The organism is Staphylococcus sp. FSL W8-0271 (genome assembly GCF_038006605.1).
GTDB classification, from domain to species: Bacteria; Bacillota; Bacilli; order Staphylococcales; family Staphylococcaceae; genus Staphylococcus; species Staphylococcus cohnii.
This window is the reverse complement of record NZ_JBBOVM010000001.1, coordinates 576,716-692,058: the sequence shown is the minus strand read 5'-3', so window position 1 is coordinate 692,058 and position 115,343 is coordinate 576,716. Positions and strand designations below refer to the sequence as shown.

General features: G+C 32.0%; 107 protein-coding genes, 2 pseudogenes and 1 riboswitch (1 of these 110 cut by a window edge). Of the genes and pseudogenes, 37 read left to right on the top strand and 72 right to left on the bottom strand.

Annotated features, from left to right (window positions below; genetic code table 11):
• Both NST87_RS03245 and NST87_RS03240 read left to right on the top strand, forming a co-directional pair.
• On the top strand, positions 1-306 hold the 3' portion of the coding sequence (locus NST87_RS03245; protein WP_019468324.1) for a DMT family transporter. The gene continues 12 nt to the left of window position 1, outside the view; only the last 306 of its 318 coding nucleotides appear in the window; its start codon lies beyond the left edge, outside the window; it ends in the stop codon at positions 304-306.
• 163 nt (positions 307-469) lie between these two features.
• Positions 470-1,426 (top strand): 2-hydroxyacid dehydrogenase family protein, encoded by a 957-nt coding sequence (locus tag NST87_RS03240; RefSeq protein ID WP_019468325.1) that lies wholly within the window; start codon positions 470-472, stop codon positions 1,424-1,426.
• Positions 1,427-1,810: 384 nt separating this feature from the next.
• On the opposite strand, the gene NST87_RS03235 is transcribed toward NST87_RS03240, so the two are convergent.
• The 7 genes from NST87_RS03235 to NST87_RS03205 form a co-directional block, all read right to left on the bottom strand.
• Positions 1,811-2,935 (bottom strand): FAD-dependent monooxygenase, encoded by a 1,125-nt coding sequence (locus NST87_RS03235; protein WP_019468326.1) that lies wholly within the window; start codon positions 2,933-2,935, stop codon positions 1,811-1,813.
• 116 nt (positions 2,936-3,051) lie between these two features.
• Positions 3,052-3,828, bottom strand: a complete 777-nt coding sequence (locus NST87_RS03230; RefSeq protein ID WP_019468327.1) for an N-acetylglucosaminidase — start codon at positions 3,826-3,828, stop codon at positions 3,052-3,054.
• Between the two features lie 26 nt (positions 3,829-3,854).
• Positions 3,855-4,139, bottom strand: a complete 285-nt coding sequence (locus NST87_RS03225; RefSeq protein ID WP_071560236.1) for a hypothetical protein — start codon at positions 4,137-4,139, stop codon at positions 3,855-3,857.
• Positions 4,140-4,263: 124 nt separating this feature from the next.
• Complete coding sequence (locus tag NST87_RS03220; protein ID WP_019468329.1) at positions 4,264-4,731, bottom strand: DUF1641 domain-containing protein; 468 nt, start codon at positions 4,729-4,731, stop codon at positions 4,264-4,266.
• The gene (gene fdhF / locus NST87_RS03215; RefSeq protein WP_019468330.1) at positions 4,731-7,685 is read right to left on the bottom strand and encodes a formate dehydrogenase subunit alpha; all 2,955 of its coding nucleotides are present in this window, start codon (positions 7,683-7,685) and stop codon (positions 4,731-4,733) included. The genes NST87_RS03220 and fdhF overlap by 1 nt, the downstream gene beginning before the upstream one ends.
• A gap of 269 nt (positions 7,686-7,954) precedes the next feature.
• On the bottom strand, positions 7,955-8,923 hold the full coding sequence (locus NST87_RS03210; RefSeq protein ID WP_171027052.1) for an LCP family glycopolymer transferase: 969 nt from the start codon (positions 8,921-8,923) through the stop codon (positions 7,955-7,957).
• A 106-nt stretch (positions 8,924-9,029) separates the two neighbouring features.
• Entirely contained in the window at positions 9,030-9,821 is a 792-nt protein-coding gene (locus NST87_RS03205) for an inositol monophosphatase family protein (RefSeq protein ID WP_019468332.1), read from the bottom strand.
• Between the two features lie 528 nt (positions 9,822-10,349).
• On the opposite strand from NST87_RS03205, the gene NST87_RS03200 reads away from it, so the two are divergent.
• Positions 10,350-11,042, top strand: a complete 693-nt coding sequence (locus tag NST87_RS03200) for a helix-turn-helix transcriptional regulator (protein WP_340721306.1) — start codon at positions 10,350-10,352, stop codon at positions 11,040-11,042.
• Positions 11,043-11,073: 31 nt separating this feature from the next.
• Here NST87_RS03200 and NST87_RS03195 read toward each other — a convergent pair whose 3' ends face one another.
• Positions 11,074-11,805, bottom strand: a complete 732-nt coding sequence (locus NST87_RS03195) for a CPBP family intramembrane glutamic endopeptidase (protein WP_019468334.1) — start codon at positions 11,803-11,805, stop codon at positions 11,074-11,076.
• Between the two features lie 115 nt (positions 11,806-11,920).
• Here NST87_RS03195 and NST87_RS03190 point away from each other — a divergent pair, with 115 nt between their 5' ends.
• From NST87_RS03190 to NST87_RS03170, 5 genes are all read left to right on the top strand, one after another.
• Entirely contained in the window at positions 11,921-12,250 is a 330-nt protein-coding gene (locus NST87_RS03190) for a hypothetical protein (RefSeq protein ID WP_019468335.1), read from the top strand.
• 96 nt (positions 12,251-12,346) lie between these two features.
• Positions 12,347-13,396, top strand: coding sequence for a MupG family TIM beta-alpha barrel fold protein (locus NST87_RS03185; RefSeq protein WP_019468336.1), 1,050 nt, complete (start codon positions 12,347-12,349; stop codon positions 13,394-13,396).
• A 6-nt stretch (positions 13,397-13,402) separates the two neighbouring features.
• Complete coding sequence (murQ, locus tag NST87_RS03180) at positions 13,403-14,290, top strand: N-acetylmuramic acid 6-phosphate etherase (protein ID WP_019468337.1); 888 nt, start codon at positions 13,403-13,405, stop codon at positions 14,288-14,290.
• A gap of 44 nt (positions 14,291-14,334) precedes the next feature.
• Positions 14,335-15,774, top strand: coding sequence for a PTS transporter subunit EIIC (locus NST87_RS03175; protein ID WP_019468338.1), 1,440 nt, complete (start codon positions 14,335-14,337; stop codon positions 15,772-15,774).
• 3 nt (positions 15,775-15,777) lie between these two features.
• Complete coding sequence (locus tag NST87_RS03170) at positions 15,778-16,653, top strand: MurR/RpiR family transcriptional regulator (protein WP_019468339.1); 876 nt, start codon at positions 15,778-15,780, stop codon at positions 16,651-16,653.
• 128 nt (positions 16,654-16,781) lie between these two features.
• Here the strand turns inward: NST87_RS03170 and NST87_RS03165 are convergent, their stop codons facing one another.
• Together NST87_RS03165 and NST87_RS03160 are read right to left on the bottom strand one after the other, a co-directional pair.
• Positions 16,782-18,221, bottom strand: coding sequence for an alkaline phosphatase (locus NST87_RS03165; protein WP_019468340.1), 1,440 nt, complete (start codon positions 18,219-18,221; stop codon positions 16,782-16,784).
• A 226-nt stretch (positions 18,222-18,447) separates the two neighbouring features.
• Entirely contained in the window at positions 18,448-19,836 is a 1,389-nt protein-coding gene (locus tag NST87_RS03160) for an amino acid permease (protein ID WP_019468341.1), read from the bottom strand.
• A gap of 323 nt (positions 19,837-20,159) precedes the next feature.
• On the opposite strand from NST87_RS03160, the gene NST87_RS03155 reads away from it, so the two are divergent.
• The 3 genes from NST87_RS03155 (at position 20,160) to NST87_RS03145 (ending at position 21,628) form a co-directional block, all read left to right on the top strand.
• Positions 20,160-20,975 carry a formate/nitrite transporter family protein gene (locus tag NST87_RS03155; RefSeq protein WP_340721770.1) on the top strand — a complete coding sequence of 272 codons (816 nt, stop codon included), beginning with the start codon at positions 20,160-20,162 and terminating at the stop codon, positions 20,973-20,975.
• A 111-nt stretch (positions 20,976-21,086) separates the two neighbouring features.
• Positions 21,087-21,446 carry a hypothetical protein gene (locus tag NST87_RS03150; protein ID WP_019468343.1) on the top strand — a complete coding sequence of 120 codons (360 nt, stop codon included), beginning with the start codon at positions 21,087-21,089 and terminating at the stop codon, positions 21,444-21,446.
• Positions 21,443-21,628, top strand: a complete 186-nt coding sequence (locus NST87_RS03145) for a hypothetical protein (protein WP_019468344.1) — start codon at positions 21,443-21,445, stop codon at positions 21,626-21,628. The genes NST87_RS03150 and NST87_RS03145 overlap by 4 nt, the downstream gene beginning before the upstream one ends.
• A 73-nt stretch (positions 21,629-21,701) precedes the next feature.
• On the opposite strand, the gene NST87_RS03140 is transcribed toward NST87_RS03145, so the two are convergent.
• The 3 genes from NST87_RS03140 to NST87_RS03130 form a co-directional block, all read right to left on the bottom strand.
• A complete protein-coding gene (locus NST87_RS03140; protein ID WP_019468345.1) occupies positions 21,702-21,893 on the bottom strand; it encodes a hypothetical protein in 192 nt (63 codons plus the stop codon).
• 3 nt (positions 21,894-21,896) lie between these two features.
• On the bottom strand, positions 21,897-22,541 hold the full coding sequence (locus tag NST87_RS03135; RefSeq protein WP_019468346.1) for an HAD family hydrolase: 645 nt from the start codon (positions 22,539-22,541) through the stop codon (positions 21,897-21,899).
• 179 nt (positions 22,542-22,720) lie between these two features.
• Positions 22,721-23,635: a bile acid:sodium symporter family protein gene (locus NST87_RS03130; RefSeq protein ID WP_340721303.1), complete on the bottom strand. Its 915-nt coding sequence runs from the start codon at positions 23,633-23,635 to the stop codon at positions 22,721-22,723.
• A 256-nt stretch (positions 23,636-23,891) separates the two neighbouring features.
• On the opposite strand from NST87_RS03130, the gene NST87_RS03125 reads away from it, so the two are divergent.
• A complete protein-coding gene (locus tag NST87_RS03125; RefSeq protein ID WP_019468348.1) occupies positions 23,892-24,422 on the top strand; it encodes a hypothetical protein in 531 nt (176 codons plus the stop codon).
• Positions 24,423-25,245: 823 nt separating this feature from the next.
• On the opposite strand, the gene NST87_RS03120 is transcribed toward NST87_RS03125, so the two are convergent.
• The gene (locus tag NST87_RS03120) at positions 25,246-26,844 is read right to left on the bottom strand and encodes an alpha-glucoside-specific PTS transporter subunit IIBC (protein ID WP_019468905.1); all 1,599 of its coding nucleotides are present in this window, start codon (positions 26,842-26,844) and stop codon (positions 25,246-25,248) included.
• 212 nt (positions 26,845-27,056) lie between these two features.
• On the opposite strand from NST87_RS03120, the gene NST87_RS03115 reads away from it, so the two are divergent.
• On the top strand, positions 27,057-27,836 hold the full coding sequence (locus tag NST87_RS03115) for a MurR/RpiR family transcriptional regulator (RefSeq protein WP_019468904.1): 780 nt from the start codon (positions 27,057-27,059) through the stop codon (positions 27,834-27,836).
• Positions 27,837-27,918: 82 nt separating this feature from the next.
• On the opposite strand, the gene NST87_RS03110 is transcribed toward NST87_RS03115, so the two are convergent.
• The 9 genes from NST87_RS03110 to NST87_RS03070 form a co-directional block, all read right to left on the bottom strand.
• Positions 27,919-28,425, bottom strand: a complete 507-nt coding sequence (locus tag NST87_RS03110) for an SRPBCC family protein (protein WP_019468903.1) — start codon at positions 28,423-28,425, stop codon at positions 27,919-27,921.
• A 226-nt stretch (positions 28,426-28,651) separates the two neighbouring features.
• Positions 28,652-29,947 carry a Na+/H+ antiporter NhaC family protein gene (locus tag NST87_RS03105; RefSeq protein WP_019468902.1) on the bottom strand — a complete coding sequence of 432 codons (1,296 nt, stop codon included), beginning with the start codon at positions 29,945-29,947 and terminating at the stop codon, positions 28,652-28,654.
• A 113-nt stretch (positions 29,948-30,060) separates the two neighbouring features.
• A riboswitch (SAM riboswitch) is annotated at positions 30,061-30,161 on the bottom strand.
• Positions 30,162-30,247: 86 nt separating this feature from the next.
• A complete protein-coding gene (locus NST87_RS03100; RefSeq protein ID WP_019468901.1) occupies positions 30,248-30,859 on the bottom strand; it encodes a flavin reductase family protein in 612 nt (203 codons plus the stop codon).
• Positions 30,860-30,963: 104 nt separating this feature from the next.
• The gene (locus NST87_RS03095; RefSeq protein ID WP_019468900.1) at positions 30,964-31,845 is read right to left on the bottom strand and encodes an SDR family oxidoreductase; all 882 of its coding nucleotides are present in this window, start codon (positions 31,843-31,845) and stop codon (positions 30,964-30,966) included.
• Between the two features lie 76 nt (positions 31,846-31,921).
• Complete coding sequence (locus NST87_RS03090) at positions 31,922-33,046, bottom strand: amidohydrolase (protein ID WP_019468899.1); 1,125 nt, start codon at positions 33,044-33,046, stop codon at positions 31,922-31,924.
• 6 nt (positions 33,047-33,052) lie between these two features.
• Positions 33,053-34,219, bottom strand: a complete 1,167-nt coding sequence (locus NST87_RS03085; RefSeq protein ID WP_019468898.1) for a SulP family inorganic anion transporter — start codon at positions 34,217-34,219, stop codon at positions 33,053-33,055.
• A gap of 228 nt (positions 34,220-34,447) precedes the next feature.
• Positions 34,448-35,680, bottom strand: a complete 1,233-nt coding sequence (gene hutI, locus NST87_RS03080) for an imidazolonepropionase (RefSeq protein ID WP_019468897.1) — start codon at positions 35,678-35,680, stop codon at positions 34,448-34,450.
• Positions 35,677-37,341 (bottom strand): urocanate hydratase, encoded by a 1,665-nt coding sequence (gene hutU, locus NST87_RS03075; RefSeq protein ID WP_019468896.1) that lies wholly within the window; start codon positions 37,339-37,341, stop codon positions 35,677-35,679. Before hutU ends, hutI begins: the two co-directional genes overlap by 4 nt.
• Before the next feature lie 47 nt (positions 37,342-37,388).
• A complete protein-coding gene (locus NST87_RS03070) occupies positions 37,389-38,663 on the bottom strand; it encodes a YjiH family protein (protein ID WP_019468895.1) in 1,275 nt (424 codons plus the stop codon).
• A gap of 144 nt (positions 38,664-38,807) precedes the next feature.
• On the opposite strand from NST87_RS03070, the gene NST87_RS03065 reads away from it, so the two are divergent.
• Positions 38,808-39,683 (top strand): LysR family transcriptional regulator, encoded by an 876-nt coding sequence (locus NST87_RS03065; RefSeq protein ID WP_019468894.1) that lies wholly within the window; start codon positions 38,808-38,810, stop codon positions 39,681-39,683.
• Here the strand turns inward: NST87_RS03065 and hutG are convergent.
• Complete coding sequence (hutG, locus tag NST87_RS03060) at positions 39,673-40,602, bottom strand: formimidoylglutamase (protein WP_019468893.1); 930 nt, start codon at positions 40,600-40,602, stop codon at positions 39,673-39,675. The genes NST87_RS03065 and hutG overlap by 11 nt on opposite strands.
• A 255-nt stretch (positions 40,603-40,857) precedes the next feature.
• On the opposite strand from hutG, the gene NST87_RS03055 reads away from it, so the two are divergent.
• A complete protein-coding gene (locus NST87_RS03055; protein WP_019468892.1) occupies positions 40,858-42,168 on the top strand; it encodes a CPBP family glutamic-type intramembrane protease in 1,311 nt (436 codons plus the stop codon).
• 117 nt (positions 42,169-42,285) lie between these two features.
• On the opposite strand, the gene NST87_RS03050 is transcribed toward NST87_RS03055, so the two are convergent.
• Entirely contained in the window at positions 42,286-42,972 is a 687-nt protein-coding gene (locus tag NST87_RS03050) for a ribose 5-phosphate isomerase A (RefSeq protein WP_026034779.1), read from the bottom strand.
• A 158-nt stretch (positions 42,973-43,130) separates the two neighbouring features.
• Here NST87_RS03050 and NST87_RS03045 point away from each other — a divergent pair, with 158 nt between their 5' ends.
• On the top strand, positions 43,131-43,787 hold the full coding sequence (locus tag NST87_RS03045; RefSeq protein ID WP_019468890.1) for an MOSC domain-containing protein: 657 nt from the start codon (positions 43,131-43,133) through the stop codon (positions 43,785-43,787).
• 276 nt (positions 43,788-44,063) lie between these two features.
• Here the strand turns inward: NST87_RS03045 and NST87_RS03040 are convergent, their stop codons facing one another.
• The 3 genes from NST87_RS03040 to NST87_RS03030 all read right to left on the bottom strand — a co-directional run bounded on the left by NST87_RS03040 (position 44,064) and on the right by NST87_RS03030 (position 47,796).
• The gene (locus NST87_RS03040; protein WP_019468889.1) at positions 44,064-45,092 is read right to left on the bottom strand and encodes an aldose epimerase family protein; all 1,029 of its coding nucleotides are present in this window, start codon (positions 45,090-45,092) and stop codon (positions 44,064-44,066) included.
• A 573-nt stretch (positions 45,093-45,665) separates the two neighbouring features.
• Positions 45,666-46,904: an ABC transporter permease gene (locus tag NST87_RS03035; protein WP_019468888.1), complete on the bottom strand. Its 1,239-nt coding sequence runs from the start codon at positions 46,902-46,904 to the stop codon at positions 45,666-45,668.
• Positions 46,897-47,796, bottom strand: coding sequence for an ABC transporter ATP-binding protein (locus NST87_RS03030; RefSeq protein WP_019468887.1), 900 nt, complete (start codon positions 47,794-47,796; stop codon positions 46,897-46,899). Before NST87_RS03030 ends, NST87_RS03035 begins: the two co-directional genes overlap by 8 nt.
• 244 nt (positions 47,797-48,040) lie before the next feature.
• Between NST87_RS03030 and NST87_RS03025 the strand changes: the two genes are divergently transcribed.
• Positions 48,041-49,648 (top strand): ribulokinase, encoded by a 1,608-nt coding sequence (locus NST87_RS03025; protein ID WP_026034778.1) that lies wholly within the window; start codon positions 48,041-48,043, stop codon positions 49,646-49,648.
• Between the two features lie 72 nt (positions 49,649-49,720).
• Here the strand turns inward: NST87_RS03025 and NST87_RS03020 are convergent, their stop codons facing one another.
• Entirely contained in the window at positions 49,721-50,299 is a 579-nt protein-coding gene (locus tag NST87_RS03020) for a DUF805 domain-containing protein (protein ID WP_019468885.1), read from the bottom strand.
• A gap of 210 nt (positions 50,300-50,509) precedes the next feature.
• Between NST87_RS03020 and NST87_RS03015 the strand changes: the two genes are divergently transcribed.
• Positions 50,510-51,118, top strand: coding sequence for a DNA-3-methyladenine glycosylase (locus NST87_RS03015; protein ID WP_019468884.1), 609 nt, complete (start codon positions 50,510-50,512; stop codon positions 51,116-51,118).
• Positions 51,119-51,257: 139 nt separating this feature from the next.
• Here NST87_RS03015 and NST87_RS03010 read toward each other — a convergent pair whose 3' ends face one another.
• From NST87_RS03010 to NST87_RS02995, 4 genes are all read right to left on the bottom strand, one after another.
• The gene (locus tag NST87_RS03010) at positions 51,258-52,586 is read right to left on the bottom strand and encodes a Na+/H+ antiporter NhaC family protein (protein ID WP_019468883.1); all 1,329 of its coding nucleotides are present in this window, start codon (positions 52,584-52,586) and stop codon (positions 51,258-51,260) included.
• 176 nt (positions 52,587-52,762) lie between these two features.
• Positions 52,763-53,563 (bottom strand): DUF4097 family beta strand repeat-containing protein, encoded by an 801-nt coding sequence (locus NST87_RS03005; RefSeq protein WP_019468882.1) that lies wholly within the window; start codon positions 53,561-53,563, stop codon positions 52,763-52,765.
• The gene (locus NST87_RS03000; RefSeq protein WP_019468881.1) at positions 53,560-54,120 is read right to left on the bottom strand and encodes a DUF1700 domain-containing protein; all 561 of its coding nucleotides are present in this window, start codon (positions 54,118-54,120) and stop codon (positions 53,560-53,562) included. The genes NST87_RS03005 and NST87_RS03000 overlap by 4 nt, the downstream gene beginning before the upstream one ends.
• Positions 54,113-54,436 carry a PadR family transcriptional regulator gene (locus NST87_RS02995; protein ID WP_019468880.1) on the bottom strand — a complete coding sequence of 108 codons (324 nt, stop codon included), beginning with the start codon at positions 54,434-54,436 and terminating at the stop codon, positions 54,113-54,115. Before NST87_RS02995 ends, NST87_RS03000 begins: the two co-directional genes overlap by 8 nt.
• Positions 54,437-54,789: 353 nt before the next feature.
• Here NST87_RS02995 and gltS point away from each other — a divergent pair, with 353 nt between their 5' ends.
• Entirely contained in the window at positions 54,790-55,995 is a 1,206-nt protein-coding gene (gltS, locus tag NST87_RS02990) for a sodium/glutamate symporter (protein ID WP_019468879.1), read from the top strand.
• Between the two features lie 138 nt (positions 55,996-56,133).
• Here the strand turns inward: gltS and fni are convergent, their stop codons facing one another.
• Together fni and corA are read right to left on the bottom strand one after the other, a co-directional pair.
• Complete coding sequence (gene fni / locus NST87_RS02985) at positions 56,134-57,180, bottom strand: type 2 isopentenyl-diphosphate Delta-isomerase (RefSeq protein WP_019468878.1); 1,047 nt, start codon at positions 57,178-57,180, stop codon at positions 56,134-56,136.
• A gap of 74 nt (positions 57,181-57,254) precedes the next feature.
• Positions 57,255-58,202, bottom strand: a complete 948-nt coding sequence (corA, locus tag NST87_RS02980) for a magnesium/cobalt transporter CorA (RefSeq protein WP_340721300.1) — start codon at positions 58,200-58,202, stop codon at positions 57,255-57,257.
• A 143-nt stretch (positions 58,203-58,345) separates the two neighbouring features.
• Between corA and NST87_RS02975 the strand changes: the two genes are divergently transcribed.
• On the top strand, positions 58,346-58,813 hold the full coding sequence (locus NST87_RS02975) for a thioesterase family protein (RefSeq protein ID WP_019468876.1): 468 nt from the start codon (positions 58,346-58,348) through the stop codon (positions 58,811-58,813).
• Positions 58,814-58,824: 11 nt separating this feature from the next.
• A complete protein-coding gene (locus NST87_RS02970) occupies positions 58,825-59,232 on the top strand; it encodes a hypothetical protein (protein ID WP_019468875.1) in 408 nt (135 codons plus the stop codon).
• Positions 59,233-59,368: 136 nt separating this feature from the next.
• Here the strand turns inward: NST87_RS02970 and NST87_RS02965 are convergent, their stop codons facing one another.
• On the bottom strand, positions 59,369-60,274 hold the full coding sequence (locus tag NST87_RS02965; protein WP_340721297.1) for an alpha/beta hydrolase: 906 nt from the start codon (positions 60,272-60,274) through the stop codon (positions 59,369-59,371).
• A 273-nt stretch (positions 60,275-60,547) separates the two neighbouring features.
• On the opposite strand from NST87_RS02965, the gene NST87_RS02960 reads away from it, so the two are divergent.
• Positions 60,548-61,183, top strand: a complete 636-nt coding sequence (locus NST87_RS02960) for a hypothetical protein (protein WP_019468873.1) — start codon at positions 60,548-60,550, stop codon at positions 61,181-61,183.
• Between the two features lie 390 nt (positions 61,184-61,573).
• On the opposite strand, the gene NST87_RS02955 is transcribed toward NST87_RS02960, so the two are convergent.
• The gene (locus tag NST87_RS02955) at positions 61,574-63,448 is read right to left on the bottom strand and encodes a DHA2 family efflux MFS transporter permease subunit (RefSeq protein ID WP_340721295.1); all 1,875 of its coding nucleotides are present in this window, start codon (positions 63,446-63,448) and stop codon (positions 61,574-61,576) included.
• Between the two features lie 12 nt (positions 63,449-63,460).
• Positions 63,461-64,108, bottom strand: coding sequence for an HlyD family secretion protein (locus NST87_RS02950; protein ID WP_019468871.1), 648 nt, complete (start codon positions 64,106-64,108; stop codon positions 63,461-63,463).
• A 126-nt stretch (positions 64,109-64,234) separates the two neighbouring features.
• On the opposite strand from NST87_RS02950, the gene NST87_RS02945 reads away from it, so the two are divergent.
• Positions 64,235-64,783 carry a TetR/AcrR family transcriptional regulator gene (locus NST87_RS02945; RefSeq protein WP_019468870.1) on the top strand — a complete coding sequence of 183 codons (549 nt, stop codon included), beginning with the start codon at positions 64,235-64,237 and terminating at the stop codon, positions 64,781-64,783.
• Positions 64,784-64,986: 203 nt separating this feature from the next.
• Here the strand turns inward: NST87_RS02945 and NST87_RS02940 are convergent, their stop codons facing one another.
• The 3 genes from NST87_RS02940 to NST87_RS02930 all read right to left on the bottom strand — a co-directional run bounded on the left by NST87_RS02940 (position 64,987) and on the right by NST87_RS02930 (position 68,682).
• Positions 64,987-66,195, bottom strand: coding sequence for a multidrug effflux MFS transporter (locus tag NST87_RS02940; protein ID WP_019468869.1), 1,209 nt, complete (start codon positions 66,193-66,195; stop codon positions 64,987-64,989).
• Positions 66,196-66,463: 268 nt separating this feature from the next.
• Positions 66,464-67,756: a TcaA NTF2-like domain-containing protein gene (locus NST87_RS02935; protein WP_019468868.1), complete on the bottom strand. Its 1,293-nt coding sequence runs from the start codon at positions 67,754-67,756 to the stop codon at positions 66,464-66,466.
• Between the two features lie 461 nt (positions 67,757-68,217).
• Entirely contained in the window at positions 68,218-68,682 is a 465-nt protein-coding gene (locus NST87_RS02930) for a MarR family winged helix-turn-helix transcriptional regulator (RefSeq protein WP_019468867.1), read from the bottom strand.
• Between the two features lie 222 nt (positions 68,683-68,904).
• Between NST87_RS02930 and NST87_RS02925 the strand changes: the two genes are divergently transcribed.
• Complete coding sequence (locus tag NST87_RS02925) at positions 68,905-69,876, top strand: YdcF family protein (protein WP_019468866.1); 972 nt, start codon at positions 68,905-68,907, stop codon at positions 69,874-69,876.
• A gap of 160 nt (positions 69,877-70,036) precedes the next feature.
• On the opposite strand, the gene NST87_RS02920 is transcribed toward NST87_RS02925, so the two are convergent.
• Together NST87_RS02920 and NST87_RS02915 are read right to left on the bottom strand one after the other, a co-directional pair.
• On the bottom strand, positions 70,037-70,705 hold the full coding sequence (locus NST87_RS02920) for an ABC transporter ATP-binding protein (RefSeq protein ID WP_019468865.1): 669 nt from the start codon (positions 70,703-70,705) through the stop codon (positions 70,037-70,039).
• A complete protein-coding gene (locus tag NST87_RS02915) occupies positions 70,705-71,757 on the bottom strand; it encodes an ABC transporter permease (RefSeq protein WP_019468864.1) in 1,053 nt (350 codons plus the stop codon). The genes NST87_RS02920 and NST87_RS02915 overlap by 1 nt, the downstream gene beginning before the upstream one ends.
• Positions 71,758-71,912: 155 nt before the next feature.
• Here NST87_RS02915 and NST87_RS02910 point away from each other — a divergent pair, with 155 nt between their 5' ends.
• Together NST87_RS02910 and NST87_RS02905 are read left to right on the top strand one after the other, a co-directional pair.
• Positions 71,913-72,587 carry a response regulator transcription factor gene (locus NST87_RS02910; protein WP_019468863.1) on the top strand — a complete coding sequence of 225 codons (675 nt, stop codon included), beginning with the start codon at positions 71,913-71,915 and terminating at the stop codon, positions 72,585-72,587.
• Positions 72,580-73,944 carry a sensor histidine kinase gene (locus NST87_RS02905; RefSeq protein ID WP_026034776.1) on the top strand — a complete coding sequence of 455 codons (1,365 nt, stop codon included), beginning with the start codon at positions 72,580-72,582 and terminating at the stop codon, positions 73,942-73,944. The genes NST87_RS02910 and NST87_RS02905 overlap by 8 nt, the downstream gene beginning before the upstream one ends.
• Before the next feature lie 207 nt (positions 73,945-74,151).
• Here the strand turns inward: NST87_RS02905 and mqo are convergent, their stop codons facing one another.
• A complete protein-coding gene (gene mqo, locus NST87_RS02900) occupies positions 74,152-75,630 on the bottom strand; it encodes a malate dehydrogenase (quinone) (RefSeq protein WP_019468861.1) in 1,479 nt (492 codons plus the stop codon).
• A 393-nt stretch (positions 75,631-76,023) separates the two neighbouring features.
• Between mqo and NST87_RS02895 the strand changes: the two genes are divergently transcribed.
• Positions 76,024-77,175: a glycosyltransferase family 4 protein gene (locus NST87_RS02895; protein WP_019468860.1), complete on the top strand. Its 1,152-nt coding sequence runs from the start codon at positions 76,024-76,026 to the stop codon at positions 77,173-77,175.
• Positions 77,176-77,297: 122 nt separating this feature from the next.
• Here NST87_RS02895 and NST87_RS02890 read toward each other — a convergent pair whose 3' ends face one another.
• Positions 77,298-78,902, bottom strand: a complete 1,605-nt coding sequence (locus NST87_RS02890; protein ID WP_019468859.1) for an L-lactate permease — start codon at positions 78,900-78,902, stop codon at positions 77,298-77,300.
• A gap of 274 nt (positions 78,903-79,176) precedes the next feature.
• Here NST87_RS02890 and NST87_RS02885 point away from each other — a divergent pair, with 274 nt between their 5' ends.
• Positions 79,177-80,880, top strand: coding sequence for a CDP-glycerol glycerophosphotransferase family protein (locus tag NST87_RS02885; RefSeq protein ID WP_040030000.1), 1,704 nt, complete (start codon positions 79,177-79,179; stop codon positions 80,878-80,880).
• Positions 80,881-81,116: 236 nt separating this feature from the next.
• On the opposite strand, the gene NST87_RS02880 is transcribed toward NST87_RS02885, so the two are convergent.
• Entirely contained in the window at positions 81,117-81,917 is an 801-nt protein-coding gene (locus tag NST87_RS02880; protein ID WP_019468857.1) for a hypothetical protein, read from the bottom strand.
• 268 nt (positions 81,918-82,185) lie between these two features.
• A complete protein-coding gene (locus NST87_RS02875; protein WP_019468856.1) occupies positions 82,186-82,704 on the bottom strand; it encodes a GNAT family N-acetyltransferase in 519 nt (172 codons plus the stop codon).
• A 255-nt stretch (positions 82,705-82,959) separates the two neighbouring features.
• Here NST87_RS02875 and NST87_RS02870 point away from each other — a divergent pair, with 255 nt between their 5' ends.
• Both NST87_RS02870 and NST87_RS02865 read left to right on the top strand, forming a co-directional pair.
• Positions 82,960-83,949 (top strand): acrylyl-CoA reductase family protein, encoded by a 990-nt coding sequence (locus NST87_RS02870; RefSeq protein WP_019468855.1) that lies wholly within the window; start codon positions 82,960-82,962, stop codon positions 83,947-83,949.
• A 215-nt stretch (positions 83,950-84,164) separates the two neighbouring features.
• Entirely contained in the window at positions 84,165-85,529 is a 1,365-nt protein-coding gene (locus NST87_RS02865) for a glucose transporter GlcP (RefSeq protein WP_019468854.1), read from the top strand.
• Between the two features lie 140 nt (positions 85,530-85,669).
• On the opposite strand, the gene NST87_RS13775 is transcribed toward NST87_RS02865, so the two are convergent.
• The 11 genes and pseudogenes from NST87_RS13775 to NST87_RS02805 form a co-directional block, all read right to left on the bottom strand.
• A protein-coding gene (locus tag NST87_RS13775; protein WP_437129139.1) for an IS3 family transposase occupies positions 85,670-87,213 on the bottom strand; the annotation gives its coding sequence in 2 pieces (ribosomal slippage) (positions 85,670-86,536 and positions 86,539-87,213; 1,542 coding nt in all).
• Between the two features lie 296 nt (positions 87,214-87,509).
• Positions 87,510-87,911 carry a GNAT family N-acetyltransferase gene (locus NST87_RS02850; RefSeq protein WP_019468853.1) on the bottom strand — a complete coding sequence of 134 codons (402 nt, stop codon included), beginning with the start codon at positions 87,909-87,911 and terminating at the stop codon, positions 87,510-87,512.
• A gap of 33 nt (positions 87,912-87,944) precedes the next feature.
• Positions 87,945-88,976 carry an NAD(P)/FAD-dependent oxidoreductase gene (locus tag NST87_RS02845; protein ID WP_019468852.1) on the bottom strand — a complete coding sequence of 344 codons (1,032 nt, stop codon included), beginning with the start codon at positions 88,974-88,976 and terminating at the stop codon, positions 87,945-87,947.
• Between the two features lie 206 nt (positions 88,977-89,182).
• Positions 89,183-89,596, bottom strand: coding sequence for a DUF2871 domain-containing protein (locus NST87_RS02840; RefSeq protein WP_019468851.1), 414 nt, complete (start codon positions 89,594-89,596; stop codon positions 89,183-89,185).
• A gap of 119 nt (positions 89,597-89,715) precedes the next feature.
• Positions 89,716-90,300, bottom strand: a complete 585-nt coding sequence (locus NST87_RS02835) for a YcnI family copper-binding membrane protein (protein ID WP_019468850.1) — start codon at positions 90,298-90,300, stop codon at positions 89,716-89,718.
• Positions 90,301-90,311: 11 nt separating this feature from the next.
• Complete coding sequence (locus NST87_RS02830) at positions 90,312-90,647, bottom strand: hypothetical protein (RefSeq protein ID WP_230621699.1); 336 nt, start codon at positions 90,645-90,647, stop codon at positions 90,312-90,314.
• A gap of 20 nt (positions 90,648-90,667) precedes the next feature.
• Positions 90,668-91,561, bottom strand: a complete 894-nt coding sequence (locus NST87_RS02825; RefSeq protein WP_230620697.1) for a copper resistance CopC/CopD family protein — start codon at positions 91,559-91,561, stop codon at positions 90,668-90,670.
• Between the two features lie 375 nt (positions 91,562-91,936).
• Positions 91,937-92,380, bottom strand: coding sequence for a ribose 5-phosphate isomerase B (gene rpiB / locus NST87_RS02820; RefSeq protein WP_019468849.1), 444 nt, complete (start codon positions 92,378-92,380; stop codon positions 91,937-91,939).
• A 32-nt stretch (positions 92,381-92,412) separates the two neighbouring features.
• Complete coding sequence (dhaL, locus tag NST87_RS02815) at positions 92,413-93,045, bottom strand: dihydroxyacetone kinase subunit DhaL (protein WP_019468848.1); 633 nt, start codon at positions 93,043-93,045, stop codon at positions 92,413-92,415.
• A 12-nt stretch (positions 93,046-93,057) separates the two neighbouring features.
• Positions 93,058-94,056: pseudogene (locus NST87_RS02810) on the bottom strand (dihydroxyacetone kinase subunit DhaK).
• A gap of 48 nt (positions 94,057-94,104) precedes the next feature.
• Positions 94,105-95,160: an erythritol/L-threitol dehydrogenase gene (locus tag NST87_RS02805; RefSeq protein WP_019468845.1), complete on the bottom strand. Its 1,056-nt coding sequence runs from the start codon at positions 95,158-95,160 to the stop codon at positions 94,105-94,107.
• Positions 95,161-95,361: 201 nt separating this feature from the next.
• Here NST87_RS02805 and NST87_RS02800 point away from each other — a divergent pair, with 201 nt between their 5' ends.
• Positions 95,362-96,123, top strand: a complete 762-nt coding sequence (locus NST87_RS02800; protein WP_019468844.1) for a DeoR/GlpR family DNA-binding transcription regulator — start codon at positions 95,362-95,364, stop codon at positions 96,121-96,123.
• A 94-nt stretch (positions 96,124-96,217) separates the two neighbouring features.
• Here the strand turns inward: NST87_RS02800 and NST87_RS02795 are convergent, their stop codons facing one another.
• The 4 genes from NST87_RS02795 to NST87_RS02780 form a co-directional block, all read right to left on the bottom strand.
• Positions 96,218-97,690, bottom strand: coding sequence for a Na+/H+ antiporter NhaC family protein (locus tag NST87_RS02795; protein WP_040030123.1), 1,473 nt, complete (start codon positions 97,688-97,690; stop codon positions 96,218-96,220).
• Between the two features lie 29 nt (positions 97,691-97,719).
• The gene (locus NST87_RS02790; protein ID WP_019468842.1) at positions 97,720-99,051 is read right to left on the bottom strand and encodes an LLM class flavin-dependent oxidoreductase; all 1,332 of its coding nucleotides are present in this window, start codon (positions 99,049-99,051) and stop codon (positions 97,720-97,722) included.
• Complete coding sequence (locus tag NST87_RS02785; protein ID WP_019468841.1) at positions 99,048-100,064, bottom strand: MsnO8 family LLM class oxidoreductase; 1,017 nt, start codon at positions 100,062-100,064, stop codon at positions 99,048-99,050. Before NST87_RS02785 ends, NST87_RS02790 begins: the two co-directional genes overlap by 4 nt.
• Before the next feature lie 339 nt (positions 100,065-100,403).
• Positions 100,404-102,071 (bottom strand): Na/Pi cotransporter family protein, encoded by a 1,668-nt coding sequence (locus NST87_RS02780; RefSeq protein ID WP_019468840.1) that lies wholly within the window; start codon positions 102,069-102,071, stop codon positions 100,404-100,406.
• 298 nt (positions 102,072-102,369) lie between these two features.
• Here NST87_RS02780 and NST87_RS02775 point away from each other — a divergent pair, with 298 nt between their 5' ends.
• The gene (locus NST87_RS02775; RefSeq protein WP_019468839.1) at positions 102,370-103,308 is read left to right on the top strand and encodes a magnesium transporter CorA family protein; all 939 of its coding nucleotides are present in this window, start codon (positions 102,370-102,372) and stop codon (positions 103,306-103,308) included.
• A gap of 347 nt (positions 103,309-103,655) precedes the next feature.
• Here the strand turns inward: NST87_RS02775 and NST87_RS02770 are convergent, their stop codons facing one another.
• The gene (locus NST87_RS02770) at positions 103,656-104,231 is read right to left on the bottom strand and encodes a peptidoglycan recognition protein family protein (protein WP_019468838.1); all 576 of its coding nucleotides are present in this window, start codon (positions 104,229-104,231) and stop codon (positions 103,656-103,658) included.
• 220 nt (positions 104,232-104,451) lie between these two features.
• On the opposite strand from NST87_RS02770, the gene rsp reads away from it, so the two are divergent.
• Both rsp and NST87_RS02760 read left to right on the top strand, forming a co-directional pair.
• The gene (gene rsp / locus NST87_RS02765) at positions 104,452-106,551 is read left to right on the top strand and encodes an AraC family transcriptional regulator Rsp (RefSeq protein WP_071560375.1); all 2,100 of its coding nucleotides are present in this window, start codon (positions 104,452-104,454) and stop codon (positions 106,549-106,551) included.
• Positions 106,552-106,709: 158 nt separating this feature from the next.
• The gene (locus tag NST87_RS02760; RefSeq protein WP_129314863.1) at positions 106,710-107,039 is read left to right on the top strand and encodes a DUF4889 domain-containing protein; all 330 of its coding nucleotides are present in this window, start codon (positions 106,710-106,712) and stop codon (positions 107,037-107,039) included.
• Between the two features lie 225 nt (positions 107,040-107,264).
• Here the strand turns inward: NST87_RS02760 and NST87_RS02755 are convergent, their stop codons facing one another.
• Both NST87_RS02755 and NST87_RS02750 read right to left on the bottom strand, forming a co-directional pair.
• On the bottom strand, positions 107,265-108,539 hold the full coding sequence (locus tag NST87_RS02755) for a cation:dicarboxylate symporter family transporter (protein WP_019468836.1): 1,275 nt from the start codon (positions 108,537-108,539) through the stop codon (positions 107,265-107,267).
• A 475-nt stretch (positions 108,540-109,014) separates the two neighbouring features.
• On the bottom strand, positions 109,015-109,371 hold the full coding sequence (locus NST87_RS02750) for a DUF3139 domain-containing protein (RefSeq protein WP_019468835.1): 357 nt from the start codon (positions 109,369-109,371) through the stop codon (positions 109,015-109,017).
• A 394-nt stretch (positions 109,372-109,765) separates the two neighbouring features.
• Here NST87_RS02750 and NST87_RS02745 point away from each other — a divergent pair, with 394 nt between their 5' ends.
• The 3 genes from NST87_RS02745 to NST87_RS02735 all read left to right on the top strand — a co-directional run bounded on the left by NST87_RS02745 (position 109,766) and on the right by NST87_RS02735 (position 111,278).
• Positions 109,766-110,206, top strand: coding sequence for a MarR family winged helix-turn-helix transcriptional regulator (locus NST87_RS02745; RefSeq protein ID WP_019468834.1), 441 nt, complete (start codon positions 109,766-109,768; stop codon positions 110,204-110,206).
• A gap of 227 nt (positions 110,207-110,433) precedes the next feature.
• Positions 110,434-110,805 carry an Hsp20/alpha crystallin family protein gene (locus NST87_RS02740; protein WP_019468833.1) on the top strand — a complete coding sequence of 124 codons (372 nt, stop codon included), beginning with the start codon at positions 110,434-110,436 and terminating at the stop codon, positions 110,803-110,805.
• 41 nt (positions 110,806-110,846) lie between these two features.
• Positions 110,847-111,278: an Hsp20/alpha crystallin family protein gene (locus tag NST87_RS02735; protein WP_019468832.1), complete on the top strand. Its 432-nt coding sequence runs from the start codon at positions 110,847-110,849 to the stop codon at positions 111,276-111,278.
• A 59-nt stretch (positions 111,279-111,337) separates the two neighbouring features.
• On the opposite strand, the pseudogene NST87_RS02730 reads toward NST87_RS02735, so the two are convergent.
• The 7 genes and pseudogenes from NST87_RS02730 to NST87_RS02700 form a co-directional block, all read right to left on the bottom strand.
• A pseudogene (locus tag NST87_RS02730) lies at positions 111,338-111,531 on the bottom strand (MFS transporter); the annotation flags it as partial.
• A gap of 59 nt (positions 111,532-111,590) precedes the next feature.
• Complete coding sequence (locus NST87_RS02725) at positions 111,591-112,127, bottom strand: GNAT family N-acetyltransferase (protein ID WP_019468831.1); 537 nt, start codon at positions 112,125-112,127, stop codon at positions 111,591-111,593.
• Between the two features lie 179 nt (positions 112,128-112,306).
• On the bottom strand, positions 112,307-113,125 hold the full coding sequence (locus NST87_RS02720) for a formate/nitrite transporter family protein (RefSeq protein WP_026034775.1): 819 nt from the start codon (positions 113,123-113,125) through the stop codon (positions 112,307-112,309).
• Between the two features lie 243 nt (positions 113,126-113,368).
• A complete protein-coding gene (locus NST87_RS02715; RefSeq protein WP_019468829.1) occupies positions 113,369-113,545 on the bottom strand; it encodes a hypothetical protein in 177 nt (58 codons plus the stop codon).
• A gap of 76 nt (positions 113,546-113,621) precedes the next feature.
• Positions 113,622-114,095: an SRPBCC family protein gene (locus NST87_RS02710; protein ID WP_019468828.1), complete on the bottom strand. Its 474-nt coding sequence runs from the start codon at positions 114,093-114,095 to the stop codon at positions 113,622-113,624.
• Positions 114,096-114,110: 15 nt separating this feature from the next.
• Positions 114,111-114,689, bottom strand: a complete 579-nt coding sequence (locus tag NST87_RS02705) for a DNA-binding protein (protein ID WP_037539911.1) — start codon at positions 114,687-114,689, stop codon at positions 114,111-114,113.
• A 124-nt stretch (positions 114,690-114,813) separates the two neighbouring features.
• Positions 114,814-115,329, bottom strand: coding sequence for a YceI family protein (locus NST87_RS02700; RefSeq protein WP_019468826.1), 516 nt, complete (start codon positions 115,327-115,329; stop codon positions 114,814-114,816).
• Positions 115,330-115,343: the final 14 nt, after the last annotated feature.

The window sequence follows — 115,343 nt, the reverse complement described above, 5'->3', positions numbered from 1 at the left end:
ATACTATTTATGGCTGGTTTACTAGAAGTTGTTGGTGTCATTATTCTAAATGAAATTGCTCGTACTAAAAAGAAAGCATTCGTTGTGCTTTTAGCAGTTGCCTTTATTTGTAGTTTTAGCACACTTAAATTAGCAATGACAATGGGTATACCTATGGGTACTGCTTATGCTGTATGGAGTGGTATTGGTACAGGTGGAGGCACGCTAGCCGGCATGCTTATCTATAATGAATCTAAAAATATCAAACGTATTTTCTTTATTGTTATCATTGTTTTAGCAATTGTTGGCTTGAAAATTGTTGGTTAAAATAACTTTTTAAATTAGCGTAATATCTACGATTATAAAATTATCACTTTATTTTAGAAATATAATCATATGTAATATGTACTTTGTTAAAATTGAGAGCAATGTAAAAGTTTGTTTACTTATATAAAATTTACTATACTTTAGGTAAAGGAAGTGATTATACATGGTAAAAGTTTTCATTGCAGGCTCAATACCAGAAGTTGGGTATAACTTGCTAAAAGAACAAGGTTATGAAGTTGATATGTATGAAGGCAAAGGTATTATTGATAAAGAAACATTGATTCAAGGCGTTAAAGATGCTGATGCTTTAATCAGCCTTCTATCTACTAATGTTGATAAAGATGTGATTGATGCAGGCTCAAACTTAAAAATCATCACAAACTATGGCGCTGGTTTCAATAACGTAGATGTTGAACACGCACGTCAAAAACAAATTGATGTAACAAATACACCAAAAGCTTCAACAAACTCTACAGCAGAATTAACTTTCGCACTTGTATTAGCTGTAGCGAGACGTATTCCTGAAGGCGATAAATTATGTCGTACAACCGGATTTGACGGATGGGCACCGTTATTCTTCCGTGGTAGAGAAGTTTCTGGTAAAACAATAGGAATCATTGGTTTAGGAGAAATTGGAAGTGCAGTGGCAAGACGTGCGAAAGCATTTGATATGAACGTACTTTACACAGGACCTCATCAAAAAGTTGATAAGGAACGTGAAATAGGTGCTAAATATGTTGATTTTGATACGCTCTTACAGCACTCAGATTTCATTACAATTAATGCTGCATATAATCCTGATTTACACCATTTATTTGACACTGAACAATTCAAATTAATGAAACAAACAAGTTATCTCATTAATGCAGCTAGAGGCCCTATCGTAAATGAAGCCTCTTTAGTAGAAGCATTAAAAAATAAAGATATCGAAGGTGCAGCATTAGATGTGTTTGAATTTGAACCTGAAATTAATGATGAACTAAAATCATTAGATAATGTTGTTATTACGCCACACATTGGTAATGCTACTTTTGAATCTCGTGATATGATGTCAAAAATTGTAGCTAGTGACACAATAAGTAAACTTAATGGTGAAGAACCTAAATTTGTCGTTAATTAATCATTGAATATTTAACAAAACATAAACACAAGGACACCTTCATTTTGACTCATGTTTAAAGGACTGTTTCTATTCAAAACAGTTATAAACTCCCACAATTAATGGGATTAAAATAACACTTCCGTGCTATTTATTAAAATGTATAGCACGGAAGTGTTTTTCTATTTTCAATGTTGTTTATGCAATAAAAATTAAGCGCAAATTATATTTAATCAGATTGTTCTCTATATGACATAATTTAAGTATTGAAAATGATAACTACATTATTACCTTAGAAAAGTTAAACAAATCATAGTCAATTTAGCTAAAAAAGCCGTAACTGTATTTTTCTAATATACAGTTACGGCCTCTTTGATATTGAACATTTTATCCTAAATATATGTTTTACTTTTCTTTCGATTTATAAATAAATTTTGTCTGATTAGAAAGTAATCGATCAGGAAGGATTTTAGCAAGTTTATTTCTCACTTTAACGACAAATTTATTTGTTCTTTGCGCAGTTTTTCCTATTTTTCTAGAACGCTTTATTATTTTTTTTGTATGCTTTACACGTAATTTATCATAGTGTTCCAAAGCTAAATCAAAATCATATGATTGCAGACAATTCGCGAGCACAATAGCGTCTTCCATTGCTTGACCAGCACCTTGCCCCATGTTAGGTGTCATTGCATGTGCAGCATCACCTAGAAGCACAACACGTTGATAAACAAATGATTTCAATGGATTTAAATCATACATATCATGTAACAATACATCTGTTTCACTTTGTTTATCTAAAATTTGTCTAACCTCATTAGGGAAATGATTAAATCTCGCCTGTAAATGTGGTTTCGCAAAAGCATGTATTTTAGCATCATGAACTTTGGCAGAAATAGAAATAAACCAATAAGCCTGATTGTTTATTAATGGCACAATGCCCACTCTACCTTTTGTAGACCAAAATTCTTTAGCAATATGGTTATCTTTTAAATCAATATCTTCAACTAAGCCTCTGAATACTGTGTATCCTTGATAAATTGGTTTACTATTTGGTACTAATGATTGCCTTATATTTGAATGGATACCATCAGCGCCGATACATAAATCAAATGATTGTGAAGTTTGTTCAGAAAATTGTAAGGTCACTTTCAAATCACCATTTTCAATTCCTGTTACATTATGATTTGTAAAAATTGCGCTATTCGGCACATAAGATTTAATCACATCTAATAAACTTTGGCGTGACATTGTTAAATTAACTGTGTGTTTTTTCAACTTAAGTTTTGATAATCGTTTGTCTTTTTCATCTCGAACTTCCATCACATCAATAACTTGTCCAATGTTTTTAAGTCCTTTTGCTAAATCATGACCGTTTAGTTTTTCAATGACATTACCACCAATGCCAATACCAGCACCTAATTCAGATACTGTATCTTCTTTTTCAAATACACTTACATCATGACCTTGCTCTATTAATAAAGCTGCTGCAGTTAAACCACCTATACCTGCACCGACGATGGCTATTTTCATCTTTATTCACTCCAACTTTCCCTAATCTTTTAATAATGTATTCACATTTGTATAATAACATAACAAAATGTAATGTAAGTTTCTAAAAATTGCGGTTGTAATCTTTTATGATACCACTACAAATAATAATCTTTGTTGATGTCATCTTTTTTAATGCCTAAATTTTTATAAAAATGTTTCATAAACCAAGCGATATTGTCATCCCAATCCACATCACTTGCATATTGATGCTCACCAGGTGTCTTAGGATTCCATCTCATTTGATAAAGTGATATTTGTTTATTATCAAAGTAATTTTTTCTTACAAATTGAGCACCACCCATAATTGCTTTTTCAGGGGATGTCCACGCTTGTTTTTTTGCAAAGCTACTACCAGTATGTACAGCATTTTCATCAAATGCACCTATACCAAAAAAGTTATAATATCTTTCATCTTTATCTTTAATACCTTTAGCTAATTCTGATTTACCATTACCTGTTTCAACTAAAGCATGACTCACTAAATATAAAACATTAACATCATACTTTTCTTGTGCCTTTAGAAAAGTTTTACCTTTTCCTTTTAATATACCTTTATTTTTTAAAATTTTATTTATCTCGTCTTCGGACATAGATACTTTTTCAGAAATATCCATATGGTTTAAATCGTCTTGATCACTATTAACTTCCATTGCTTTTTTCACGTCTGCAGTAGAAGCTTTAATAAATTTACCTTCTTGTTCTTTCATATTTAATGCGTCTGAGCTTACTTGTTTATCTACCGCTTCATTAAAGGTATGGGTCTTTTGTTTCTCAAATAAAGATGTTTCATTTATTATTAATAAAATCACAAATATAGCGATAATTAATATTAATAATATCAACGGTATACGTTGTTTAACACGCTCATTCATATTTTAAAATCTCCCTGCATTGCATTTTATTGAGTCAATGTGAAATAGGCAAAAATAATCGCAATAAGTACAATTATAAAGGAAACATTAATTGCAATACGCATGCCTTTTCGATTTCTAAACAATGTGTTGAAAATCACTAAGCTAATTGCCAATGAAACAACAAACATTGTAATCGCCATCGCAATATTTAAAGTGATTAAAAATATAATACCAATGACTAAAAATACATTTGAAATAATAGCCATGATTTTAATTAATTTCGGATTGATAAGACTCCACTCCTTGTAATCATATTCTAAGTAAATCATTCTGTTTATTGAAATTGTATCATATTTACTTAATTTTCAATATGTCATTTATCATAGCAAAAAAGCCCTCATGTGAATAAAAATTCACAATAAGGGCTTTTTTCATCAATATATACACTTCATTTTATGATCTAGACATGCCTCTGAGCATATTTAACATATAAGTTAAACTACGATTCATTTCGTCATCTCTCAGTACACTCATTAAGCCAGTGATAGATGTTTTTTGGTTTGGACTAGCTTGATTTGCAACACTTAATCCTTTATTTACTTTATTTAACATAATGCTCAAGTCATTGACATTCAAATCACCTAAAAGGAAAACAAGTGATGCCATATTTGTAATCAATCCTGTGTATTGTTCTTTGTTTAATTCAACTGCGAATTTATTAGCGATAACACCTCGACTATTGACCATACCTGATACTGCATCTAGTATCTTAGCATCGTCCAACGTGCTAATAATGTTAATAGCTTTCATGATACTATCTTTATTTGCTGCAATTGCATCTGTTACTTCTGCTAAACTTTCTTGTTTGATTTGTTCTTCAGACTTTTGCATGCGCTTAATTTTCGTTATTCTCTCAGCCATTATTTATTCACCTGACTTCCTGGGAAAGTGTAATCATCACGTTTCCATTTGTCTTCAACACGTACGCTATATTGTGGTTGTCTTTGTTTATCTACTCGGAAGTTTGTAGGGTTTAATGGTGATTTTCCTCTACGTGTTTTAACTTCCATACGACAACTTGTACGCTTATAAGAAGGTGTGTCTGTATCTTTATCCACATCACTGTTCGTCAATAAGTTAATCGCACCTTGATCACCATTTATCATGGCATTGTTATTAAGTGGAATATAAATTTCTTTGCCTTTTACTCTATCAGTGACATGTGCAATTAGTTCAGCTTCACCACTATCTGAAATCAACTTAACTTCTGCCCCTTCATGAATATCTCTTTCTTGTGCTAGTTCTGGAGATACTTCTACAAATGGTTGAGGGACTTTATATGCAAGACCTGGTACTTTATATGTCATATTTCCTTCGTGGAAATGCTCTAATAAACGTCCGTTGTTGACATGTAAATCGTATTCTTCATTAACTTTAAAGAAGTTATCAAATGTTAAAGGATAGAAATTCGCTTTACCGTCTTCAAAGTTAAATCCATCTATATATAATGTTGGTTGGTCTGTGCCGTCTTCAGCCACAGGCCATTGTAAACTATTGTAACCATCTAATCTGTCATAGTTCACGCCCGAATATGATGGTGTCAGTTTAGCAATTTCGTCCATAATTTGACTTGGGTGCGTGTAATTCCAATCATAACCTAGTGTTCTAGCTACATCTTGAATAATGACCCAATCTGGTTTAGATTCGCCTTTAGGTTCAAGGGCTTGATATAAACGTTGGATACGGCGTTCAGTATTCGTAAATGTACCTGTTTTCTCTAGTGAAGGACATGCTGGTAAAACTACATCTGCATATGAAGCAGTGAAAGTGAAAAACTCATCTTGTACGACTAAAAAACCAACTTTTTCTAGTGCAGCTTGTACATAGTTGATATTTGAATCAACAATACCTGTATCTTCACCATATAAATACAATGCGTCAATTTCACCTGCGTGAATACCTTCCATCATTTGGTGATTATCTTTACCAGGAACACTCGGTAATGTTTCACCATATTCTCTTTCAAATTTTGCACGAATTTCATCGTCTGCTACTTTTTGGTAACCAGGGAATTGATCAGGCATGCTACCCATGTCACTACATCCTTGTACGTTGTTGTGACCACGAAGCGGATATGCACCAGTACCTGGTTTTCTATAATTACCTGTAGCTAATAATAAGTTGGATATTGCAGTAGACGTGTCACTACCAATATCTTGTTGTGTTACACCCATTGCCCAGGCAATTGACACTGTTTTAGCATTAACCACTTGATGCGCAAAATCAATGAGTGCTTCTTGCGAAATACCTGTTGTTTCTTCGGCAAATGTCATCGTATATGGTGCTAAAGATTTATGATATTCATCGAAGCCATTTACCCATTCATCAACAAAAGCTTTATCGTGTAAGTCATTATCTATAATATATTTTGTCACAGCAGATAACCATACTAAATCAGTACCTGGTTTAGGTTGATAGAAGTTATCAGCTCTTTCAGCCATTTCATGTTTACGTATATCAAACACATTTAAAGTATTATTATATAATTTATGTCCACGTTTAATACGAGAAGCGATGACTGGGTGCGCTTCTGCAGTGTTTGTCCCTATTAAAACAACCATGTCAGCGATTTCAAGATCTTCGATTGAACCAGAGTCACCACCATGACCTACAGTTCTAAATAATCCCTTGGTTGCAGGTGCTTGACAGTATCGAGAACAGTTATCCACGTTATTTGTACCAATCACTTGTCTCGCAAGTTTTTGCATTAAATATGATTCCTCATTTGTCGCTTTAGATGAAGAAATGAATGCAAGACCATCTGAGCCGTGAGAAGCTTTTACCTTGTTAAAGTTTTCAGAAATCACTTGCAGTGCTTCATCCCATTCTACTTCTTCGAATTGATTATTTTTACGAACTAATGGTTTAGTCAATCTTTCTTCTGAATCAATATAATCCCAACCGAATTTACCTTTCACACACGTTGCAATTTTGTTTGCTGGAGATTCATGTTGAGGTTGTACTTTCAATACTTCTCTACCTTTTGTCCAAACGTCAAATGAACAACCAACACCGCAATATGTACATACAGTCTTAGTTTTTTCGATGCGTTCTTCACGCATCGCTGCTTCTGAATCAGATACCGCAAATAGCGGTCCATAACCTGGTTCTGCTTTTTTAGTTAAATCGATCATCGCAGCAAGTGATCCTGGCTCTAAATCTGTCATATAGCCAGCGTTACCTTCCATGTTGACTTCTAACATTGCATTACAAGGACATACTGTCGCACACTGACCACACCCAACGCATGATGAATCATTTATTGTTGTATCATTATCCCAAATAACACGCGGTTGTTGACGTTCCCAATCAATCGTTAAAGTTTCGTTGACTTGGACATCTTGACAAACTTCAACACAGCGCCCACATAGAATACATTGGTCTGGATCATAACGATAGAATGGACCATAATCTTTTTCATATGGCTTTTCCTTGTATTCATATGTTTGATGTTCAAGCCCCCACTGATCCATTGTATTATGAATTTCACAATCACCATTATTATAATCACATACTGTACAATAAAGCATATGTTTTTCTAAAATACGGTCTAAAGCTTCTTTTTGACTTGTTTGTACATTATCATTTTGTGTATTAACAATCATTGGTTTATCTATCGTCGTACTACAAGCACGTTGCATCACACCGTCTATTTCTACTGTACACGTATCACAAGTTTCTATAGGACCAAGCGATTCGTTATAACATATAGAAGGTACAAACGTATCTTGTGATTTAATAAATTGTAGTAAGTTTGTGCCGGGTTCCACAAGATAATCTTTGCCATCTAATGTAATAATTAAATGTTCTTGCATACTATTCACCCCTATTAATTTTATAAAGCCCATGTTTATGAATCAAAGATGTTTGGTAACATTCCATCCTAAAAGCCCCACACTTTTTGGTAATGTTATTTATATTGTATATGTAAATCAATAAAATGTTAAGGCTTTCCACTATTTTTCGACTGCTTAATATAAATATTATTTTATAGTGTTATACATTTTCACTGAGTATTGATTATTTTAATGACTAAAACAAAAATACACGCAACCAATGTAATTGATTGCGTGTATTTATTAAATTAAATCCCTAAATTATCTTTGATATCGCTTTCGATTTCAGATAACGAGCTTTGGCTAGGTATAAAGTAATAAAGCCCATCATCTTGTATTCCGCCTTGACCTTCTAATTGATGACGGTGTACGTTATCATTTGCATCTTTATAATTACCTCTAACTTTGTTTAACTCTCCTAAAGTCAAATCTGTTTTCACATTGTCTTCAACGTGATTCATCAACGAATTAAAATGTGTAACTGAACTAATACTCGTTAACTTGTTCGCTAGACCTTGTATCACTAATTGCTGACGCTCTTGTCTACCAAAGTCACCACCAGCGCCTTCTTCTTTACGACTTCTTATAAACGCCATTGCTTCTTTTCCATCCATATGAGATTTTTGTCCTTCATTAAATTGGAATCCATCATATGAAAAAGTAGCATTACTAGTGACATCAATACCTCCTATGGTATCTATCATATCTTTCATGCCGTCCATATCAATCGTTGCATAGTGATCTATTGGCACATTCAATAGTTTTTCTACTGACTTCACAGCCATGTCAGGCCCACCATAGGCATACGCATGATTAATTTTTTCAGTAGTGCCTTTACCTACAATATCCGCTTGAGTGTCTCTAGGTATACTCACAATTTCAGTGGATTTCTTCTCAGGATTGATAGATAACACCATAATCGTATCACTACGTTGTCCTCCACCATCGGCATCCCTTTTAGCATCTGAATCTACGCCAAATAAAGCAATCGTAAAAGGATCTCCATTATTAAGATTAGCTTTTTCTTCTCTCAAAGATGATTTATCTCTATCTAATGGGTTATGTATTGCCCCACCAACAGAAAATATTTTAAACCCTAAATAAACAACGGCTAAAATTGCTAAAATTAGCAATATACCCAAGAACCACAAAAATACTTTCGTGGGTAACCCCATTTTCTTTTTATTATATTTGTTAGAACGATTCACCTTTTTCATTCTCCATTCTATATTCTATTTCAATTAATTATAAATTATATAGTAAACTTATTTAATGAACATGGTGCTTAAGACCTATTGTTAAATAATTAATAATTTTAAATAATTATTTTTGATATCCAGATCCTGAATTTAGAATCGTCAACATTTCTTTATGGCAAGCTTTGTTACTAATAATAAAAGGTCCTGCTTTCGCAAAATCTAAAGTTGTATTATTTAATGTCGTCATTTTTAACCCTAATTCTTCAGCGAATAAAAATTGTGCAGCAATATCCCATGGTTTGGGATTAGTATTTACATGCGCACCAAATTGCCCTAAAATCACACGCACGGAATCTAAACCACATGAACCAATGAAACGATATCCAAAAGAAGCATCATTAAGTTCATGAATTGTATCATCATTCATCACCAATGTGTTAAATGAAATAATTGCATCTTCTAATTGAATAGCTTCAGGCTGTTGCAATAAATTACCATTCATATATGCACCTTGCCCTTTGATTGCTTTATAAAGCTTGCCGTGTGGATAATCATAAATATATGATAATGTAGGTTCCCCATCGACAAAGTAGCCTAAAATAATACAATAATCTTCTTGTTGCTTAACTAAATTTGTAGTACCATCAATCGGATCCATGACCCATACAGGTCCTTTTTTTGCCAAGATGTCATCATTCGATTTTTCTTCAGCAAAGAGTTGGTGGCTTGGAAAATGTTGCTGTAAAAAATTTTCGAAATTTTGTTGAATAGATTTATCTACATTGGTCACTAAATCAAATCGATTTTGTTTCGTTGAAGTAACCATTTCTTTGATTAACTGTGGAATAATATCATCTAATGTTGTTAACCAATCTCTAACTAAATTATCAATGTTTAATAACGCTTCTTTATTCATTTGCGACCCCCTCTTTAAACGAATCAATAAATTTTTTCATTTTAATTATTTAATATGTATAATTTGTTTTATTTTATCATATAAATATAATTACAGTAACAAACCTTTACCATTAATTATTGTTCTATGTAGACTCAATACCATAAATAAAGGAATGGGACTGAAATCGAATTAATTTAAAATCATTTTGTTTCAATCAACCCTGACAAAGATGAAACCCAATAAAACGCTAAGAGGCTGAGACAATTAATTTGCCCCAGCCTCTAAATAGAAAGGAAAGTAAGTAATAAATATTGAAGATGTTTGCTTAGTAACTCGTACGAAAAAGATATTAACAAAACTATATGTAATAGCCTACCCCTTTGTTATCTTTTCGCTACCCCCTTGTTACTAATTATTATACTAACATAAACAATCAGAAAATGTAAGCGTTTTCTATAACTTTTTTTAAAACTTTATAAATGTCGTCATTGTCACTTTTATGCTATAATGAATGTAATATGTAATCATTTGGGAGGTGACTTTCTAATGAATAAACGCGAAAGACAAAATAAATTGGTACAAGCAATACAGCAAAATAAGCAAATTACTGCTTCAGAACTTGCAATAGACTTAGATGTATCGAAACGTACGATTTTAAGAGATATTCAAGATTTAGAAGATCAAGGGGTAAAAATTCTAGCAAAACATGGTAAATTAGGTGGTTATCAACTTCAAGAAACACCTAATAGTTATGAGCTCGAATTAACTGACAATCAACTTACTGCTTTATTCTTAGTATTGAATGAAAGTCAATCATATACAACACTTCCATATAAAGAAGAGATAAACGCAATTATAAAAAAATGTTTAAATTTGCCTTATACAAAAATGAAACGTGCGCTTAAAAAGCTCGACAGGTACATAAAATTTAATCAACAAACACATGTTGACTTGCCACCTATCTTTTCAGAGGTTTTAATCTATTGCACTGAACGAAATGTGATGGCAATGGAGTATAATAAAGATAACGATATTATTACTGAAAATGTCATTTTTATCGGATTATTATGTACAGACGGATTATGGAAAGCAGTTATTTTTGAAATTGGTCTCGGTAAAACAAATGAAATACCTATTGTTGATATCCATGATATTTCATATTCTTTTGAGAAAAAAATTAAAACACAAGATATTACTATCAATAACTATCAACAATTTTCAAATCCCACTGAGTCCTAAAAACTCAATGGGATTTTTTCAAGCGTCCACATTATGTATATAATGTAATAAGCGTAAAAATAAATGAAATTAAATTATTGAGCATATGTATACTTACACTTGCTATTAATTTACATCCTGACTTGATATATGCATATACCATAGCGATTGCTAAAATTATATAACTCCCTATTTCGAATGGAGATTCTGCCCCCATCACATGCATTAATGAAAATAAAATAGCTGAAATAATCCCCATAACAATAGTATTAAATTTCTTCCCTAGTTCACCTATCAGTAAATGTCTAAAAAATATTTCCTCCACTAATGGTGCTCCAATTACAATCAATAAAAATGTAAATGGTAAAAATGAAGGTTGATCAAACAAATTCATTAGTTCCAGCTCATTTTGAGTTTCATTAAAACCAATGTCATCAGGTAACATTTGCATAGTCATATTATAAATTGCACTACAAACCATCATTATAATCGTCACGATAATCAGAAATATATAATGTTGCTTTATAAATGCTGTATTTTTCTTCAAATGCATTTTAAAATCTTTAATATGTAAAAAATAAAAACTAAACACAGTGACTACATATGAGAGTAGTTGTATAACCACACTTAACTTTAACACTATTTTTTCTGTTAAATGATCTACATAAACAAAACTAAATAAAATACCAATTAATGTAAAAACAATCATACTTACAATTAAAATCACAATCAAAGAAAAGTCTTTCCACACAATATCTTTAAAACGATATTTTACTCTTTCCACTTTCAACAACTCCTTTTAAAATTATTTAAAATTTTATATTGTATATCCTACCATTCTTAACAATTTCAGAAAATCATATTCATCGTTTTAAATTTTATATGAAAGGGTGCATTTTATGTACAACTTAGAATATCATCAACTCGCGCAACACATTCATAAACTACTCAATTTAATTGAAACATATAAATTTGCCATCGTTACTCAAAATAAAAAGAAACAACAATACAAACAAGATATTCAACAATTTATTGAAGACGAGCTTATCCTATTCTCAGATATATCCTTACAACGCTTTTCTTTACCACATTATAATTATTACCAATTTCTTTTAATACATGACCAGAATCCTATCGAAGAACTCACTATCGGCAATACAATTAAGTATCTTGATACCTTACAAAATCAATTATTAGAAACACACAAGTTATTACAAACATTTTTGTAATAATATTTCAAAATGATATTTTTTAAAAATTAAAATTGTAATACTTTTTCATGTATTGTAAAATGAAATCGATTACAGCAATATAGGAGTGATAACATGCATGGCTTTTCTATTTATTTAGGACAACCCATTGATAAATCGTATATTAGACGAATGATTACTTTGGGATATACTACCATTTTCACATCTGTTCAAATTCCAGAGGAAGATGAAGCATCTAAATATCGCTATTTGGGAGAACTTTTAAATTATTTATCAGACAAACATCTTACGTATATGATTGATATCAATCCTACATTGCTGAATCATTCTTTTTATGAATTCTTGCAATCATATCATCATGCTCAATTTATGATTCGTATTGATCACAGTACTTCTATAGAAATTATTAATGACATCATTCAACACGGTTTTGATTGTTGCTTAAATGCAAGCATACTTTCCGAATCGCTACTTCAACAACTCTATGAAAAACTCGAAGACTTTACGCATTTATGTTACTGCCATAATTATTACCCACGTCCAGATACAGGTTTAACAACTGAATTTGTTCATCATCAAAACTCACTAATTTTAAAGTATAATCCAAACGCAACAATTTTCGGTTTTATCACAGGTACAACAAAGCGTGGGCCTTTATTTAAAGGTTTACCGACTATAGAATCAACGAGAACAAAACACCCTATTGAGAGTGCACAACTACTATTAGATCACCAGACAACACAAATTTTGATTGGCGATTCTAAACTTAATACGCCATTAGACGAACAATTAATGAATGCATTGTGTCATAGAACATTCACACTCACAGTTGATTTATTTGATACTCAAGCGACTTCTATATTACAGCAAACGCACACTGTACGCCCAGACAATCCACAAGCTGTAATTCGATCGCAAGAAGCTAGACACTATTGTACAAGTGAAATGAATGCTTATAATACGACAAATCGTGACACGGGTACTGTGACAATTGACAATAAACTGAACGGACGTTATCAAGGAGAATTACAACTCTTAAAAGCTGACTTACCAGCGCATCCTCATGTTAATGTTATAGGTAAAATTTGTGAGTCTGAGCGCAGATTGATTCATTGTATGAAGCCAAATGATACATTTAAATTTATTATTAAAACAAGGGAGTAGAAATGAATGAGTGATTTAACTACTGAATCTAGAAATAAAGCTACAATGCATTTAGATGAAATGTCTATTACAGAAATTCTTAAAACAATGAATGATGAAGACCAAAAGGTTCCTCAACAAATTAGAAAAGTCATACCAGAATTGGCTAAAGTCATAGAAATCACGACAAAACAATTTAGAGCTGGTGGTCGAATAATTTATATGGGGGCTGGAACGAGTGGAAGATTAGGTGTACTAGATGCTGCCGAATGTATCCCCACTTTCAATACGTCCCCAGATGAAGTCATTGGATTAATTGCAGGCGGTCAGAGAGCAATGACAGTTGCTGTTGAAGGTGCTGAAGATAGTACTTCTTTGGCAGAAGAAGATTTACATCATATTCACCTTAATGAAAAAGATGTTGTAATCGGTATCGCTGCAAGTGGTAATACACCTTATGTTATCGGAGGATTAAAATATGCAAATAGCATTGGTGCACATACCGTTTCAATTGCATGCAATACCAATACTAAAATAAGTAAAATAGCTACAAAAGCAATTGAAGTTAATGTAGGCCCGGAAGTATTAACAGGTTCCACTAGATTAAAATCAGGAACAGCACAAAAATTGATACTTAATATGATTTCAACTATCACAATGGTTGGTGCCGGTAAAGTATACGATAATCTCATGGTCGATGTAAAAGCTACAAACCAAAAATTAATTGACCGCTCTATACGCATCGTACAAGATATCTGTGACACATCATATCAGCAATCTGAGAAGTTATATAATGCTGCAGACCATAACCTTAAAGTTGCTATCGTTATGCATATGTGTGAAACATCAAAAGAAGACGCAAAACAGCGCTTAGACAATAATAATCACATCGTTAAGCAAGCAATCAGAGATTAAACCAAATACTTAAAATAATTTATGTATACTAGGAGGGTTTTACGATGTCTAAAGAACAAAAACTTGCAGAAAACATTGTAAATGCAGTTGGCGGTTTAGAGAACATGGAAAATGTTATAAATTGCATGACGCGCGTTAGAATTAAAGTGCACGATGAAAACAAAGTTGACTATGATAAATTAAAATCTACTAACGGCGTTATGGGTGTGGTCAAAGACGACCGTGTGCAAGTGGTCGTTGGGCCTGGCACAGTTAATAAAGTAGCTGATCATATATCTGAAATGAGTGGTGTGCGTTTAGGTGAAACCATTCCACACCAAGATAAAAATTATAAAGCTGAAACTGAATCAAGAGCTAAAGAAAACAAGGCAGCTTTTCAAAGCAAGCAAAAACGCGGTAAGTTCAATAAACTTTTAAAAACAATCGCAAATATATTTATCCCATTGATTCCAGCATTTATTGGCGCAGGTTTAATTGGTGGTATTGGTGCAGTTTTAAGCAATTTACTTGCGGCCGAGGTTATATCAGGTGCTTGGATTACGCAACTTGTCACTGTTTTTAATGTAATTAAAGATGGTATGTTAGCTTATTTAGCAATCTTCACTGGTATAAACGCTGCAAAAGAATTTGGTGCAACACCAGGTTTAGGTGGCGTTATTGGTGGGACAACGTTATTAACAGGTTTAACAGAAGAAAATATGATTACTAATATTTTCACAGGTGAACCTTTACAAGCAGGACAAGGTGGTATAATAGGTGTTATCTTTGCAGTTTGGTTATTGAGTCTCGTAGAAAAGAGATTACATAAAATTGTACCAAATGCCATAGATATCATCGTAACACCCACGATCACTTTATTCGTTATCGGCTTATCAACGATCTTTATCATTATGCCATTAGCTGGCTTTGTTTCTGATGGTTTAGTATCCGTAGTAAATGGCGTTATTGATATCGGTGGTGTTTTTAGCGGCTTCATCATTGGTGCTTTCTTCCTACCATTAGTTATGTTAGGATTACATCATATATTTACGCCTATTCATATTGAGATGATTAATCAATCCGGTGCTACTTACTTATTACCTATTGCTGCCATGGCAGGAGCAGGACAAGTTGGTGCCGCATTAGCACTTTGGGTAAGATGTAAGAAAAATACTACTTTGAGAAATGCAATTAAAGGTGCACTTCCTGTTGGTTTCCTCGGTATTGGTGAACCTTTAATTTATGGGGTTACGTTACCTCTTGGCAGACCATTCTTTACAGCATGTATTGGTGGTGGTATTGGCGGCGCAGTAGTTGGTGGTATCGGACACATCGGTGCCAATGCTATTGGACCAAGTGGTATTTCATTGTTACCTTTGATTTCAGATCATATGTACTTAGGATATATTGCAGGATTAATCGCTGCTTACATTGGTGGTTTCCTCTTCACCTTCTTTTTAGGTACAACAAAATCAATGAGAGAATCTGATAACTTAGGTGGTTAAACTATGACCAACGTACTTTATAAAATTGATAACATTTATGAAACTTTTACAAAAAGTGAAAAGAAAATTGCTGATTTTATTTTAAATGAACCGCATCGTATTATTAATATGTCTGTCCAAGACCTTTCTAATGAAATTAATACAAGTACTGCTTCAATTGTACGTTTTAGCAAGAAAATCACAGAAAAAGGCTTTCAAGAACTTAAAATTACAATTTCACGTTATTTGCCTGAAGATGCAATTAACAATAATCATATGGAATTAATTGATAATGAATCAGTCGATATTATCAAATCTAAAATGTTAGCTAGAGCAACCGATACAATGAGTTGTGTTGCGTCACAAATTGAGCAACATAACATCGATGATATCTGCGATACATTGAAACATGCGCGTACTATATTCTTATTTGGTTATGGTGCATCACTCGTCATTGTCACAGATTTATATCAAAAATTGTCTCGCATCGGTTTAAATGTGCGCTTAATACAAGAAACGCATTTATTAATGACTACCATGGCTACACATGATGAACAAGATTGTATTATTTTCGTGACCAATCAGGGTAGTCATAGTGAAATGCAATCTATGGCAAAAGTTGCTACAGACTATAATATACCTATCATTACGATCTCAAGCTCGAACAATAATCCTGTAGCTAAAGTTTCTGATTATACTTTAATTTATGGTCAAACAGATGAGAATGAACTACGCATGGCCGCAACAACGTCTTTGTTTGCGCAACTTTTTACTGTAGATATACTGTATTATCGATTTATTGCTTTAAATTATCAACGCTCATTGGATTCAATCACACAGTCCAAAATGGCACTTGATAATTATCGAAAACATTTATCAAAAATCCAATTTAAACACTAAAACAATGCTAATATTACTTTTTAAATAACATAATAAACAAGAACGACATAGAAATCGCATTTTTATAAAGGATTTCTATGTCGTTCTCTTTTTTAATCTAGCCTTAACATTATTTGTTTATTACATCATTACTTTACATCTTTTTGGAAAAAGTCGAAAATATTTTTGGCATTATCTGTATTATCAATATTTCCTTTAAATTTATCACTACCAGGACCATATGCATAAGTATTTACATCTTCTCCCGTATGGCCATTTGTAGTCCAACCAGTATGAGATTCGTCATTAATCGGTTTTTGTACTGCATCTTGAACTTTTTGTAATTGACTTTCATATGCTTTTTCGTCTTTTTTAAGGTCTTTAAGTTTTTTAGCTTCATCTTTTATTTTATTAATTTGATCTTGTGAAACTTCGAAACCATAGCCGTCTTTAATCACTTTCTCCACGTTTTTACCCTTGCTGATTTCTTCAGTCATATATTTACCTGAATGTTTCATTTGGTGAATAGCATCTGGATTCCAAACATAATCTTTACCTTTCGCTATAGACATACCACCTGTAGAATGATCTGCAGTGGCTACCACAAGCGTATCTGGATTCTCTTTTGCGTAATTCATAGCATATTCAAATGATTTTTCAAATCCAGACATTTCAGACATTACCCCTGTTACATCATTTGGATGTCCAGATTTATCAATAGAAGCGCCTTCTACCATTAAAAAGAACCCTTTGTCGTTTTGTTTTAATTTGTTTACAGCACTATCTGTCATATCCACTAATTTCGGATTTTTATCTGGTGCATCTATCTCTAATGGCATATCATTATCTGCAAATAATCCTAATATTTGTTTACTTTTAGAGTTTTGTAGTTCATTTTTATTAGTAACTACATCGTAACCATCTTTTTTAAATTTATTTTTTAAGTTGCCGTTATCTTTACCGAAATACTCAGCGCCCCCGCCCAGTAGTACATCTACTTTATGTTTGCCATTAATTTTGTCATTGTAAAATTGTTTAGCAATTTCATCCTTTTTATCACGATCATCTACATGTGAAGCGTATGCAGCAGGTGTAGCATCTGTAATTTCAGCAGTAGATACTAGACCAGTTGATTTACCATTTTCCTTAGCTTGTTCTAAAACTGTTTTAACATTGTTTTTATTGGCATCGACACCAATAGCACCATTATATGTTTTTTGTCCTGAACTAAATGCGGTTGCACCGGCTGCAGAATCAGTAACATTCTCTTTTGGATCATTTGGATTTGTACGCTGACTACCTATTAGATATTTATCAAAAGCGGTTTGATCCATTTCTTTAGTATCTGGATTATCTGCAAAATAGCGATAAGCAGCATTATACGAAGGTCCCATACCATCACCAACTAAAAAGATGACGTTTTTAGGGTTTTTTGTATTGCCCATGTAAGCTACATCAGAATTCTGATTTGAATCTTTAGTTTCATCTTTTTTCCCTGATGCATAAATCCCTTGTCCACTCCCTAATGATGAACCGGCAATAATTGTACCTGCAATTGTAGCAATAGCTAGTTTATTAAGTATTTTCATATAATAACTCCTTTAAATATGTATTATGACTTCAGCTTTATTCTAAAGCAGGAGTTTTGAGTGAGTATTTTTATATTGTTAATTTTTTGTAAAACATTAGTGTAATCATACTTACGATATTGTCGATAACAAAATAAGCCATAAATGATACAAGTAAATGCATCATTTATGGCTTTTTTAAAGTAGATTGTAAAACAGCCTACTGTTTTACGTTTTGCTTTATTATTTAAATTTGCTGATCATCACTTAATTTATGATAGCCTTTCAAGTAATAGAACAATGTCATACAACCTAAGAATACGATACCAATAACAACTGAAACAACTGTTTCTTTATTAAATAACATGCCTATTAACACCATGATAAAGAACGCCATTGTAATATAATTTGTTATTGCACCGCCTGGCATTTTAAACGGATGATTCTTGATTTCTTCACTGTGATTCTTTCTGAATCTTAAATGACTAATTAATATCATAAACCACGGTACCATACCTGGTAAAATTGAGGCACTGTATACATAAACAAAAATGCTGTCCGCACCTTTAATGAATAAAGGCAAAATAACATTCAATAATGCGCCAATTAAAATACCGATTGCGATTGCAGTTACTGTCCAAATAGGAACACCATTTTTCATAACTTTACGGAAAAACTTAGGTAACATTCCTTTTTGCGATAAGTTCAACGTCATTCGACTAGCACTAAATATACCAGAGTTACATCCAGACATCGCTGCCGTTAAAACTACAAAGTTAATGAGTCCTGCTGCAAATGTAATACCTACTTTTGCAAATGTTGCAACGAATGGACTGCCGATATTTCCTAATTCATCCCAAGGATAAACAGTTACAATAACGAAGATAGCTCCGATATAGAATATTAATATACGCCATATAACACCATTAACCGCACTTTTAATATTTTTTTGCGGGTCTTTCGTTTCACCAGCAGTGATACCGATTAATTCAACACCTTGATAAGAACCAATTACAATAGAAAGTGCAAAGAAGAATCCTATCCAACCATTAGGCATAAAGCCACCATGTGACCATAAATTAGATAGTCCAATAGCTTCTCCTCCATTACCAAGACCAAAGAATATCAAACCGAATCCTGCGATAATCATTAAAATAATTGTTACTACTTTGATCATTGCAAACCAAAATTCAAATTCACCAAATGCTTTAACTGACACTAAGTTAGCACCTGCCAACAATAATACTACAATTATACCTGGTATCCACTGTGGTAAATCAGGGAACCAATAATTCATATATTCTCCAACGGCGATAACTTCACTCATACCTACAACAACCCATTGGAAAATATTGCTCCATGCTGTCAGATAACCAGCAACTGGATTTATGTAATCACTTGCAAAGTTTGCAAATGAACCTGAGGTTGGATGTAAATATACCATTTCCCCCATAGCTCTCATTACTAAAAATAAAAACAGACCTGCTATTAAATATGCAAATATTACTGAAGGTCCTGTCCACTTGATTGTACTTGTCGCCCCCATGAAGAGTCCGACACCAATTGTTCCACCAAGTGCTATCATCCGCATTTGACGTGCACCTAGTCCCCTTTGTAATTCATTATTCTCATTCATCATTCAAACCCCATCTCATTCAAATATAAGTGAAAATAATTCACTTATTATGACGCTATTATACTATAAATTCTAAAAATTAAAACAATTATTTTTTGTTTATGTAAGCCCTTACATATGTTTTTATTTTAGATTACTTTGTGAGAAAACGCAATGTAAATTTTATTTTTGATATTATAGTGAACAATTAAATATTCTCATAAGTTAATTAATCCGCACTATTTAATTATGATTATTTTGTGAATTCTTTCACAAAAATGTTATAACATAGTATAATATTTTTAATTAATAGAAAGTGAGGATAAAGTTTTGAACGAAAAAATATCAAATGGGATAAAGTTTTTTATGGTAAAGCTTGGGTCCATCATGTCGTAGAGACAATTCGTGCTAAAGATATATTGCAAAGTTTTTATTTAAAACGCTATCTGCTACGTGCCATTATGGCTGGATTTATCTTAGGCGTGATAACAGTTTTTGTCTTACTCATTAAAGGCTCATTAGCATCCGATGTTCCAATGGGTGTTACAAATTTAGTGGGTGCGATTGCATTCAGTTTTGCATTAGTATTAATACTTTTTACAAATTCCGAATTATTAACAAGTAACTTTATGTATTTTACAGTAGGCCTTTATTATCGAGTCATTTCGCCATTCCGTGTTTTTAAAATTTTTGCACTTTGTTTTATTGGTAATGCTCTAGGTGGATTAATATTCTTTTTATTAATACGTTCCTCAGATATAATGACTCCTGAGATGATGCAACAATTAGAAGCTACAATTGACAATAAAACATTAACTGCAGGTTTTGTCGCCATTCTTATAAAAGGTATTTTTGCTAATTTCTTTATAAACATCTCCCTTGTCATAGCGATGCAAATAGACGATGTTCTGGCAAAAATGTTTGTCATGATGTTTGGTGTATCAATTTTCGCATTTATGGGTTATGAGCACGTTGTTTATAATACTGTATTATTCGCAGGCGGTGTCGTATATCAAAGTGATGTTCTTTCAGTCTTACCTGCTTTAATCAATTTGCTTGGTGCAGGCATTGGCAATTATATCGGTGGTGGCTTGGTTATAGGCTTGTTCTATGCTTATTTAAATGATCATAAGCAATATCAAAACAACAAAATTCATTAACTACAGCTTAAGTTATTGCAATTGAAAGTTAAAGTCTAGTATTTATGAAGTTATAGTTCCTAATTTTATATGATATAATGCTCAATAGATTTTATTATAAAGGAGTTCAATATGAATAAACATCTATTGAAACGAACAATCACAGTTTCAATTATATTTGGCATATTATTTTTCCTGATCAATTATTTTAGTGATAGTGATGTTTCTGCCGGAAATTTAGTGCTAAAAAGTTTACTTACGATTGTTGTATTCGGGATACTATATTATTTAATTTTCACTATTGTAAATTCACCAGAACGAAAATATAAATTTGGTATTACTTTACCTATTTCACTACTCATTGCAATCATTATCAGCGCTATGTTTTCTGCCTTGAAAATCGGTATTATAACTGGACTAATTATTGGTATAATAGCGGGTTATCTATGGGAATTTATAGATACTCATAAAAATGGTGGTGATAAATCGTGAGCATTTTCATTGGTATTGTTGTTATCATTTTATTAAGCGTAAGTTTAATTCCTAATTTAAAAGCTGTTAAAAAATCTAAAGCTACTGGAGAAAAAAATCCACGTTTTGCAATTATGGTAGGGATAGATTCTATTTTACTCGTGTTAGTTATTGTGACACTAATACTTCAATTTTTAAAATAAGCTATCATTTTCATTTTATATTATAAAACCCCTTATTGACACATGTTTCAATGTCAAAATAAGGGGTTTTAAATTAAAATTGATTTTGTAAAACAAGAAAATATAAAACCAAAGCTCCTAATAAGTAAACAAAGCTTCCAACCATGAATGAGCGAAATTGTATCTTTAACGGAACTTTTTTATTAAAGATTGGACCTAAAACTAAATTTCCGATTGCTAAAATAATTGGACCGCCTAAAAAAAAGAGAATTAAATATCCATTCATACACTAGCCTCTACTTTTTTCAAAATATTTTTCAATGATTGCTGTACCTGATAAATCTTTACCTACATAGGCTATGTTACTAAAATCTTGTTTTTCCGTCATATCATTCGTGTTTACAATCACATCTAAACCAGCATTTACCGCTGCGGTTGCCCCATTGACCGAGTCTTCTATGGCTAAACAATTAACTGGGTTATAATTTAATCTTTGAACTGCTGTTAAATATAGTTCAGGACTTGGCTTTATTTCTTCTACATCTTCTCTTCCAACAACTACATCGATATACGTATCTAAGCCCAATTGATCGAATGTGGGTTTAATATCGTTTCTAAAACTACTTGTCGCAATAGCCATTGGTATATGGCGCACTTTACAATAATCCATAAGTTGTTTCATATGCGTAACAATCGGTAAATGTATACTTGTTTCATTATGCTCTTGATAAATTGCTTCCTTGCGTTCTGATCCGAGTTGAACCTCTAGGTATTGGTGCAAATCTGAAGCCAAACCTCCGATGGATTGTCGATAAAAATCTAAACTAACTTCCTCCAAACCATAATGATTTAGATGTTTATTTATTATTTCAAACAAGTGTTTTTCTGTATCAATAATTGTTCCATCAAAATCAAATATCACTGCGCGATACATACATTACCCTCCTCTAAAATAAGCATGATAAAATCAAATTATTGTCAGTGTATCATACTTTCCACTTCTCTAGCCTGCCAACGCCTCTGATAAAATAAACTAAGATGAAAACACAAAATATTAATGTTTTCATCTTAGTTATGAATTCCTTATTAATTTCAAACTAAAATCAGATATACTTACCTTTTGTTCCAGTATTTTGCAAGTATTGGTCCTGTAATATTATGTATTAAGCTAAATACCGCACCTGGCACTGCAGACAATGGATTAAAATGTACTGTGGCTAAAGAAACTGCTAATCCTGAGTTTTGCATACCTACTTCTATTGATACTGCTTTTTTATCCGGTCGATCTAATTTTAAGATTTTGGCAAATGTATACCCCAATACATATCCAATCAAATTATGAAGAATGACAACCGCAAAAATAAGTAAACCAGTGGCCAAAATTTGTGCTTTACTACTACCAACTACAGACGCAAGTATCAATGAAATAGCTACAACAGAAACAATTGGCAATGCAGTGGCAGTCGTATCAGCAAATTTCTTAAATACTTTTTGAAGTACAAAACCAATGATTATTGGTATTAAAATGACTTGAACTACAGACCAAAACATACTAATAAATGAAACTTGCAACCATTCATGCGCAAATAAATATATTAACGCTGGTGTTAAAAATGGAGCTAGCAATGTTGAAACACTAGTAATAGCAACTGACAGAGCAACATTTGCATTTGCTAAGTAACTCATAACATTACTAGATGTACCACCCGAACAACATCCAACTAAAATCACACCAATAGCAATTTCCGGAGGCAAATGAAACAGTTTGACAATTAAAAATGCACTTAAAGGCATAATTGTATACTGCAATATCACTCCGACAATTACTGATCTAGGTGCTTGAAATATAATTTTAAAATCTTTAGGATCTATGGTTAATCCCATACCTAGCATAACAATCCCTAGTAAATAAGGTACCCAACTACTTAAAGTAGCAAGTTGCGCTGGAAATATAAAACCAATGATAGCTGCAATAAGCATCCATATTAAGAACGTATTCGTTGCAAACTTACTTACTTTTGATAACATCTAAACACTTCCCTCTCTGTATTAATAAAGAAGAATGTATCATACTTTAAGCCTTGAAACAACAGAATTTTCTAAATATTATGAATTTAAAATTTGCAATTTTTAACAAATTTTATACTTCGTTCTAAAGACCTAGTGTCTTCTTTTAAAAAGAGTGGTACAATTTAATAGAATTTAAAACATGTACAATTTTAAGTGCAGTAGAATATTATTTTTAATATACGTACGTCACTTTATATAGATATGGAGGTATAATATGTTTTTAGATAAAACTGAAACGTTTGTATTAAACATCAGTGGTTTAAATAAACGTCATATCCGCAAAAATTTGTTAAAACTTTTGAAACAAGTACACTTTTGTGAATCATTCAAGTTTACTATTTTCAAAAAAAATCATTTATATGCTTTAGAAGTGAATTTACCCAAGCAACAACTACCTTATTTAATTAGTTTTCTCAGTTTCCACAATTATTTAATCTATCAAATTTTAGAAAATAATCATGCACATGAATTATTAGACTTAGATCATTTATTATTATCATCTAAACGTTTCGAAATCGCTGTTGACGGCCTTCACGATGCTTTTATTAAAGATAAAGTTATCGATATTATGAATTTACTCAATCACACTGAAACTATTGTTTATACCTTCAATCGAAATACCATCAACGTTTCTTGTTCACCTACAGTATTTTCTAAATTAATTCACGCTATCGCGACACACAACATTGATATTTATAGTGCGACCTATCAACCACGTTTAATGCATAAAACTAGGATTTCTTAAAGTACACACATGCACAATATCACTAATATAAACAACAATCTCGATTTGTTTCATTTCCACCGCAAATAAATAAATAAATATGAGTCTAAAGTATCAACATCTAATGCTTAAACATAAACGTCAATTTTTATTGTAATTATATAGAAATTGACTTTTTTGTGTTTCGTTACGTACTGACGATATGAGCGAGAGATTACAGGCTCGAGTCATATCCCCAGGCAAGCATGCACGATCAAAATCACAAGTTATATCAAAAGGACCAATTCTTTATTACTTATAATTTCAAACTAACTATGTTATTAACTTTATAAAATAAGAACATCATTAATTTATTAGGATTAATGAATTGTTTTAAATGAACTTTTTCTTTTATATCTTGAGAAATATTTCAAACGATTTTGCATCGTGCTGACGCCCAGGGAAATGATATGATCGAGAGACTACAGGCTCGAGTTCATATCCCCAGGCAAGCATGCACGATCAAAATCACAAGATCCATATCAAAAGGACCAATTCTTTATTACTTATAATTTCAAACTAACTATGTTATTAACTTTATAAAATAAGAACATCATTAATTTATTAGGATTAATGAATTGTTTTAAATGAGCCTTTGCTTTTATATCTTGAGAAATATTTCAAACGATTTTGCATCGTGCTGACGCCCAGGGAAATGATATGATCGAGAGACTACAGGCTCGAGTCATACCCCCAGGCAAGCATGCACGATCAAAATCACAAGTTATCCATATCAAAGGACTAATCCATTTTTTTCATATGGATTAGTCCTTTTTTGAGCATAGTTTTATATGCAACCTTTTTATTAATTATTTTTATCTTCAAATACTAAATTTTCAAATGCTTCTCTTACTTGTGGTACAGACATCCCTACTACTACTTGCACATTTTTCCCACTTTTTACTAAACCATGAGCCATTTGTCTATGCGTAAAGTAATCACTATCTTCAACTTTATTGACATCATTCACTGTCAATCTTAGACGCGTCGTACAATTTGTGACATCTTTAATGTTTTCTTTTCCACCCAAACCTTCTAAATAATATATTGCTTTATCTTCAAACTCATTTGTTGAACCAGTTTTTTTAGTAACTTCTGTTTTACCATCCTTATTTTTATAATCATCTTTACTATATAATTTCATATCTTTATCGCCTTTTTGACGTCCAGGAAGTGGAATATTAAATTTTACAATTAAAAACTTGAATAAAAAGAAATAAATTGCAGTAAAACCTAAACCAATTGCAATTTGTATCACATAAGTTAACCAATGATTCTGTGCCAAAGGTATCCAATTCGTAGCAAAGAAATCTAATAACCCTCCGCCAAAGTTACCTACTAAGCCAAAACCATACATTAACGTATCCATTGTTGCTGCTAAAATTGCATGTAAAACGAATAAATAAGGTGCTATAAATAAAAATGTGAACTCTAATGGTTCAGTGATGCCAACAACAATCGCTGTCAATGTTGCTGGAATTAACAATGCTGCAATTTTCTTTCTATTTTCTTTCGGTGTCGTTGCATACATTGCTAAAGCAATACCAATTGAGCCGAAGACTTTCCCGTTACCCTGTAACATAAAACCATACGGGAACAATTCTTTTAATGGCTCTTTACTTTTAGCAAATTCATTTACATGTTCAAACCATTCAGCTTTTAACCCATGATTCACAACAACAGGACCTACTTCTATTGGTGCATAAATAAAATGATGTAATCCTGTTGGTATCAATACTCTTTCTAAGAAATGATACAACCAAACACCTATATAACCAGATCCAATAATAAAACCTTGCAATGAAGAAATACCGTTTTGTACCGTTGGCCATACAATACAAGTAATTAAAGCAATCGGTAACATGACAAAAAATGAAATCGTCACTACAAATGTCAAACCTTGAAATACACCAAGCATTTCAGGTAATTTTTTGCTATAAAATCGATTATGTATCCATGTCACAATGCTTGAAATAATAATACCGCCTAGAATATTTGTGTCTAATGTTTCTATACCAGCAATCGCTTTTAACCCCGTTACATTTTCCACACCTTTATCCAAATTTGCTCCGAATGTATGTGGCCATTGCGTTAATATGGCATTGATAAAAGTATTAAACATTAAATATCCCATTAATGCTGCTAATGCTGCATGTCCAGGTGCTTTTTTGGCCAAGGATAAGGGTAGTCCAACAACAAACACCACTTCCATGTGATTAAATATTGTCCAACCACCAGACTCTATCACTGACCATATTTTGAACCAATTCGTACCTTCTTCTGCAATACTCCCCATTATTGAAGGATTTTTAAATAGCGTCGCTAAACCGAGTACAATACCAAAAAATGCAAACATCAATACAGGTACAATCATTGCACTCCCAAATCTCTTTATTGCGTTCATATAAAGTTCCCCCTTCTTTCTAAATTTCTGAAACTATCCATTTATAATTATAAAGTGTTTATCAGTTCGAATGATTAAATATCAATTTATCTTCGATTTTATAGTAAACGCTTACATACAAACAATAGTTTGACGCTATTACGAACAATTTTGTACAATAAGATTATATTTTCAAAACGTGAAAATATTTTCAAAAATTTGAGGTGAGACTATTGCTTTTAGATGAACGTATTAACAATAATTTTAATAAATTAAATGAAAATGACCTACAAATCGCTCATTTTATAAACACACATATATCAGATTGTAAAACAATGAAAATACAAGACTTAGCGGCTTATACCCATGCATCAAATGCAAGTATCCATCGTTTCACTCGAAAGTTAGGATTTGATGGCTATAGTGATTTTAAATCATACTTAAAATTCGAATCTGAACAAGTTCATCAATTACCTTCTGACTCTATGAACGCTTTTAAGCAAGAAATTGAAAATACCTTCACTTATTTAGAGCGTATTGATTACGACCTAGTTACAGACAAAATATATCAAGCTGAAACGGTATACTTATATGGCACAGGTGTAGCACAAATGAACGTTGCGCAAGAAGCTCAAAGAATTTTATTAACCATACATAAAAATATTATTGTGCTACACGATGTACATGAATTTAAAATGGTATTAAATAAAGCTTCTGATAATGATTTATTTTTTATTATTTCTTTATCCGGAGAGACAGATCATTTATCTGACATAACGAATTTACTGCAACTGCGTCAAAAATATTTTATTTCTATTACTACGCTCCAAGATAACACATTAGCTCAAAAAGCAAATTATAATATTTACGTTTCAAGTAATACTTTTTATTTAACAAATGGCATCGATTATTCCAGTTTTATCAGTTATCATATATTTTTTGAAACGCTACTGCGTAAGTTTAATGAGCGCAAACAATATGGTCAATTTACCAATAATGAATCTATAAAATAAAAGAAGGCTGGACAAGTTAATTGTCTCAGCCTCTAAGTTCCACTACTTTTTTATTTAGCTCAGTTGAATTGATATAATGATTTTATTGTTCTTCTTCATAAGCTTCTAGCGTTGTTTGAAGCTTATCAAATAACATTTCAAAACCGTGCGCAGTGGAATCATGATATTCCTTTTTCTTTTGCTTATACTCTAACGATGTTAGTCTACGTTCTCTAGGCACATAAGCCGTGTAACTAAAAATCATTTGGGTAATACCTGGTTCTCTTTCAAACATCTCAACTTCGATTGTATCTTCAGAGTCACTTAATTCAGGCATACCTATAGTCATAACAATATATTCATTTGGGTTCAATGTAACATATGAACCCTCTACTATATTTTCTTTTCCTTTACGTACATCAATAATTTCATAGCCACCGTTTTGTACAGCATCTATTTCTATTGATTTATTCGTTCGTTCAGTTGTCATAAACCATTGTTTAAGAAATCGTTGCTCGGTCCAAGCTTGATATACTAATTCAGGTTCAACTTTAAAAAGTCGTTCCAATTGAATTTCTACATTTTCATTTTCCACATTGTATCTAGCCATGATTGTTCACCTACTTTCACTCTTATTACTATTCTAACTCATTATACTAGACTTCTAAACAATAATACTATGAAATCCAACTTCCTTTGATTTTCACTATAAAAGTGACAGCTTATTTATTCTATCGTTATTAGTCAGTAAACGTCAAAATTTTACCCTCTTTTTTATTAAAAACAGGGCAGTCAGTCTATATTCAAATGGTATAAACCGACGCCCTTCCCTATAATCAATTTTTTTTATTTAATTTTGGTAATCTAAAGAAGATTGCAATTAGTCCACAAATACCTAGAATGATAGGATAAATTGAATACGGCATTAATGAAACTGGTGAAATAGACGCCACACCTGCCGCTGCTATAACTTGTGGGCTATAAGGTAATAAACCTTGGAAACAACTTGCAAACATATCTAAAATACTTGCAGATTTTCTTGGATCAATATCGTATTCGTCCGCTATATCTTTAGCCAAGGGACCTGCCATTAATATCGAAATTGTATTATTGGCAGTTGATATATCAGCAGCACTTACAAGTCCTGCTATACCTAATTCTGCACCACGCTTTGATTTAACCCTATTGCGTACAAAATTCAACAACCACGTTATACCACCATTATGTTGTATCAATGCTACAAGTCCGCCAATTAATAACGCAATAATTGCAATATCTTCCATGCCAACAATTCCTTTTGAAATCGAACTAAGCAAGCCTGACCAATTAAATGATCCATCAACTATTCCAATAATGGCAGATAATACGGTACCACCAATCAATACGATAATTACATTGATGCCTGCTAACGCTAAAATTAATACCAATAAGTATGGAATAACTTTAATAAAATTATAATCATATGATTTTGTTGTATCTATCTGAGCACCATGCGTTAAAAACCAGAGCGCTATAACAGTGAATATCGCACCCGGTAATACAATTTTTATGTTCACTTTAAACTTATCACTCATTTTAGTCTTTTGAGTACGTACTGCAGCAATTGTAGTATCAGAAATCATTGATAAATTATCACCAAACATTGCCCCACCTACTACAGTGGCCATTGTAATCGCTGCAGAGACATCCGTCGCCTGACTTAAACCAAAGCCAACTGGTGCTATAGCTGCAACTGTGCCGACTGAAGTACCCATTGAAAGAGAAACAAACATACAAATGATAAATAAACCGACGATAATTAAGTTCTCTGGTATGAAGGATAGTCCTAAATTAACCGTTGACTTGACTCCACCCATGTCTTCTGTAGTTTGAGAAAAAGCACCCGCAAGTAGAAATATTAACATCATCAAAATAATATTTGAATGCCCTGCACCTTTTGTAAACACATCTACTTTTTTATAAAATGTTTCTTTTCTATTCATCAATAAGCCTGCGATAGATGCAATAATGATTGCAACATTAAGTGGCATTATTGAAAAGTCCCCAGTAATAACGCCCACACCTAAAAATATTCCAACAAATATGATAAGTGGTACAAGCGCCCATGCATTACCTTTTTTATTTTCCGCCATACAAAACCTACTTTCCTTATCATTACATTTATAATCAATCATTTAATATACTTGCCATAAAAAATAAAAAACTCTTTTCTTGTAGAAGAAAAGAGTAAATCGTTACATCTTTAATCTTATCTTCTAGCACAATTTATGCTACTGGAATTGGCACACGCATCACCATGTTGCCGAAGTTTCAAAGGGCCAGTCCCTCCACTTCTCTAGATAAGCTATTTTATTTATTTTATAACAGTACACTATTCATGCGACTTCGTCAATTATATATTTGTAATATGAAATAATACTTTAACTCAAATATTACTCTGTTGGTCTAACAATTGTAAATGTATCACCGATTGATGCATAATCATTTCCGGCTAATCGGCACACGGCTTCTAGTGCTTGTGCATTTATCTTACTGTCTTCAAAATATACATCTTCATTAATATGAAACATCAATACCTCACCAATAATTAGATCCGATCCCTCTTCAGCATCTCCTAAAGGAATCATCCGCTCTAATTTACATTCCATACGTATTCTTGCTTGTTCAATGCCAGGTACAGATATAAGTTCCGAGTCAACAAGGGTTAATTCTGTGCGTTCTAATTCATTTTCTCTACGCTCCAATGGTGCAGCTGTGCGATTAATTTGTTCTACATTTGTTTCATCAGTAATGTGCACTACAAAATTTCCAGTCTCTTCAATATTAAGCGAAGTGTCTTTACGTTTGCCTTTCGAACGTCCTGTAGAAATCATAATCATCGGTGGTGCACTATTCACTACGTTAAAGAAACTAAACGGTGCCGCATTTAACTTGCCATTTTTATCTTGAGACGTAACAAATGCTATAGGTCTAGGTATGATACTGCCACTCAATAATTTATAATTTTGCCTTTTAGACAATTGGCTTGCTTTAAAATGTTTCACTGAAATTCACTTTCCTTTCATAAATAAAAAGTGGCTATGTCAAAATGTCAGTGCGTAAACCGTTCATTTAAGCACTAATCACTTTGAAATAGCCATCTATCAAATTAATCTAGTTGTGTACCACCCGTAACGCCATATACTTGACCGGTTGTGTAACTTGATTCGTCAGCTGCCAAATGAACATACACACCAGCTAATTCTACAGGTTGGCCTGCTCTACCAAGTACTTCTTTTTGACCAAATGTAGGAATTTTCGATTGTGGTTGTCCACCTGATATTTGAAGTGGTGACCAAAATGGTCCTGGTGCGACACAATTAACGCGGATACCTTTAGCACCTAATTCTTCAGACAAGCTTTTAGTCAACGATATGATTGCAGCTTTTGAAGCTGCATAATCATGTAAAATAGGACTAGGATTATAACCTTGTACAGATGATGTTGTCGTAATTGTAGCGCCTGGTTCCAGATAATCGATTGCTTTTTGTACTGTCCAAAATATTGGATACACATTCGTTTCAAAAGTTTCAGCAAATGATGCTGTATCAAAGTCTTTAAGCGTATCTCTGTATTGCTGATGACCAGCTACGAGTGTAACATTATCTAATCCACCTAACGCATGATATGCACGCTCTACTAACTCATAATTGAATTGTTCATTGCGTAAATCACCCGGTATTAGAACAGCTTTTTGTCCAGCCGATGCAATAATTTCTTTTACTTCTTCAGCATCCTCTTGTTCTGATGGCAGGTAATTAATCGCAACATCAGCACCTTCTTTAGCATAAGCTATCGCAGCAGCCCTACCTATAGCTGAATCTCCCCCTGTTACTAACATCTTTAAACCTTTCAATCTACCGTAACCAATATATGAAGTTTCTCCACAATCTGGTTTAGGGTTTAAATTTTTTTGTAAACCTGGAACAGCTTGCTCTTGTTTTGGAAAATCTGCATTTGAATATTTCGTTCTAGGATCTTGAAACGCCATGGCATAATCCTCCTCAAAAATAATGATTATAATTATTTTTTACCCAAATTAAATCCTCCATAACATAGCTATTACTTTAAGATTCATTTAATAATTTCTGTACAAATGTTACAAAGTAATCTGGTACTTTTTCTAAAATACGCTCATCGGGATCGTATTTTGGATGATGTAAATCATACTCACTATTCGAACCAATAAAGACAAATACACTTGGGTACTTATTGGCAAAACCAGAAAAATCTTCACCAATGGTTAATGGCTGTTCCATTATATTCACATTATAACCCACTTGCTTAGCAACGTTAATTGCATCCTCTGTTAATTTTTCGTCATTGATAACAGCGCCTGGCAAACGGATATATTCTGTTTCAATTTCAACATCAAATACTTCTGCCAGTCCATTACCAATTTCTCTCAACCTTTTTTCAATGAATGTACGAATCCGCTCATCAAAACTTCTCACTGTACCTTGTACATAAGCTTGATCTGCAATAACATTCCATGTGTTACCACAAGATACTTCTCCTATCGTTACCACGGCATTATCAAAAGCAGATAAATTTCTGCTCACGATGGATTGAACGCTATTGATTAATTGACCTAATACGATGACTGGATCATTACCTTGTTCAGGTTTTGCTGCATGCGCACCTTTACCTTTAATTTTAAATTCAAAACGATCTACAGAAGATGTCACAGCACCGGATTTCACTGCTAATGAACCTATATCCATGGTAGGATAATTATGATAACCTAGCACTGCTTTTGTGCCATCAATGGCACCTGACTCAGCTAATTTAACAGCACCATAGCCCAGCTCTTCGGCAGGTTGAAAAATAAAACGTACCCTGCCCTTTAATTGACCTTCAATTTCTTTTAATCTTGTAGCTACTGCTAAAATACTTGCCATATGGATATCATGCCCGCAAGCATGCATGATGCCTTCATTAGTTGACGTGAATTCATGTATAACTTCTTCATTAATTGGTAATGCATCAATATCTGATCTAACAGCAACAAATGAATCTCCTTGTCCTACTTCTGCAATCAATCCAGTTTCCAAAGGTATATCTAAAATTTTAATTTCATAACTCTCTAAAATACGTCTTAATCGTTTCGTTGTTTCATATTCATCATCCGACAATTCAGGAAACTGATGAAATGTACGTCTCCACTTTACATATTCTTCATATTGTGGCATTACATGTCACGTCCTTTCTAAATTTATAAAACGTTTTAAAAAATAATATAGTATTGTTACAATCACTACTCCGAGCGCTAAATTATTAGAAATTAGGATAAGCACCATCGTTAGTATTACGATGAAAGCATTTATTAAAGGCGCTTGGCGTATAAAAGGTATTGTGCGTCGATCAAATGTGTTCAATGAAATGGTAATAAGTACAGTAGCTAAAACAGCCATCGGAATATGTCCTATAATTTCACCAAAAACAAATAAACTTACCAGTAAAAAACTACCGGTAACAAATGTCGAAACTCTAGAATTCGCACCCATTGTCACATTAAAACGTGATTGCCCAACAAGCGCACTTCCACCATAACCACCAAATAATCCTACTACAAAATTGGCTATACCTTGACCTATCGATTCACGATTTTTATCACTTGTTGTAGCGGTTACTTCATCCACCATACCTGCTGTTAAAGTCGTTTGAACAATTGCAACAATAGCCATCATTAACCCATATAACAACGCAGTTAAGAAGAAATTAACATTTAATATTTCAGTAGGAATGCTTGGATAAGGCAGTTTAATATGTATTGAAGATAAATCATGCACATATTTAATATCAGGCTTTAATATCCACGAAAATATAGTCAATATTATGATTGATATTAATGGTGCAGGTATAATTTTGATATATCGATTGCCCAACCAAATAATTAAAAATGACACGATTGCAACAATATACGTTGCAAAAGAAATTCCCAAGATATTCTTTAGCTGAGATGTGAATAATAGTATTCCTAAAGCATTCATAAATCCAATTACCACACCTACTGGTATCAATTCTAACCATTTATTAATTTGAAAATATCCCAATATAACTTGAATGATTCCCATAAATAATGTGGCTAATATGACTGCTTGCATCCCATGACTTGCTGCTAAAGGGGCTACGACTAATGATACACCACTACTTGGTGCTGAAACCATCAGTGTTCTATTGCCAGTCAAGCTGAGTACGAGCATCATCAAACCAGTACTTAACATACCGATTGTTGGGGTCACGCCTGCTATAAATGAAAAAGCAATTGCTCCAGGCAACAATGCAAGTGCAAGTAATATACCTGTAAGCATATTCTGTACTATGTCGCCTTTCCATTGATCAATATATCCAGCGTTACTCACACTATATCTCACCCCCAACCCCTTTAATTACTATACTATCATAATTGTCAAAATATTTTATTAACTTGCGTTTTATGTACTCTTAGATTTTACGTTTATAAAGTATGTATATTACAAAAATAAATAAAATAAGAATAGAGCAAGGAACAAATCAATATTGTTGATTTCATTCCTCACTCTATCTCGTGTCAAAAGTCTTAATGGTTCATTTTAATTACAGTTTCAATTTTAAAGATTTACGCGATTATCAAATAGTACCTTACCATCCTTAATCACTCTTTCTGCGTGATTTATACCATAATGATAAGGAATATATTCATGATTCGGTGCATCCCAAATTACAATATTTGCTTTATCACCCTTATTGATGGTACCTGCATCAACATCAATCGCTTTAGCTGCATTCACTGTCACCGCATTCCAAATTTCATTTGGGGATAATTTTAATTTTAATGCTGCAATAGACATCACTAATTGTAAATTATTAGTCACACAGCTACCTGGATTGAAGTCAGTAGCTATAGCAATAGCGCCGTCGTTATCTAACATACCTCTCGCGTCTGCATATGATTCCTTATCAAGGTAAAAAGTTGTACCTGGCAGTAATACTGCAACCGTATCACTATCTTTCAATTTTTGTTTGCCTTTTTCACTAGATGCTACTAAATGATCTGCAGAGATGGCATTTTCATCAATTGCAAGTTCTAAACCACCTAATGGATCAATTTCATCCGCATGAATTTTAATATCAAAGCCTTGTTTTTTAGCCGCTTCCATATAAGCTTTAGATTCTTCTACAGTGAACACACCTGTTTCACAGAAAATATCAGCAAAGTCAGCGTACGGTTTAACTTCTGGCAATAAATCTATCATTTCTTGTAAGAAAGCTTGGTTAGACTTCGCATCCTTTGGTACAGCATGTGGCCCAAGGAATGTATGTTTCATGTCTAAATTATATTTTTTTGCTAATCGGTTCGAAACACGCAATTGTTTAAGTTCATTTTCTTTATCTAATCCATAACCACTCTTACTTTCAACTGCTAAGACACCGTGTTGTAACATGGTTAATAGGTTTTTTTCCGCTTTTTCAAAAAGTTCGTCTTCTGTCGCTTGACGTGTAGCTTCTACAGTAGATAATATGCCTCCACCTTGTTCAAGTATTTCTAAATAAGAGACACCTTGACGTTTGAGTGACATCTCATGTTCACGTGAGCCACCATGCACGAGATGCGTATGTGCTTCTACTAATGCAGGTGAAACGACTTTTCCTGAGGCATCTATTGTCTCATTTGCTTCACAAGCCTCAGAATGTTCACCCGCATAAACAATCTTGCCATCTTGCACAACTACTGTTCCATTTTCAATAATGTTTAAATCATCTAATTCTTTGCCTTTTAAAGGGCGATCGGTAGTCTTCGGTAAAATTAGTTGTTTAATGTTTTGAATGATTAAGTCGTTCATTTTTTATCTCCTTTTCCTGTAATCATTGGAATGTGAATTCCTTTTTCATTTGCTACATTAATCGCTGATTCATAACCTGCATCAGCATGTCTTACTACTCCCATACCCGGATCTGTAGTTAATACTCGTCCTAACCGTTTGTCTGCCCTTTCTGAACCATCAGCAACAACTACCATGCCGGCATGTAATGAATAACCCATACCAACACCGCCACCATGATGGAATGAAATCCAAGATCCACCTGCTGCAGTATTGATTAATGCATTTAATATTGCCCAGTCTCCTACAGCATCTGAGCCATCCTTCATACCTTCAGTCTCACGATTAGGACTAGCTACTGAACCTGAATCTAAATGATCTCGACCAATTACAATTGGCGCAGAAATTTCACCTTCACGTACAAGTCTATTTAATGCTAATCCCATTTGTGCACGTTCTCCATAACCTAACCATGCAATTCTTGAAGGCAGTCCTTGAAATGCAATTTTCTCTTGTGCTAAATCTAGCCAACGAATAAGTTTTTCATTTTCCGGAAATAGCTTTCTCATTTCCTCATCTGCACGCTCAATATCTTTAGGATCTCCGCTTAATGCTGCAAATCTAAATGGTCCCTTACCTTCACAGAATAATGGTCTGATATATGCTGGTACAAACCCAGGAAAATCAAAAGCATTTTTTAAGCCGTCATTATATGCGACTTGTCTTATATTATTTCCATAATCAAAGGCGACCGCACCTTGTTTTTGAAATTCTAACATCAATGAGACGTGTTTATGCATTGACGCTTGAGATTCTTTTACGTATTGTTTTGGGTCTTTATTGCGTAGTGCACTTGCTTCTTGTAATGAATACCCTTGTGGCACATATCCATTTAAAGGATCGTGTGCACTCGTTTGATCCGTAATAATATCAATACTAAATCCTTTATCTAAAATTGCTTGATGTACATCGACCGCATTACCAACCAATCCAATAGATAATGGTTTGCCCTGTTTGCGTGCGTCTTCTGCTAAAGTTAATGCTTCATCTAAATCTCGTGTCTTTACGTCACAATAACGTGTATCAATACGCTTATCAATGCGGGTTTCATCTACGTCAACACCGATGACAACACCGCCATTCATCGTAACAGCTAATGGTTGTGCGCCACCCATACCGCCAAGACCAGCAGTTAGCGTAATCGTCCCATTTAATTTGCCATTAAAATGTTGATTAGCGAGTTCACCAAATGTCTCATATGTACCTTGAACGATGCCTTGCGAACCAATGTAAATCCAACTACCTGCAGTCATTTGTCCGTACATCATTAATCCTTTTTGATCTAATTCATTAAAATGCTCCCAGTTTGCCCATTCAGGTACTAATACAGAATTAGACAGTAATACACGTGGTGCTTCTTCATGTGTTTTAAATACAGCAACTGGTTTACCTGATTGGACTAACATCGTTTCATCAGCTTCTAATGAACGCAGTGTAGATTCAATCGCTTCAAATGCCTCCCAATTCCGAGCTGCTTTACCTATGCCACCATAGACAACTAAATCTTCAGGTCTTTCTGCAACTTCGGGATCTAAATTATTATATAGCATTCGTAACACTGCTTCTTGTTCCCAACCTTTACATTCAATCTCTAAACCTTTTTTTGCTTTAATTTTTTTCATGAAAAATCTCTCCTTCATCGAATTTAATTCAACCTTTGTTTTGATATTTAAAATATCCATAATGCAAATGGAATTGTTATCAGTAATGTTAGTACTACTCTTTCAAACCAAATAAGCACAAGTTTTCCTACTGAAATTTTAATTTCTGTAGATAATATGACCGGAACAACGCTTGAAAAAAAGATAATCGCTGAAACACTCATTACTGCTACAGTAAATCTTGTTGCTAAATCAGCTGATTGTGCAATTGCAGCTGGTAATAACATTTCAACAATTGAAATCGTTGAAGCCTGTGCTAATACCCCCACATTTTCTACTGGGAAAATGCTGATAAATGGATAAAAGATGTAAGATATATATTCGATTACTGGTGTGAATTCCGTGATTACTAATCCTAGAAAACCAATTGACATGATAGAAGGTAAAATAGCTATAGTCATTACGACACCATCTCTTAAATTTTCAAATACATTGTCAATTAATGACTTAGACTGTTTCACAGCTAATTTTGCTTCTAACCAAGACTCTTTCAACAATGGCATGTTTCTGCGAATCTCTTCTTGATATGGTTGGTCTTTATATGTCGTATGCTTTTCAAATCTGATAGGTGGGAGTTGTACGGTAATAGCAGTAACAATAAATGTCACTACGAGTGTAAACCAAAAATATAAATTCCAATGCTGAATAATTCCTAATGTATTAGCCACAATAATCATAAACGTAGCGGAAACTGTAGAAAATCCCGTTGCTACCACTACTGCTTCTTTATGTGTGTAACTACCACTCTTGTAGACTTTGTTTGTTATCAGTAAGCCTATTGAATAACTACCAACAAGTGATGCTACTGCACCGACCGCTGATTTTCCTGGTGTCTTAAATATTGGTCGCATTATCGGACGACAAATCACACCGATAAACTCTAACAAGCCGAAACCTACTAAAAATGATAAAAATATTGCTCCTATAGGAATTAAAACGCTTAATGGTATTGCTAGCTTTTCGTATAAAAATGGTCCGATACTTTCTTTTAAAACAAAAGCAGGCCCTATATTGAAAACAACCATGAAAGCAATGAATACCCCTACTACTTTAAATAAACTAAAGATTATGTTTGTTTTCGATTCATTCCACCGCTGATTAAGAAATGGATGAATTGCACCTATAACAATTAAAATCAATACATAATATGGTAAAACAGGTTTCACTATTAATGTGATCCATTGCACAATATGATCAATCATAATTGTTGATTGACCTTGTATAGTCACAGGAACAAAGAAAAATATAATACCAATCAAGCTATAAATGAAAAATCTCCACATGTACTTCACGCCCCTAACATGAAAGTACGACTCCCTCTATATCTAAAAGTATAATATGTTATTATATAGACTACCAATATCAATAAACTAATTATTAATAGCTTTAAACTATAAATATACGAATCATTTAGGAGTGACATTCATTTGAAAATTATTCAATTAGAATATTTTATTGCCGTCGTTAAATATAATAGTTTTACAAAGGCTGCAGATTTTTTACATATAAGCCAACCATCTTTAACGAACACAATTAAAAAAATAGAAGCAGATTTAGGTTATGATTTATTTTTAAGAACTACAAAGGATATCAAAATTACAGAAAAAGGTATCCATTTTTATAACTATGCCGTTCAGCTCGTGCAAAGCTATCATCAAACGCTGGAAAAAATGTATGATTTAAAAATGGGACATGCACCTAAAATAAAATTTTCTATTCTTGAATCTTCAAATCAATGGGTCTCACAAGTAGTTGCTATGCACCAAAAGGAATATGCAGACCAAACATATCATGCTTCAGAAGTACATGATCAGAGCACCATATTAGAGCGCCTGTTAAATTTTGAAAATCATCTCGGCCTAACAAATGAACAGATTGTCCATGACGATATACACTCTGTCCCACTATATAAAGAATCTTATGTACTCATAACGCCTAAAAATACATTTCCTAATAGCAAGAAGGTTTCTATTAAATCTTTACCACTTATTTTACCTACAAAAGGTTCCCAAGTACGCAAGCATTTAGATGACTATTTTAACCGTCTAAATATTCATCCAAATATTATTATAGAAGCCGATCGCTTTGAAGCTTCAACGAATTTCGTTCATCGAGGATTAGGTTATGCAGTTATACCACGTGTTTATTACCAATCTTTTAATGCACGAGATTTAGATGCAATTGAGATTAAGCCAACACTCAGTCGTACGATTTACATCAATTACTTAAAAAAAAGAAAGCACCCTGAACGAGTACTTTCCTTTATAAATCTATGCCTTTATTATTGGAATATTAAAGAATAAAATGATGTAAAAAATTAGCTGAGAGCTTTGCTGTACGATTATCGACATCATATTTAGGGTTGGTTTCAGCAATACTAATCGTTGAGACTTTTTCATTTGGGATAATGCGTTTGGCAAGTTCAAGTACAATATGTGGAAATAGACCTAACACTGCATTAGCACTTACGCCTGGTGCGTATGCGCTATCTATTACATCCATACATATTGTAAACATAATAACGTTATGGTTGTGTATAAAACGTTCTACCTTATCTTTTACAGGAGGAGATATTTGATGTAATAATTCCTCGGCATAAACAAAGCCGATATCTTTTTCGTCTGCATAATCAAATAGACCTTGTGTATTACCACCTTGTTGTATGCCTAATACCAAATAGTCTGCTTGATTATCTTGATCTAAAATCTGCCTAAAGCTCGTTCCAGAAGTGGACTGTGCTTCTGCTCTAGTATCAAAATGCGCATCAATATTAATAATACCTAAAGAAGCATCAGGATAAACTTCTCTTATACCTAAATACTGAGCATAAGCGATATCATGGCCGCCTCCCAATAAAAAAGTCTGTTTATGTCTTTGGATTGATGTTGCAACATATTGTGCGAATTCTTTTTGAGTTTCTTCTAAGTGATCGTGATCGTGTTCTACATTACCATAATCATATATCTTGCAGTCACTCAATACAGGTAGGTTGGCAAATGCTTTCTTAATTGCGTCGGGACCTTCTTTTGCACCTAATCTTCCTTTGTTCAATTCAACACCCTTGTCTACTGCATAACCTAATAACCCCACACCTTGGCGTGTCTCACGATAGTCATCTTTGATATTTCTAAAATTTACAGTTTGAAAATGTCTAAATTGAGATGAATCTGTTTCACTATCGACTCTACCTGTCCAGAAATCACGCTGTGCTAATTTATACATAATTCTCCTCCTTTTAAAACAATATCCTCATATAAAAGTATACGCTTACATTGAATTCAATTCAATTTATGCTTTTATTTACCCAAAAATCAGCTGCTTAATTTTTCAAATGACAATTAATTATTTCATTTAGATGTTAGTTTTGGCATTACTATTACATTTCAATGATAAATATCTAAATTTAATTTATTTCTGATTAATAAATATGTATAATTAGTGATAAATGATTTTCTGAACCCTATTGGAGGTTACATAATGAATAAACAACGTATATCAGGTTTTCAATGGGCAATAATGATTTTTATTTTCTTTATTATTGCTTATGCAGCTCCTATTATACTAAAAGATTTACAAAGTACTATTTCACTTAAAACTTTTGTCTTTGACTTAAGTGCTATAGCACCATTTATTGCTGCGCTTATATGTATTATTGTTTTTAGTAAACGCAAGGCACAGTTATCTGGTTTAAAACTAACAATAGATTTAAAAGTGATTGAACGAATTCTACTTGCATTTATATTACCTTTAGTCATTTTCTTGATTGCTATGGTAAGCTTTAACATTTTTGCAGATAGTTTTGTATTATTACAAGCAGAAGATTTATCAGTTTCTATAACTGCAATTATACTCGGACAGCTAGTGATGGCATTCTTAATAGAGTTCGGTTTCCGTTCTTACTTGCAAAACATTATAGAAACGAAAATGAATACGTTTTTTGCCTCAATTATTGTTGGTATATTATATTCTATTTGGAATATAAACATGGCAATTAGCTTTGAATATACTTTATATGGTTTATTATATACATTTGCATTCTCTATGATTATAGGTGAATTGATTCGTGCTACAAAAGGTCGCACGATTTATATTGCAACGATATTCCATGCAGCAATGTCATTTGGTCTTGTTTTCTTATTCAATGAAGAGCTCGGCAGTGTTTTCGCAATGAAAGTAATTGCACTATCTACATCAGCTGTAGCAGTCGTTTACATTTTATTAAGTATTATTATTCGTGCGATACTTTATTTCTTTACGAAGCGTAGTTTAGATGAAGTCGATAGTAATAATTATTTAGACCACGTAAATGAATATTCAGAAGCATCTCAAGAAGAAGACAGCAGTGAAACATCCGATGATGCAACAACAAAATCACAAATTCATACAGAAGACGACGAGCACAGTAAATCTACTACTTCTCAAACTGAAGAGACAACAGACAAACATGTAAATTCAGATGATACTGATTCAAAAACATCAACTGAACTTATGGATGATACTGACACTCAAAATAATCACCAACAAACAAATCATGATGACAGTCGAAACAATATTATAGATGAAAACACACCACAATCACCGGAAAACAACGACGTTCAAGGAGAACATGAACATGTTAAAACACAGGTGAACGGTGCTGTTGAAAATTCTACTGAAAGAGCGCAAATAGAAGAAACATCAACAGAACATGATAATGATAAAAGTACTTCTGAGTCAATCACACAACAAAATAAAAAACGACAACGCTCACCTTTTAAATTAAAAAACAGACATGATCATCGTCGCTAACTAACAAAAAGCAGGTTACACTAATCGTATATTCAGATACCATGACTAAATCTCGTGATTATCTTAATGTATACCGTTAGTTAACCTGCTTTTATTATATTTTAATATACCGATTTATTATTTATCTAAAATTTTAACACCTGTTTGTGTACCTATAATGACTTGATCTGTAACATCGATAAAATATCCAGTTTCTAATACACCTACTAAATGAATTAAAAATTCATGCATAGCATAAGGATCGATAGATGAATTCAATGTAACATCAAGAATATAATTTCCATTATCAGTGATAAATGGGACATCATCCACCATCCGACGTATCACTTGTAAATTATCGTAAGCTGCAATTTTTTTAGAAACTAATAACCAATTAAATTTATCTACTTCTACAGGTAAATTAAACGTTTCACCTAAATATGATACACACTTAGATTCATCGACTAAAACAATAAATTTTTCCGCCATGGCGTCAATCACTTTTTCTCTAAATAATGCACCACCGCCACCTTTAATTAAATTCAAATTACTGTCCACTTCGTCTGCACCATCAATTGCAACGTCAATTTTCTCTACATCATTAACATCCACTACTCGAATACCTAATTCTTTGGCGATATAAGCGGTTTTATTAGAAGTGCATACACCTGTAATATCAATCTGTTCATGGTTCAATTTCTCAGCTAATTTTGGGACAAGCAATTCTATTGTTGAACCAGAACCAATTCCAACTACCATACCGTCGCTGATTTGGCTTAACGCGTCATTAAATGTACTAATTTTCAACTGTTTCGTATCCATAATGCGTCCCCTTTACATAACTTACTCTCACCTTTATTGTACATGAGATTGAAAAAAATACATAGCTAAAAAATATGTATAAATTTTAAATTAATATATCTTCTTGCATAATCAAATATGTGCTTTACAATAATAATACATAACCAACAAGGGGGATTGTCATGATTTATGATTTAAAAGCGATTGCTACAGGAAAAATAGAAGATTTACCTTATAGTTCTAAAAGACCGATGCGTTCAGCACTTAACAAACAGCCTTTTACCGGTAGGATGTGGCTTTCAAAAACAGGTTTTTCTGAAGATGAGCAAGAATACAAAGGACATGGCGGTCCAAATAAAGCTGTGTGTTTATATAGTGAAAAAAATTACAATTTATGGAAAGATGATGTCGCGGTTTTACCAGAGTATGCAATGTTTGGTGAAAATTTAACTGTCAAAGATTTGGATGAAAAAGACTTACATTTTGGTGATCAATTTCAATTAGGTGAAGCGATTATCGAAGTTGCAGAGATTAGAGAACCTTGTTGGAAAATACAAGAAAAGTATAAAATTCCTAACCTAATTAAACGTATGTCCAGTTCATGTAAAACTGGTTGTTACCTCAGAGTAGTTAAAGAAGGCTTTGTTAGCGCCTCATCTCAACTTCAGCTCATAAAATACGGAGAGCAAGATTCCCTTTTATCTGTATTTGAACTCAATGATATTTATTACAATGATAATAAAAATGTAGCGCGCTTAGCCTATGCTCTAAAAAATCCATATTTAACTGAAGAAAGACGACTCAAATTAGAAAAATATCTAAAACGTGCTCAAAAATAAACATCACAATATGCTAAAATGCCATATTCCAATGCGTAATAAAAAAAACAGATCCCTGTACAACAAGCATCTGTAAATATGATACATTTATAAAACTCAGGTTAAGTAACTGACAAAAGATGATATCCATACAGATTCACTAACCTGAGTATTACTTTTTAACCTATCTTCTATAGTACGGTATTATAAAACGTCGGTTGGTTATCCACAAGTATCACTTGATTACTTTGCACTAATTTAAATCACTTCAAGGTACTTGATTCAACCACGGTAATATTATTCTACTTCCCCACTCTTTTTTTCAGCAATTTTATATGAAGTCTTAGAATAAAAAGGCTGATTTGCTTCTAATATTGATGGTGCATTTTCTCCATACAAATTAATATCATTAGGTATGCATTGTGTTTCTAATGTAAATCCTGAATGTGCTTTATAAATATTAAAGTCACTTTCCCATTCGGTAGTATCATTAAAAGTAAAAATCACGACATTGGGCATATCTGTCTCAACAGACAGTTGAAAATGCTTATTTTCAACTGTCATACCTTGCTCTCCAATTTGAAACGGATGATCCAGACCACCATATTGTTTCATTTGTTCTTGAATATCATGGTGTTCACTATTAAAAATATCTTTAAATTGAAGTTGACTACGCTCAAAAACACTTTCTAAATTTAATGGTTCTTGTTTTGTTACAAAATGATCATTATCTAATAAGTGCATTTTTAATACTGAACTTGAGATGCTATGATTATCAATGACATTATTGTCTCTGTTCAAATTAAAATATACATGATTCATAGGATTAAAAATTGTTTTTTCGGTAGCTACAGCTTTATACTCAATTGTCCATTTGTGGTCAACATCATAAGTATGTATCACCTCTAAATTGATATTTCCCGGAAAATGATCATCTGACTGCTGAATTGTGGTAGAAAATACAATTTTTACTTGCCCTACTTGCTCAAATATTTCATAATCGAAATAACATTTATCTATCCCTTTAAAGCCACCGTGAATATTATTTTCACCATCGTTTGTATCTAATCGGTACGTTTTACCATCTAAGTGGAATTCAGCATTTGCTATACGTCCGCCATAACGGCCTACAGTAGCACCAAAATAAAAAGGATTTTGTTGATAGAATTCATCCGCTTCTACCACATTACCTAATACAATATTGTTATCATCATATTTCCATGACACGATACGAGCGCCATAGTTCGTGAAAACAATCTTAGTTGCTTCATTGTCTATTTTAATTAAGTCAATACCATTACTTTGTCTTTCTACTTTTGCAAACATCATCAATTACTCCCTTTCGAACCAAACATATTATTTCTCACTTTAACTTTCAGCTTTATCTTGAATAAAACTTCGATCACGACTGTAACGAACACCATTCCTGCTTTATCAAACAAGACACAATATTCTCATCAGTTTAATAATTCATTATTTTCAAAGTGAATTAAACAGCATTTTAAATTAGCTTAGATAAATATGTGCTCAAGATCTCCCCATTTACTGAGCAAAATACTTCATTCACTATTATTTAAAATTTTAAAATAGTTTACTACTTCCCTAAGTAGTTATCTTACTTTCCTATAGTGTAACAACTTAACTAAATCATTATCTATACTAATTATTAATTCTATCAAATATTATTTAAAATTGTGATGTTTTTTCTAGTTTTTTCTAGATATGTTTTATTTAGCATATTAAATGCACTTGCAAATCATTCTTTTAAGTATTTTTCATAAAAAAAGTAGGGGTGAAACCATTATGCTTTTTAGCTTCACTCTCCTACTCATATATTTTAATACGCTTCAAAAAGTTATTGCTTTATCTATAACTTATCTTAACGATTGTTAACACATTTTAATTTTTACTGAAGACACGTTTCATGGACTTCAACAAGCCTTTATCAAAACTTAATATTGTATCTTTATAACTTCTTACTGCGATATAAAGCAAGATAAATATTGTTACTATTGATAAACTCATACTTACTACAATTTCCCAAGTAGCTACGTCAGGTGTTGATGCACGTAAAAACATGATAAAAGGAGATAATAAAGGAATAAAACTTGCAACTTTTATGAGTGTCGTGTCAGGATTGATAACACCAAACATTGCCATATATAACGCAATGATACTAATCAAAGTCATCGGCATAAGTGATTGGTTAATATCTTCGATTCGCGCAGTAATCGACCCCAAAATAGCGGCCAATATAATATATGAAAGTATACCTAAAATAAGAGAAAGCATACCTACGATAATTAATTGTACTGTTAGCTCATTAGGCTCAACATCAAATCCTTTAAGCATGTCTCCAATATCAAATAGCAACACACTTATGATGCCTACAATAATGAAAATACTGATTTGTGTTAATGCCACAGCGATGACGCCACACAATTTTGCAAGTATGTGTGTTACTGGAGATATACTTGTGATAATCATTTCAATGACACGTGAGGTCTTCTCAGTTGCAATTTCCATTGCCACTTGATTGGCATAATTTATGATTATGAAAAACATGAGCATAATGCCCGCATAAACGATAATCGTATTAAATGTTTTTTGTGACTCACTTAAATTTGTCTCGTTCGCACTATCTGAAAGCACCTGTGAGCTTACTTCACTTTGAGATTGCAATTGTTTTAGCTCATCTTCAGATAGATTTAAACTAGATGCCACAAGTTTGGTTTGAATGGCTGACAAAGTAGTTTGTAATTTTTGTTCATCTGTTTTTGACACGGTATCTTTACTTAAAATTTTACCAGTCAGTTTATGATTATCATGCAAATCAATGACATACGCTTTATCTAACTTTTCATTTTTCACTTGTTGATGTGCTTGTGATTTAGTCACTTTTTTAAATTTCGCATCACTATCAAGGTGATTACTTTGTGCTTTAATCACTTTATATACTTGGTCCTGATTAACTGCAATACCAATCTTATCAGGGCCATTATCAAATAGATCGACAATTTTATTTATATTAGCCGCTGCCAACATTAATATAACTACAATCGCAGTGAAAATCATAAATGATTTTGTTTTTACTTTACTTTTATACGTAAGTGAAAAAGTAGCCCAAAATTTATCCATTTGCATCACCTACTTTAGCTATAAAAATCTCATTTAACGTTGGTTCTATAACTTGAAACCTTTTGACAAAACCATACTGAACAACGATATTATATATTTCCTCTGCAATCACTTCGTCTTCTATCAACGCTCTTATTTCCCTTTTATTCCGTTCAACCTGGATAACACCAGTAATATCATCTATTTCTGACATCGCATGATTTGTTTCAATTATAACGCTTTTATTGCCATGATTTGCTTTCACCTCATCAATTGGCCCAGAAACAACAAGTTCACCTTTATTCAAAATACAAACATCATCACATAGTTCTTCTACATGTTCCATCCTATGAGAACTATATATAATCGTCGTTCCTGCATCATTTAAATCTTTTACGGCTGATTTTAATAATTCAACATTAACTGGATCTAAACCACTAAAAGGTTCATCCAAGATTAATAATTCTGGATTATGTAACATACTTGCTAAGAGTTGGATTTTTTGCTGATTTCCTTTAGATAACGCTTCTATTTTCTTTTCTCTATTCTCTTCAATATCAAAACGATTTAACCAATAATCAATGGATTTGCTTATCTCTTTTGATTTCATCCCTTTTAATGTAGCTAAATATTTCAATTCTTCTTCTACTTTCATTTTCGGATGTAACCCTCGTTCTTCAGGCAAATATCCTATTTTATCATATATTGTTTGGTCAATCGCTTTATCTTTATATAAAATTTGTCCTTCTGTAATCGGCGTCAAACCAAGTATCATTCTAAAAGTTGTCGTCTTTCCTGCACCATTACGTCCTAAAAATCCTAGCATCTTTCCTGATTCTAAAGTTATCGATATGTCATTAACTGCTGTAAAATCCTTATATTTTTTTGTAACATTTGCTATTTTTAAGGACATGATAAGATCCCCCCCTTTAAAGTCGAATGAATATATATTGATAATAACATTTCACACCCTGAAAATACATTTCAAATTGTACTTTATATTTTTATATCATGATCTATATCAGCTCTTACTTTTTCTTATTATCTATAAACATTGTTATCTTTACAATATTTTTTGCAAGCACTATCATTAGATTAAATAAGTAATTAGAACTTATTAAAATGATTTTGGGAGGCAATGCCGCAAAAGTTACAGTATTGGGATCGATTTTGGTACAGCATCTGGTCGTGTATTTCTCGTAGATACCTCCAATGGAGAGATTATTTCTAGCTACATAGAAGCATACCCTCATGGTACAATTTCAGGTTCATTGAACGGTCATGACTTACCGCACAATTATTTTTTACAAAGCGCTGAAGATTATACAGATATATTAGAAAAAGGTGTTCAACACGTTTTATCAGAAAGTAAAATTAATCCATCAAATGTAATTGGTATGGGAATCGATTTCACGAGTTGTACTATCGTCTTTTTAGATGAATATTTCAAACCATTACATACACATGAATCATTAAAAGATGAACCACATGCTTATGTTAAGCTTTGGAAACACCATGGTGCTCAAGAAGAAGCGACATTTATGAAAAAAATAAATGACACACATAACGCAAATTGGTTAGACTTTTATGGTCATAGTGTTAATAGTGAATGGATGATTCCCAAAATATTAGAGGTTAAACACAAAGCGCCAGAAATTTTAGCGCAGAGTGCATATATTATGGAGGCTGGAGATTATATTGTTAGTCTATTAACCAATCGCAATATTCGTTCAAATTGTGGCATAGGGTTCAAAGGTTTTTACAACGAAAAAGATGGCTTTAATTATTCATTTTTTGAAGCGGTAGATAAAGACTTACCTTCGATTGTAAAAAATAAATGTGAGGCACCAGTGATAAATATTGGCGAAAGTGCGGGGACTTTAACTACTTATTACCAAAAATTATGGGGACTATCAGATAAAGTTCAAATTTCTCCTTATATTATAGATGCGCATTCAGGAGTACTCGGCGTTGGTGCAATCGAACAAGGCGAATTCACACCTGTTATAGGTACTAGCACTTGTCACCTCATGCTCGACACTAAGCAAGTTGCAATTCCTGCGATTACAGGATCAGTCAAAGATGCAATTATCCCTGGTTTATATGCTTATGAAGCCGATCAAGCTGCAGTTGGTGATTTATTTAGTTATTCAGCTAGTCAGGCGCCAGCGTACATTGTAAAACAAGCGGAAGAAGAAGGTATTACTGTATTAGAGCACTTAGAAAATTTGGCTTCTGAGATACCAATTCATCAACAGCACGTAACCATTTTAGATTGGCATAATGGTAATCGGAGTATATTAAGCAATAGTAACCTTACTGGTAGTATCTTTGGCTTAACGTTACAAACACCATTCGAAATGATTCATCGTGCTTATATGGAAGCAACGGCCTTTGGGACTAAGTTAATTATGCAACAATTTGAAGATAACCAAATACCGGTTAATACTGTTTATGCTGCTGGTGGTATACCTATTAAAAGCGAATTACTCGTAGATATATATACTAATGTCTTAAATAAAGAAGTCGTCGTTATGGATTCTTCCAATGCTACAGCATTAGGTGCAGCAATGTTAGGTGCAAATGTAGGCGGTGCTTATCAAACACTTGAAGATACAGTACATCATATGAAACAACCAGTCTATTATCGTTTACAGCCTGATCCAGAAAAGGTAAAACAATATGAAGCACTTTTTCAACGTTACAAAGCTTTGCATGATGTATTAGGAAAGCATTATCCAAATTTATCATATATTAATAACTAAAATTTATAAAAACCCAATTATGACAAAAAAACAGTTTAACAGTTTGACTTGTCATAATTGGGTTTATTTTAATTATTGCTCTCTATACATGTCGTCAATTTTAGTATATTGGTTTGCATATTTATGGCTCGGACCATATTTATTTGTCTTTCGTTCACTATCCAAGCAACTAACGACGAGCGCATAAATACCAAAACCTATATAGAATGCATATATTAATACGATGAAAATAACACTTGCCATATGATTGAAATCTGAATCTAGTATAGCTATTACTGTAAATATGATATATGAAAACACTGAAATGCCCAAATAAATAAGTGGTAGTAACATCGATCTACCTGTATCATGAAATCTTCTAATAAATATCGCCCAATTAGGTATTAAAGTAGCTAACCCATACACAGCTATATATATCACACTGATAATAAGAAAGATTACGCTTATCATAATGACCGTTTCAGATTGAGAAGCTGCAGCGCTAATTAGTGCAATCAAACCAATGATATATATAACAAACGCTGGTACTAGAAAAATCATATGCCATAAAACCATATACCAATATTCACTTCTGCGTGCACGGCCTTTGAAGTTAAAATAATTTCTCCAAAATAGTTTTAATGCTTCTCCAAATCCAATTTTTCTTTCCAAATTGCTCCCCCCGTTCCAAGTACATTTGATAAAATGTTCATTTAACTTTAATATAGTCATTGATACTTTAACTTATGCGTTTTTAATTTTTAGTAAACTTATAAGATTATTCTACCAAAATTCCCACATGCTTGTAACACAATTTTACAATTTAATAAAAAAATTTTAAAAACATTTAATTTCGAAAACTAATATATGGAGGATTAATAAATGGATTTTTTACAACGTGATACAGTCACTATCGCCAAAGATTTATTAGGTGTACGTGTCATTTTCGAAGATGATTTGCATACATTTACTGGATACATCGTTGAAACTGAAGCCTATGTTGGTGAAAAGGATCAAGCCGCTCACGGATTTAATGGCAAACGCACACCCAAAGTAGAATCATTATATAAACTTGGTGGCACTATTTATGCCCATGTGATGCATACGCATTTACTCATCAACTTTGTAACACAATTAGAAGGTGTACCTGAAGGTGTCCTGATACGTGCTGTTGAACCAGAAGAGAATATTGAAGCTATGCGTTCAAATAGAAACAAAGATGGCTTTGAATTAACAAATGGCCCAGGAAAATGGACTAAAGCATTTAATATACCAAGACATTTGGATGGTTCACGATTAAATGAAGGCAATCTAAAAATAGATACTAAAAATCGTAAACATCCCAAACACATTGAGGAAACACCGAGAATTGGCATTCCTAATAAAGGTGAATGGACGCATAAACCACTGCGCTTTATTGTTAAAGGTAATCCTTATGTTTCAAGAATTTCAAAACGTACTACTATACCACCACAAGATACATGGCGTTAATAAAAGGGAAACAGAGATTAAAATTTAATATAATCTCTGTTCCCCTAAAATATTATTAAATTATATACATTCATTTTGAATGCCTAGTTTGTGTTAGATCACTTTCACTTTCTAATAGTTAACCTAATTAAAGCACAAATTATTTAGAAAGTTTTTTGTCTTTATCAAGTAAACCAAATTGTATCGTAATAACAGTACAAATGACAAAGATTACAGGATAAAATGTGTATTTTAAAACTTCTATATAAGAAACATCTCCATATTGTTCAACCATTAACATACCACTATCGTGCGGTAGCACCATTAAGGCACAACATGCGAATATATCTAATAAGCTTGCCATTCGTTTAGGTGGCACCTTATATTCATCTCCAATTTCTTTAGCGATAGGCGCAGAAATTAAAATTGCTAAAGTATTATGTGATAAAGCAGCAGAAAGCACACCGGACATTAAACTAATCACATATTCTGCACTTTTTCGGCCTTTTGCTTTTTCTTTCATTGTTTTAATAATCCAATCAATACCACCATAATAGCGAATTAACGCCACAAGTCCAGAAACTAAAAACGCCACAAGAAAAATAAGGAACATGCTTTCCATACCTTCACCAATAGCTTTTGTAAACTGGAATATGCCCAAATCACCTTGAAGTAAACCAATGACACCTGCCATTATGATACCGATTATCAACACTAAAATAACATCTAGACCTGCGATTGCTGCTATAAGTACAAATAGATACGGTAGAATATTTATAAAATTAAAACTTAAGTCACCTTCCACCTTACCTGTTCCACCCACAACTGCATATATAACTGCAGTAATAAGTGCAGCAGGTAGCGCAATCAACACATTCATCTTAAATTTATCTTTCATCTTAGCACCAACGCCGTTTGTAGCTGCAATCGTCGTATCTGAAATAATGGATAGGTTATCACCAAAGTATGCACCTGCAATAACAGCGGCACCTGCTGCTGCGACACTTAAGTCAGCAGCTTGAGCTACAGCAACACCTACTGGAATAAAGGCAGCTTGTGCTCCCGTAGAAGTACCCAACGTTAGCGCAGCAAAACCGCTCATAATGAATATACCAGGTATGAGTAGACTTGGTGGGATGACATTCAGCCCCATATTCACCATCGCTGACTTACCGCCCATTTCTGATGTAACCGTAGAAAAGGCGCCTGCTAATAACAGTATCAAACCTAGATTAACAATACCTGAATTGCCTGCATGCGCTGTAAATATTTCTACTTTTTTAGAAAACTTTGTTTTTCTATCATAGCATGTCCAAGCAATAACGATGCCGATAAAAATAGCAACATGTCTAGGTAATTGATCAAACGCATCTTCTTTACCCATTATGGTAAAAGTGATGCCTACACCAATATATAATCCTAAAAATATGATTAACGGTAGAAGTGCTAAAACACCATATTGCTTATCACTTCTATTTAATTCCTGCATAACACTCCTCCTTTTAAACCTAGTAATTTTATATGGCTTATAGTATATCAAAAAAGAAGCAAACACAGAAATTTAAAATCTCGTCACAACTCACGCTAAAAATAAAATGTGAGCATTAGTCAAAATCAAATTGACTTGTGCTCACACAATGCTATTTAATAATTAATATTTCAAATTTAATTGATTTCAGCATTACCTGTATCTGTTTTAATATGAATGAGATTTGATCCATTTCCTACTTGCTTGTTTTTAAACAAGTGATTATTAATATCCAACTCTCCTACGTCACTTTCAAATTCTATCCGTGTATTATTAGGTTTTTTATCCGTATAATCCATTGCTATATCGCCCACATCCGTTTTCACTTTAATCGGCTTATCAGCTGGCATATCTTTGATATCAATTGATCCAGTATCAGCTTCAAATTCGCCTGAATTAAATTGAGTCATTGCCATATCCATATCTGCGACATCAACTTCAGCAATTAAACGGTCAAATTTAGCATGCGTGATATTTAATTTCCCGACATCTGCGTATAACTTAGCATAATCCGCTTTTATTTGATCAATCATAATCGAACCAGATTCAGTATTAACATTTAAATGGCTTAATGACTTAGGTAATGTGATTATGACATCATTATTTTTAAAGTCCATAAATGTAATATCGACATTGCTGTCTAATGGTTTATCTTTCACATATAACGTGCCGTTTTTTATAGTAGTATCCATATTTATTTTGTCGTTAGAACCTCGTGATTCAACTTTAAGTTGATCACCTTTTTTAAGTTTTAAATTACTATTGTTCAAATCTATATTGAGGTTTTTCACTTTATTTTCATCATATTCCTTATGATAATTCTCTGTGACTTCTTTCGACTTTTTACTTTCTATTTGAAATTGGTTTACGACACCAATGCCACAAACAATCGTTATAATTAATCCTATTACAAAAAGACTAATCAATGTTTTCTTCATGAAATCCCACTCCTTTTCACAACACTTATATTCCATTTGAGATACTTCACACAAATTAAATAAAATGCTTTAGAAATTAAATACGTAATCACAAATAACATTAATCCCATTCCAAACAATGCACCTACTGCATATACATCAAAAAGTAATACATTTTCAAATCCACTTAAAAGTCCTTTCACTAATAACAATATTGGACTTAAAACGAATGAAATTGTCGTTACAATTAATGAAATAACGATGCTTAAAACGAAAATAAACGGTACTAAAATTACAAAGAAATTTAATATACTTAAACCCATCACTGCAAAAATGGCATTCCCAACGTCGCCAAATTTTTTACTGTCAGCAGCTTTTTCTACAGCAGCTGTCGCATTCATTTCTTTAGCTAAAGTTTTAGGATCACCTAGTTCTTTTGAAATTTGTGCTTCTGTTTTACCTTCTTTTAATCCACTATAAAAATGTGTTTCATACTCATTTAAAATATCTTGACGTTCTGCATCAGAATCATGTCTCAAATGTTTATGCAATTGTTTTAAAAATTCATTTTTAGTCATTCCGTTCACTCTCCTTTATAAATACTTCTACAATATTCGAAAATGATCGCCATTCATGTAATAAGTCAACTAACCTGTCGTTACCTTGGTCAGTCACTTTATAATATTTCCTTGCTGGACCCTCTGAAGAAGGTTGGTAATATGTCGTGAGTTCTCCATTTTTCACTAATCTTCGTAGCAACGGATACACAGTTCCTTCTGCAATACTCATATGTCTCGAAATATTTTGAACGAGCGAGTAACCGTACTGGTCATCTCTTTTGATAATAAGCAGCACAATAAGCTCTAGCGCACCCTTTTTAAATTGACTATTCATATGTTACCTCCTATGTAAAACCAGTACTATACATTACACAGTAGCTGTCGAAAAGAATATAACACACACTACTATACATTGCAAGGTACTATGTTATAGATAATTAATGTATTTATTCTTCTAGCATCTTTGCGTATTAGACAAGGGAATGATTATCTGAAAATTACAAATAAAACAATCTCTATTTATTCTATTTAATATTTAATTCCAAACTAGATTTATACTATTTAAATATGTATAATAGATAGCATGGAGTTTTGTAAGCACTTTCTTTATTGTCATTTTGCACATGACTCCATCTATATAACAAGACACACAGGAGAGTTTCATTTGAAATTTAAGGGGGATTGAAAATGCTAGAGCTAGATGCAATTACTACTTTAGCAATCGCAAGTTTATTATACCTTTTAGGTATATATATTGTTAATCATATTTCAATATTAAGAAGACTTTGTATTCCTGCACCTGTTATCGGTGGTTTAATCTTCTCGATTTTAGTTGCAATATTACAATCTACAAATATCATAACAATCAAACTAGATTCTGAATTTATACAAAACTTCTTTATGCTTGCGTTCTTTACAACAATTGGATTAGGCGCTTCTTTAAAGTTATTACGTTTGGGTGGAAAAGTACTTATTTTATATTTTATATTTTGTGGTTTTCTTGCAGTCTTCCAAAACCTTATTAGTATTTCATTAGCAAAAGTATTAAACATACCACCATTATTAGGTTTAACCGCAGGTTCTATGTCTATGGAAGGTGGCCACGGTAATGCTGCCGCTTATGGTCAAACTATAAGCGACATGGGATTCGATTCTGCATTAACCGCAGCTTTAGCAGCAGCAACATTAGGTCTTGTAGCTGGTGGTTTAGTAGGTGGCCCAGTAGTAAAATTTTTAATCACTAAATATAACTTAAAACCAGAACATGCAGAAGAAACTACGACAGACTATGGTAACGTAAAATCTAATGAATACTTACATAATCGCATGAACCCTACAACTATCTTTTTCTTACAATTTACGATTGTAACTATTTGTATGGCTATTGGTTCATATTTAGGAAATACATTCTCTGATTTAACAGGTATTAACATTCCTATATATGTTGGTGCAATGTTTGTTGCAGTAATTATTCGAAATATTTCTGAATATAATAATTTAAACCTTATTGATATGAAATTCGTGGATAAAATTAGCGACATATCACTAAGCCTATTCTTATCTATCGCTTTGATGAGTATACAACTTACAGAAATATATCAATTGGCTTTACCTTTAATTATTATCGTTTTAATACAAGTCGTGTTTATCGTGCTATTCTCTATATTTATCGTGTTCCGCGGTTTGGGAAAAAATTACGATGCTGCTGTAATGATTGGTGGCTTTATTGGTCACGGTCTTGGAGCAACCCCAAATGCTATGGCAAACCTAGATGTGATTACCAAAAAATTCGGTGCTTCACCAAAATCATATCTTGTCGTACCAATCATGGGCGCATTTTTAATTGATTTGCTTGGTGTCCCAATCGTTACTACATTTATCAATCTATTCTAATGATATAATTTGATTTTTAACATAAGAAAACCTGAGACATAATGTCTCAGGTTTTTATTTTTCTATAATCATTGCATATACGAAAATCGACACAGTAGTTAATGACCTAAGCTACAAAAATGATTTCCTTATGAGTTATTAATTAGAAATATCAATATTTCGCTGATCTATCCAAGATTGTAATCTAGGACCAAAGATCATTTTCGAACCTTTTAAATCATTTATTGTAGGCGCATTTAGCATCGTCATAATTTTTTTCATATGTTCAGTAAATTGTTCAGTATAGTTTAGCGTTTCAGTAATACCATATTGTTCAACTTGATTTAAAAATGGGCGCGACATACCAACCGCACTCGCCCCGAGCGCTAAACATTTCACTGCATCTAATGGAGAGCGCACGCCACCACTAGCAAGTATATCCATATCTTTTTGAAAAGAAGTACTTTCTAATAATGATTCTACTGTCGTTTGTCCCCACATACTTAAATAGTCCATGTCCTTGTAGGCACGTCTTTCATTTTCAATATCTACAAAGTTCGTACCACCACGTCCACTCACATCTACATACCTAATGCCAATTTCATATAAGTTTTTGATTGTTTCTTTACTCATGCCAAATCCTACTTCTTTGACAATAACTGGGACATTTACCCGTTCCACAATTTGCGCAAGATTGTCCATCCATGTAGAAAAGGTTCTATTACCTTCAGGCATGACCAATTCTTGTGGTGCATTGACGTGTACTTGCAATGCTTGAGCATCTAGCAATTGTACTGATTCGACAGCTTTATCAACAGGTACATCTGCACCCACGTTACTAAATATAATCCCCTCTGGGTTTGTATCGCGCACGACTGTAAAAGATGATGCCATATTACTATTGCGTAACGCTGCATGTGTAGAACCAACTGCCATTGCAATACCGCTTTCACGAGCCACAATTGCCAATTTTTCATTAATTTGTTTCGTCCATTCACTGCCACCCGTCATCGCATTAATATAAAGTGGTTGGCTAAGTGTAAAGTCTTTTAGCGAATGCTCAAGATTAACATCACTTACATCTATACTCGGAATAGAATCATGTACAAATCGAATTTCATCAAAATCTGAGATTGTAGCATCCGTTTGTGCCATTGCAATCTCAACGTGTTCATTTTTTCTTTGTTCTCTTTTTAAATCACTCATTATTTACTCCAATCCTCAATAGTTATTTTACTCAAGTCAGTTTAAAACTGCATCATTAATTTAATACTATAATATTAAAACCATTTTTCTTTTTTAAAATAAATCACACAACCTATACTAATACATAGCATAAGTACTAAAACAAAATAATAACCATATTGCCATTTTAATTCTGGCATATTTATAAAATTCATACCATAAATACCTGTAATTAATGTCAATGGTAAAAATACAACTGACACCAAAGTGAGGACTTGCATAATCCGGTTCATTTTATATGAAGCATATGTTGTCAAATTATCTTTTATTTCGTTTGTCATTTCTTGGCATATTTTTAAAATATTTTGTTGTTTAATCATATGATCATCAATATGTTGAAGATAAAGTTTATCTTTGTCATCGAATAATAATTGATGACTTTCTTTTAATTGATTAACTAATTCTGTCATTGGATAAATCACGCGCTTTAATTTAATTAGCTCAGAACGTATTTTAAATACATTATCCATCGCAAATTTCATAGAACCATTCATATTTTCACTGTCTTCGAAGTCATATACCTTATCTTCGATGGCATAAACGAATTCAAAATAACGATCCACTAAACAATCTAACACCAAGATAAATATATATGTTGGGAGAACATTACGTATTGTTTGCGTTTTGAAAGTAGTTTCTACCTTCTTTAAAATATCAAATGGCTGATGATGGTATGTAATAAGCAAACGGCTTTTTATAAAAATATTTAATGCTTTTGCACTAAAATTCTCGGTATCGACATCATGAACAACTATATACTGATATGTGTTATATGCTTTGTATTTAGCTCTCGGTGTCCCGTTTACTGTATCATCAATTTCAAGTTTATTAAAGTTAAAACGTGTTTTTAAAAATGTATTTTCAGCCTCAGTTGGTTGATTAAAATCACACCATATGAACTGCGCTGTTTCAGGAATGTCTTCTAAACAATTAACGCTTGCTAACGTTTTTTCAGAAGATAAATATCTAATTGTTATAGCCATAGGTCACCCCTAGAATCATTTTCTTTATTTTATCATGAAATACTATTTGTGTATGTTATATACAATTTTTAGTAAACTTAAGTTAGCTTAAATAATATAAATATATCTATTTTAACAATTAATGTTTTAAAGGAGATGTAACAATGAAAAACCCTTTCACAATTTCCAACAATGTGACACCTGCTATGATTGATCATAACGGTCATGTACATGATGCGAATTATAATATGGTCTTCAGCGAAGCTATCAATCAATTTAATTATACACATGGTTTATCTTTAGAAGAACGCACCAAGTTAAATTACACATTATTCACTGTTGAAGAACAAACAGCCTATTTATCTGAACTAACTGAAGATGACACCTTTACCATTACAATTTACATCTATGATTATAATGAAAAAAGCTTACATTTCTTTTCCGTTATGACAGATCAAGATGGCAACAATATAGCAACAAATGAAGCAATGATGTTAGGAATTGATCGCACAATCAACAAAACAGCGCCATTCCCTCAGTCATTTGCTGATCAAATTAGCAATTATTATGATAACCAACAATTAATTGAATGGCCAAAACAATTAGGTCATAAAATCGGTATTTCAAGATAGGAGTGATAAATATGTCACAAGGATTAATCGACACAGTCAAAGTGCAACTTTATGATTTAAATGATGATATGAAAGCAGCACTTAGTGAACTCAATCAAAACAAACAGCTGGTCATTAATGGGCCTGATAGTCAATTGATTAAACGCGGCTTTGATATTAGTTACTACCAAGGTCAAAAACAAGCTATAGATACTATTACTTCATTAGTGGAACAAATTGATGTAGAAGAAACTTTTATACAGCGTTACACAACTTTTGTTCAAGAAGAAACACAACTATATGAAAAATATCTCTCGAAATTTAACAATATGGATATACCAACACAAGATTTCAACGACTTTATAGCACAATACTATAAGCTAAAAGGGACACAATCTATATTAAATGTCCTCGATACAACAATGAATGAACACCCTTAATTGGCCCAAATGTTTGAGCATATAAAAACAGAAGCAAGGCGATATCAACAAAATTATGTTTGGTGTCTGCCCCGCCTCTGTTTTTAATTTTTCGTAACCTTATCATCATTTTGAAAATTGGGTATATACTTCCACATTAACGTTTATCGTGAATTGTATTGACGATTTCTTTAACAACTTTATGCGATTCTCTAATAGGTAATAATGCGAATGCATTCACCATTTTTTTAAAAGTATACAATTGAACTGGCTGACGCATATCTTCTAACATATAAACCAATTTTTTCATATCTGGTAAGTAAATCTCTCTTCCGCCACCAAAAATATATATGGGTGGTAAACCAAATAATTCTCCATTAATTGGTGATAACCTACTATCGTTTAATGGAAGATTTCCAGACCATACTTTCATAATTTTTTGTAAACCTACTATATTTATGATGACATCTTTATCGATTAAATCATCTGTAATATTTTCATTATCCAATTGAGCATCTAGCATCGGTGAAAACAAATACAATTTAGCTGGTAAAGGTTGATTATTTGATTTTAACTGTTGCACAAAACTCAACGCCAATGCGCCTCCAGTTCCATCTCCCATCACAATAATATCTTCATTACTACATTCTGTTAATAATTGTTGGTAAACTTTATGAATCGCAGCATAAGTATCATCAACATGATATTTAGGTGCTTTTGGATAAATTGGCAAAACAACTTCATTTAAAGTACTTAACGCAAGTTTATCCATAAATCTCCAGTGAAATGCGGAAGGTTGTAAAATATTATATCCACCGTGAATATATAATATTTTCTTTTGTTGACTGTGTCTAAAGCGAAATCTGAACACCTGCATATCATCCATCATTTGTTTTTCTAAGTCTGATTTTACATTTAAAGTTTCAGGTTGCTTGTGCTTTTTTTCATTCATCGTTAATCTCTTTTGTAAAAATTTTTCAAAGCTTTGTTGGTCATCAAATATAATTGAACGATGTGGTAATAAGTATTTATTAACAAATTTTGTTGTTAGTCTTGATTTCATTCATAATCATCCCTATCTTTTTTTGTAACAAATTTTAGAATTATAGAATTTTTGTTTCAATTCAGTATTTAAAATAAATTATATGATAAAATAAAAATAATGACATAAAAACGAAGTTATAATAGATATTGAAGTTTATAAGTATGACAATTCATACTAAAAATTAAATTATTCAACTTCAATGGTTAAAATGTAACAGTTATCACATATTATAACAAAATAAAAGTCATAAAATAACTAGATCCCCATCTAATGTAATGAAAGGAGTAAGTTATGACCGCAAACAATCATCAATTTAAGGATTTTGAACATACTTTAACGAGTGAAACAATGCAACGAGGCGCTCGTTATGGAAAAAAGAAAAAATCTTGGGTTAGCCTTATTATACAAATTATCGTTTTAATCCTAGTTGCTATTTCAGGCTATAGTATGTTTAAAGAACCTATATTCAATTTAGTTTTTGTAGATAAAACGGTTAATTTTAAAGAATTAACAAATTTTCAAGAAACTATCAATAACTTAACGAATTTAAATATCAACGTTGAAAGTATCGATAACTTACAAACAAGCATTGATCGCTTGATACTTGTATTTTATGTATTTTTTATCGCTTGTATATTAAGTTTAATCTTAACCCTTTTTACGCTGTTTTTTAACAAAACGATATTGAAAATAGTTAACATGTTTATTATAGCGATCATGCTTGCAATTACTTTCGGTTTTTCTGCATTGATTAAAAATATTGCAACAAGAATTGCCGATTCAATGAATCAGTATTATATCACTGTTGATTCAGCTCAAATATTAACAGAGTCAAATGCAATCCATAACGCTTTTATTTTATTAGGTTGTAGTATCGCTTTACTTTTAATTAGTTTATTTTTTAGAAATCGAAAACCTAGAATATAACTTCATTTAAACTTCACCAAAAAGCTGGTACATATACTATCGATTACAGCCGTAAATGAATGACTGAAAAAATTCATTTGCGGGCTTTTTTTATCTCCACTTAATCGATGCACCGATTAAACGGATTTTAGAACAAGCAATTTTTCAAAACTACAATTAATAGCATGCATATTATCTAATAAACTGGCGCATTTATAAAAACGATTTAGCTTTCACTTATAATGTACACAAAATTAACTTAGCACAAGTTTTTGTCTCAATCGCTTTAACTATATGAAAATATAAACTCAGACTTTATTAATTAAGAAAATAAGCGTCAATTTCTACGTAACTATTATAGAAATTGACGCTTATTTATTAGTCAGTGATGTTACTACACTGGTTTTTTACTTATTCTTCATTTGAAATATAATGTGACTTATCTTTTAAGAACAAACTCAAAATAAATGCCAAAGCACTTAATAAAGTAGCTATTAAGAAAGCACTATTTACACCGTTAATAGAAGCAAGCTTTTGCACAAATTCTAAAACTTGTGAAGTTGCCATTTGTTCTCCACCCATTGCTTGAGCCATTTCTTGTAAACGGTCTTTAATAAATGGATTTGTTTTATCTAAATCTTGAGTATATGAAGCGATATGTTGTGTTGTTTGTGTAGACATTACTGTAACTAGCAAGGCCGTACCAATTGAACCTGCCAATTGTCTCAATGTATTAGATAAAGCATTGCCATGTGCTATGAGTCGTTGTGGCAACGCGTTCATACCAGCAGTCATTATTGGCATCATGATAAAACTCATACCAAATGAACGAATGATATAAATAACCATTAAGTGACCATACGTTGTATTCATGTTTAATTTTGTTAATTCCCACGTAGCATAGGTCATAATTGCTGTCCCTACTAAAGCTAGTGGTTTAATACCAATCGTATCTAATAATTTTCCTGCGATTGGACCCATGACACCCATTATTAAAGCACCAGGTAATAATAATAAACCTGATTGTACTGGTGTAAAGCCTCTTAAGTCTTGTAAATAAAGTGGTAATAAAATCATGCCACCAAATAAACTCATCGTTACAATCATGTTAATAACAGTTGTTAATGTAAAACCTGAGTATTTTAAAACTTCCATGCTTAGCATTGGCACACGCATTGTAAGCTCTCTAATTACAAAAGCAGTAATAAAAATGACACCAAGGATAAGAGATACTACAACAATTGGAGAACTCCAACTATTATTTCCTGCTTCACTGAAGCCATATAATAACGCACCAAAACCTATTGTACTAAATATGATACCTGGAATATCTGCTTTAGGATTTGTAGTAACTTGATAAACTCTGAACCATATATAGGCGATTGCTAATGAAATAAGCCCTATGATGAACATACCATAGAACATCACGTTCCAATGATAGTTTTCTACAATATAACCTGACAATGTCGGACCTATAGCGGGTGCTAAAATCATTGCTATACCGAGTGTGCCCATTGCTGCGCCACGTTTTTCAGGCGGGAATATAGTCATAAATACATTTGTACCAAGTGGCATTAAGATACCTGCACCAATTGCTTGTAGTACACGGCCTACCATCATTATTGTAAATGAACCTGACATACCACAGACTAAAGAGCCGATTGTGAACAATGCCATCGCTATTAAGAATAATTTACGATACGAATATTTATTAAATAAATAAGCACTGATTGGTATCAGAATACCATTCACAAGCATAAATCCTGTCATAAGCCACTGGCCTGTATTTGCAGAAATATTAAAATCAGTGTTTATTTTAGGCAATGCAACATTTAATAACGTTTGATTCAAAATAGCTATAAACATACCAAAAATCATCGCTATTAAAACTTTGCCTTGAGAAGTGCCTTTTCCAAACATAAATGAACTATGTTTAGCTTTCAGCTTTTCATTTACTTGTGCTTCTTCAGAATTCGGATTGATTTGTTCATGATCCGAATCATGTTGTGTTGATGATTCAGAAGCGTCACTATTAGTGTGACTTGCTTTCTCTGCTTTTTCTTCTGTAGTTTCACCTTTGTTTTGCTCTTGATTTTTTGTTGTTGTATTATCGTCTTTAACTTTAAATTTAGATTGATAACTTTCGTTAGAAGCAATGTTTTCATACTTAGATTGTTCCATTTTTTGGGTAGATTTTTGCTTATTTCTTTTCACGATAAAGAAATTAAGTCCACCAACAAGAATGAGCGCTATGACTATGTAAACAATAATGAAGGTCATTGTCATTTTAAGACCTCCTTAATTTTTATGAATTTTTACTTCAGCGTTCATTCCTGGAACAACATTTTTAGATGGTTTTGAATCTAGTGAAATTTTCACTGGTACCACTTGTGATACTTTTGTATAGTTTCCATCACTATTTGATGAAGGCATCATTGAAAAGCTTGAAGCAGTTGCTTTACCTACTTCTTCTACTTTACCTTTTAATTCAGCGTCTTCACCATCTAATTTAATATTTACATCTTTACCTTCTTCAACGTCTGCAATATCTTTTTCATCCACATTAGCAGTTATATAAGAATCATCTAAATTATAAGCGTAAGCAATTGGTGTGCCAGCTTGAGCCATTGAACCTTCCATGCCATCAACTTTTACAATTGTGCCATCTTTAGGCATTTTAATACTCATATCTTGAGATTGACCACCTTCACCTTTAGCAGCAACCTCTGCAACTTTATCACCTTTGCTTAATTTTTCATTATTTTTAACATCAAGTGACTTGATTTCGCCAGAAGCTGGAGCTGACACTTTAATTTGTTCTCCATCCACTTTAGCATTTTCTGTACTTACAAAAGATGTTGCTTGATTATAAAAATGGAATCCTACGACACCAATAATAACAAGTACAACAATGGTAATGACATTGATTAATACCATTTTCTTCATGATACTTTCCTCCTATTTGCATTTAAAATTCACCTTGTATATTATAAAGAGATGAAATTTAAAAGTATACCGACACTTAAATAAAATGTGTTGGGTACATTATTTATGTTTTATGAAGGAGTTATTATGAAACAAAATGCAAAACGCAAAATCATCCGTAATATGATTGCATTACTCGAGGTACATCCATTTGAAAATATAACTATCAAAATGTTATGCGCATATAGTGGTATAAATAGGACCACGTTTTATGATTACTTCGTAGATAAATATGACCTTTTAGCCACAATACAATCACACCATATTCAAAAATATAAAACACTATTAGAAAATTTATATAAAAGTTCAGAAGAAATTGCAGATGATCACTCTAAGTTATATCAGTTTTTCAAAATCATTTTACGTTATATTAAACGTCATTATGGTTATTTCCATGCTATTTTAGTCACATATCCCAATCGTGATTTATTTTTTGAGTATATGCATGCAACGCGGGATACTTATATTAAAATTTTGGACGAATATACCAATGTATTAAACAAAAAACAGTTTGTAATATACGCACTAGGTGGTCAAATGGGCCTTGTTTATACTTGGATTAAAGAAGGCTGTAATCAATCTGTTAAAGATTTAGCTCAAATTTTATTAGCTAATACAATTAAGTTGAATCGCTAACTAATTTCTTAATAAATCATCTAATTAAAAAGACTACTAAATTTCTACAAAAAAATAGAAATTTAGCAGTCTAATTTATTTAAATGAATATATTGTCACACCTTCTTCACTGGGGGCTAAAGTTGAATTAACTTTAAGTATTTGGGCTGAAGCTCATGCATCAGCTACTGTCAATGTAGCACCAAGATTTTACGCATATGCGCTTATGCTCGTTTCCTCGTTCTAAACACAAAGTAACTCATCACTTGTAGCAATATTAATAACAGACCCGCGATTATGATAATTGTGACATAAGGCACATAATTTCCTTCTCCCATTAAACCTACGAGCGGTGAGACCACCCCTCCTAATAAGTATTGCACAAGTCCAAGCAAACTCGATGCACTCCCATTACCTCCAGTACGTTCATCCATCGCAATAGAAAAACCAAGTGTTGCTACACCAGTAACTGGTGCAACAAGAATGATAAAACCTAAGAATAAAATCCATATTGAAAAATGGTTTAATAAAGTAATCGTTACACTTAAAATTCCTACTAATTGAATCAATGTCAAAATTCGTAATAATGTTTGTCGATTGATATAATCAACGAACTTACCAGTCAATTGACTTGAAACAATAAGACTAATGCCAATAACTGCAAACATAATACTAAATTGTTGTGGAGACATGCCATATATATGTTGCGTAATGAATGGAGAAGCTGAAATATAACTAAACAAAATAATAAATGTAACACCTTGAATCAACATTGGTAATACAAAACGTGGCGTTACTAATAATTGTTTAAAATTCTTAAATATAATTGCTATATGAGGACTATCCCTTTGTTCTATAGTTAATGATTCTGGTACTTTAAACATAGTTCCCAAAAACATAAGTATCCCAAATAAAGTTAGTATGACAAAAACCATATGCCAAGTGGAAAATGATAAGATCACGCCACCTAAAGCAGGTGCTAACACAGGCGCCACACCATTGACTAACATAAGTAAAGCTAAAAATTTTGTTAATTGTTTGCCACTGTATAAATCGCTTGAAATCGCTCTAGAAATAACTGCACCTGCGCCTCCACAAAAACCTTGTACAAACCTTAAAATGATCATCCACCATATATTGTCTACAAAAATAATACCTAAACTTGCTAATGTAAATAACAACATCGCAATCATTAGGGGTTGTTTACGCCCTATTGAATCAGAAAAAGGACCCGTAAATAAATTCCCAACGGCTAAACCAATCATAAATAAAGATAAAGTTAATTGTGAAGTTGAAGTTGTTGTATTAAAATCAGACTGAATTTGAGGTAAACCAGGTAAAAACATATCAATCGATAAGGCACCAATCGCAGTTAGCGCACCTAGAATTACAATAAAAATAATTGATTGCTTTTGTTGTTGATTATCTACCATTTTATAACTCCTTCAAAAATTACTTAAAATATCCAATTCGTCGATATCGACACTTGTTAATGTATTGCTAACTAACTTATTACAAATTACTAATTAATAAGCATTATTACTATTATAGCTTTAGCTCAAAAACAAAGAAAGTGTCAATTTCTATTAACTATTATAGAAATTGACACCTATTCATGAGTCAGCGTTGGCTTATTTTCAGATTACTCTGCTTATCCACTACTACATATATTATAGTGCTAATAGCAAACATACCTTTACATTACTCTTCCGAATATTTCACAACTTTAAGGTTACTGGCATCATCATCGCCTTCAAGTTGGTAATTCACTTCACCATATTGTCCGTTTTCTTTGACAGTCTGAGCAGTAATATAATATGTTTCGCCCTGTCTCACAATTTCAGTAATTTGTGGCTGAGGTAAATAAAAAATAGCATTTTCTTTCACATTATTTTTTATAGATTTATAGTTATTGGTATTTTTTTTCAAATAAGATGAAACTAAATTAAAGTTACTTTGACTGTGTGCATTATTCATTGCAGCCGTATAATTACCGAAAAAACGAACCACCTTATTTCTAAAGCTATTTTCTTCTTTTTCTTTTTTATCTACATAGTCTTGAATTTCATCACTATCAAAGTTTAATGTTACATATGTTTTATCTTTCAAGTTATCCGTTTTAACAGTCGTTTCGGCTGATTTAAATGTCTTTTTCTTCGCTTCTCCTTCAGCAGAAACTGTTAATTCTTGTGTTTTAGGATATGGCCCTATTTCTTTATTATTCGTATAGTCATATGTTTTATCATTCACTTTCACTTTAACAGTATCTTTATCTATTTCTGATGCACCTTTCAAATCTAAAACGATATAAGCTTCATTAAAATCTTCAGATACATCAACTGTCTCATGATTACTATTATTAAAATTAAATTTGAGTTCACCGCTAAACTGTCCGTTAGCCATCTCTTTTTTAGATTCTATGACATAATCACCTGGTATAAATTCACCGATTACTGTCGTCTTATTCTTTTGTGCATTTACTGTTCTTTGTTTATCATTTGCTTTGAATTTGTAAGTTGTATCGTACTTAGGCTTTACAATCGCTTCTTTTGTAGGGGCTGTAAAACTCATATTATCAAATATTAAGTAACGTCGCCCATTTTTACTGATACGCAAAACTTTTTCACCATTTTTGGCTGTTACAAAGTCTTCCTCACTCGTCTCATTATTATTTAAAGAAGCTATTTTTTGTTTAATATCTTTTGTATATTGTTTCATGCCAACTTCTTTTTTTATATATTTAATATAAGCTTTAGCCTCATTTTCATCCACACTATTATTTTGTGTGCTTAATAAGGTTGATAATTTTTGAGTATCATTATTATCTACAGCATTAATTAATATTTCCGATTGTGCTTCCGGAGAATTAAAATTTTTCAATAAGATAAATATAATCACCAGTAGAATAATGATAAAAGCTGCAATACCCCAGGGAATAATTTTCCTTGCTTTGTTATTAACAGTTTTTTTGTTTTCTTTTGAAGTTCGAGTCATTTTTTCGTTACTTGTCGACTCTATACGATAGCCACAATGACTACATCTTCGTTGTCCTATCCTTATATTTCCCCCACATTTAGGGCACTTTTGCATTTTATCACCACGCTCAGTCCTTATTTTTTACATTATTCCGTTATTTTAACATAATATATTTATAAACTATATGGCTTTATCAAGCCATTTCCACCAATTTTTTGTAATGTTTTAATTAAGTGAAATTTATTTTTACGCTACCTTATTTCTATTATATGTATATAAATCAGTAAAAGATATACATCATTAGTCCAATGTCTTCTTATATCTTCTATGATTTTTTCTTTCATCTTATATAGCTTAAGCTTTTAATTATGCACTTCAAATGAATCATTTTAACTTGGGTACGTCATTCCGGTTGTTGAAGCATGATTTTAATTAAATGTATTTAGCTTTGCTTTTAAATACTTTCATTGCTTATACTATTAAATACTGTGCTTCAAATTGAAATTTTTTAATCTTTGGTCAATAATTTCTAAAACATAACGTGCTTGTTCGATTTGTTCATCAGACAAGTCGTGTAAAATATCACTGACAATCGTATTGATAATTTCCTTACTTTGTTTATTAAATTGTTTGCCTCTTTCTGTTAATTTAATATATTTTAATCTTTGATCTGTATTTTCTTCTGCTTTCTCCCATTGAACTACTTCTGCTTGTATTAATTTTTTGATTCTCCGGCTAACGGCAGCTTTATTTACGCCTTGTCTTTCAGTTATTTCAGTTAGCGTCATGGTTTTTTCGTTTTCTAACATTAATATAACATTGGCCTGCTCTTTTGATACGTTATAGTCTTCTCTTAATTCTTTTAACAATTTAGCTAACAAAGTATTCACATCATTTATAAATTCACCCATAAAATCAATATGACTACTTAAATTTTTAACCATAACTTCTCGCACCTCTACTATTCTAGCTCACATAAGTAAACGTTATTTTTTTATATTATGTTAATAATATCAATATTCGAGATGGTATAAAAGCAGAAATTTGTATTCACTGCGTTTTTAATTGTTAAATCTAGCAAAATTACAAAATACAATACCATTAAAATTTGATTAATTTTAATAATTGCTCTACATTTAAAATATTATAAACTTTCGGGGTGAACCATGTATACGTTGTCTTTAATTATAAGTTTAATTATTTTATGTGGTTTTATTGCTATGATTAAAAATTTCAAATTCACTACTAATTTAACTTTTTTTGTAATTCAAATTATTTTAGGTTACTTTGTAATCATCTTACATGTAGGTAAGTTATCTTTGCCTATGCCACTCATATTCACTATGTTTGTTGGCGTGTTGTTAATACACATCAAACATCATCATTTATTTAAACATAGATTAAGCGCACTTTTTTTGCGCCGTTTGTATGCTATTGCATATAGAGTATTACTGTTTATGATTGCTTGTGCTTATATTAGTCTAATACCTGTAGGTATCAATGTGATTTTTTATTGGTTAGCTGCTATTGCATTTAGTGCATGTTTCACCTTCATTTGTTATGCGCTTTGCACATCTGCATTTTCAAATGTTACATACAAAGAAGACTTTGATGTCATATTGGTATTAGGCGCAGGTATTTTTACTGATCAAGTAACACCTATGCTAGCTAAAAGATTAAACAAAGCTATAGCATTACACCATTTAAATCCAAATGCTCGACTCATTGTAAGTGGTGGACAAGGTCCTGACGAACCAATTTCAGAGGCCTTGGCTATGTATCGATACTTAGTCCAAAGAAATATTAATCCTTCAATGATAGTACTTGAAGACCAGTCTACGAGCACTTTAGAAAACCTTAAATATACAAAAGTGCTCATTCAACAATTATATAGATATGAACCAAGTATCCTATGTGTCACAAGTCAATTTCATATTATGCGCGCTTTAAGGTTTGGACAAAAATTAAACCTCAACTTAAAAGGTGTCGGCAGTCATACACCTTATCATTTCTTTGAAATTGCATTAATTAGGGATTTTTTAGCAATCATGTACCAATATAAGCTTTTACTAACTTGTTACTTTGTAGTGTTATTTTGGGCAAGTATGATGGCGTTGTGGCATATTCCATCCATTTAAAGCCACTATACACAAAATAATTTGTGCATCCTATTTACAATAGAATATAGTGTTTTCTTCATAGAAAAAGAGTGGGACAGAAGTCTAATTTTATTAAAAGATTTCTGTCCCACTCCATTGATTTAGGAATCATAATTATATTACGGCTCATTTAATTATACTATTGATCAACGATGACACCATCATCTAATTCGATGACTCTATCAGCATAATCAAATAGTCTTTTATCGTGCGTTATCATAATACCAATCATATTTTTACTTTGAATTTGATTTTTAATCATATCTATCACTTCTGTGGCACGTTCAGCGTCTAAACTTGCAGTTGGTTCGTCAGCTAAGATTATTTTCGGATGATTCATCAATGATCTCATGATGGCAACACGTTGCTTTTGTCCGCCTGAAAGTGTGTGTGGAAATACGTTGAGCTGTTCTGCTAAACCGATTTGTGTTAATAGTTTTTCTGATCTATCAGTGGCTTCTTTTTTAGACATACCTGCTTCTTTACCTATTGTTGTTAACTGATCTTTAACTTTTAAATAAGGTACTAAGTGTGAAGATTGAAATATAAATCCAATTTCATTTAGTCTTAGCTCAGAAGCTTTTTTATCACTATCATATAAATGCTCACCATTATATAATATTTCACCACCACTTTGTGACAATAGCCCACCTAAAATAGTTAAAAGCGTTGTTTTACCTGAGCCTGAAGCACCGTTTAAAATTACAAATTCTCCTTCATTCACTTCAAAATTAATCCCTTTTAAAACTTTAGTTTCGGAAGAACCTTTCCCAAAGGATTTTTTTATATCTTTAACTTGTAAACTCATTATTCTCCACCTCCGATAGCTTCAATAGGGTCTACTTTAAATAATTTAATAAATGATAGTGCTGCGCCAACAATTGCAACAACGATGAAAATGCCTACGACTAATAATATATTCGCAACAGTTACGTGGAAAGGCATAGAAATTGGCATTATTAATGATAAACCACTAATTAATGCAACAGCAATTATCACTGCAACCATTGTAGTTATTAATATTTGTAATACTAAAGCACTTAGTAAATGTCTTGTTTTGATACCAATTGCTTTTAAAATACCAATTTCTGGAATTTTTTGTATCGTCATAACATAGAAGAATGCACTGAGAACTATAGCAGAAATGACAAACAAGCTAACTATCATCATATTAAGTGGTGCTTGTTCTGCTTGATAACTCGGTATTTCATTCGTGATGTCGTCTTCCGTAAATACATCGATACCATTAATATCTTCTAATTTATTTATCTGTTTTTGTGACATATCTTGAACTGGATAAACGGTACTTACATTTTTATTCAATTTATCAAATCCGCTATTATTCATCATAACCACTGAACTATGAGCATACATTGTGTCATCCAAAATACCTGATACTTTTAACGTTTCACCGTCTTTAATTTTAATGTTGTCTCCAACATCTACCCCACTTGCAGTTAATTTACTATTAATTGCAACTTCATTGTCTTTTTTAGGATAATGTCCTTCTGACAATTCTGGTTTTTCATTTTTCACTGTATTCGTCATAACAACATCTTCTTCATCTTTATCAATTTTCAAAGTTTGAGATGCTATTTTTAAAGGTGACTGTCCACTAATATCTTCAATTTTCTCTTGCTGTTCTGGTTTAATAATTGATTTTTCGATTTGTGGTGTTTTGTTATTTTGCATCACATATTTTTCTGACTTCATATTATCTAACATAGAAATATTTTCTCTTGCTAAACCTTGTGCCAACCCACTAATAAATAAAACCATAACACCTAATAACAATATAATTAACATGATTAATATATAACGAAATTTATAATATTTTATCTCTTGCCATGCCAATTTCATAGTGTTTCACTCCCTTTCAAGAACTTATATTTAAAGTTTAAGGTCTTTATATGAACTCAATATGAACTATGATTAACTTTTTAAATTATTTCCTATTTGTTAAGTTAAATTTTTCCATATATAATGTCTGTAAAATGATTAAGGAGATTTTGAGCATGACAACTTGTTTAATTGTCGATGATGACAGTAAAATTTTAGAATATGTTTCAAATTATATTTCACGAGAAGGACTAGATGTTGTGACACAATCAAGTGCTGAAAACGCACTGTCGTATTTAGATACACATCAGGTTGATATTGCTATCGTCGATGTAATGATGCCTGGCATGAGTGGTTTTGAACTATGTAAAGTTTTAAAAGAAGATTTTGAAATGCCTGTCATTATGTTAACAGCAAGAGACGCACTTAGTGATAAGGAACAAGCCTATTTAACTGGTACAGACGATTATGTTACTAAGCCATTTGAAGTAAAAGAGCTTATCTTTAGAATAAAAGCAGTATTAAAACGGTATAATATAAATGCTAATAATGAATTGAAAGTTGGAAATCTCACGCTCAATCAAGCTTATTTAGAACTTCAATCTTCTACTAAATCAATGAACTTACCAAATAAAGAGTTTCAACTCTTATTCTTACTTGCTTCACATCCAAAACAAGTATTTAACCGTGACGATTTGATTGAAAAAATTTGGGGCTTTGACTATGAAGGTGATGAACGGACTGTTGACGTACACATTAAACGTTTGAGAAAGCGATTGTCAAAGTTAGGAGCTACGATTACGATTCATACAGTACGTGGCTTAGGATACAAGGTTGATGACAATGTTTAAATCACTATATTCACGTATTGCTATTTATAATGTCGTCATTTTACTATCGAGTGCATTGCTTAGTTTTCTATTAACTAACATTATTTATCACAATCATTTAAAAGAGAATAATGATGCAAAAATAATGAGAACATTAAAAGATGCTATTTCCTATGAAAAAGAATCTAAGATACAAATGCCAAAACCCTTTTTCAAACATCTTGGACAAATGAATTATCAAGTGATGACCGTCTCAGAAAATGGCAAAAAGTCTTATTATGGCACTGCATTTAGAAAAGATAATGTTGACTCTAAAAACATTAAATCTGTGTTAAATGGCCATGATTATCATGGGATAAGAAATTTGCCCTACAACCCTTTTATCACTGGATTTTTTGAAAATACTACTCAAAATACTGTGGGTGTGCAATTTCAATCCAATGGTCAAAATTATGCTGTTTTTATGAGACCAGACATCGGAAAAACTTTTAGTGAATTTAGAATTTTCTTAGTCATATTAATTACACTCTTATTAGTCATCTCAATCATTTGGGTTATTTCTTCAACTTATATGATTATTAAACCGATACAACAGTTAAAACAAGCGACTGAAAGGTTAATGGAAGGCAATTTTGATGTACCGATAGACATTAAACGTAATGATGAATTTGGCACATTACAATATCGATTTGATAAAATGAGACTCTCTTTAAAACAAGTCGATGACATGAGACAGCACTTTGTTCAAAATGTTTCACATGAGATCAAAACACCATTAACACATATTCATCATTTACTTGATCAATTAAAATTCGCTAAAGACGCAACAGCTCGTGAACAATATATCGATGAAATATACCAAATTACAACACAGCTTAGTGAATTAACCAAAGAACTTTTATTATTATCAGAAATTGATAATGGCGAACATCTAGAATTAACTGACAACATCGAACTTAATAAACTGATTAAACAGATTATACGCCATGAACAATTTGCGACGAATCAAAAAGATTTAATCATTATGTCTGATTTAGCTAATGTATCTATAATTGGGAATGAGCGCTTACTAAATCAAGCTTTTCAAAACTTAATAACGAACCCGATCAAATATTCTGAACAAGGGGGTACAATTGATATTACACTCACACATGATACCGATCAAATTCATTTTAATATCACTGATGATGGTCAAGGCATGACACCAGAAACCCAATCTCGTCTATTTGAGCGTTTCTATAAAGCAAGCAATCATGATAATAGCAATGGCTTAGGCTTAGCTATTGCGAAAGCAATTTTTGAATTACACAATGGTACAATTGAAGTAGCAAGTACGAAATATGAAGGTACGACATTCACTGTTACCATCCATAAATAATAATGTAACAAGTGAGTTGATACCTATGAATTTTATGAGTTAAAGCTCATAACAGGCTACAATATTTTCTAGCAAACATACACAATTAAAACCTTGAGATTTTAAATACAAAAAAGCGCTAATCCTTTGTGGATTAGCGCTCTTACTTTGACTATGGCTATTTATCTCCCAAGCTTCTCATTTGTTAAAATGAGTGTACTATATCTATTAATTAATCTTTAAGTTTTTAGTTATTTCTTTATTAATTTGAGTGTATAGAGCTTCATTTTCCGATAATTTCATACCGAATGAAGGCACTATTTCTTTAACTTTTTCTTCCCAATTGTTAAATTCTTGTTTATAACAACGTTGAAGTACATCTAACATGATGTCAACAGCAGTTGAAGCACCTGGAGAGGCACCTAACAATGCTGCTAAAGAACCATCTTCGGAAGTAATGACTTCTGTACCAAATTGTAACGTGCCTTTTCCTTTATCTGTATCTTTAATGACTTGTACACGTTGTCCAGCAACCACAATTTCCCAGTTTTCGCTTTTTGCATTTGGCACAAATTGACGTAAATCTTCCATTCTCTCTTCATTTGATAATGTGAGTTGAGAAATTAAATATTTAGTTAAGTTCATTTCTTTAATTCCTGCCGATAGCATTGTAATAAGGTTGTTTGGTTTCACTGATTTTATTAAATCCATATTTGAACCAGTCTTTAAAAATTTAGGTGAAAAACCAGCAAATGGCCCAAACAATAATGTACGTTTGCCATCAATATAGCGTGTATCTAAATGTGGTACTGACATTGGCGGCGCACCAACAGCTGCTTTTCCATAAACTTTAGCAAGATGTTTTGATGTGATAGCCTCATCTCTACATACTAAGAACAGACCACTTACTGGGAATCCACCAATATGTTTAGATTCCTTGATACCTGTTTTTTGTAATAAAGGTAAACTAGCACCACCGGCACCAATAAACACAAAATCACTTTCCACTATTGTCACTTCATCCGTTTTCAAATCTTTCACTTTAACTTCCCAAGTGCCATCCTTACGTTGACTTAGGTTTTCTACTTCATGTTCGTAATTAAGTTCTACATGTTTATCTTCTAAATTTGAAAATAATTTTTTTGTTAACGCACTAAAATTCACATCTGTCCCCGTTTTATCATATGTAATAGCCATTGGTATATTGGATGTACGCCCTTCCATAATCAACGGTGCCCATTCAGAAATTTGCGCTTTGTCATCTGTAATTTCCATATTACTAAATAAAATATTTTTATTTAATCTTTCTACACGTCTTCTTAAAAAATCTACATTGCGTACACCCTGTACAAAACTCATATGCGGCACAGGCTTAATAAAGGCTTCAGGTTTTGATAATTGACCTTGCTTAACAAGATAATTCCAAAATTGCTTTGTAATTTGAAACTGTTCATTAATTTTAACAGCTTTAGAAATATCGATTGATCCATCTTTGTTTTCGTTTGTATAATTTAATTCGCATAATGCAGAATGCCCTGTTCCTGCATTATTCCACGCATTTGAACTTTCTTCTGCTGGTGTAGATAATCTTTCAAACATTTTAATATCTTTCTCAGGTGCAAGTTCTTTTAATAACGTTCCTAGTGTTGCGCTCATGATACCGCCGCCAATTAATATGACATCTATTTTGCTATGTTGTTTACTCATAACAAACACAGTCCCCCTTTTATATATGTTTATAGACACGTTATCTTTATCTAGGAAAATCACAGCCATGATAAAGCGTTTTCTATAGTGAATAATTTAAATCTTAATCTACTATAATTATACTAAATGTTAAAAAAATAGCAGAATCTTTTGTCACACTTCTAATTATATACGTTATTGTCCTATGAAAAAAGGGCTTTCAGTAATTCTACTCAAATTATGTTAATACCTGTTAACTATAATAGCTATGAGACGACTTAAATTGCAATTAACATTAGACACTTAAAATTAAATTACATTGTGTCACACATAACATTCATTACTTTATCACTCTCTTAAATTTCATGCTATAATAAATTTTAATTTAATTCTTATACTTTTGGAGGTATTCCAATGAAATCTATCACTTTTTTTACGCATAATGTTTATGCTATGGGTGGTACTGTTAAATCTATTTCTCAATTAGCTAATGTTTTAGCCGAAAAAGGTCATAAGGTTGAAATCATTTCCGTTTTCAAGGGGGCTTCTAAACCTTATTTCAAACTACATAAATCTATTAAAGTTCGTGCTTTAACAGACTATCAGTTACATTTTTTAAATATTAAAGCTATATTTTTTAATAGAATCCGCAAATACACTCCGTTTTCTAGACCAAAATTAATTTCACAATATGAACCAGGTCTTTATCAGTTTTCACGTTATATAGAAAAGAAAATGATTCAAGCAATACGCAATGTTTCCACTGATATGCTCATTGGTACACGTGCGAGTTTTAATATATTAATTGCTCACTATGGTCCACAAAATGTAGAGAAAATAGGTATGGAACATATGAATTTTGAAGCACATAACGATGCCCTACAACAAGAAATCTTAGATGCTTATCAATATTTAGACAAAATAACCACACTAACAGAAAGTGATAAAAGTAAATATGAATCTATTGTTCAAACTCCTGTTTATGTCATACCCAACATTTTAAATGAGCCCCGTCTCTCAATATCAAAAGAAAAAATCATTACTGCCGCAGGACGACTAGAATACGAAAAAGGATTCGACCTATTAATTCAAAGTATCATACCTATTCAACAAGAAGTCAGACGTTTTAAATATCAAATACACATCTATGGTGACGGAAAAGAGCATGAGCTTTTACAACAATTAGTCATAGAGCACCAACTAGCAGATATCGTAAAACTTTATGGTTCAACTCAGCAATTAAACGAAAAATTAGCTAAAAGTGATATTACAGTCGTCCCTTCTCGTAATGAAGGGTTCGGAATGGTAATTTTAGAAGCTATGAATCAAGGTAATGTCGTGGTTAGTTTTGATGGTAATGCAGGACCAGACGCTCTGATACAAAATAACGTCAATGGATACCTCGTATCGCATGGAAATGTAAAAGATCTTTCTAATAAACTACTCAGACTTATCAATCAGGAATTTAATAAACAATCCATCATAGAAAATGGGTATCAAACCGTCCAATTATTTTCATCAGATTCAGTCTACCATTACTTTCAAATGATGATTGCATCGAAATAAAAAAAGAAGCCAAACGGCTTCTTTTTTATTTCGATCTTTATATTTTATTACAATAAACCTAATCATCTGTAATATGCCATAATCACAGGCATCTTACTAACAACCATAACCACGATGATGCTTTAATGAATGATAAAGTTCAACATGAAAGTCCATAAACATATAAAGATAATAAATGCAAAACTATAGCGTAACGTCATTTTTAATAACTCTGATTCTTTACCTACTTGTTGTACAGATGCAGTTGCAATCGCAATGGATTGTGGTGAAATTAATTTCGCTGCTACACCACCTACTGTATTTGCAGATACAAGCAATGCACCGCTTGTACCAATATTATTAGCTACCGCTGACTGTATCGGAGCAAATAGTGTATTATTATTTGTCACAGAACCAGTTAAAAATACGCCAATCCAACCTAAGATAGGTGACAATAGCGGGAAGATTGATCCTGCTTTAGCAATACCTTCACCTAAAGCATTACTTAAACCTGCATAAGTCATCAATTTAGAAATAATTAAAATAATACAAATTGTAATAATAGGTAACCATAATTCTTTAAAAGTTAATTTTAATAAGCGTGTTGCATCAAGCATGTTCACTTGTTTTGACATTAATATAGTTATTAAAATTACTAATAAAATCGCTGTACCAGTTTGTCCAATGATATTGAGTGGTAATGTAATTGCTTTGTCAGCAATGTCACTATACGTACCTGGTAGTTGAATATTAAATACTAATGCGCTCAACGCACCATTAGGTGAGAACAACGCTTTAAATTGTGGTGCACTCCAAATCATAACTAATGCTGTTAAAATCACAAATGGACTCCATGCATATATTAAAGTTTTAAAATTATGTTTTACAATAGACTTAGGTTCTCCACTATCTTTCAACCTAAATATATTTTTAGGCTGATGTTTTTTAGAATATAAGGCTAACGCTAACATTGATACTAACGGTGGGATAATATCAGCTAGTTCTGGTCCAATAAACACCGTAATCAAAGCTTGTAATATCGTAAAAGTTCCACCAACAATAAGGATTGCTGGTAACGTTTCTTTAATACCTTTAAAACCGTCAATAATCCATACTAATAAAAATGGGATAAACATATTCATAATCGATAAAGTTAAAGCAGACATTTGAGAAACCGCAAATCCTGTAACATCACTTGGTAAACCAAGTGTATCAATCACTGTTACAGGCAAGCCAATTGCTCCAAATGCACCAGCTGAAGCATTAGCAATTAAACATAACATTGCAGCTTCTAAAGGTTTAAAGCCTAATTGAGTTAATAACAAGGCACATATGGCAATCGGCACACCAAAACCTGCTGCACCTTCTAAAAATCCATTAAACGCAAAACCTATGAGCAATAATTGAATACGATGATCTTGCGATACACTCGCAATACTATCTTGAATCTTATCAAATTGCCCAGTTTCATTTGTAACCTTATATAACAGCACTGCCATAATCACAATATAACCAATTGGAATGATGCCTTGGAAAAATCCTTCAATTGATGCACCTGTTGCGATATTCATAGGCAATTTGAATATCGTTATTGCAAGTATCAATGTAACTACTAATGTCGTAATTGAAGCATATATCCCTTTCATTTTGAAAATGGTTAAGCATAATAAAAATAAAATGATAGGGATAGCGGCTACAATACTGGATAATAATACATTGTTAAAGGGGTTAATACTTTCTACAAACATTTATACTCACTTCCTATACTTAAATTAATTAATCATCTTCCTTTTGTGAATTATTTCACATAAATTATAACATTTCCTTTAAGTAAAATACAATAATTTCCCAAAAATTAATAGCCTAAAATTAAAGTTTTTTATTTTTCTAATAAATTCCAATTGAATATACATCATCTCAAACGCAATTCTTCAATCCTAATATGAATATTGAAGTTTCTTTTATCTATGACGTATTAAATGATAAAATAAGGATAATAATATTTAAATCGAGGGATTATAAATGATAAAGCAAATAGAAGTTTCAACGTGGGACCTTTTCGTAAAGGACCTTGAGAAAGCTACAGCACAAGGATATACTCACTTTGTATATATAGATCAAAATAGTGAAATTTATCAATCGATGTTAGACGCAGTTACACTAAAACCGGTCACTATCGTTGCAGATTATACAATCAATCAACAATATTTAAATGATTGCCGATATTTTGGTAAAGCCGAAATCACTTTTAATGATTGGATGGATAATCTAAATCATTTTCCAAATATTATTTTCCATATAGAAACCACTCAAAAAATAATAAACAATTATACTATTAATAATATATTTGACTTAGCATTATTATCACTTTTGCAAGATGATGTCGTAACAGATAGCCATGTCGTTTTCAATTTCAAACATGCTTTTACAACCAGTAGTGCTATATGGGATTACATTCAAGCATTCACGCCATTAAACACTACTAAATTCAATTTAAACAAATTAGCCTTTGAACATAAACACTCGATACCATTTAAAAATAGTGAAACACTAGCGCCTAATCATGATGACATTCGATTTACAGATAAAGTGCTTAAAAATACTAAATTCAAACTTCCACATTGGATTTATACTTTAGTTCATCGTCATTACGAAAAAAAACATTATGAAAGCAGTTATATTTATAAGAAAGATAAATCGAAAGTTAAAAATCATATCGTCTTTTTAGGTTTTGATTATGGATTTCGAGGTAATTCTCGCTATTTATTTAATCATTTTGCAAAGTACTTTTCTAAATTACCTATATTTTTTATAACGAATGATGTAAATGGCCCTAATTTTATCGATCCAAATGACGCGAAATCAAAAAATCTAATAGAAACAGCAAGTGTGGTTATTTTAGAAAACGATATCCCTGATGATATCAAACCAAATGGTACAATTATACAACTATGGCATGGCACACCTATTAAAAAACTATTTTTAGATAGTCATGAACCTAATGAGAATCTCAATATCTATAATTATCGTGCACGCAAATATAATAAATGGTTGCAACAAGATTACTTCATCAGTGATTCCGGAGCCATTATGGAACATTTCAAGTCTGCGTTTCCCCAACAACACACACACTTATTAAATTGTGGGTATCCGAGAATTAGATATCTGTTAGATAAACAATCTGATCAACCATATATCTCATTTATAAAGAAAGAATTAAAACTAGATCCTCAAAAACAAACATTACTTTATGTTCCTACATGGAAAGCAGCAAATGAAGCAACCGATTTGTTACCAATGAGTGATGGCTTATTGAATAAATATAATGTTATCTTTAAAGGACATATCAACGATCAATCTAACTATATACCTGAAAATGCTATCATTGCGCCATCACATATTGAAGTTCAAGATTTATTGTTAGTTTCAGATACAGTATTAACAGACTATTCTTCACTTATTTTTGATGCACTTACGATTGATAAAACTGTCTGCCAATATACGCCTGACCATGAAAAATATGTGAGTGAACGCGGTGTTTATGAAGATGTTATGCATTCTCTTTCTACAGTCAGATATAGTGATTCAAAAGCGCTCTTAAATGATTTAATCAGTCACCAAATGAAAGATATACATGCTAATCCGTTTATAAATAAAGACAACCATGCCTTTGAAACGATTTCACATATTATTCAAAAGTCGATTAATTCCAATAAATTAAACTAATCATCACATATACAACCAACAATTTGTTATTCTAATTTAAAATTCAAAGTTTAAATTATGAATATTGGCTTTGGTGCTTTTATTTAAATATAAAATGCATTTAAAGGAATCATACTCGAACGATTCGCACATAAAGAAAATTTTACCAAATTAAAAAGTGGCAAGTTAGAAGTTAATGCTTTCTACTTGCCACTTTTTTATAATACGTATAAAAATCACGTTATTTTATGATGCTTTTATTGTTGGTAAGCTGGATCAACTACTCTAACAGTTCCTTGTTGGTCAACAGTTACAATTGAATAACTACCAGGTTGTGCTTGGTTTTGGAAGCTAAAAATATAGCTATAATTCTCTTCGCTTCCTTCAATAGCATAATCATTATAAGGATTTGATTGGCCATTTAACGCATTGACTTCAGCAGTTGCATTGTCTAAAGCGTTTTGGAAATTAGGCAATGACTGTAAAGCTGTTTGTGCGTCAGTGCTACCTGAAGTAATGTTTTGTGCGACTGGCACTGCATTTTGACCTTGATAAGGCGCCACATATTGAGAAGCACCACTGTTACCTGTGTTGCCCGCATTTGAATTACCTGCACTATTAGATGCTTGATCAGCATTACTATTTGCATTACTTGCTGTACTCTCATTGCTATCCGCATTGCTTGAATTGTTATCATTATTTGAATTATCGCTATTGCTATCACTGCCGTTGGAACCGTTAGTCGAACTATCATTGGCATTGTCACTGTTTCCAGAATTGCTGCTATCATCAGAGTTAGAACTAGAGTCTGAGTCAGAACTATTTTTATCAGCATCACTGTCTGATTTGTTGTCCGAATTACTATCTGAATCTTTATCGGAACTATCATTGTCCTTTTTGTCATCGCTCTTAGAATCTTTTGAGTCTTTTGATTTGTCATCAGAAGACTGTTTGTCTTTCGAACTATCGTCTTTACTACCGCCATTGTCATCACTACCATTAGAACAAGCAGCAAGTGCTAATGTAAGTGTAAGAAAACCTGCTAATAACTTCTTCATATAATAAGCCTCCTTAGTTGTGTCCTTCCCATTGCCTAATTTAAAATTATGTAATGTGTTTAACAATTAGGATAAATGAGAATCATTATGTTATTCACTATTATTATTAAATAAACACCTTTTATCAAAACTTTTTTTGAAATAAATATAATTTTTACAAAAACTTAAAAAATAGAAGCTTTAATTTAATATCTAGCTTTTGCAATAGGAATACAATGCGCCAAGATAATTGAACAGATTACAGGATAAATGACTTTTTCAAAAGCTGCTATATGTTTTTTTCCATTATTAAATCTGTATCTACCACGTTACCAGTATGAAATTCATGGGAACCTGTTATACGTAGGCCTTGTTTTTTATAAAAGTTTAATGCTTTTTCATTATATTCCCATACACCTAACCAAATTTTTGTTTTATACAACTCGCGTGCTTTTTTAATTGCAAAATCAAAAACATTTTTCCCTTTTCCTCCACCTTGTGATTGAGGTAAAAAGTATATTCTTTGAATTTCTAAGTAGGATTCACCCATTGCCTCAGTTTGTGCATCGTCTATATTTAATTTAAAATAACCTACAATTTCATTATTGCTGAGATAAAAATATGTGAATGAATGTTTATTATTCAATTCGTCTTGTAACGTTTCCACATTATATGCCTGTTTAAAATAGGTTTCAAAATCTTCCTGTGTATATCCACCTTCTTTGAATGTATGTTTAAATGTTGTAATACAAATTTCTCTTAACCGATGTACTTCCGATTGTTTTACCAATTCAATATTATCTGTCATACTGCATGCCCCCTTTTTACCATCTTGTCAATTAGTATACTAAAATGTTAAATATGTTACTATACGACTTAATATATTTTTTTGACAACTTAAAGTATAGTCAAATGACATAAAGTTTACGATTGTTAAAATTAAAACGCTTACTTTTAAATCAGCGCTTTTACACTTATTGTGAAATTCACAATATCATGATAAAGTAGTTCTAGTTTTTTAATTGTTCATAAATATATATACATAAGGGAGTGCCATAAGGCAATGACGAAAACATTTAAAGCTTTTGTGGTCAATGAACAAGACGGCAAAGTAACAAGCGAATTTAAAGATATGACAATAGATGATCTTCCAGAAGGTGAAGTGTTGATTAAAACGAAATACTCTGGAATTAATTATAAAGATGCATTAGCTACATTAGACAATTCAAAAATTGTTAACAGTTATCCAATGGTGCCAGGCATCGATTTAGCAGGTGTGGTAGCTCACTCTGACACACATGCTTTTGAACCAGGAGATGAAGTCATCGTTACAGGGTACGGTTTAGGAACAGACCATTTCGGAGGTTTTAGTGAATATGTTCGCGTAAAAGAAGAATGGATTGTACCTTTACCTAAAGACCTCACACTTGAAGAAGCTATGATATATGGGACAGCAGGTTACACAGCTGGTTTAGCAATTGAAAAATTAGAGCATAATGGACTATCTGTAGAAAAAGATCAAGTGCTTGTAAGAGGTGCAACAGGTGGTGTAGGAACATTAGCGATTATGATGTTAAATGGCATTGGATATGATGTGATCGCTAGTACAGGTAAGACTGAAGCTACTGAAACACTTAAAACCATAGGTGCAAAAGATGTTATTTCTAGAATTGACAAAGAAGATAATAAACCTTTAGGTAAACGCACATGGCAAGCAGTCATCGATCCAGTTGGTGGTGACAGTTTTTCACAAATCATTAAGCAACTTAATTATAATGGTAGCGTTGCGCTCATTGGCATGACAGGAGGCGCTACATTCGATAGTTCAGTCTTTCCTTTCATATTAAGAGGTGTAAACGTTATAGGTATTGACTCTGTATATACAGAAATGAGACAACGGAAACATATTTGGCGTCGTCTATCAAAAGATTTAAAACCAGATCAATTACATGATATAAAACATAATATAAACTTTAAAGATATTAAAAACAGCATAGATGAAGTGTTTCAACATAATAATTCTGGTAGAATTGTTATCGAATTCGACGCATAAGATGATTTTATAAAACTCCGCACATCAAACAAAAATTGATGTGCGGAGTTTTATTTGATATCAACTTATATAACTATACATTTTTATTTAAACTACAAAAATATTACAATTCATATAAATATATATCAATAGATAAATTTATTATACTTTAACATTTACAATTAAAATATGAAAGCGTATACTTATTATTATTGAATATTATCAGGAGGGTTAATATGGGAATCAAAGTGAATAAAAAGCTCATCTTTTTCCTTGGTGCATTGGGAGGATTACTCTATGGTTATGACATGGGGGTTATATCAGGTGCACTGTTATTTATAAAAGATGACATACCGTTAAATAGTTTTACTGAAGGACTTGTCGTTGCATCGATGTTAGTCGGCGCTATCTTCGGCTCCGGTGCGAGTGGACCTATGTCTGATAGATTAGGTCGTAGACGTGTTGTATTTATTATCGCTATTATTTATATTGTCGGTGCATTAATTTTAGCCTTAGCACCATCAATGCCAGTATTAGTAATTGGTAGACTTGTTATCGGATTAGCTGTCGGTGGCTCAACAGCAATCGTACCAGTATATTTATCTGAAATGGCACCTACCGAACAACGTGGTTCGTTAAGTTCCTTAAACCAATTAATGATTACAATTGGTATTTTATCTTCATATTTAATTAACTATGCTTTCACTCCAATCGAAGGATGGAGATGGATGCTCGGTTTAGCAGTATTACCTTCACTCATTCTATTAATCGGTGTAGCATTTATGCCTGAAAGCCCTAGATGGCTACTTGAACACAGAAGTGAAAAAGCTGCTCGTGACGTTATGAAATTAACATTTAAAGAAAGCGAAATTGATAAAGAAATTGCTGATATGAAAGAAATAAATGCTATTTCTGAAAGCACTTGGAATGTATTAAAATCACCTTGGTTAAGACCAACATTGATCATTGGTAGTGTATTTGCTTTATTACAACAAATTATAGGTATTAACGCTATTATTTATTACGCACCAACGATATTTAGTAAAGCTGGTCTTGGAAATGCAACTTCTATATTAGGCACAGTTGGTATTGGTACCGTAAACGTCCTTATTACGATTGTAGCAATTATGATTATTGATAAAATAGATCGTAAGCGATTATTAGTCATCGGTAATATTGGTATGGTAGCTTCACTATTAATCATGGCAATATTAGTTTGGACAATTGGTATCCAATCTTCTGCATGGATTATGGTTGCTTGTCTAACGCTTTTCATCATCTTCTTTGGTTTTACTTGGGGACCAGTACTTTGGGTTATGTTACCAGAATTATTCCCAATGCGCGCACGTGGTGCTGCAACAGGAATCGCTGCTTTAGTACTATCTATTGGTAGTTTACTAGTTGCGCAATTATTCCCTATTTTGACTGATGTTTTATCAGTAGAACAAGTTTTCTTAATCTTTGCAGCTATCGGTGTCTGTGCTTTAATCTTTGTTATTAAATACTTACCAGAAACACGCGGACGTAGTTTAGAAGAAATAGAAGCTGATTTAAGATCTAGAACAAATGCAACTGATGTCAATGTTAAAGAATCCAAATAAACATTACATTGCTAAAACAAAATTAATGTGAGTTTTTAGGGTATAAAACCTATGCTCAAAATAAGAGAGCTAATCCGTTCTGAACTGCACCCTGTCAAGTAGACAGTGAAAAAAACAAAATGTTTATGGCTACCTTATATTTACGATATAAGGGTAGCCATTTTTAATGTTATTCTTTCTTGATTAAAAAATTCTATATATGAATTAATTGCTTTTATTGCTGTAGCCTTGTCTTTAAAAATCACTTTTTTTCTTCCTCTAAACAATTCACTTTTAATAGTTCCCCATACACCTTCCATAGGTCCATTATCTATGCAACATCCTGGTCGTGACATACTTTGTTTTATACCAAGTTGCTCTAACGTAACTTTAAATAATCTGCTTGTATATTGATATCCTCTGTCGCTATGTAAGAGTATACCTTCGGTATTCGGCACAAGTTTGACTGCTTTTTTGAGCGTATCTAATACAAATTTATTGTTATTTGAGGTACTTAATTTATGACTGATAATCTGTTTGCTGCCTAAGTCATAAATAGCACTTAAGTAAAGTTTTTTACCATTGCTTAGTTTGAATTCTGTAACGTCAGTTAACCATTTTTTATTTGGGATTTGTTCTTCAAATTTTCTATTTAATATATTATGTGCTGTAATTTCAGGTGTTGTTTTAATATATCGTTTTCTTTTAGGGCGGATAGTAGATTTTAGATTCAGTTGATTCATCAATCTATAGACACGTTTATGATTTACTTTTTGATGTAGTTTAAGTCTTAAATATATGTATATACGACGATATCCATATATGCCTTTGTATTTATTGTAGATATCAACGATATCTTTGATCAATTTTTGGTTTTCAATTTCTTTATTTGATGGTTTGCGATGTAACCATTTATAGTAACTTGAACGTGATATCTTTAATACTGAACATAACCAAGCTATCGGATAAAGGTTTTTAAATGCTTTTACCGTTTGGTATGATGCTTTTTGTCTGATGCCTGTTTCATCAACTTCCTTTCTATTTCTTCTTCCTTTTTTAAAACGTCATTTTCCATTTGAAGAAATTTATTTTTCTCTTTAAGTATCTTAATTTCAGCTTTTAATGCCTCTTCAGGTGTTAATACAGACTGGGGTTTCCCTTTTCCACGTCCATCTTTAAGCCCATCATATCCATGCAAGTTGTACTTTTTTACCCAGTTATATACTTGGCTATAATTGATGTTAAAATGATTTGCTGTTGTCTTATACGATTGGCCATGATTCATATAATAATCAACGATTTCTACACGATCTTCAAATGTTAATGATTTATATTTCAATTGATACACCTCGGGTTTTGGAGAATATGTTTTTAATATTTTACCCGACAAATACTTTGAAATCCATTTGTTTACAGTTGAAGTAGTGGGGATATTATATTTAACTACTAAATCAGTTAAAGATAGGCCATCATTTATATATTCGTGCACAACTTTAAGCTTAAATTCATTTGAGTAGGTATTATTTCTCTGAATTGGTAAAAGCACCTTTATTCCATGCTTCTTAAATTTATAATAGTTAATCAATAATGTTCTAGGAGAACAATTTAAATTTAATTTTTGAATTACATTTTTCATACTATATCCTTCTTCATATAAGCTGAAAGCTTTTTGATAAGTTTCAGGTGATAATTTTCTATGAGTCATAAAAAAGCTCCCTTCAAAGTTTACATTTTTAAGTGTCTACTTTGAAGGGAGCATATCATTCTGGATTAGCTCTCTTTGCATCTCGCAAATTAATCCGTATAGTTTTCTAAAAGATGGTTTGGTATCATTCACTCTGAATGTGAACGCGTTGTATTATCATTAAAAAATGATATCAATTAGCACAACATCACACACGTCAGATTCTATCTTTATGATAGAGCAATGGACGTGTGTTTCATAGATAACTATCTTTAAACTACTGCTTCGCATTTAAACATTCTTCAACATATTTAAATTTAGTATTTGATATACATCCCACAAGAATGAGGTTCCGTAGTCGTAAATCCGAATTGTTCATACAATTGATCTGCAGGATAATCTGCCATTAAACTCACATAAGTACCATCTTCTGCAACAGATGATATATATTTCATAATATTAGTCATAACCTGTTTACCATAACCCTGACCTTGATAACGTGGTTCTACTGCTATGTCAATAATATGAAAAGCAGTACCGCCATCTCCAATTACTCTGCCCATCGCTATTAATAAGTCATCATCATATATTGTAATGTCAAAGCATGCATTTGATATCCCTTTTTCTGTCGCCTTTTGTGATTTTTCACTTAACCCAGCTTTTTTTCTCATATTTCTATAATCTTGTACTGTTGGCGCTTCGTACTTTATTTTAACCATGTATTTTCATCCCCCAGACTGCTAAACCATGATTTATAAATATTTTTTCATCACTACTTTATTAGATTCTTTGAATGCATCATTATGACTCGATACATAACCTTCAGGAGCTGCTTCTGGTTCAACATAAAGCTTTGCTAGATTAGCTGCGTTTGCTGCGTCGCTAAAAGCACTCGCGATTAAGTGTGCTTTTGCTTCATGATAAATAATATCACCACAAGCGTATAGACCTTCAATACTCGTTGCAGTGTTACCAAAACCTTTAATATTATATTCACTATGCATATCAACTTGAGTTGTAGATTGTTCTAATAATGTATTTTCTCTATCGAATCCATGACTGACGATGACTTCGTCAAAAGCACGTACCTCTTGTTCCCCTGTTTCAATATTTTCCAATATCACTTGTTCTATACGCGACTGGGTAACGTCTCCTATTAATTGATAGATATGTGTGTTGGGTAACTTTTCTACTGACAATCCATCTAATATATTTTTCATTGCTTCATAACCCTTGATATCCGCTTTTCGATAAATTAATGTCACACTTTTAGCATAGCCACTTAAATCATTTGCCCAATCTAGAGCAGAGTTACCTGCCCCTGAAATCAATACGTTTTTGTTTTTAAAATGTTTTAAAGATTGCACAACATAATGTAAGTTTGTTAATTGATATCTTTCTGCTCCCTTGATATCAAGTTGTTTTGGATTAATGATGCCACCACCAATGGCGATAATAACAGATTTGGATTTATATATATTTCCTTTATTGGTCTCTACTTCAAAATGACGTTCAGCCAATTTCCTAATATCTATCACACGTTCCTCTAAATTTACTTTAGGATTAAAATGTAGTCCTTGATTAACAGTATCTTGTATAATTTCATAGCAAGGTTTCGGTGCCAAGCCCCCGATATCCCAAATAATCTTTTCAGGATACACGTGCATTTTACCTCCTAGCTTATCTTGAATATCAATAATTCTTACATTCATCCCTCTTAATCCAGAATAAAAGCTCGCGAACAAACCGGCTGGTCCACCACCGATAATGATTACATCATCCATAATAATCCTCCTACATGTACTACTTATTAATACCTATTATCCTATTATTGATAATGCTTATCAATTAAAAAGGGTGACTTTTTAAATAATTAATTACTTTATATGTATAATGGCTTTAAAATAAAATAAAAAGACGATCAAATTCGTATCGATCGTCTGCTATATCTATGATTGCTATATTTGTTTTAAAAATCTATTTAGAGAAATTATTTTTCTGATTTTTTGACAATGGCGTTTTTAAGCAAGAAGAATAATAAAATAAAACCAGCTGTAATCACTGTATGCCCCATTCCTGCATAGCCAGCAAATGATTCTGGAACTTTAAGTCCCATCACTTGGTAAGTGCCTTTCGTAAACATCATACCAATCGTTACCAATACACCTATATTATACACGATAAAGAACCAATTAAATAAATAATAACTACTCAAATTAAATACTTTTGTTACTGGTAATAAAATGAGATGCATAAACATTCCTAATATTAACGTATGCGTATGTACTACTACTAATTGTGTATCACCTGTAAAGTCATAAGCAAGTGTTAATTCACGATAATAAAAACCACTAAGCAATCCTAAGATTGTATAAATTAAAAAAGCGTATAATATTCTGCGCATTCAAAATCCTCCTTAAAAATTATTATAAAATAAATTTAATTAAAATACAGTGACAATTCACCAAACTTCACAAAAAAGCTAGTAATCAAAATCTGATTACTAGCTTAATCACTTATACTTTATCTTTCTTTACGAGACTTTTTAAAAATTGCTATGAGCGCTAAAATAATAGCTATGATAGATACAATCCATAAAGCGATAGAATCATTGCCCGATTGATTATTTTCAGAATCAACATCAGCTTTTTTGGATACTTTAGTCATAGGTGATGGTTTTTCTGCGTCTTCATCACCATTCCATTTTACAGTTTCTCCATCGTCATAAGTTTGATAAGCATCCCATTTAAATTCGCCTTCTTTATCAGGATTTGCTACTTGAATAGGTAAATCGACAAATTCATTGGGTCCAATACCTTTATCTTTAGCTGTCCAAGTGATTTTGGTAATATTACCATCGTCATCTTTAGTTAATTTATGATCAAATGTTTCCTGTGGTGCAACACCTACAACATTTACACCTTTGGGTACTTTCAACTCTATTTTTGTCGTGTTCGCTTCTTTTTCTACTGGAACTCTAACATCATATTTTTCATAAGAACCTGGTTCACTTGTGTCAGGATTCATAGTCACATGTGCATGAGCACTTTTGGAAAATACTAAAACAGTAAAACAAACTGCGATGGCTAAAATAAATTGTCTTTTCATCTTTTAAACTCCTATCCTGGGATATTTAATTGACTCATAATTACACCTGCTAATATGAGTAAAATACCTATACTTAGTTCTATGATTAATGCAAATCTATTTGTCTGACGATGCTTACCAAGCGCTCTAGTTGTTTGATAAAATCCTAACGTCATCATCACAAATGTTAGCAGAATCTTAATAAGTAATAAAACGCTCCACGTTTGAATATTTTTCCACAATGTTAAGACATTCGTTTGGTCAATTGACATAAGGACACCTGATATGACAATTAACATGACAGCGCTAATATTTACTTTTAATAAAAAAGGCCTCATTTGATTTACTGCAAATTGTTTTTTACCCAATACCATCACCACTAAGTATATCAAAGCCCTAACCAAAATGAGATTCCAGTAATATGGATCACCCTGATAAAAATCGACCATATTGGTACAGATTGAGACCAAGCATGTCCAGACATACTAAGCGCAATTAATATTAGACTTGGAATGAATATATACCAACTTGTAGCCATATTTTTCAAAGTGAAAAGCAATAATAATATGATAACTGCAATCATTGTTAATATGAATGGTGTTTGCAATAAAGTTGCTTTTTGTAGACTTAACACATCTGACACAACATTAGAAGATAAAGTCATCATATAAATTAAAACTGTGATAACGGAAATCATGACCAACGTCAAAATGGTTGGCATCGTGTATGTTTTAAAATTTAAATGAGGTAAACTTTGTCTTTTAGCTAAGCGGTTGACAAAATAAAGGCCGGTAAGTGTAATCAATAATCCTTCTATTATAAAGCGCGTAACCCCAAACCAAAAATCTGCCTTTTCATAAAACGGTGGTGCTGTATCAATTCCATTTGCTGTCTGTTTTCCAACTGAAAATTCAAAACTATCATTGATCTCATGGCCATCTGCAGACATTGTATGCCATTTTATACTGTGCGTACCTTTATTTAAATTTTCAATAGGAAATGTCAATGTTTGAGAGGAACCTGTTGTACTTGGTTTTACTTCAGTCAATTCAGAACCATTGTCATCATAAATCTTTATGCTTGAATACTTTGAATGGACTGGTTCATTAAATTGTAATGTTATTTCTTTTGGCGCGTTTTCAACAACACTATTTTGTGCTGGAGTAACTTTTTCTAAAGTTGCATGTGCTGAAACTTGCTGAGAACAAGTAACTATCCCAATGATTAACGAAATTATAAATATAACATAAGAAAACTTATGAAGTTTAAATGTTAATTGCACTTTCATCCCCCTTTTTCAAAAAGTTTATATTATCAATGAAATAAAAGAAATATATATTCACAATATAAATTTCATTTTGTCATTTTTTGGACAAATAATTATAAATTAAATATTATTGTTCCAATTAATTAGAAATAAAATATTAGTTTTGTTTCCATTAAAAATATTTATAATGTGTTGTTATAAAAATAAGTATTAAACTAATGCTAAATTTGTTTTTATTAGAAATGCTAAGTTACAAATTATGTATAAATTTAAATAGCAAAGGACTAATCCGTCGACTCTCACACGGACTAGTCCTTTGCTTTAATTATGCGCTTTAGGCCTCAACTTCTTATTCTTCAAGAATGATATGGTTTACATAAATATAACGCATTAAAATTCATCTTGTTCAACTTGCACAATTTTATCTACTTTACGTTGAGAACCACCTTCCCAACTTACATTTAAGTATGCTTCAACATTTTTTTTAGCAACTTCTATACCAATAATTTGTGCACCCATAGTCAGTATTTGAGCATTGTTACTTAACTGTGCACGCTCTGCAGAATAGTAATCATGCGCCAAAGCAGCGCGTATGCCTTTTAATTTGTTGGCTGTTATCGCAACGCCAATGCCAGTTCCACAAATAAGAATACCACGTTCATTATCTCCTTGTTGGATGCTTTTACCAACTTTAGCAGCAACATCTGGATAATCCGTCTCTGCACAATGATGACAACCAAAATCTTCGACTTCATGGCCCAGTGCTTCTATATGCGTTTTCACTGCCTCTTTTAAGTCGTAACCATTGTGGTCTGCACCGATTGCTATTTTCATTCTAACTCCTCCTTATATACTTATCACTTCACTTATACATATGATTTAAATGTATTTAACATCAGATACGCTGACATCGCGCCAGGATCTACATGACCTTGCGCACGATAGCCTAATCGCTTAGAACGGCCTTTATTTGAAACAATATCCTTTGTACTTTCCATACCTTTTTTAGCCTCTAAAAGTGCAATCTCAAATGCTTCCTTGAAATTAATACTTTGATATTTAGATGTTTCTAATGAAAGATAGAATGGTTCAAGTGTATCAATCATCGTTTTATCACCTATTTCAGCTTTACCTCTTGCCTTAATTCCTTTACTGAATGCAATCCAAAATTGATATAAGTCTGTATCATCTAATTCAGTTTTATTTTTCACTGCAACTGCTGACTTTAAAAAACCTGAAGCATATAAAGGACCTACAGATGACCCGACTGCATCCAAAAAGCTTTTACCAACAGCAACACTGATTTTTGCAATATCATCTTGTACTTGTAACTCGTTATGAATCGTACTTTTTACAGCTTGATAACCAATATTCATCGTCACACCATGATCACCATCACCTATTTTTCTATCTAATTCACATAGGTTATCTTTTTGTTCTTCAAACAACTCAGCTAATGCTAGGATGAATGATTTATATGTTTCACTTGTTAATGTCATTACAATTTCCTCCTAGACTTCTTTAAAATTTGGACAATCGACAGGATGATCTATACATGACTTTAACGTCTCGTCCACCTTCATCAATGTTACTGAGAAGCCACCCATTTCCATTGATGTAATAAAATTACCAATATACGATTTGTACGTCTTTATATTATTTTCATTTAATATTGCATCAACTTCTTTATTGATAATATATAATTCCATTTGTGAGGTTGCACCCAACCCATTTACTAACACAACCACTTCATCATCTGATTGATAAAGACCTTCTTTCAAAATGTTTTTCATAATAACTTGGACGGTTTCTTTTGCTGTGCGAATCGTTGTTTTTTCAATACCTGGTTCACCATGATGTCCTAATCCAATTTCCATCTCGTTATCTTCAAGATCAAAACTTGGTTTTCCTGTTTGCGGTAAATAACAAGGACTTAACCCAATGCCCATCGAACGTGTATAATCATTTGCCAGTTGTGCAATACGACGTACTTCCTTCAAATCATAGCCAAAATCAGCAGCAGCACCTGCAGCTTTATAAACCAGTAATTCACCTGCTATGCCACGTCTCTCTTCAATTTCCTTCGCTGAAGCAACATCATCATTTCCTATTACTACTGCTGTTTAAATATCATCTTCGACTTCTGTCATTTCGCTGGCCATTTCAAAATTCATTAAATCTCCTGCATAATTTCCATAAATATATAACACACCATTTCCGTCATGAATTTCTCTAGTTACAGCTTGTATAGGAATTGGTGAAGGTGAAGCGAAAATATTACCTACTGCCACACCATCAGCCATACCTTGACCAACATATCCGATAAAAGCTGGCTCATGTCCTGATCCTCCACCAATTAAAACACTCACTTTACGATTAGGGTGTCGTTTTTTTCCAATTAATGCTCTTTGATGCAAGTTTGAACGTCTAATATATTCAGGATAAGCAATTAAATATCCGGCCATTAATTCTTCTATAACGTCATCAGGATGATTAATCATCTTTTTCATTTAAAGTCTCTCCTTTTAACTATCTATGTTATCTATCACTTTGCTGTTTTAAGGTACAAGCACGATTTTCAATGACTTATCTCCTTTTTTCATCAATTCAAAGCCTTCTTCAAAATCTTGCAGTGGCAATTGATGTGTTACTACGCCTTCAGTTGGATAATCACCATTTTGTATACCATTTATCACAAGCGGATAACAGTAAGGTCCTAAATGACTACCCATTAAATCTAGTTCTTTACGATCAGAAATGATGCTCCAATCAACAGTTACTGGATCCCCAAATACAGAAAATTCGACAAATCTTCCTAGTTTTCTAATTGCACTCAAACCCTGTTCAACAGATTTAGGATGTCCTGTCGCTTCAATGTAAGTATCACAACCATAGCCCTCAGTCATATCCTTAATTTCTTTTACTATGTCAACTTTTGCTGGATTCATTACAATGTCTGCACCAAACTGTTTCGCTAATTCTAAACGATCATCTTTCATATCTAGTACAACCAAAGTTTCAGCGCCAGATTTTTTAGCAGCTCCTATCATGCCAAGCCCCAGTGTTCCAGCACCAGATAATACAACGAAATCTCCTAATTTGATGTTTGCACGTTGCACTGCATGTAAACTACAAGCATATGGTTCAATTAGAATTGCTTTTTCTATAGGTAGATCTTCAGGAACTTTATAATTTATTGCTTCTTTAGTGAATTTCATGTATTCAGCCATACCGCCATTGACATTATTTTGGAAACCGTATAAATCGTGTTTTTCACACATCCAATACTCTCCACGTTTACAAAATCTACATTCCCAACAAGGTACAATCTGTTCAGAAATGACACGATCACCTATTTCAAAATCAGTCACATCTTCGCCTTTCTCAACAATACGTGCAATAAATTCGTGGCCCGGTATCATCGGTGCTTTAATATAAGAAGGTTGCGTTTCATCATCCCAAAAACTTGGTGCTCCGCCATACGCTTTAATATCTCCTGCACAAATACCACATGCTTCAACTTTCACTATAATTTCTTTTGAATTCTCAATTGTTGGCGTCTCTACTGTTTCATATTTATAATCCCCTGGCGCATATGCTACAACTGCATTCATTTTGTCTGGTTAATTTTTATTCGTCATTTTCAACAACCCCTTCTTTCATTAGAAAACGCTTTCATTTATACCTATAATTCTAATATATATTTTCATTTATTTCAAATATTTTTTCGTTTATTTTCGTTTTGCTTTTGTTTTGTTATTTTTATAAAAAATTGTGTTAAACTAAATTATGAACATAAGGAGGTTGCGAATCATATGAAAATGTATGCAGATGAACGACGAGAGCACATATATACTTATATAAAGTCACATAAAAGAGCTACTGTAAAACAACTTTCAGATTACTTAAGCGTGACAGAAGCAACAGTTCGGAGCGATTTAAGGCTTTTAGAAAGTGAAAATAAGATTACACGTACACATGGCGGAGCAAAAGTAAATGATACGATGACTTCTAAATTAAACTTTTCTTACCGCTTAACACAAAAGCATCGTGAAAAACATAAAATAAGTGAGCATGCGTTAAATAAAATCGAACCGCAACAATGCATACTCATCGACGCAAGTTCAACTACATATGAGCTTGCAAAATTAATATCTGAGACAACAATGGAACTTACGATTATTACAAATGGATTGGAAAATGCAGTACTCTTAAAAGAAAATCCTAACTTAACAGTGCTCGTAGTTGGAGGGTTTGTATCACAAGATTCAAATGCAATTACTGGAAACATTGATTCACAAATTTTAGAAATGTATCATATTGATTATTTCTTTTTATCTGCAAACGGTTTCACCTTAGAAAATGGTTTGACTGATTTTTCATTACCTGAAGTTCAACTCAAAAAGCAGATGGTTCAAGAAAGTGAAAAAGTAATTGCTCTGATAGACCACAGTAAATTTGATATTTCATCTACTTTATCATTTGCTAAAATCACTGATATTACTGAAGTTATTACTGATGAACCCCCCCAAAAAAAATGGCTACAAAACATGCCATTTAAGTTAACTGTTGTTTAATTTCAAAATTAACAATTTAAAAAGCTGTATCAATTAGAATAATTTAATACCTAATTGATACAGTTTTTTTACTTAAAATAATTATCCAATCTTTTTATATACCACCTGACCATCCAACAGTAGTGAAGATATACAACACAATTGAACCTACGATGACCCAAATTAAAAACAATGGTGCCATAAATTTAAACCATGAACTAAAATTAGCTTTCGCAATAGCAATCGCACCTACTGTCGCACCCAATGTTGGCGTAATTAAATTACCTAATCCACCGCCAAAAGATAGTGAAGTTAACAGTATTTGGTCATTCACACCAAGTGTATGCGTAACTGGTTGTAATATTGGAACCATGACACTCATTAAACCTGAACCAGATGGTACTAAAAAATTAAATACTGTTGCTACTAAAAATATTAATATTGATACGACACCGGCTGAAGAACCATCAAGTTGTGTCGTTAATCCGTTGACAATCGTACTTAAAATCTTACCTTTTTCTAGAATGACGCTGATTGTGTTTGCCATGATAATAGCAAAAGCAACCACTAGCATTGGTTTAGCTCCTGCTAGAAATCCATCCACCATTTCACTAGGCCGTTTACTTTTTATTAAGTAAGCAAGCACAAAACTAATACCAAAAACAGTAATGAATACACCATTTCCATATTTCTCAGTCCAACTTAACATGCCGTTACCTATTGCTAACACTATAGGTGTAAAAATCACTAATCCTACTACAACCAAATCTCTCCAATTAATTGTTCTATCTTTCAAATCAATTTCTGTATTTGTTGTTTGCACATTATTTTGTTGCCAAGATGTAGTATTCATCAAACTTTTATTTGGTGATTTAATAACCCTTCTCGCATACCAGATAACATATAATAAAGTGACCAATAAAAACACTGTATACATAATTGCTCTCCCACCATATCCTGAATATAATGTGACTTCCGGATAAACGATTTGACCAATTTTAGCCATACCTGAAGGAGAAACTGAAAATGCCATATACAAAGGTAGGAAGGTCATGCCAAGGGCAATAATTGGATCTAATTTTAACCTATTCGCTAAAATGACACCGAGCGTAACAAAAACAATCATCTGATCGCCACCTACAAAAAACCCTATAAACGCCATTAAAGAAAATAATCCTATAATAAGTGGTAAAGCACCTGCGTGTTCAAATCTATATATCATATAATTAGTTAACTTTGTCACTGAGTCCAATTGCAACATACCTCCAATTGCCCCACCAACAAATAGCAATAAAGTTACAGTTTGAGCTGATTGTATACCCCCATTTAATATTAAGGTAATTGCATAAAACGGATTAACTGGATTTTGTGAAATAGCATGATAAGTTCCTTGTACAATTTCACCACTTTTTGTCGTGTCAAATTCACCAGCTGGAATGACATATGTCAGTAAACATGCAAACATCATCATCATCAACATCATTAATAACACGTGTGGCAATTGAAATTTTCTTTTTTCTTTTATTTTTAATTGGTCTTGTTCAACATCTGTTTGCGAATGATGTGAAGTTGCACTATATTCAGACATTCTATTTCACTCCTTAAAAATCATTTAGATTAGATATGCTCTACTTTTGTGTTTCGATATCGATTTTCTTTAAACGGAATACCAAGATGATCACGTAATGTACTACCTTCATAAGATTTCGAATAATAACCTTTTGTTTCTAATATCGGTAACACTTCTCTTAAAAATTCATCATATATTTCACCATAGACATGTGGTCCAAAGATAAAGCCATCTGCTGCACCTTGTTCAAACCATTCAATTATTAATGCTGCTACTTCTTCATAAGTGCCTGTAAATGGTGAACGTCTTACAGTTTCTTCTAGAGCAACTTCTCTTAACGTTAAATTTTGTGATTTCGCACGTTCAGCAATTGCATCAGTAGTTGCACGAAAACTATTTTTCCCTACGTCACCTAACTCTGGAAATGGTGCATCTAATTCGTATTGAGTAAAGTCATGGTGATCATAATATCTTCCCAAGTAGTCTAAAGCCTCTTCAATTGTTGCTAATGATTTAAGTTCATTTAATCGTCGCTCTACTTCGGCTTTATCTTTTCCAATGACTGGTGCTAGCATTGGATAGACTTTAACATGGTCGGGATTACGCTCAAATGCTTGGGCTTGTTTTTTAATACTGTCATAATTACTTTTAGCAATTTCAAGTGACTCACCAAGTGTAAAAACGGCATCAGCATATTTAGCTGCATATGCCTGTCCTTTAGGAGAAGCTCCTGCTTGGAATATAACAGGTTGTCCTTGTTCTGACCGACTTGCATTCAAAGGACCTTTAACTTGGAAATATTGACCTTTGTAATCTAAAGTATGCATTTTACTTTTATCAACATATTCACCATTTTCAACATCGAACGTAAACGCGTCATCTTCGTACGAATCCCATAATCCTTGTACAACTTGGATATGTTCTTCAGCAATATCATATCGAACATCATGTTCTGGATGATCTCCTTTACTATAATTGTCAGCACTCCCAGCTAAAGGCGAAGTTACCACATTCCAGCCTGCACGACCTTTACTAATGTTATCAATGGTTGAAAGTTGTCTGGCCACTGTGAACGGTTCACTATACGAAGTTGAAATCGTACCAACTAATCCAATTTGCTGCGTTATAGGAGAAAGAGCTGCTAAAAATGTTAAAGGTTCATGTCTATCTAAAAAATGTGGTATCGATTTTTCATTGATATATAATCCATCTGCTACAAAAACGAAACTGAAGCCAGCTTTTTCTGCTTTGCGAGCAATTTCAAGTTGAAATTCAAAATTTGTACTTGCATCACTTGGAACCTCACTTGATTTCCAAGCATGCATATGACTACCAGGACCGTTCAACATAATTCCAAAATCTATTTTTTTATTTGTCATTTTACCCCTGCTTTCAAAGTCGATTTTTTATATACACGCGCTAATTGCTCTACTGTTTTTAATCGTAATGAATGATTTTGAACGGGCATATGAAACATAAATTCATCAACTTCATCATCTATATTTAATTCATGAATCTGTTGTTTTATGGACTCAGCTGTACCATTAAATACCTCTATTTGTTGTGCTTCAATTTCAAATGTCCTTGAACTTTGCTTTTTAAAATCATCAATTTGGTGTTCACTTGATACTGTTAATTTTTGACCGTCATCAAAGTGTAAAACATAGTTTGTACGCCCTTCTTCAATTAATGTGTACTCCGCTTCGCTATTCGATACAACAGCAGCCAAGGCAACAATTATTCTCCCCTCAGGGTAAAATGCTTTGTATGTACGAATGGCTTTTTGTAAAAGTTCATTATCCGAATTCAAAAAATATGCATAAATAAATCCTACTTTTTCTTCTGCTGCAAAACGCGCTGATCGTTCACTGCCACCTAAAAGAAAAACATGTGGTTTTTCAACCTCTTTATTACGAATCGTTGTTTTTAAATTTGAATATGGATTTTCTTTAGGAAAGTTTCCATTATTAAATTGATTTAATAGATGAAATTTATCATTGAAAGATGTAGGTGAACTTTTGATATCTTCTTGCAATGCTTGTGTCGCTAGAGGAAAACCACCAGGTGCTTTACCTATACCTAAATCTACTCTTCCCGGAGCGATTTGGCTCATAAAATGAAACTGCTCAATCACTTTAAATGGACTATAATGCTGTAGCATAACCCCACCAGAACCAATGTTTATTCTACTTGTTTGGTTTAATAGATGTGTAACTAATATTTCAGGACTCGTACCAACGACTTCTTGTATATTATGATGCTCTGCAACAAAATATCTTGTATAATTCAGGTTTTCTGCTAATTGAGCGAGTTCAACTGTTCTCTTTATCCCGTCGCTAACTGCTTCATTATGATCTATCGGACTTTGATCAAGTATACTAATAGATGTCATAAACAATCCCCCCATCGATTTCTGAAAATTATATTAGTTTCAATCTTATGCTCACGGTAACATTTTGTCAAGTATCCTTATCGTTTTACTAAGGATTAAGAGAGGGGTTGCTTTTGCCATCTCGAGTACTCCATTTTTTACATACCATTTATCATTTAAATTGAAAATTGTTAACCAAGTACACTTTTCTCATAAAAAAAGAGCAGAGTAACATCACCCTTTAATAAAGTGATGTTATTCCGCTCTAATTTAAAAGACTAAGCATAAAATTTATTTCTGTTATGGCTTGCCTCATTATATGATATTAAATTTTGCATACATTGTGGTAAAAATTACTTTTTAATATGACCAACCCAAAGTATGTTCCACTTCATCATCCTCATGTTCAATATTATCTATATCAATCATAGATTCTGAAATGTTTCTAGAATGGTAACCAATACGCTCTAAGATAGCTATCATATCTAGATATAGCAAACCACCTTCTAAAGAACATTCTCCAGAACTTAAGCGCTTGATATGTTTCTTCCTAAGATCATGTTCTAATGTATACGAATCGTTACTCAAACGAACGATTTCATCTTTTTTAACTCTGTCATATACGTTAAACATATCAATTGTTTTTTCAAGTGACGCATCGACATGGTCATATAGTCTTTCAATACTTTGTTCTGCTTTTGCAGATATTTGAATTGATTCTGTTTCTTTTTTCTTTAAATCCAATAAATAAGCTTCTGTTAAACTTGCTACTTTAATAAACGTTCGATTAACATCGAATAACACAGACATTCTTTCTGCATCTTGTTTGGATATCTTCTTCTCAGAGATTTTTGTTAAATATTGTCTTACATTGTCATACATACTTTCCACAGCTGCATGCTTCTGAATTATATCTTTTTCTGTTTTATCATCATAGTTCTTAGCATATCTAAACATATCGAAAGTCATATGACCTATATTTTGAATTTCATCTTGAGCTTCTTGTAATGCAAAGTTAGGAGCTCTGTTGATTAAATTTTTATCTAACATTCTTGGTTTATATTTTTCATTCAAGTCTTCGCCTGGTACTAACTTCGTCACAATCCATGCTAGGATGAAAATAAATGGCAATTGAATAATTGTGTTTGTTACATTGAACGTACCATGTGCAAATGCAATAACCATTTCAGGTTTTAAATTCATAATCCCTTGCATCCATTCAATAACTAATTGATAGAGAGGCATGATTATTAAGAAAATGATAGCGCCAATTACATTGAAGAGTACATGTACAGCTGCCACACGTTTTGCCGCCAACGAGCCTGCTAAACTGGCAAGTACTGCCGTGATTGTCGTACCAATATTATCGCCTAAAAGTACAGGAAGTGCACCGTGTAAACTAATTAAATCATTGGCAAAGAATCCTTGTAAAATACCAATTGTGGCACTTGAACTTTGGATAATTACTGTTAATAATGTACCTGCTACCACACCATATAATGGATTCGAAGACATATCTAACATAATTTGTTTAAAAGCGTCTAAATTTGCTAATGGTTTAACTGCACCACTCATAAGTTCTAAACCATAGAACAATGCACCAAAACCAAATAAAATCATACCCACATTTTTCACTTTACGTTTTTGAATAAAGAAAATTAGAAATGCACCAATTGCTAAAATTGGCAGCGAATACTCACCGATATCAATACCTATAACAAATGCAGTAACTGTAGTACCAATATTCGCTCCCATAACTACTCCAATTGCCTGACGCATTGTCATAAAGCCTGCACTAACAAGACCTATAGTAATTACTGTTGTGCCCGAACTACTTTGAATTAATATCGTTACAATCATACCAGCCAAGACACCCATTAAAGGGTTACTTGTAAAAGTATTTAAAATGCTTCTTAATCTATCACCAGCTGCGGCTTGTAAACCGTCTCCCATTTGTTTAATACCATATAGAAAAATACCTAATCCACCAATAAAGGTAAAAATAATCTCCATTACAGAAGAATCCATCGTTACACCTCTTTAAAATATTTGTAAACTATGTGAAGTATAACTAATTTTTGTTAAGCTAATGTTAATTTATCTTTAAAATTACATCGTATTTTCTCAACATTTCTGTAATCTTATTTCACCAATACATGCAAACCTTTCTAAATTCGTTAACCATGCAGATTTTACAATATGATACTTATAATATCCTTAAATTAATTCTTTTTATAAGTATTACAATTAAAATTGAAAGATACTTGTCAACCGCTCTAATCTTCGCTAATATAATTAAGAATTTAATGAAGGGAAGATTTGTATTGTGATTACTGCTTATAAACATACTCAAACACAAGAAATAATAACATCAACTTTAGACCATGATGCTTCATGGATCAATGTCGTTGACCCAAATTGGGAAGAAATAGAACATTTAATAGATTTATACCATTTACCAGAAAATTTTATTAGAGACCCTCTAGATACTGAGGAAAGTTCTCGTGTTGAATACGATGAAGAAACAGGCTATTCCCTCATAATCCTTGATTTGCCAGTTGTTAATGATACAAATCTTAATGTGCTCTCGTTTATAACAATTCCTCTAGGTATTATTATTGGTAATAAAAAAATATTTACTGTATGTAATGTGGAGAACGAATTTCTAGAAAAATTTAGCCATCAAAATTTAAATTTACATTTTCATAGCCGATTCGCGCTCAATATATTATTAACGATCGCGAATCATTATAATAGAAACCTTAGATTATTAAATAAAACGAGATTACGTATAGAACGTGATTTAAAAAATAATGTTACAAACAAACAACTATATAATTTAATGGAAGTTGAAAAGAGTTTAGTTTATTTCTTAGCAGCATTAAAAGGTAATGAAACGATAGTAAAGAAACTTTTCAGATTACCTGCAATTAAACGATTTGAAGAAGATGAAGATTTGTTGGAAGATTTAGTCATAGAAAATAATCAAGCTTTAGAGACCACAAGATTATACACGGATATATTAGAAAGTATTACAACTTCATATGCATCACTACTTTCAAATGAAATGAATAATACGATGAAAACATTGACATTATTTACTGTCTTTTTAACATTACCAACTTTAGTATTTAGCTTTTTCGGCATGAATGTTCCATTACCTATTGATGAACATAGCTATGTCTCTTGGGTTATCGTGATCGCTATTTCACTAATTATCGTTTCATGTGTTGGTGCATTTCTATGGCGAAAGCAAAAGTTTTGATATAGAGCAAACACACATTTAAAAATAACTAGATATAAAGCTTATGCTCAATATGAAAGATTCTATCATGTGTTATTGTACTGAATCTTGAAATTTGTACTTTGGTTTTCTGTAATATTCTAAAAGCTTGTTTCCTCAAAAATTTAGGAGACATGCCTTTTAAATTTATTTCACTTTTTTATTAAAATTTATATATTGAGAATAGCTTGTCACATCAGGTTAATTTTCAAAAATAAAAACGTCAATTTCTATACGATTAGAATTGACGTTTTTTAAATATTATAATCCAAACTATTTTTTGCTGATGGTAAAAATGAATATTAGCTGACTTTAATTTGATACTGGCCTTAACCTAAAGGCATAATATCTTCTTTAGTAATATCATCGTAATAATATTTTATTTTATAGATAAAATAATCTTTCAATCTATTCATGTTTTCCAATGTGCTTGAAGCTTGTTCCAAATGAATTAACCACGATCTTGCTGGACACTCAGTATCATAAAATTCTTTATGGATTCTTACTGTTTCTCTATTAACAGGCAATTGATATTTCTTTAAAATTGCAGCTGCTAGCCAAAAGCTAACCTCTTCTACCTTCATAAATGCACTATCTGTTAATATACCATTGATTTTAGACTGACATCTCTCGATACCAATATAATGCGTATTGGCAAATATATTTCCGCAGTGCCATTCAGTATATTGTGTTGGATGAAACCAGTAACATGTGTCTTGGTCGATGTAGACGCTCGCCCATCCTTTTTCTAATTCGTTTTTTTCAATGCGCTTATTTAACCATGTAATGTAATTTTTGGCAGAATAATTTTCGGCATCATCGTGTAGAACGACACCTAAAATATCTTTTTTTCGTTCAGTGATTTTCTCTTCTATTTCATAATAATTTGAGTATATATGCTCCATTATTTTCCCTCTTTAATATTTAAATATTTAAATTTTTCATCATTAGTTCGTTTAATTTATTTTTTCCAAATTTAATGGTGTACACAATTTAATTTTATCGATTGAATTAGCGCTTGAAATAAGAAAATAGTTATATTTAATATATTAATATTCACAACTATTTATTATATAATGTAATTTAGTCAATATAACAATATGTTATCAGGAGTTGCTAGATAGAATGGAACATGCCACATTATGTATCCACGATTTTTTAACTACAGACACGCAACGTTGTATCAACCAAGTCATACTGTTATTTTCATTAAATAGTAAATTGAATATCAATATTAATGGTAAACAAACTTCGGTTGAAAACAATATCGCTATCATCAATCATAGTGATTTATTTTGTATAACTCACGCAGAACAACTTGTTGAACTAAAAATACCAATACAACAAATCATCCCGCTTAATCAATTATTTTTTAATTGTTATTATGATGCAAAAGCATTGCATGCTCAAGAATACTTGAAGTATTTAATACTAAACATGATTGAAAAATTAAATACTATGAATTCAATGGAATTACCTCAATTAACTGAGCTTATTTCTACCTTAGAGCAAGAAACTAAAAAATCAACTGATTATGCTTATATACCGACAATCCATTCTGAAAATGAACTTTTAAATAAAATATCAGATTATATTCAAAAGCACATTACACAACATATCATGTCCAAAGAAATTTCTTCAATTTTTTATATTTCTAGTTCATACATATCGATTTTATTTAAAAAATATTTAGGTATTAGCTTTAAACATTATGTAGTAAGTTTAAAAATTGCGCTTTCTCTTAATGAACTTATTAATAGTAACAAAACCATTTATCTTATTTCTGAGAATATGGGTTTCAATCATTATGCTAACTATACTCATCAATTCAAATATCATCTCAAGTTAACACCGCTTGCTTATAGAAAAAAGCTTAATATATTGCACAATAATCCTATTACGTTATTAACTACTGATATTAGCGGATATTCACACTATTTCAAAGCCTACTTAGATGACAATAATCAATCACTTGATAACGAAATTATCAATTTAGACCACTTAAAGTATAATGATTTGGGAAAACAACCTACCATCTTTATTCATATTGATAATCTAATGGATATAATTCAAACAAATTTAAATCAAAAACTTAATTTTAGTGACCTTACAAACTGCTATTTACTTATAAATAATGTGAGCAATCTAGCATCATCTTCACTCAATTTAAATGGGATTGTCAATTTAATCGATGCTATTTTTTCTAACTGTATAGGCGTAGTTATTAGAATTAAATCCATGGAAGAATATAAAAAAATAGAACAAGTGATTTCCCAATTTTTAATATTCAAACCTAAATATCATGCTAATGGTAATATGTATAACTTTATGATTCTATTTGATTCAGAATACTTAAAGTTAAATGATATAAACAGATTGTACATTAAAGTCAGAAGTTTAAATATTAATATCAAATTAGCAATCAATGTAGAAGGCGTGTTAACCCAAACTCAAAGTCTTAAACACACTTTTACACTCTTACATAGATTTAATTTTGACTTTAATTTTATTGATGTAGAACGTAGCGAATTACGTACAATGTTATTAAAGCATAGCCATCAATTCGATAATGTATCAAGTTATAGTGATTATTATAATAAATTCGTCACACTTTCTAAGCTACAACCTAATAAATGTGTGTACTCAAAACTTACTAAAAATCACTTCACTCAATATAATCAAAAAGCGCCTTTAGGATTATCAGAAATTATGCAACATACAATACAATTGATTAAAAATGGTTCTGCTGTTGGCTATGAACTAATGAATAAATGTATATATGACGTTACATTAATGAATTATCACGGTATATATGAACCCATTGTATATATAATGCAATTCTTAAAGCCATTTTATGGAAAAGCGATATTAATACAACCTAATTATTTAGTTGCAAAAGATAAACAATGTACACATTTACTATTATTCAATGCCAATACGCACACAACGTTAAACAAGCGAAAGTTTATATTAAAACAACAAACAATTATTTCAAAATTAATTTTATTTATACGTACGTTAAATAGAGAACATGGTTTTATAGATTATGCTTTATCTCCTATATTTAATGATATTTTCATTGAACAATCACTGTTAAAAAATATAGAACGTTCAAATATGCCGAAATCAGAATTACGACACACTACCTATCCACACACACCTATTGAGTTTGATATTGGTCGAGATGAGGTGAAATACATTCGCTTATCACCTACAAATAAATAATAGTGCAGCATAGACATGAAACTTTAAAAATAAGTACATATTAGCAAAATTTAATTTAAAAGTTTTGTCATCGCTTATACTTCAATTGCATTATGCTAAAATATCAGATATAACTGAAGTAAAGATATATAAAGGAGAATCTAATTTTAAAAAATAAAATGTTTGCAATTATTATCAGTGCAGTAATGGTGATTGTAGCTATTGTCTTAGTTATTATGATGGTTTCTGGTGGTCAAAAAGAGACATACTTTGGCTACATGAAAAATAGTACAACTGCTGATAAAGTAGTGAGTGAAAAAGACCATGAAGTAGAGGAAAATGTAAAAATACCTTCTAAATCAGGATTTAATCCTAAAAAAGGTGATTTTGTAAAACTTATTAAATCTGAGGACGAAGACACTTATAGTAAAATGGAAGTCGTTGATCACGATGACATTCCGCATGGTCTAATGATGAAAATTCACGATATGGACATGAAAGGCATGTAAATAAATAAAACCGCGTCACAAATCAGCCCTATAAGCATTTCTTAGAAGTGCTTATGGGGCTGTTTTTGCCTTAAATAACATTAATTTTGTTTAACCCATCACTTGTTTTCAAAAACATCCTACTGTTGTTGTTTTATAATTAACATAATATAACCGTAATTAACAAAAAAGCACTGAATAGATTTATTTTCTATTCAGTGCAAAATGTCAGAATTTTAATTTAGTTTATATCGATTTTAGATAGGCTTGACCTTTCTCTTTGTCATAAGCATTTTCCCATTTTGCAATAACAATGGTAGATAATGCGTTACCTAATACATTTACACAAGTTCGTACCATATCTAATAGTCTATCGACACCGATAATCAATGCCAGTCCTTCAGCTGGTAATCCCATTGTTGTCAATGTTGTAATAAGTACTACAATTGATACTCCTGGTACGCCCGCCATACCTTTTGAAGCAACCATCAAAGTAACCATTAACATGATTTGTTGGCCGATGGACATATCGATGCCATACATCTGAGCAACAAATAAGGCTGCTATTGATTGATATAATGCAGATCCATCAAGGTTAAATGTATATCCAATTGGTACTACAAATGAAGTAATATCTTTTGGAGAACCAAAGTTTTCCATTTTTTTCATTATTATTGGTAACACAGATTCAGAACTTGATGTTGAAAATGCTAATACTAGTTCATTTTTTAGTATTTTAATAATAGAGAAAATACTAATACCGCATAATCTAGCTACGATACCAAGTACAACAATAATAAAGAATATCATTGCACCGATAACCACTAATAGTAATTTTAATAATGGTATTAATGCTGAAGCACCAAAAGTCATAATTGTCGTACAAATAAATGCGAATACGCCAATAGGTGCTAATTTCAATATTTTATTAATCATCCAAAACACAGCTTCTAATGAACCACTTAAAACCGCTTTTACAGGTTCTGCTTTTTTACCAATTGCTGATAATGCAACACCAAAAAACACTGCAAAGAAAATGATTGGTAGTAATTCACCTGAAGTCAATGCCTCGAAAAGATTTTGAGGCACAATGTTTACAATTGTATCGATAAAGTGATTTCCATATGTAGATGATTCGGCAGCTTTTGCCGAGGATTCATATGTTGAAATATCACCTTTGGGTAATTTATCTGGATCTAAACCTTTCCCTGGTTTAAATATATTCGCAAAAAGTATACCTAGTCCTATAGCTATTGTTGTTATAATTTCAAAATATAAAATTGTTTTAAAACCGTAACGTCCCACTGTTTTAGATTCACCTACATTGGATATAGATAATGCTAGTGAACAAAAAACAACTGGAATTACAATCATTTTTATTAAATTCAAGAAGACATCGCCAAAAGGCTTAATGTAATTTGCAATTTCATCGTGCCCATAAAGTAATAGGCCTACGATAACACCTAATACCAAAGCGATAATAACTTGCATTGGTAAACTGATTCTTCTTATAATTGCCATGATGTTTCTCCCCTTTTTCTGACATTGCTTAATTATATCAAAATAATTTTTATATAGATATAAATTTTTTCGGCAAAAAGAGTTGATATTACACTTAATTTTTATTTTTACTCATTATATATATATATAAGTAACATAATTATTTTGACAAATATACAAAATTGGCGTTAAAGACTATGATATCACGCTATGATCGCTTACTAAAAGTTAGATATAATGATATAATCACAAATAAAACCACTACTCTTTTAGTCTATTTTTTATTTAAGTAACATAAGAAATCGGTATGATTTTTATATACATTTCACTTGAAATAGTGCTCAAAATGCTTATGTTTTTTAATTTTTACTAAAGTAATCTATACGATAAATGCATTTAATAAAAAATGGCTGATGCCATAAATAAATACGGTACCAGCCAACTTTATCCTGTTTTGCTTTAATCTATAAAATAATAACATCATTAAAAATAACTTTTAATCTTTAGGTTGATATTTTTCTTTAAAAGCATTATGTTTTGCGCCTTTGACATTTTTCTTAGTTTCCGGATCAAAACCTTGCACCAATATACCTTTATATGTACTAATCGGTTGAACGACATAAGTATGATCTGAATCATCTTTAAATTTAATTTCTTTATAATACAAACCTTTTTTAGCACTATATAATGTTTTCTCTGTTTGGATTTTATCAGTTAGATGAGTTTCATCTAAATAGTTATCAACTAACTCTAAATTTTTGTGACCTTGATAAGTTCTTAAACCAAAGAAAAAAATTACAGCCAAAATTAACGAAATAATTAATAGTCCTAGTATTTTCAAAAACGTCTTCATTATTTATCTCCTTTTAAGTAAAAACAATTATTATACATACTCCATTGTTAATCCTCATACTCTTAAATTCCTAGACTACTTATTAAAATTCATAATATTAATATTATGAACGATAACAAATAAATTATAAAGTATTATTACCTTTTGTAACAAAATGTTCTTAATTTTTCGCTTATGCATAACTGTATATATTATAAAATATACATATATTCTTTATTACTTTTTGAATAATCCGTTCAGGACAATTTCACCTAACTTTAATATGAATGAAATCAATAAAATAACTCAAATAACACTTTCACATCAGTATAAAAATATTATGAATAAAGACACAACTGTTCCTTGACAATGTACGTAGTTCATAATAAGGTTAAATTTCAAAAGGGGTGATTAAATGGAGGACAAATTAAGTTACTTAGAAGAACAACTGTGCTTTCTATTTTATGTTTCATCAAAAGAAATAATAAAAAGATATACTTCATATTTAAAAGAGTATGATTTAACATATACTGGTTATATTGTTATGCTCGCAATTAAAAAAAATGAAAAAATCAACATCAAAACACTTGGACAACGCGTTTATCTTGATTCAGGTACGCTAACACCATTACTAAAAAAATTAGAAAAAAAAGGGTTTGTTAGTAGAACACGTGAGATTGATGATGAACGTAATTTACAAATTGCACTTACCGAACATGGTGCAAAAGTTCAAGATTCATTATCCGGTGTCTCTAGAAAAGTTTTTGGTGAATTTGATATGGATATCGATGAAGCCGTTCACTTAAAAGAGACACTACAAAATTTTGTGAATAAACATTTCACTAAAGAAATTTAATATATTAAGAGGCAAAGAAACGTTTAAAGTGTGTAGTTTATTTATGCTATTTTAAACTTAAACTTGCCTCTTTTTTATTTTTTCTAATTATACTTACGTTAACAATCATTGATACGCCATTTTTGATATGATCGTATATTTAGAATAATCAACGCTCATAGTTTGACTTTGACTTTCTTTGACTAATGTATTATAATATAAATATAAGGTTAAAGGAGAGGTGAAAAATGATGCAAAACACTCAAAATCTTTCTACAGATATTCTAGAAAATTTATTAACCGAGCATCATGATTTTAACGTAGATGTATATGAATCAAGTGATGCATATCAAGTCATGGCTGAACTGCCAGGTTACAGTAAAGAAGATATAGATATTCAATTTGATGAAAAGACTTTAACAATCAGTGTTACAAATACTTCTACAACAACTCAAAACCAAGATAATTACTTGATTAAAGAGCGCAATTTTAATAATCAAAGTAGACAATTTATATTTAAAAATGTAGATGAACCTAATATTAAAGCAATGCTAAAGGATGGTATATTAAATGTTACGTTACCTATTAACCATACAAAAAAACAAATTAATATTGATTAAATCGTAACAAAATAAATTTATTATATAAGGAGAGATGCTTTATGGCATTCAATATGAAACCATTCGATAATTCATTTTTCGATGCAAATCCTAGTGATTTATTCAGAGACTTTGGACGTCAATTTTTCGATCAATTTCCAGGAAGTAATAGCATTAAAACAGATGTCAAAGAACTTGAAGATGCTTACGTAGTAGAAGCAGAATTACCAGGTATGAAAAAAGAAAATATTAATCTTCAATTTGAAAATAATGTTTTAACAATAGAAGGTAAACAATCATTTGAAAATAATAAAGAAGATGAAAATGGACGCATGATTCATCAAGAACGCAGCTTTAGTGATGTAAAACGTCAATATCAATTTGATAATGTTGATGAAAATGGCATTAAAGCTGCTTACGAAAATGGCATGCTAAATGTGACGCTACCTAAAAAAGAGAAAAAAGAGTCTTCTTATAATATTCAAATTGATTAAACATTAAAAGCAACACTTCCTAAAAGTGAAGTGTTGCTTTTTTTATGAAATTTATAGTTTTAGTTTACATTTTTAACCATTCTCGACATTGTTGTTAATGCTATAATTCCAAATATCGCTAGTAATAAAAACGCTAAATGACTGGAACCTGTAACTATTGTGACATAAGAAATAACAATCGGTGGGAAGAATCCCCCAAACCGCCCATCATAGAAACAATACCATTTGCAGTACCTGCCTCTTTACTAAAATATAAAAATAGGGAATTCCCTTAACTAAAACCTAAAGGAATCCCCTACTACATATCATCACTTAAAATGGCGGTTGTCCTAATACTTCTTCATCAAAACGATCTGGAATTAATACTTTTCTCATAATAACGCCTAAATCACCATCGTCATTTTCATGTTCCGCATAAACTTCATAACCTCTTCTTTTGTATATATCTAATAGCCATGGATGTTTGCGTGCAGATGTACCCAATGTCACTGCTGGTACCTTAAGCGTATCTCTAAGGAAGGTTTCTTCAACGTATTTTAATAACTTGCCGCCCAATCCTTGACCATCATACGAAGGTTTTGTAGCAAACCACCATACAAACGGATAAATAGAAATACGTCGTTTTGTCTCCCAAGGATAACGTACAGTTATCGTTGAAATAATTTCCGTGTTATTTTCCAAGACAAAAGTCGTACCCGTTTGTAAATTTTTTTCGACCATTTCAACACTAGCGTTGACAGATGGCCAATCAATACCTAATTCTCTTAATGGTGTAAATGCTTCATGCATTAATTTTTGCAATGCTTCAGCATCATCTATTTCAGCAATTCTAATATTATAGTCAGACATTTTGTCACTCCTTAGCGTTTCTCTTAAAGCTTCATTTTATTAAATCTCAAACATTAATTTACAGTAATACAATATGGTTTCTTGATAAATGAGTCAATTTTTTTGTTTTATAGATAAAAAATAAAAGACAATACGATTTCATTAACGAAACCGAATTGTCTTTCTACTTTATCTTAAAATCAACTGCGCAAACTATCGCGTTTACCGTTTAAATAAGCATAAACCAGCCCAACAAATATACCTCCACCAATATAATTACCTATAAAAGCAAAGACTATATTTTTTAAAACGTGTAGCCATGCGACAGCGTCAAAATTATAAAAAACCATACCAGCATATAAACCTGCATTAAATACTACGTGTTCATAACCCATAAATACAAAGACAATAACACCACAGGCTATGAAGAAAGCTTTAGATAAACCATCTTTAAATTGAATTGATACGTAAATTCCAATATTTATGAAGAAATTACAGAAAATGGCTTTTACTAAAATGGCATACCATGTCGTATCTATGGTCTTTCCATCTACAAGCGTTGTTAAACTTGTCACCATTTCCGTTGTCATTATAGGCGTAAACTTCATTAACCCAAATAATACAAAACCTCCAATAATATTAAAAAAGAAGCATACTAACATGATGAGTAAAGCCTTGTTCATACCGATAAGTTTATAATACCATCCAACTGTTAAATACATAAAATTACTCGTTAATAATTCTGAATGTGTTAGTACGATTAATACTAAGGCTAAACTGAATGAAATAGCGCCTATTAAGTTAATGAGTCCTTCATTTGCACCATCAAATTGTGTTTTTATTGCAAGCATGAAAACTGTTACAATGGCTAACAAAAATCCAGACATAATCGATTTTAATGCATAACGTCCAGGTGTTTGGTCAAACATTACATCCTTCATTTGAACTTGATTATTAATGTTCTTAATTGTTTCGCCTGACATATATGTATCTTTGATGGCTTTATTATTATCTATCAACATCGACACCCTTCCCCTTTAAAATATTTAGATTTCAAACTTACAGATTCATTGTATTATTTTTTATTCAAGTTTAATAGACGTACTTCTATTTTACATAAAAAAACACCTCCGTATAAATTCTTATTAATGTGAATTCAACGAAAGTGTCTTTATTTCACTCCAAATATTAGAGACAGTTCATAACGAATTAGCGCTCATATTGGAGCGTGGATAGCTCTAACTTAATCGCGCTGCTTGCTGTTATTTTTTAAATTTTGTTAATATATGTAGGCCATAAGCAAAAATACCATAGCCTGTTAAAGTACGTAATAACCATTTGAATGTACTGCTACTTAAACATTTTTCATTTAACATCATAGCTGGTCCAAGCGTACTTATCGTATATAACCCTAATACTTTTAAATAACGTTTATTCAATACACTCACCTCTTTTCACTTTTATTATAACTAAAAGCTAAAGTGTACAAGTGTTTCAATTCTTACATATCTATGACTATTTATTTTTTAAAAGTGTTTCTAAATTATCAAATGTGCTATTCATACCCGCTTCTACACCCATATCAAGTAATTGTTGTGCTGATTTAGGATCTGGTAGTTCTGCAGTGGATATAATACGTGTTGAATTCTCACCTTTCTGTTCTAATTGAATGACATTACGCATACTAGCCATATTTTTATCAATATTACCTTCTTTATCAGTAAAGTAATCGTTATAATCAATTAAATAAGGTGCTTTGACTTCATTATACTTTGTTAATGTATAACTTGTACCTTGATCAGTATATATTGCAAAAAACGCTTGACCTCCAGTCACAATATTAAATTCGAACACTTTTGTTGTTGCACCTTGAGGGTGGAACCATTGTTCAAATAAAGACTGCTCAGTATATGCGTCAAATATTTCTTCTACAGTTGCTTCAAAATCTCTTTTAAATATAATTTTATTTTCATTTACTTCTATACTCACTTAAAACGCTCCTTTTTATTCATCATTCATAATTACATAAGATGTCACTGTTTTAATTTTGGCATTTTTACGATTGCTTTCAAACTCAATAAAATCCGCAAAGTAGACTGCTGTGCCATCACTATTTAACTGAGTACCATGCATTGCACCAAACTTTCCGTGTGTTAAATTATGCGTCACTTCTATTCTTTTAATATCTACTTTATGCGCTTCAATTTCATTGTGAAATTCATCTAAACTGTTCAATTCAAAAGCACCAGGCACTTGCCACTTGAAATTTGACACAACTGTTTGTGATAACTTATTCTTATCAGCTAATGCAGATCCAATTAGAAAATCTAACATGATTCGCCGTTTGGGTGCATTATCACACCCTAAATCTCCAACCATTTCAAATGGAAATTCTGAAGCCGCTTCATTTTTAAATGATAGTCCTGCTTCTGTTAACGCATTTTCTAATATGCTGATTGCTTTAGGTCCTACGCCATGAGTATCTAATATAGTAGTTCGTTCATATTTTGCTAATTCTTCTAAAGTATTTATACCGATCGAAGCTAACGCATTCGTTGCTGGACGACCAATTTTAGGTAACATTGTTGCCACTGAAATCTCCCTTTTTAATACTTTATACCCGCATAAAAGGATTTTAAATTTTATATAACAAAAAAAGATCCAAGACAAACATCAGTCTTGGACCTTTTTACTATAATTTTTGTTATTAATCTTCTAATGCAAATTCAAGGCTTACTTGGAAGTTTATATCCTTACCAATCATTACGCCACCAGTTTCAAGTGGTTGGTTAAATGTCACACCATATTTTTCACGGTTAATTGTGCCATTAGCGATGAATCCTGCTGTTGTAGCTCCATTTAATGGGTTTTTACTTTGACCTTCATATGATAATTCAAAAGTTTCTTCTTCAGTTACATCTTTAATTGTTAAATTACCAGTAACTGAATTTCCATCTACTTTTGTTACATCAAATTTAATTTCAGGGTAGTTTTCAACATCTAAGAAATCACCACTTTTTAAGTGATTATCACGATCACCAACGCGAGTGTCAATTGAATCTGCTTTGATTGTTAAACCACCTTTAATTGTACTTAAATCATTTAAATCTCCTTCAAGTGAAGCTTCGAATTCATTAAATCTACCTTTTATATTTGAAATCACCAGGTGTTTAACTGAAAATTCTACTACTGAATGTGCTGGATCAAAATTAAATTTTGTCATAAAAATTCATACCT

Coding starts and splice junctions, on each gene's coding strand:
- NST87_RS02955 (WP_340721295.1), bottom strand. CDS start 63,448: ATGACAATGACCTTCATTATTGTTTACATAGTCATAGCGCTCATTCTT.
- NST87_RS02780 (WP_019468840.1), bottom strand. CDS start 102,071: ATGGATTCTTCTGTAATGGAGATTATTTTTACCTTTATTGGTGGATTA.
- NST87_RS02840 (WP_019468851.1), bottom strand. CDS start 89,596: ATGCGCAGAATATTATACGCTTTTTTAATTTATACAATCTTAGGATTG.
- NST87_RS02940 (WP_019468869.1), bottom strand. CDS start 66,195: ATGGTAGATAATCAACAACAAAAGCAATCAATTATTTTTATTGTAATT.
- NST87_RS03230 (WP_019468327.1), bottom strand. CDS start 3,828: ATGAATGAGCGTGTTAAACAACGTATACCGTTGATATTATTAATATTA.
- NST87_RS03005 (WP_019468882.1), bottom strand. CDS start 53,563: ATGAAGAAAACATTGATTAGTCTTTTTGTAATAGGATTAATTATAACG.
- NST87_RS03235 (WP_019468326.1), bottom strand. CDS start 2,935: ATGAAAATAGCCATCGTCGGTGCAGGTATAGGTGGTTTAACTGCAGCA.
- NST87_RS02850 (WP_019468853.1), bottom strand. CDS start 87,911: ATGGTTAAAATAAAGTACGAAGCGCCAACAGTACAAGATTATAGAAAT.
- NST87_RS03125 (WP_019468348.1), top strand. CDS start 23,892: ATGTTTTTAGATAAAACTGAAACGTTTGTATTAAACATCAGTGGTTTA.
- NST87_RS02870 (WP_019468855.1), top strand. CDS start 82,960: ATGACGAAAACATTTAAAGCTTTTGTGGTCAATGAACAAGACGGCAAA.
- NST87_RS02915 (WP_019468864.1), bottom strand. CDS start 71,757: ATGAAATTGGCATGGCAAGAGATAAAATATTATAAATTTCGTTATATA.
- murQ (WP_019468337.1), top strand. CDS start 13,403: ATGAGTGATTTAACTACTGAATCTAGAAATAAAGCTACAATGCATTTA.
- NST87_RS03000 (WP_019468881.1), bottom strand. CDS start 54,120: ATGACTAAAAATGAATTTTTAAAACAATTGCATAAACATTTGAGACAT.
- NST87_RS03130 (WP_340721303.1), bottom strand. CDS start 23,635: ATGTTATCAAAAGTAAGTAAGTTTGCAACGAATACGTTCTTAATATGG.
- NST87_RS03170 (WP_019468339.1), top strand. CDS start 15,778: ATGACCAACGTACTTTATAAAATTGATAACATTTATGAAACTTTTACA.
- NST87_RS02770 (WP_019468838.1), bottom strand. CDS start 104,231: ATGGAGCATATATACTCAAATTATTATGAAATAGAAGAGAAAATCACT.
- NST87_RS03070 (WP_019468895.1), bottom strand. CDS start 38,663: ATGTGGAGATTTTTCATTTATAGCTTGATTGGTATTATATTTTTCTTT.
- hutU (WP_019468896.1), bottom strand. CDS start 37,341: ATGAAAAAAATTAAAGCAAAAAAAGGTTTAGAGATTGAATGTAAAGGT.
- NST87_RS03015 (WP_019468884.1), top strand. CDS start 50,510: ATGGATTTTTTACAACGTGATACAGTCACTATCGCCAAAGATTTATTA.
- NST87_RS02965 (WP_340721297.1), bottom strand. CDS start 60,274: ATGAAATCAAGACTAACAACAAAATTTGTTAATAAATACTTATTACCA.
- NST87_RS02735 (WP_019468832.1), top strand. CDS start 110,847: ATGGCATTCAATATGAAACCATTCGATAATTCATTTTTCGATGCAAAT.
- NST87_RS03090 (WP_019468899.1), bottom strand. CDS start 33,046: ATGCCACAATATGAAGAATATGTAAAGTGGAGACGTACATTTCATCAG.
- NST87_RS02995 (WP_019468880.1), bottom strand. CDS start 54,436: ATGAATAGTCAATTTAAAAAGGGTGCGCTAGAGCTTATTGTGCTGCTT.
- NST87_RS02905 (WP_026034776.1), top strand. CDS start 72,580: ATGTTTAAATCACTATATTCACGTATTGCTATTTATAATGTCGTCATT.
- NST87_RS02970 (WP_019468875.1), top strand. CDS start 58,825: ATGTCACAAGGATTAATCGACACAGTCAAAGTGCAACTTTATGATTTA.
- NST87_RS02945 (WP_019468870.1), top strand. CDS start 64,235: ATGAAACAAAATGCAAAACGCAAAATCATCCGTAATATGATTGCATTA.
- NST87_RS03240 (WP_019468325.1), top strand. CDS start 470: ATGGTAAAAGTTTTCATTGCAGGCTCAATACCAGAAGTTGGGTATAAC.
- NST87_RS02835 (WP_019468850.1), bottom strand. CDS start 90,300: ATGAAAAGACAATTTATTTTAGCCATCGCAGTTTGTTTTACTGTTTTA.
- mqo (WP_019468861.1), bottom strand. CDS start 75,630: ATGAGTAAACAACATAGCAAAATAGATGTCATATTAATTGGCGGCGGT.
- corA (WP_340721300.1), bottom strand. CDS start 58,202: ATGGCTATAACAATTAGATATTTATCTTCTGAAAAAACGTTAGCAAGC.
- NST87_RS02910 (WP_019468863.1), top strand. CDS start 71,913: ATGACAACTTGTTTAATTGTCGATGATGACAGTAAAATTTTAGAATAT.
- NST87_RS03120 (WP_019468905.1), bottom strand. CDS start 26,844: ATGAACGCAATAAAGAGATTTGGGAGTGCAATGATTGTACCTGTATTG.
- NST87_RS03225 (WP_071560236.1), bottom strand. CDS start 4,139: ATGATTTACTTAGAATATGATTACAAGGAGTGGAGTCTTATCAATCCG.
- NST87_RS02740 (WP_019468833.1), top strand. CDS start 110,434: ATGATGCAAAACACTCAAAATCTTTCTACAGATATTCTAGAAAATTTA.
- NST87_RS02790 (WP_019468842.1), bottom strand. CDS start 99,051: ATGACAAATAAAAAAATAGATTTTGGAATTATGTTGAACGGTCCTGGT.
- fni (WP_019468878.1), bottom strand. CDS start 57,180: ATGAGTGATTTAAAAAGAGAACAAAGAAAAAATGAACACGTTGAGATT.
- NST87_RS03105 (WP_019468902.1), bottom strand. CDS start 29,947: ATGGCGGAAAATAAAAAAGGTAATGCATGGGCGCTTGTACCACTTATC.
- NST87_RS02960 (WP_019468873.1), top strand. CDS start 60,548: ATGACCGCAAACAATCATCAATTTAAGGATTTTGAACATACTTTAACG.
- NST87_RS02950 (WP_019468871.1), bottom strand. CDS start 64,108: ATGAAGAAAATGGTATTAATCAATGTCATTACCATTGTTGTACTTGTT.
- dhaL (WP_019468848.1), bottom strand. CDS start 93,045: ATGACATTAACAAGTGAAACATATAAATCATTCATCCTAGCATTAGCT.
- NST87_RS03150 (WP_019468343.1), top strand. CDS start 21,087: ATGAATAAACATCTATTGAAACGAACAATCACAGTTTCAATTATATTT.
- NST87_RS02755 (WP_019468836.1), bottom strand. CDS start 108,539: ATGGCAATTATAAGAAGAATCAGTTTACCAATGCAAGTTATTATCGCT.
- NST87_RS03045 (WP_019468890.1), top strand. CDS start 43,131: ATGATTTATGATTTAAAAGCGATTGCTACAGGAAAAATAGAAGATTTA.
- NST87_RS02750 (WP_019468835.1), bottom strand. CDS start 109,371: ATGAAGACGTTTTTGAAAATACTAGGACTATTAATTATTTCGTTAATT.
- NST87_RS02875 (WP_019468856.1), bottom strand. CDS start 82,704: ATGACAGATAATATTGAATTGGTAAAACAATCGGAAGTACATCGGTTA.
- NST87_RS02760 (WP_129314863.1), top strand. CDS start 106,710: ATGTTTGCAATTATTATCAGTGCAGTAATGGTGATTGTAGCTATTGTC.
- NST87_RS03035 (WP_019468888.1), bottom strand. CDS start 46,904: ATGGATAAATTTTGGGCTACTTTTTCACTTACGTATAAAAGTAAAGTA.
- NST87_RS03165 (WP_019468340.1), bottom strand. CDS start 18,221: ATGAAAATACTTAATAAACTAGCTATTGCTACAATTGCAGGTACAATT.
- NST87_RS02925 (WP_019468866.1), top strand. CDS start 68,905: ATGTATACGTTGTCTTTAATTATAAGTTTAATTATTTTATGTGGTTTT.
- NST87_RS02745 (WP_019468834.1), top strand. CDS start 109,766: ATGGAGGACAAATTAAGTTACTTAGAAGAACAACTGTGCTTTCTATTT.
- NST87_RS03140 (WP_019468345.1), bottom strand. CDS start 21,893: ATGAATGGATATTTAATTCTCTTTTTTTTAGGCGGTCCAATTATTTTA.
- NST87_RS03110 (WP_019468903.1), bottom strand. CDS start 28,425: ATGGCTAGATACAATGTGGAAAATGAAAATGTAGAAATTCAATTGGAA.
- NST87_RS03095 (WP_019468900.1), bottom strand. CDS start 31,845: ATGGCGTTTCAAGATCCTAGAACGAAATATTCAAATGCAGATTTTCCA.
- NST87_RS02920 (WP_019468865.1), bottom strand. CDS start 70,705: ATGAGTTTACAAGTTAAAGATATAAAAAAATCCTTTGGGAAAGGTTCT.
- hutI (WP_019468897.1), bottom strand. CDS start 35,680: ATGAACGACTTAATCATTCAAAACATTAAACAACTAATTTTACCGAAG.
- NST87_RS03040 (WP_019468889.1), bottom strand. CDS start 45,092: ATGTTTGCAAAAGTAGAAAGACAAAGTAATGGTATTGACTTAATTAAA.
- NST87_RS02930 (WP_019468867.1), bottom strand. CDS start 68,682: ATGGTTAAAAATTTAAGTAGTCATATTGATTTTATGGGTGAATTTATA.
- NST87_RS03185 (WP_019468336.1), top strand. CDS start 12,347: ATGCATGGCTTTTCTATTTATTTAGGACAACCCATTGATAAATCGTAT.
- NST87_RS02935 (WP_019468868.1), bottom strand. CDS start 67,756: ATGACTCGAACTTCAAAAGAAAACAAAAAAACTGTTAATAACAAAGCA.
- NST87_RS03010 (WP_019468883.1), bottom strand. CDS start 52,586: ATGCAGGAATTAAATAGAAGTGATAAGCAATATGGTGTTTTAGCACTT.
- NST87_RS03175 (WP_019468338.1), top strand. CDS start 14,335: ATGTCTAAAGAACAAAAACTTGCAGAAAACATTGTAAATGCAGTTGGC.
- NST87_RS03190 (WP_019468335.1), top strand. CDS start 11,921: ATGTACAACTTAGAATATCATCAACTCGCGCAACACATTCATAAACTA.
- NST87_RS02725 (WP_019468831.1), bottom strand. CDS start 112,127: ATGTCTGACTATAATATTAGAATTGCTGAAATAGATGATGCTGAAGCA.
- NST87_RS03200 (WP_340721306.1), top strand. CDS start 10,350: ATGAATAAACGCGAAAGACAAAATAAATTGGTACAAGCAATACAGCAA.
- hutG (WP_019468893.1), bottom strand. CDS start 40,602: ATGTATAAATTAGCACAGCGTGATTTCTGGACAGGTAGAGTCGATAGT.
- NST87_RS02705 (WP_037539911.1), bottom strand. CDS start 114,689: ATGTTACCTAAAATTGGTCGTCCAGCAACGAATGCGTTAGCTTCGATC.
- NST87_RS02880 (WP_019468857.1), bottom strand. CDS start 81,917: ATGAAGAAGTTATTAGCAGGTTTTCTTACACTTACATTAGCACTTGCT.
- NST87_RS02700 (WP_019468826.1), bottom strand. CDS start 115,329: ATGACAAAATTTAATTTTGATCCAGCACATTCAGTAGTAGAATTTTCA.
- rpiB (WP_019468849.1), bottom strand. CDS start 92,380: ATGAAAATAGCAATCGGTGCAGACCACAATGGTTACGACTTAAAAGAG.
- NST87_RS02845 (WP_019468852.1), bottom strand. CDS start 88,976: ATGGATGATGTAATCATTATCGGTGGTGGACCAGCCGGTTTGTTCGCG.
- NST87_RS02975 (WP_019468876.1), top strand. CDS start 58,346: ATGAAAAACCCTTTCACAATTTCCAACAATGTGACACCTGCTATGATT.
- NST87_RS03205 (WP_019468332.1), bottom strand. CDS start 9,821: ATGAATAAAGAAGCGTTATTAAACATTGATAATTTAGTTAGAGATTGG.
- NST87_RS03160 (WP_019468341.1), bottom strand. CDS start 19,836: ATGAATGAGAATAATGAATTACAAAGGGGACTAGGTGCACGTCAAATG.
- NST87_RS02885 (WP_040030000.1), top strand. CDS start 79,177: ATGATAAAGCAAATAGAAGTTTCAACGTGGGACCTTTTCGTAAAGGAC.
- NST87_RS02805 (WP_019468845.1), bottom strand. CDS start 95,160: ATGAATGCAGTTGTAGCATATGCGCCAGGGGATTATAAATATGAAACA.
- NST87_RS03210 (WP_171027052.1), bottom strand. CDS start 8,923: ATGAAAAAGGTGAATCGTTCTAACAAATATAATAAAAAGAAAATGGGG.
- gltS (WP_019468879.1), top strand. CDS start 54,790: ATGCTAGAGCTAGATGCAATTACTACTTTAGCAATCGCAAGTTTATTA.
- NST87_RS02800 (WP_019468844.1), top strand. CDS start 95,362: ATGAAAATGTATGCAGATGAACGACGAGAGCACATATATACTTATATA.
- NST87_RS02890 (WP_019468859.1), bottom strand. CDS start 78,902: ATGTTTGTAGAAAGTATTAACCCCTTTAACAATGTATTATTATCCAGT.
- NST87_RS02785 (WP_019468841.1), bottom strand. CDS start 100,064: ATGACATCTATTAGTATACTTGATCAAAGTCCGATAGATCATAATGAA.
- NST87_RS02865 (WP_019468854.1), top strand. CDS start 84,165: ATGGGAATCAAAGTGAATAAAAAGCTCATCTTTTTCCTTGGTGCATTG.
- rsp (WP_071560375.1), top strand. CDS start 104,452: ATGGAACATGCCACATTATGTATCCACGATTTTTTAACTACAGACACG.
- NST87_RS02895 (WP_019468860.1), top strand. CDS start 76,024: ATGAAATCTATCACTTTTTTTACGCATAATGTTTATGCTATGGGTGGT.
- NST87_RS03030 (WP_019468887.1), bottom strand. CDS start 47,796: ATGTCCTTAAAAATAGCAAATGTTACAAAAAAATATAAGGATTTTACA.
- NST87_RS03055 (WP_019468892.1), top strand. CDS start 40,858: ATGAATAAACAACGTATATCAGGTTTTCAATGGGCAATAATGATTTTT.
- NST87_RS02795 (WP_040030123.1), bottom strand. CDS start 97,690: ATGTCTGAATATAGTGCAACTTCACATCATTCGCAAACAGATGTTGAA.
- NST87_RS03135 (WP_019468346.1), bottom strand. CDS start 22,541: ATGTATCGCGCAGTGATATTTGATTTTGATGGAACAATTATTGATACA.
- fdhF (WP_019468330.1), bottom strand. CDS start 7,685: ATGCAAGAACATTTAATTATTACATTAGATGGCAAAGATTATCTTGTG.
- NST87_RS03220 (WP_019468329.1), bottom strand. CDS start 4,731: ATGGCTGAGAGAATAACGAAAATTAAGCGCATGCAAAAGTCTGAAGAA.